This window comes from Halobellus rufus (assembly GCF_000739575.1).
Classification (GTDB): Archaea; Halobacteriota; Halobacteria; order Halobacteriales; family Haloferacaceae; genus Haloquadratum; species Haloquadratum rufum.
On record NZ_BBJO01000030.1, the window covers coordinates 1 to 107,967 of the forward strand.

120 protein-coding genes, 7 tRNA genes and 7 pseudogenes are annotated in these 107,967 nt (G+C 67.0%); 43 read left to right on the forward strand and 91 right to left on the reverse strand.

What is annotated here, in order from left to right:
* From ACP99_RS21235 to ACP99_RS12125, 44 genes and pseudogenes are all read right to left on the reverse strand, one after another.
* Positions 1–400 (reverse strand): annotated as a pseudogene (locus ACP99_RS21235) (hypothetical protein); the annotation flags it as partial.
* Complete coding sequence (locus ACP99_RS11930; protein ID WP_049986822.1) at positions 401–1,588, reverse strand: hypothetical protein; 1,188 nt, start codon at positions 1,586–1,588, stop codon at positions 401–403. It abuts the pseudogene before it with no gap.
* A gap of 7 nt (positions 1,589–1,595) precedes the next feature.
* Positions 1,596–2,036: a hypothetical protein gene (locus ACP99_RS11935; RefSeq protein ID WP_049986823.1), complete on the reverse strand. Its 441-nt coding sequence runs from the start codon at positions 2,034–2,036 to the stop codon at positions 1,596–1,598.
* Between the two features lie 411 nt (positions 2,037–2,447).
* Positions 2,448–2,939: a hypothetical protein gene (locus ACP99_RS19325; RefSeq protein ID WP_081927456.1), complete on the reverse strand. Its 492-nt coding sequence runs from the start codon at positions 2,937–2,939 to the stop codon at positions 2,448–2,450.
* 69 nt (positions 2,940–3,008) lie between these two features.
* Complete coding sequence (locus ACP99_RS11940; RefSeq protein WP_049986824.1) at positions 3,009–3,356, reverse strand: hypothetical protein; 348 nt, start codon at positions 3,354–3,356, stop codon at positions 3,009–3,011.
* 54 nt (positions 3,357–3,410) lie between these two features.
* Positions 3,411–4,433 (reverse strand): hypothetical protein, encoded by a 1,023-nt coding sequence (locus tag ACP99_RS11945; protein ID WP_049986825.1) that lies wholly within the window; start codon positions 4,431–4,433, stop codon positions 3,411–3,413.
* Between the two features lies 1 nt (position 4,434).
* Positions 4,435–4,557 carry a hypothetical protein gene (locus tag ACP99_RS21240; protein ID WP_269319668.1) on the reverse strand — a complete coding sequence of 41 codons (123 nt, stop codon included), beginning with the start codon at positions 4,555–4,557 and terminating at the stop codon, positions 4,435–4,437.
* 26 nt (positions 4,558–4,583) lie between these two features.
* Positions 4,584–5,138, reverse strand: coding sequence for a hypothetical protein (locus ACP99_RS11950; RefSeq protein WP_049986826.1), 555 nt, complete (start codon positions 5,136–5,138; stop codon positions 4,584–4,586).
* Between the two features lie 18 nt (positions 5,139–5,156).
* On the reverse strand, positions 5,157–6,083 hold the full coding sequence (locus ACP99_RS11955; protein WP_049986827.1) for a hypothetical protein: 927 nt from the start codon (positions 6,081–6,083) through the stop codon (positions 5,157–5,159).
* A gap of 92 nt (positions 6,084–6,175) precedes the next feature.
* The gene (locus tag ACP99_RS11960) at positions 6,176–6,682 is read right to left on the reverse strand and encodes a hypothetical protein (protein ID WP_049986828.1); all 507 of its coding nucleotides are present in this window, start codon (positions 6,680–6,682) and stop codon (positions 6,176–6,178) included.
* Complete coding sequence (locus ACP99_RS11965) at positions 6,679–7,215, reverse strand: hypothetical protein (RefSeq protein ID WP_049986829.1); 537 nt, start codon at positions 7,213–7,215, stop codon at positions 6,679–6,681. Before ACP99_RS11965 ends, ACP99_RS11960 begins: the two co-directional genes overlap by 4 nt.
* Positions 7,216–7,219: 4 nt before the next feature.
* Positions 7,220–7,927, reverse strand: coding sequence for a hypothetical protein (locus ACP99_RS11970; RefSeq protein ID WP_049986830.1), 708 nt, complete (start codon positions 7,925–7,927; stop codon positions 7,220–7,222).
* 3 nt (positions 7,928–7,930) lie between these two features.
* The gene (locus tag ACP99_RS11975; protein ID WP_049986991.1) at positions 7,931–8,215 is read right to left on the reverse strand and encodes a hypothetical protein; all 285 of its coding nucleotides are present in this window, start codon (positions 8,213–8,215) and stop codon (positions 7,931–7,933) included.
* Positions 8,216–8,220: 5 nt separating this feature from the next.
* On the reverse strand, positions 8,221–9,084 hold the full coding sequence (locus tag ACP99_RS11980; protein ID WP_049986831.1) for a hypothetical protein: 864 nt from the start codon (positions 9,082–9,084) through the stop codon (positions 8,221–8,223).
* Entirely contained in the window at positions 9,084–9,494 is a 411-nt protein-coding gene (locus ACP99_RS20565) for a hypothetical protein (RefSeq protein WP_197052449.1), read from the reverse strand. Before ACP99_RS20565 ends, ACP99_RS11980 begins: the two co-directional genes overlap by 1 nt.
* A 5-nt stretch (positions 9,495–9,499) precedes the next feature.
* On the reverse strand, positions 9,500–10,738 hold the full coding sequence (locus ACP99_RS11990; RefSeq protein WP_231554291.1) for a hypothetical protein: 1,239 nt from the start codon (positions 10,736–10,738) through the stop codon (positions 9,500–9,502).
* On the reverse strand, positions 10,735–11,772 hold the full coding sequence (locus ACP99_RS11995; protein WP_049986833.1) for a hypothetical protein: 1,038 nt from the start codon (positions 11,770–11,772) through the stop codon (positions 10,735–10,737). The genes ACP99_RS11990 and ACP99_RS11995 overlap by 4 nt, the downstream gene beginning before the upstream one ends.
* A 67-nt stretch (positions 11,773–11,839) precedes the next feature.
* Positions 11,840–12,544, reverse strand: coding sequence for a hypothetical protein (locus tag ACP99_RS12000; RefSeq protein ID WP_049986834.1), 705 nt, complete (start codon positions 12,542–12,544; stop codon positions 11,840–11,842).
* Between the two features lie 5 nt (positions 12,545–12,549).
* On the reverse strand, positions 12,550–12,966 hold the full coding sequence (locus tag ACP99_RS12005; RefSeq protein ID WP_049986835.1) for a hypothetical protein: 417 nt from the start codon (positions 12,964–12,966) through the stop codon (positions 12,550–12,552).
* Positions 12,963–14,651, reverse strand: a complete 1,689-nt coding sequence (locus ACP99_RS12010) for a hypothetical protein (protein WP_049986836.1) — start codon at positions 14,649–14,651, stop codon at positions 12,963–12,965. Before ACP99_RS12010 ends, ACP99_RS12005 begins: the two co-directional genes overlap by 4 nt.
* A gap of 21 nt (positions 14,652–14,672) precedes the next feature.
* Positions 14,673–16,286, reverse strand: coding sequence for a hypothetical protein (locus tag ACP99_RS12015; RefSeq protein ID WP_049986837.1), 1,614 nt, complete (start codon positions 16,284–16,286; stop codon positions 14,673–14,675).
* Entirely contained in the window at positions 16,286–16,897 is a 612-nt protein-coding gene (locus ACP99_RS12020) for a hypothetical protein (protein ID WP_049986838.1), read from the reverse strand. The genes ACP99_RS12015 and ACP99_RS12020 overlap by 1 nt, the downstream gene beginning before the upstream one ends.
* Entirely contained in the window at positions 16,894–17,211 is a 318-nt protein-coding gene (locus ACP99_RS12025) for a hypothetical protein (protein ID WP_049986839.1), read from the reverse strand. The genes ACP99_RS12020 and ACP99_RS12025 overlap by 4 nt, the downstream gene beginning before the upstream one ends.
* Positions 17,208–17,972, reverse strand: a complete 765-nt coding sequence (locus ACP99_RS12030; RefSeq protein ID WP_049986840.1) for a hypothetical protein — start codon at positions 17,970–17,972, stop codon at positions 17,208–17,210. The genes ACP99_RS12025 and ACP99_RS12030 overlap by 4 nt, the downstream gene beginning before the upstream one ends.
* 15 nt (positions 17,973–17,987) lie before the next feature.
* Positions 17,988–18,392 carry a hypothetical protein gene (locus tag ACP99_RS12035; protein WP_049986841.1) on the reverse strand — a complete coding sequence of 135 codons (405 nt, stop codon included), beginning with the start codon at positions 18,390–18,392 and terminating at the stop codon, positions 17,988–17,990.
* An 8-nt stretch (positions 18,393–18,400) separates the two neighbouring features.
* Positions 18,401–18,474 (reverse strand) — tRNA-Phe (locus ACP99_RS12040).
* A gap of 122 nt (positions 18,475–18,596) precedes the next feature.
* Positions 18,597–18,669 (reverse strand) — tRNA-Tyr (locus ACP99_RS12045).
* A complete protein-coding gene (locus tag ACP99_RS19330; RefSeq protein WP_081927457.1) occupies positions 18,660–18,884 on the reverse strand; it encodes a hypothetical protein in 225 nt (74 codons plus the stop codon). Before ACP99_RS19330 ends, ACP99_RS12045 begins: the two co-directional genes overlap by 10 nt.
* Before the next feature lie 4 nt (positions 18,885–18,888).
* The gene (locus ACP99_RS12050; RefSeq protein ID WP_049986842.1) at positions 18,889–19,089 is read right to left on the reverse strand and encodes a hypothetical protein; all 201 of its coding nucleotides are present in this window, start codon (positions 19,087–19,089) and stop codon (positions 18,889–18,891) included.
* Positions 19,090–19,097: 8 nt separating this feature from the next.
* Positions 19,098–19,325 (reverse strand): hypothetical protein, encoded by a 228-nt coding sequence (locus ACP99_RS12055; protein ID WP_231554292.1) that lies wholly within the window; start codon positions 19,323–19,325, stop codon positions 19,098–19,100.
* Between the two features lie 202 nt (positions 19,326–19,527).
* The gene (locus tag ACP99_RS12060) at positions 19,528–19,725 is read right to left on the reverse strand and encodes a hypothetical protein (RefSeq protein WP_049986844.1); all 198 of its coding nucleotides are present in this window, start codon (positions 19,723–19,725) and stop codon (positions 19,528–19,530) included.
* Positions 19,722–20,297: a hypothetical protein gene (locus tag ACP99_RS12065; protein ID WP_049986845.1), complete on the reverse strand. Its 576-nt coding sequence runs from the start codon at positions 20,295–20,297 to the stop codon at positions 19,722–19,724. Before ACP99_RS12065 ends, ACP99_RS12060 begins: the two co-directional genes overlap by 4 nt.
* A gap of 426 nt (positions 20,298–20,723) precedes the next feature.
* A complete protein-coding gene (locus tag ACP99_RS12070; RefSeq protein ID WP_049986846.1) occupies positions 20,724–20,960 on the reverse strand; it encodes a helix-turn-helix domain-containing protein in 237 nt (78 codons plus the stop codon).
* A gap of 105 nt (positions 20,961–21,065) precedes the next feature.
* On the reverse strand, positions 21,066–21,887 hold the full coding sequence (locus ACP99_RS12075) for a tyrosine-type recombinase/integrase (RefSeq protein ID WP_231554293.1): 822 nt from the start codon (positions 21,885–21,887) through the stop codon (positions 21,066–21,068).
* 3 nt (positions 21,888–21,890) lie between these two features.
* Positions 21,891–22,307 (reverse strand): hypothetical protein, encoded by a 417-nt coding sequence (locus tag ACP99_RS12080; RefSeq protein ID WP_049986847.1) that lies wholly within the window; start codon positions 22,305–22,307, stop codon positions 21,891–21,893.
* Positions 22,300–22,671 (reverse strand): hypothetical protein, encoded by a 372-nt coding sequence (locus ACP99_RS12085; RefSeq protein ID WP_049986848.1) that lies wholly within the window; start codon positions 22,669–22,671, stop codon positions 22,300–22,302. Before ACP99_RS12085 ends, ACP99_RS12080 begins: the two co-directional genes overlap by 8 nt.
* A gap of 152 nt (positions 22,672–22,823) precedes the next feature.
* The gene (locus tag ACP99_RS12090) at positions 22,824–23,243 is read right to left on the reverse strand and encodes a hypothetical protein (protein ID WP_049986849.1); all 420 of its coding nucleotides are present in this window, start codon (positions 23,241–23,243) and stop codon (positions 22,824–22,826) included.
* Entirely contained in the window at positions 23,240–23,566 is a 327-nt protein-coding gene (locus ACP99_RS12095; RefSeq protein WP_049986850.1) for a hypothetical protein, read from the reverse strand. Before ACP99_RS12095 ends, ACP99_RS12090 begins: the two co-directional genes overlap by 4 nt.
* Before the next feature lies 1 nt (position 23,567).
* Positions 23,568–24,413: a minichromosome maintenance protein MCM gene (locus ACP99_RS21245; RefSeq protein ID WP_049986851.1), complete on the reverse strand. Its 846-nt coding sequence runs from the start codon at positions 24,411–24,413 to the stop codon at positions 23,568–23,570.
* Complete coding sequence (locus tag ACP99_RS12105) at positions 24,407–25,696, reverse strand: minichromosome maintenance protein MCM (RefSeq protein ID WP_049986852.1); 1,290 nt, start codon at positions 25,694–25,696, stop codon at positions 24,407–24,409. The genes ACP99_RS21245 and ACP99_RS12105 overlap by 7 nt, the downstream gene beginning before the upstream one ends.
* Positions 25,693–26,268, reverse strand: a complete 576-nt coding sequence (locus ACP99_RS12110; protein ID WP_049986853.1) for a hypothetical protein — start codon at positions 26,266–26,268, stop codon at positions 25,693–25,695. The genes ACP99_RS12105 and ACP99_RS12110 overlap by 4 nt, the downstream gene beginning before the upstream one ends.
* Before the next feature lie 99 nt (positions 26,269–26,367).
* Complete coding sequence (locus ACP99_RS12115) at positions 26,368–26,559, reverse strand: hypothetical protein (RefSeq protein ID WP_049986854.1); 192 nt, start codon at positions 26,557–26,559, stop codon at positions 26,368–26,370.
* Positions 26,560–26,637: 78 nt separating this feature from the next.
* A tRNA-Met gene (locus tag ACP99_RS12120) sits at positions 26,638–26,793 on the reverse strand.
* Between the two features lie 70 nt (positions 26,794–26,863).
* Positions 26,864–27,535, reverse strand: a complete 672-nt coding sequence (locus ACP99_RS12125; protein ID WP_049986855.1) for a TVP38/TMEM64 family protein — start codon at positions 27,533–27,535, stop codon at positions 26,864–26,866.
* 196 nt (positions 27,536–27,731) lie between these two features.
* Here ACP99_RS12125 and ACP99_RS12130 point away from each other — a divergent pair, with 196 nt between their 5' ends.
* A complete protein-coding gene (locus tag ACP99_RS12130; protein WP_049986993.1) occupies positions 27,732–28,103 on the forward strand; it encodes a DUF5830 family protein in 372 nt (123 codons plus the stop codon).
* 100 nt (positions 28,104–28,203) lie between these two features.
* Here the strand turns inward: ACP99_RS12130 and ACP99_RS12135 are convergent, their stop codons facing one another.
* On the reverse strand, positions 28,204–29,457 hold the full coding sequence (locus ACP99_RS12135; RefSeq protein WP_049986856.1) for a DUF7115 domain-containing protein: 1,254 nt from the start codon (positions 29,455–29,457) through the stop codon (positions 28,204–28,206).
* A 203-nt stretch (positions 29,458–29,660) separates the two neighbouring features.
* Here ACP99_RS12135 and ACP99_RS12140 point away from each other — a divergent pair, with 203 nt between their 5' ends.
* Positions 29,661–31,316: a potassium channel family protein gene (locus ACP99_RS12140; protein ID WP_049986994.1), complete on the forward strand. Its 1,656-nt coding sequence runs from the start codon at positions 29,661–29,663 to the stop codon at positions 31,314–31,316.
* Between the two features lie 37 nt (positions 31,317–31,353).
* On the opposite strand, the gene carA is transcribed toward ACP99_RS12140, so the two are convergent.
* Positions 31,354–32,427, reverse strand: coding sequence for a glutamine-hydrolyzing carbamoyl-phosphate synthase small subunit (carA, locus tag ACP99_RS12145; RefSeq protein ID WP_049986857.1), 1,074 nt, complete (start codon positions 32,425–32,427; stop codon positions 31,354–31,356).
* A gap of 97 nt (positions 32,428–32,524) precedes the next feature.
* Between carA and ACP99_RS12150 the strand changes: the two are divergent.
* Together ACP99_RS12150 and ACP99_RS12155 are read left to right on the forward strand one after the other, a co-directional pair.
* Positions 32,525–32,946, forward strand: a pseudogene (locus ACP99_RS12150) (Lrp/AsnC family transcriptional regulator).
* 66 nt (positions 32,947–33,012) lie between these two features.
* Positions 33,013–33,213: a 30S ribosomal protein S17e gene (locus tag ACP99_RS12155; RefSeq protein WP_049986858.1), complete on the forward strand. Its 201-nt coding sequence runs from the start codon at positions 33,013–33,015 to the stop codon at positions 33,211–33,213.
* A gap of 63 nt (positions 33,214–33,276) precedes the next feature.
* Here the strand turns inward: ACP99_RS12155 and ACP99_RS12160 are convergent, their stop codons facing one another.
* Together ACP99_RS12160 and ACP99_RS12165 are read right to left on the reverse strand one after the other, a co-directional pair.
* A complete protein-coding gene (locus ACP99_RS12160; protein WP_049986859.1) occupies positions 33,277–33,579 on the reverse strand; it encodes a hypothetical protein in 303 nt (100 codons plus the stop codon).
* A gap of 6 nt (positions 33,580–33,585) precedes the next feature.
* Positions 33,586–35,130, reverse strand: coding sequence for an acyl-CoA carboxylase subunit beta (locus tag ACP99_RS12165; protein ID WP_049986860.1), 1,545 nt, complete (start codon positions 35,128–35,130; stop codon positions 33,586–33,588).
* A 176-nt stretch (positions 35,131–35,306) separates the two neighbouring features.
* Between ACP99_RS12165 and ACP99_RS12170 the strand changes: the two genes are divergently transcribed.
* A complete protein-coding gene (locus ACP99_RS12170) occupies positions 35,307–35,504 on the forward strand; it encodes an HVO_0649 family zinc finger protein (protein WP_049986861.1) in 198 nt (65 codons plus the stop codon).
* Positions 35,505–35,507: 3 nt separating this feature from the next.
* On the opposite strand, the gene ACP99_RS12175 is transcribed toward ACP99_RS12170, so the two are convergent.
* Positions 35,508–36,941: a sodium-dependent transporter gene (locus ACP99_RS12175; RefSeq protein WP_049986862.1), complete on the reverse strand. Its 1,434-nt coding sequence runs from the start codon at positions 36,939–36,941 to the stop codon at positions 35,508–35,510.
* 229 nt (positions 36,942–37,170) lie between these two features.
* Between ACP99_RS12175 and ACP99_RS12180 the strand changes: the two genes are divergently transcribed.
* Positions 37,171–37,821: a potassium channel family protein gene (locus ACP99_RS12180; protein ID WP_049986863.1), complete on the forward strand. Its 651-nt coding sequence runs from the start codon at positions 37,171–37,173 to the stop codon at positions 37,819–37,821.
* A gap of 44 nt (positions 37,822–37,865) precedes the next feature.
* On the opposite strand, the gene ACP99_RS12185 is transcribed toward ACP99_RS12180, so the two are convergent.
* A complete protein-coding gene (locus ACP99_RS12185) occupies positions 37,866–39,239 on the reverse strand; it encodes a sodium-dependent transporter (protein WP_049986864.1) in 1,374 nt (457 codons plus the stop codon).
* 142 nt (positions 39,240–39,381) lie between these two features.
* Positions 39,382–40,338, reverse strand: a complete 957-nt coding sequence (locus tag ACP99_RS12190) for an NADPH:quinone reductase (protein WP_049986865.1) — start codon at positions 40,336–40,338, stop codon at positions 39,382–39,384.
* A 170-nt stretch (positions 40,339–40,508) separates the two neighbouring features.
* Between ACP99_RS12190 and sucC the strand changes: the two genes are divergently transcribed.
* The 4 genes from sucC (at position 40,509) to ACP99_RS12210 (ending at position 43,994) form a co-directional block, all read left to right on the forward strand.
* Positions 40,509–41,654: an ADP-forming succinate--CoA ligase subunit beta gene (gene sucC / locus ACP99_RS12195; RefSeq protein ID WP_049986866.1), complete on the forward strand. Its 1,146-nt coding sequence runs from the start codon at positions 40,509–40,511 to the stop codon at positions 41,652–41,654.
* Positions 41,651–42,520: a succinate--CoA ligase subunit alpha gene (sucD, locus tag ACP99_RS12200; RefSeq protein WP_049986867.1), complete on the forward strand. Its 870-nt coding sequence runs from the start codon at positions 41,651–41,653 to the stop codon at positions 42,518–42,520. The genes sucC and sucD overlap by 4 nt, the downstream gene beginning before the upstream one ends.
* A 170-nt stretch (positions 42,521–42,690) precedes the next feature.
* Positions 42,691–42,780 (forward strand): HVO_2523 family zinc finger protein, encoded by a 90-nt coding sequence (locus tag ACP99_RS21545; RefSeq protein WP_394324867.1) that lies wholly within the window; start codon positions 42,691–42,693, stop codon positions 42,778–42,780.
* A 185-nt stretch (positions 42,781–42,965) separates the two neighbouring features.
* A complete protein-coding gene (locus ACP99_RS12210; RefSeq protein WP_049986869.1) occupies positions 42,966–43,994 on the forward strand; it encodes a phytoene/squalene synthase family protein in 1,029 nt (342 codons plus the stop codon).
* 18 nt (positions 43,995–44,012) lie between these two features.
* Here ACP99_RS12210 and cruF read toward each other — a convergent pair whose 3' ends face one another.
* Genes cruF through ACP99_RS12225 form a run of 3 tightly spaced genes read right to left on the reverse strand, consistent with a single transcriptional unit; the run spans position 44,013 to position 47,325 of the window.
* Positions 44,013–44,927, reverse strand: a complete 915-nt coding sequence (gene cruF, locus ACP99_RS12215) for a bisanhydrobacterioruberin hydratase (protein WP_049986870.1) — start codon at positions 44,925–44,927, stop codon at positions 44,013–44,015.
* Positions 44,920–45,783 carry a prenyltransferase gene (locus ACP99_RS12220; protein ID WP_049986871.1) on the reverse strand — a complete coding sequence of 288 codons (864 nt, stop codon included), beginning with the start codon at positions 45,781–45,783 and terminating at the stop codon, positions 44,920–44,922. The genes cruF and ACP99_RS12220 overlap by 8 nt, the downstream gene beginning before the upstream one ends.
* 39 nt (positions 45,784–45,822) lie before the next feature.
* Positions 45,823–47,325 (reverse strand): phytoene desaturase family protein, encoded by a 1,503-nt coding sequence (locus tag ACP99_RS12225; RefSeq protein WP_049986872.1) that lies wholly within the window; start codon positions 47,323–47,325, stop codon positions 45,823–45,825.
* A 125-nt stretch (positions 47,326–47,450) separates the two neighbouring features.
* Between ACP99_RS12225 and ACP99_RS12230 the strand changes: the two genes are divergently transcribed.
* Both ACP99_RS12230 and ACP99_RS12235 read left to right on the forward strand, forming a co-directional pair.
* Positions 47,451–48,281, forward strand: a complete 831-nt coding sequence (locus tag ACP99_RS12230; protein ID WP_049986873.1) for a zinc transporter — start codon at positions 47,451–47,453, stop codon at positions 48,279–48,281.
* An 87-nt stretch (positions 48,282–48,368) separates the two neighbouring features.
* Positions 48,369–48,731, forward strand: coding sequence for a hypothetical protein (locus tag ACP99_RS12235; RefSeq protein WP_049986874.1), 363 nt, complete (start codon positions 48,369–48,371; stop codon positions 48,729–48,731).
* A 17-nt stretch (positions 48,732–48,748) separates the two neighbouring features.
* Here ACP99_RS12235 and ACP99_RS12240 read toward each other — a convergent pair whose 3' ends face one another.
* The gene (locus ACP99_RS12240) at positions 48,749–49,303 is read right to left on the reverse strand and encodes a DoxX family protein (RefSeq protein ID WP_049986875.1); all 555 of its coding nucleotides are present in this window, start codon (positions 49,301–49,303) and stop codon (positions 48,749–48,751) included.
* Positions 49,304–49,530: 227 nt separating this feature from the next.
* On the opposite strand from ACP99_RS12240, the gene ACP99_RS12245 reads away from it, so the two are divergent.
* From ACP99_RS12245 to ACP99_RS12260, 4 genes are read left to right on the forward strand one after another with little or no spacing between them, the layout of a single operon-like run.
* Positions 49,531–50,307, forward strand: a complete 777-nt coding sequence (locus ACP99_RS12245) for an SDR family NAD(P)-dependent oxidoreductase (RefSeq protein ID WP_049986876.1) — start codon at positions 49,531–49,533, stop codon at positions 50,305–50,307.
* A complete protein-coding gene (locus tag ACP99_RS12250; RefSeq protein WP_081927462.1) occupies positions 50,304–51,452 on the forward strand; it encodes a Re/Si-specific NAD(P)(+) transhydrogenase subunit alpha in 1,149 nt (382 codons plus the stop codon). The genes ACP99_RS12245 and ACP99_RS12250 overlap by 4 nt, the downstream gene beginning before the upstream one ends.
* Positions 51,453–51,467: 15 nt before the next feature.
* Positions 51,468–51,749, forward strand: coding sequence for an NAD(P) transhydrogenase subunit alpha (locus ACP99_RS12255; protein ID WP_049986995.1), 282 nt, complete (start codon positions 51,468–51,470; stop codon positions 51,747–51,749).
* Between the two features lie 3 nt (positions 51,750–51,752).
* The gene (locus ACP99_RS12260) at positions 51,753–53,216 is read left to right on the forward strand and encodes an NAD(P)(+) transhydrogenase (Re/Si-specific) subunit beta (RefSeq protein ID WP_049986878.1); all 1,464 of its coding nucleotides are present in this window, start codon (positions 51,753–51,755) and stop codon (positions 53,214–53,216) included.
* Positions 53,217–53,240: 24 nt separating this feature from the next.
* Here the strand turns inward: ACP99_RS12260 and ACP99_RS12265 are convergent, their stop codons facing one another.
* Complete coding sequence (locus ACP99_RS12265) at positions 53,241–54,617, reverse strand: phosphoribosylamine--glycine ligase (RefSeq protein ID WP_049986879.1); 1,377 nt, start codon at positions 54,615–54,617, stop codon at positions 53,241–53,243.
* A 108-nt stretch (positions 54,618–54,725) separates the two neighbouring features.
* On the opposite strand from ACP99_RS12265, the gene ACP99_RS12270 reads away from it, so the two are divergent.
* Together ACP99_RS12270 and ACP99_RS12275 are read left to right on the forward strand one after the other, a co-directional pair.
* Positions 54,726–55,016: a DUF211 domain-containing protein gene (locus tag ACP99_RS12270; protein ID WP_049986880.1), complete on the forward strand. Its 291-nt coding sequence runs from the start codon at positions 54,726–54,728 to the stop codon at positions 55,014–55,016.
* Between the two features lie 5 nt (positions 55,017–55,021).
* A complete protein-coding gene (locus ACP99_RS12275; protein ID WP_394324868.1) occupies positions 55,022–55,621 on the forward strand; it encodes a VIT1/CCC1 transporter family protein in 600 nt (199 codons plus the stop codon).
* A gap of 15 nt (positions 55,622–55,636) precedes the next feature.
* Here the strand turns inward: ACP99_RS12275 and ACP99_RS12280 are convergent, their stop codons facing one another.
* The gene (locus ACP99_RS12280) at positions 55,637–58,270 is read right to left on the reverse strand and encodes a cation-translocating P-type ATPase (RefSeq protein ID WP_049986881.1); all 2,634 of its coding nucleotides are present in this window, start codon (positions 58,268–58,270) and stop codon (positions 55,637–55,639) included.
* A 187-nt stretch (positions 58,271–58,457) separates the two neighbouring features.
* Between ACP99_RS12280 and ACP99_RS12285 the strand changes: the two genes are divergently transcribed.
* Complete coding sequence (locus ACP99_RS12285; RefSeq protein WP_049986882.1) at positions 58,458–58,859, forward strand: universal stress protein; 402 nt, start codon at positions 58,458–58,460, stop codon at positions 58,857–58,859.
* A gap of 24 nt (positions 58,860–58,883) precedes the next feature.
* Here the strand turns inward: ACP99_RS12285 and ACP99_RS12290 are convergent, their stop codons facing one another.
* From ACP99_RS12290 to ACP99_RS12300, 3 genes are read right to left on the reverse strand one after another with little or no spacing between them, the layout of a single operon-like run.
* On the reverse strand, positions 58,884–60,131 hold the full coding sequence (locus tag ACP99_RS12290; RefSeq protein WP_049986883.1) for an ornithine cyclodeaminase: 1,248 nt from the start codon (positions 60,129–60,131) through the stop codon (positions 58,884–58,886).
* A complete protein-coding gene (locus tag ACP99_RS12295; protein ID WP_049986884.1) occupies positions 60,128–61,099 on the reverse strand; it encodes an alpha/beta hydrolase in 972 nt (323 codons plus the stop codon). The genes ACP99_RS12290 and ACP99_RS12295 overlap by 4 nt, the downstream gene beginning before the upstream one ends.
* Positions 61,096–61,446 (reverse strand): hypothetical protein, encoded by a 351-nt coding sequence (locus ACP99_RS12300; RefSeq protein ID WP_049986885.1) that lies wholly within the window; start codon positions 61,444–61,446, stop codon positions 61,096–61,098. Before ACP99_RS12300 ends, ACP99_RS12295 begins: the two co-directional genes overlap by 4 nt.
* Before the next feature lie 130 nt (positions 61,447–61,576).
* Between ACP99_RS12300 and ACP99_RS12305 the strand changes: the two genes are divergently transcribed.
* Both ACP99_RS12305 and ACP99_RS12310 read left to right on the forward strand, forming a co-directional pair.
* A complete protein-coding gene (locus ACP99_RS12305; protein WP_049986886.1) occupies positions 61,577–62,332 on the forward strand; it encodes a response regulator in 756 nt (251 codons plus the stop codon).
* A gap of 70 nt (positions 62,333–62,402) precedes the next feature.
* The gene (locus ACP99_RS12310; protein WP_049986887.1) at positions 62,403–63,200 is read left to right on the forward strand and encodes an SDR family oxidoreductase; all 798 of its coding nucleotides are present in this window, start codon (positions 62,403–62,405) and stop codon (positions 63,198–63,200) included.
* Positions 63,201–63,238: 38 nt separating this feature from the next.
* Here the strand turns inward: ACP99_RS12310 and ACP99_RS12315 are convergent, their stop codons facing one another.
* Positions 63,239–64,000 (reverse strand): MBL fold metallo-hydrolase, encoded by a 762-nt coding sequence (locus ACP99_RS12315; protein WP_049986888.1) that lies wholly within the window; start codon positions 63,998–64,000, stop codon positions 63,239–63,241.
* Positions 64,001–64,520: 520 nt separating this feature from the next.
* Here ACP99_RS12315 and ACP99_RS12320 point away from each other — a divergent pair.
* A pseudogene (locus tag ACP99_RS12320) lies at positions 64,521–67,210 on the forward strand (ATP-dependent helicase).
* 114 nt (positions 67,211–67,324) lie between these two features.
* On the forward strand, positions 67,325–68,971 hold the full coding sequence (locus ACP99_RS12325) for an SLC13 family permease (protein ID WP_049986889.1): 1,647 nt from the start codon (positions 67,325–67,327) through the stop codon (positions 68,969–68,971).
* 16 nt (positions 68,972–68,987) lie between these two features.
* On the opposite strand, the gene ACP99_RS12330 is transcribed toward ACP99_RS12325, so the two are convergent.
* The 18 genes and pseudogenes from ACP99_RS12330 to ACP99_RS12415 form a co-directional block, all read right to left on the reverse strand.
* Positions 68,988–71,774 (reverse strand): AAA domain-containing protein, encoded by a 2,787-nt coding sequence (locus ACP99_RS12330; protein WP_049986890.1) that lies wholly within the window; start codon positions 71,772–71,774, stop codon positions 68,988–68,990.
* A gap of 72 nt (positions 71,775–71,846) precedes the next feature.
* A complete protein-coding gene (locus ACP99_RS12335; protein WP_049986891.1) occupies positions 71,847–72,080 on the reverse strand; it encodes a hypothetical protein in 234 nt (77 codons plus the stop codon).
* Between the two features lie 41 nt (positions 72,081–72,121).
* The gene (locus ACP99_RS12340; protein ID WP_049986892.1) at positions 72,122–72,679 is read right to left on the reverse strand and encodes a hypothetical protein; all 558 of its coding nucleotides are present in this window, start codon (positions 72,677–72,679) and stop codon (positions 72,122–72,124) included.
* Between the two features lie 87 nt (positions 72,680–72,766).
* A pseudogene (locus tag ACP99_RS12345) lies at positions 72,767–73,766 on the reverse strand (zinc-dependent metalloprotease).
* Between the two features lie 61 nt (positions 73,767–73,827).
* Positions 73,828–74,981 (reverse strand): annotated as a pseudogene (locus tag ACP99_RS12350) (MBL fold metallo-hydrolase).
* A gap of 103 nt (positions 74,982–75,084) precedes the next feature.
* Positions 75,085–75,897, reverse strand: coding sequence for a 30S ribosomal protein S2 (gene rpsB / locus ACP99_RS12355; RefSeq protein WP_049986893.1), 813 nt, complete (start codon positions 75,895–75,897; stop codon positions 75,085–75,087).
* Positions 75,894–77,099 (reverse strand): phosphopyruvate hydratase, encoded by a 1,206-nt coding sequence (gene eno, locus ACP99_RS12360; protein ID WP_049986894.1) that lies wholly within the window; start codon positions 77,097–77,099, stop codon positions 75,894–75,896. Before eno ends, rpsB begins: the two co-directional genes overlap by 4 nt.
* Position 77,100: 1 nt before the next feature.
* Entirely contained in the window at positions 77,101–77,283 is a 183-nt protein-coding gene (locus ACP99_RS12365) for a DNA-directed RNA polymerase subunit K (protein WP_049986895.1), read from the reverse strand.
* Positions 77,280–77,474, reverse strand: a complete 195-nt coding sequence (locus ACP99_RS12370; RefSeq protein WP_049986896.1) for a DNA-directed RNA polymerase subunit N — start codon at positions 77,472–77,474, stop codon at positions 77,280–77,282. The genes ACP99_RS12365 and ACP99_RS12370 overlap by 4 nt, the downstream gene beginning before the upstream one ends.
* Positions 77,475–77,486: 12 nt before the next feature.
* A complete protein-coding gene (locus ACP99_RS12375) occupies positions 77,487–77,885 on the reverse strand; it encodes a 30S ribosomal protein S9 (protein WP_049986897.1) in 399 nt (132 codons plus the stop codon).
* A complete protein-coding gene (locus ACP99_RS12380; protein WP_049986898.1) occupies positions 77,879–78,316 on the reverse strand; it encodes a 50S ribosomal protein L13 in 438 nt (145 codons plus the stop codon). The genes ACP99_RS12375 and ACP99_RS12380 overlap by 7 nt, the downstream gene beginning before the upstream one ends.
* On the reverse strand, positions 78,313–78,702 hold the full coding sequence (locus ACP99_RS12385; protein WP_331280776.1) for a 50S ribosomal protein L18e: 390 nt from the start codon (positions 78,700–78,702) through the stop codon (positions 78,313–78,315). The genes ACP99_RS12380 and ACP99_RS12385 overlap by 4 nt, the downstream gene beginning before the upstream one ends.
* Before the next feature lie 20 nt (positions 78,703–78,722).
* Positions 78,723–78,807: transfer RNA gene (locus ACP99_RS12390), tRNA-Leu, on the reverse strand.
* 131 nt (positions 78,808–78,938) lie between these two features.
* Positions 78,939–79,721, reverse strand: a complete 783-nt coding sequence (locus tag ACP99_RS12395; protein WP_049986899.1) for a DNA-directed RNA polymerase subunit D — start codon at positions 79,719–79,721, stop codon at positions 78,939–78,941.
* Positions 79,722–79,731: 10 nt separating this feature from the next.
* Positions 79,732–80,127, reverse strand: a complete 396-nt coding sequence (locus ACP99_RS12400; RefSeq protein WP_049986900.1) for a 30S ribosomal protein S11 — start codon at positions 80,125–80,127, stop codon at positions 79,732–79,734.
* A gap of 3 nt (positions 80,128–80,130) precedes the next feature.
* Entirely contained in the window at positions 80,131–80,658 is a 528-nt protein-coding gene (locus ACP99_RS12405) for a 30S ribosomal protein S4 (RefSeq protein WP_049986901.1), read from the reverse strand.
* Positions 80,659–80,661: 3 nt separating this feature from the next.
* Positions 80,662–81,192: a 30S ribosomal protein S13 gene (locus ACP99_RS12410; RefSeq protein WP_049986902.1), complete on the reverse strand. Its 531-nt coding sequence runs from the start codon at positions 81,190–81,192 to the stop codon at positions 80,662–80,664.
* Positions 81,193–81,214: 22 nt separating this feature from the next.
* A tRNA-Ser gene (locus ACP99_RS12415) sits at positions 81,215–81,300 on the reverse strand.
* A gap of 250 nt (positions 81,301–81,550) precedes the next feature.
* Here ACP99_RS12415 and ACP99_RS12420 point away from each other — a divergent pair.
* Complete coding sequence (locus tag ACP99_RS12420) at positions 81,551–81,913, forward strand: thioredoxin family protein (protein WP_049986903.1); 363 nt, start codon at positions 81,551–81,553, stop codon at positions 81,911–81,913.
* Positions 81,914–81,934: 21 nt separating this feature from the next.
* Here ACP99_RS12420 and ACP99_RS12425 read toward each other — a convergent pair whose 3' ends face one another.
* From ACP99_RS12425 to moaA, 3 genes are all read right to left on the reverse strand, one after another.
* The gene (locus ACP99_RS12425) at positions 81,935–82,141 is read right to left on the reverse strand and encodes a hypothetical protein (protein ID WP_049986904.1); all 207 of its coding nucleotides are present in this window, start codon (positions 82,139–82,141) and stop codon (positions 81,935–81,937) included.
* An 86-nt stretch (positions 82,142–82,227) separates the two neighbouring features.
* Positions 82,228–82,947, reverse strand: coding sequence for a type 1 glutamine amidotransferase (locus ACP99_RS12430; RefSeq protein ID WP_049986905.1), 720 nt, complete (start codon positions 82,945–82,947; stop codon positions 82,228–82,230).
* 209 nt (positions 82,948–83,156) lie between these two features.
* Positions 83,157–84,128 carry a GTP 3',8-cyclase MoaA gene (gene moaA, locus ACP99_RS12435; protein WP_049986906.1) on the reverse strand — a complete coding sequence of 324 codons (972 nt, stop codon included), beginning with the start codon at positions 84,126–84,128 and terminating at the stop codon, positions 83,157–83,159.
* 151 nt (positions 84,129–84,279) lie between these two features.
* On the opposite strand from moaA, the pseudogene ACP99_RS12440 reads away from it, so the two are divergent.
* The 5 genes and pseudogenes from ACP99_RS12440 to ACP99_RS12460 form a co-directional block, all read left to right on the forward strand.
* Positions 84,280–85,320: pseudogene (locus ACP99_RS12440) on the forward strand (Mrp/NBP35 family ATP-binding protein); the annotation flags it as partial.
* Between the two features lie 119 nt (positions 85,321–85,439).
* The gene (locus ACP99_RS12445) at positions 85,440–86,075 is read left to right on the forward strand and encodes a uracil-DNA glycosylase (RefSeq protein WP_049986998.1); all 636 of its coding nucleotides are present in this window, start codon (positions 85,440–85,442) and stop codon (positions 86,073–86,075) included.
* Positions 86,076–86,147: 72 nt separating this feature from the next.
* Positions 86,148–86,909: a TIGR04282 family arsenosugar biosynthesis glycosyltransferase gene (locus tag ACP99_RS12450; RefSeq protein WP_049986907.1), complete on the forward strand. Its 762-nt coding sequence runs from the start codon at positions 86,148–86,150 to the stop codon at positions 86,907–86,909.
* 54 nt (positions 86,910–86,963) lie between these two features.
* A tRNA-Ser gene (locus ACP99_RS12455) sits at positions 86,964–87,046 on the forward strand.
* A gap of 351 nt (positions 87,047–87,397) precedes the next feature.
* Positions 87,398–87,718: a DUF5785 family protein gene (locus ACP99_RS12460; RefSeq protein ID WP_049986908.1), complete on the forward strand. Its 321-nt coding sequence runs from the start codon at positions 87,398–87,400 to the stop codon at positions 87,716–87,718.
* 31 nt (positions 87,719–87,749) lie between these two features.
* Here the strand turns inward: ACP99_RS12460 and ACP99_RS12465 are convergent, their stop codons facing one another.
* From ACP99_RS12465 to ACP99_RS12475, 3 genes are all read right to left on the reverse strand, one after another.
* Entirely contained in the window at positions 87,750–90,005 is a 2,256-nt protein-coding gene (locus ACP99_RS12465) for an amino acid permease (protein WP_049986909.1), read from the reverse strand.
* Between the two features lie 52 nt (positions 90,006–90,057).
* On the reverse strand, positions 90,058–90,573 hold the full coding sequence (locus ACP99_RS12470; protein ID WP_049986999.1) for a universal stress protein: 516 nt from the start codon (positions 90,571–90,573) through the stop codon (positions 90,058–90,060).
* Between the two features lie 327 nt (positions 90,574–90,900).
* Entirely contained in the window at positions 90,901–91,299 is a 399-nt protein-coding gene (locus ACP99_RS12475; RefSeq protein WP_049986910.1) for a hypothetical protein, read from the reverse strand.
* Between the two features lie 135 nt (positions 91,300–91,434).
* Between ACP99_RS12475 and ACP99_RS12480 the strand changes: the two genes are divergently transcribed.
* The 6 genes from ACP99_RS12480 to ACP99_RS12505 all read left to right on the forward strand — a co-directional run bounded on the left by ACP99_RS12480 (position 91,435) and on the right by ACP99_RS12505 (position 95,852).
* On the forward strand, positions 91,435–92,073 hold the full coding sequence (locus tag ACP99_RS12480) for an adenylate kinase (RefSeq protein WP_049986911.1): 639 nt from the start codon (positions 91,435–91,437) through the stop codon (positions 92,071–92,073).
* 178 nt (positions 92,074–92,251) lie between these two features.
* Positions 92,252–93,184 (forward strand): DUF106 domain-containing protein, encoded by a 933-nt coding sequence (locus ACP99_RS12485; protein ID WP_049986912.1) that lies wholly within the window; start codon positions 92,252–92,254, stop codon positions 93,182–93,184.
* Between the two features lie 118 nt (positions 93,185–93,302).
* Positions 93,303–93,881, forward strand: coding sequence for a (d)CMP kinase (gene cmk / locus ACP99_RS12490; protein ID WP_049986913.1), 579 nt, complete (start codon positions 93,303–93,305; stop codon positions 93,879–93,881).
* Positions 93,882–93,897: 16 nt separating this feature from the next.
* On the forward strand, positions 93,898–94,806 hold the full coding sequence (locus tag ACP99_RS12495) for an RNA-guided pseudouridylation complex pseudouridine synthase subunit Cbf5 (RefSeq protein ID WP_269319669.1): 909 nt from the start codon (positions 93,898–93,900) through the stop codon (positions 94,804–94,806).
* A 100-nt stretch (positions 94,807–94,906) separates the two neighbouring features.
* Positions 94,907–94,977 (forward strand) — tRNA-Pro (locus ACP99_RS12500).
* Between the two features lie 86 nt (positions 94,978–95,063).
* Complete coding sequence (locus ACP99_RS12505) at positions 95,064–95,852, forward strand: SDR family NAD(P)-dependent oxidoreductase (protein ID WP_049986915.1); 789 nt, start codon at positions 95,064–95,066, stop codon at positions 95,850–95,852.
* A gap of 76 nt (positions 95,853–95,928) precedes the next feature.
* On the opposite strand, the gene ACP99_RS12510 is transcribed toward ACP99_RS12505, so the two are convergent.
* Positions 95,929–96,141: a hypothetical protein gene (locus tag ACP99_RS12510; RefSeq protein ID WP_049986916.1), complete on the reverse strand. Its 213-nt coding sequence runs from the start codon at positions 96,139–96,141 to the stop codon at positions 95,929–95,931.
* An 82-nt stretch (positions 96,142–96,223) separates the two neighbouring features.
* Between ACP99_RS12510 and ACP99_RS12515 the strand changes: the two genes are divergently transcribed.
* From ACP99_RS12515 to ACP99_RS12535, 5 genes and pseudogenes are all read left to right on the forward strand, one after another.
* Complete coding sequence (locus tag ACP99_RS12515) at positions 96,224–96,433, forward strand: hypothetical protein (protein ID WP_049986917.1); 210 nt, start codon at positions 96,224–96,226, stop codon at positions 96,431–96,433.
* 100 nt (positions 96,434–96,533) lie between these two features.
* Entirely contained in the window at positions 96,534–97,013 is a 480-nt protein-coding gene (locus ACP99_RS12520) for a YccF domain-containing protein (RefSeq protein ID WP_231554295.1), read from the forward strand.
* 59 nt (positions 97,014–97,072) lie between these two features.
* Positions 97,073–97,708 (forward strand): hypothetical protein, encoded by a 636-nt coding sequence (locus ACP99_RS12525; protein WP_049986918.1) that lies wholly within the window; start codon positions 97,073–97,075, stop codon positions 97,706–97,708.
* Positions 97,705–98,351 (forward strand): annotated as a pseudogene (locus tag ACP99_RS12530) (hypothetical protein). The gene ACP99_RS12525 and the pseudogene ACP99_RS12530 overlap by 4 nt, the downstream one beginning before the upstream one ends.
* Positions 98,352–98,438: 87 nt before the next feature.
* A complete protein-coding gene (locus ACP99_RS12535) occupies positions 98,439–99,821 on the forward strand; it encodes an NAD(P)/FAD-dependent oxidoreductase (protein WP_049986919.1) in 1,383 nt (460 codons plus the stop codon).
* A gap of 36 nt (positions 99,822–99,857) precedes the next feature.
* Here the strand turns inward: ACP99_RS12535 and ACP99_RS12540 are convergent, their stop codons facing one another.
* The 4 genes from ACP99_RS12540 to ACP99_RS12555 form a co-directional block, all read right to left on the reverse strand.
* Positions 99,858–101,450, reverse strand: a complete 1,593-nt coding sequence (locus ACP99_RS12540; protein ID WP_049986920.1) for a GMC family oxidoreductase — start codon at positions 101,448–101,450, stop codon at positions 99,858–99,860.
* A 523-nt stretch (positions 101,451–101,973) separates the two neighbouring features.
* Positions 101,974–102,303 carry a hypothetical protein gene (locus ACP99_RS12545; protein ID WP_049986921.1) on the reverse strand — a complete coding sequence of 110 codons (330 nt, stop codon included), beginning with the start codon at positions 102,301–102,303 and terminating at the stop codon, positions 101,974–101,976.
* Between the two features lie 3 nt (positions 102,304–102,306).
* Positions 102,307–102,681 (reverse strand): hypothetical protein, encoded by a 375-nt coding sequence (locus ACP99_RS12550; protein WP_049986922.1) that lies wholly within the window; start codon positions 102,679–102,681, stop codon positions 102,307–102,309.
* 300 nt (positions 102,682–102,981) lie between these two features.
* Entirely contained in the window at positions 102,982–103,242 is a 261-nt protein-coding gene (locus ACP99_RS12555) for a hypothetical protein (protein WP_049986923.1), read from the reverse strand.
* Positions 103,243–103,594: 352 nt separating this feature from the next.
* On the opposite strand from ACP99_RS12555, the gene ACP99_RS12560 reads away from it, so the two are divergent.
* Positions 103,595–104,326 carry a ZIP family metal transporter gene (locus tag ACP99_RS12560; protein WP_049986924.1) on the forward strand — a complete coding sequence of 244 codons (732 nt, stop codon included), beginning with the start codon at positions 103,595–103,597 and terminating at the stop codon, positions 104,324–104,326.
* 104 nt (positions 104,327–104,430) lie between these two features.
* Positions 104,431–105,495 carry a CNNM domain-containing protein gene (locus ACP99_RS12565; protein WP_049986925.1) on the forward strand — a complete coding sequence of 355 codons (1,065 nt, stop codon included), beginning with the start codon at positions 104,431–104,433 and terminating at the stop codon, positions 105,493–105,495.
* Positions 105,496–105,565: 70 nt separating this feature from the next.
* Here ACP99_RS12565 and ACP99_RS12570 read toward each other — a convergent pair whose 3' ends face one another.
* Positions 105,566–106,819 carry a putative manganese transporter gene (locus ACP99_RS12570; RefSeq protein ID WP_049987001.1) on the reverse strand — a complete coding sequence of 418 codons (1,254 nt, stop codon included), beginning with the start codon at positions 106,817–106,819 and terminating at the stop codon, positions 105,566–105,568.
* Positions 106,820–107,158: 339 nt separating this feature from the next.
* Here ACP99_RS12570 and ACP99_RS12575 point away from each other — a divergent pair, with 339 nt between their 5' ends.
* Positions 107,159–107,959 carry a pirin family protein gene (locus tag ACP99_RS12575; RefSeq protein ID WP_049986926.1) on the forward strand — a complete coding sequence of 267 codons (801 nt, stop codon included), beginning with the start codon at positions 107,159–107,161 and terminating at the stop codon, positions 107,957–107,959.
* The last annotated feature ends 8 nt before the right edge of the window (positions 107,960–107,967 follow it).

A 107,967-nucleotide genomic window follows, 5' to 3' on the forward strand; every position in this document is an offset into this window, starting at 1 on the left:
CGATGGATCGCCGTCTCGATCCGCCCTGTCCGTCAGTCCCGCCACCGGCACCGCCATCGCCGCCCTGTTCGCCGCCGTTGCCTTCGCCGCCCGCACCACCGCCGGCGCCAGCGACGGCGACTTGATCCGAGAGCGCGGTGCCGCCGTATCGGACGTCACAGGAGTTGCCGCCGTCGCCGCCGTCGTCGAATCCGGGGCCGCCGCTGCCGGCGTTCGAGGGGAACCGGAGATAGAGCGTGTCACCCGGGGAGACGCCGAGTGTCCCGACGAGACGCCCACCGACACCGCCCTCAGCGTCGACGCTCCCCTGTCCCTTGCCGCCTTCGAGGTCGAGTTCGACTTCGTCGACGTACTCGGGGACCTCCCAGTCTGTATCGCTCGTGAACGTCTCAGTCGGCATCTACAGCCGCACCCCGTCTCGACTCACTGTCGTCTGCTCGACGCCGAGGTCGACGACGCGCGCCGAGGCGATCGGGTCCAAGAGCGCCTCCAGGTCCGCGGGCACGGGGTCGGACACTGACTCGGGGATCGTGATGAGCAAGTCGTCCCACCCGCGGAAGAGCGCCATATCGAGCGTGTAGGTGTCGCCAGCGTTCGTGCCCGCCACCGCCTCGAAGGTGACTTGGGCGCGAACGCGGGCCTGGCCGATTTTCACGAGGTCGACGTCGACCGGGGCCCAGTCGGTTGCGAGGTCTGTGTCGTATTCGGGGAGGTCGACGGCGGTCCACGCCCCGGCGTCGGCGTCGTAGCGTTCGGCTTGGAGGGTCGCGGTCTGGGTGTCATCGGTCGGGTGGTCGATCGTCACTCGCAGGAGGCCATTCTCGAGGACGGCCGCGCCCCGAAAGTCGTGCTCGACGGAGAAGCAGCGCTGCCACTGGATGATGCCCTCGGCGTCGGCGATGTCGGCCGCGCCGTACGTGTCCCACACGCCCACATCGACGTCGCCGATCTGATCGTAGTCCGCCGGCCGGTAGATGATAGTTGGGTCCTCGATCGCGATCGTCGAGAGATCGATGCGGGCGACGTCGCCGTGCTCGGCGGTCGCGATGCTCTCGATCGGGACGCTCTCGCGTGCGGTGGGATCCGAGGTCGCATCAATCGCCTCCACGCGAGTTGCGGAGGCGGGGATCGCGACGATTTTCGTGGTGTCGTTTCCGAAGGGATGGCCTGGCTGTGGCTGTGATGGGCCCGTCGAGAGGGCTTGGCGGTGCGATTGGTGGGTGCCCTCGCGGACGAGCGTGGCCTGCAGGCGTTGCAGTGCCTCGGACTGCGCGGAAATCGCGCCGGCGTTCGAGACCAACTCCACGGCGTAGTACGCGTCGACGGTTGACGTCCCCTCGGCCGGGGCGAGTGGCATCGTTGCGACGGTTGGCGATTCGATCACTTCGCGGAGCTCGAGCTGCAGGCGGTCGGCGTACTTCCCGCGGTACTGCAGATCCAGCGTGAGGTCGCCCGACTGCGTGCCGAGTTGTTCGACGAGGCCTTGCCCCTGCAGTTGAGTCAGGCGGCTTAGCTCGGCGCGTGCGCCGCCGCGTTGATCCTGCAGTGCGTCCTCGGGGATCGGAGTGCGGTATAGTCGGTAAGTCATAACAGGATTATCGTGAGTCGTTCGCGACGGCGTCGTAGGCGGCGCGGACGTCCGCGGCATCGATCAGGGTGAGCGTGCCGTCGAACCACGAACCATCCTCCGCAGCTCTCGTCATCTCCGGCCCCTCGAGGACGACGTCGATCGGTTCATAGAGCCCATCGGTCGCCCACTCACCCCACTCGAACGTGGCGGGGTTGCGTGAGTCGACGGTGCCGGTACGCAGATATTCCACGAGACAGCAGATCTGAGAGACGGGATCGGCACCCGTGGCATCCGTAGCGGTGAGTTGGTCGGGATCGCCGGTGTCGCCCCACTCAAGCGGGGCGCCGTTGCTGTCCTTGGATCCTTCCCAGCCGCGGAACTGGATTTCCAGCGCCATCGCGCCGGCGCCGGCGTCCAGGAAGAACTGCTGGTTCTGGGAGTCGCCGGGGTCGATGAGGTTCGCCACGATCGAGTTGACCTGGCCTTGCCCACCTCCCGCGATGTACCCCGTCCTGAGCCGGGGGGTGACTTGGAGATCTCCTCCAAAACGAAAGGTAGCAGTTTCCTGAGTACCGTCTCCGTCTGGATCGCCAGTCAGTGTGAGTGTCGCGTACTTGGTAGTCATTGGGGGATGGAATTGTATTCAAAACACGCCGTACTGGTGCCTGAAACCGCCCTATAGCGGCTCTGGAGTGCTATCGAAAGTTGTTACGGATTGTGACATTACGTAACAATACGTAACTGATTTAGTGACTGGCTGTTTACTAGGGGTATGGCGATGGACTGGGATGCGGTCCAAGATATGGAGCGCGATGTCGACGAGAACGCTGAGATGTACGAGGCACTCGCCGACGACGACGAGGAATAGCGCTCATTTTTATTCTGTTGCCAATTCCACGTCTGTGAAAAATGCGTACCAACGGTCGTGCAGTCGGTCACGGCGGTAGAGCGTATCAAGCCGTACTGACTCGATCTCGTGGCGGATCGTGTGGGAGTCCTCACGAACAATCCGGAGTTGATCGGCGGGCCACGCTGGCGGGTCGATGCCGTTGTGACGCATTAGTCGGCGTAGCGTTGCGATAGCAGTGCGGTGATTCGCATCCGGGAAGAAGTGCTTGCCGACGACCGCGTGAACCCAGTGTGCACATTGTCGTGGGAGTGGTTCTTGAATCGGGAATTCACGAAACAGTCTCCGGAGATCGCCGTTTCTAACGTTCCAAATACTCCGTTCGAGCCGGTCTGGATCGTCGTTAAGCCCCGTTTTGTACGGATGCTCAAGGTCACGAAGGAACTGAGTGTTCCGATACTTGATCGCCTCCGGTGTTGGCGTCGATAGGTCGGTGATCCGAAGACTCTCGTCGGAAACCACATTCTGAGATAGCGCGTGGTGGTTGTATAGTGATTTGGGTCAGTTAGCTGTGGGGACGGTGTCGTTACGTTACTGCTGGGGTGCACCCGTCTGGGTGTGATCGTCGGACATCGACGTAGGGTCGACGAAGACGCTCCGATTGTGTGCTTCCTCGAGGCCGAAGGCGATAGCCTTCCCGAGCACACGGAGGAGGACGATAAACGTACTCGCGACTACCATCACGACTCCCAAGGATCCGATGATAGCTCCGACGAGGATCGCTCCCGCGCCACCGTTCGACGCGAAGCCGACGCCGAAGCCGGCGATTGCCCAGCCGAGAAGGTACCAAACAGAGATGAACACGACGATCCCGATACTTTCCCGGATGAGATTACTCCACGCCAGCGGCCCCGACTCGCCTTCTCTCAGTGCAATCATCGTTTGCTAAGTGGATATGTCGAACTGTGGTAAACATTTCCCCAGTGACACAGCTTATCGACCGGTGAACTCTCGCCGGATGTAGTCCTCGATCATATCTTGGATCGTCTGCCGAATCGAACTGTTTCGCATCGCGCGGTCGATCGCTCGTTCGGCCTCGCGTTGGAGGTTCTGGAAGTCGGGATCGACGTCAACGCCGATGTCGTCTAGTGAGATGTCGAGCGGATCCTGGTTGGTCTGTCCGCTCGGGAAGCCCGTGTTGAGATCGACGCCGCCGCCCGGACCCCTCGGTTCGGGGCGGGTGTTTCGATCGCCGCCCAGAAGATTTTCCAGCGCCGGCGGGAGCGACACGTGGAGGTCCTCGAGCCACTGTGGGGCGCTTACGTCGACGTCCTGTAGCCACTCAGGAGCATCGAGTTGTGTAGATTGCAGCCACTCAGGGGCATCAACTGCAATCCCATCGAGCCATTCAGGAGCGTCGACGTCAATCGGCCCATCGAGCCAAGAGGGTGCAGTTATTCTGAACTCCTGATCTCCGTAGTCAGGGAATCCAAGATCTCGCCCCAAATCTTCGGAGAAGTCTGCGAGTGCGCTGGCGCCCGGGCCGATACCCTCTCCGTCTTGTCCAATCTGTCGGACGCCGAACTGCTCGGTGAATAGTGCGGATGGCGCTCCGCGCCGCGCTACAGTAGCGGCACCGGATGAGACTGTTGATGCGAGACCGCCGAGAATGCCGGCGCCGCCTGCGGTCCCTGCGACACGCTTCGCGATCGCGAGGTCCAACACGGTGTCGCTGGCCCCGCCGCCGCCTCCACCGCCTCCGCCGCCGGAGACAGCCAGCTTCTCGAGGCGGTCGTTGATGTCTTCTAACTGCTCGAGTTGCGCTATTTGTACACTATCGTCCGCGAGGCCGCCGGCGGCCGACGTCCCCGCCTGGACGTCGCGGGAGAGCTGCCCGGAGAGGCCACCGCCCGCTCCGACCTCGATGTCCGCGAGCCCGTCCTCGATCTTCTTGCGGGCACTCGGCAGCGTTGCCTCTTCGACGTCGATTTTGAGTTGGCCGGTGAGACTAACCATTTTACATCCTCCCAAACAGCGACTCGAAGTCGATGTCGGGCTCGCTGACGGTCACGGTCAGGAAGATCTCGAGGTCGCGCCAGGAGTACTCCCGAACCTCCCGGGGGTCGTGGCCGTGTTTCATCGCGACGCCGACAGCGTAGTCATAAATCAGTTCTCGGCCGCCGGCTCGGAGGGCTCGGTCTCCGAGCTCGCCGCGACTAAGCTCTCGAAGCTCTCGCGCTCGCCGTTTCCCACTGAGCTCATCTCTTCGATCCGATTCTCGGCCCACTTGAGATACCCCAGCGGCAGCCGCGAGCCCGTGACCGCGACCTGCCGCTCGTGACCCATCTCATCGTCGAGATATGGCGCATCAACCGTCCCCTTCGCGACGAGGTGGACGCGCTCGGCCCCCTTCCCGACGGAGTCGTCGCCGCGGGTGAGTGCCGCGTCGACGAGGGTGTCCTCGACGTGGCCGTACTCTCCGCCGGCGAGGCCGGCGAGCGTGACTGCCTCGAACTGCGGGACGGTCGACTCTTCGGGCGGATCGAGGACGCCCTCGAGGCCGTCGAGCCACGTCTCGATGTCGTTGTTCTCCTGGGCGATCTCGCCCCGCCGCGGGTCGTCGGCGTCGAGGTCGCGGGCTTCGGCAGCGAGGTCGCGGCGCTTCTGTTCGAGTCGCTGTACTTCGTCCTCGAGGTCGTAGTGCTGTGTCTGTAGTGGCATCTGAAAAAGCTCCGATTGTTAGGGTGCGCTCACGGTGAGCCCGCCGTTGACGTGGGCGTTGATGTCCTCGGTCGTCGGATTCGACGAGACGAGGTCGCTCCAACTGTACGTGTCCGGTTCGATCCGCGGGAGGTCGTAGGTCGCGACGTCTGCACCCGCCTGCGACAGCGTGATCGTACCGGGGACCGCCCCGACGCTGTCTTGGATGTCGTCGACGCTCTGCCCGCCGCCTCCGTAGGCGAGTTCGATGTGATCCGGCCCGTCGATGATCGCGTTGAACTGCAGGTCCGTCGTGGGCTCGGCGATCACGGCGTCGAGCGCCTCCGATTCGGGCCCGGTGATGAACTGGGCGATGTTCGAGATCGACAGCGTCGCCGACTGCAGTGTCTTGACGGTCGCGCCATCAACATCCAGCGAGAAGCCGTGGAACGGGACTGTCGAGTCGGTCTCCGGGCCGATGATGTTCGCCGGCGTGATGCTCGCACTCTTCGACTCGGAGGCGTAGATCGCCGTCAGCGACGCGGTGATCGTGTTCTGGTCGTCGTTGTAGGACAGCGAGTAGTCCGTCGGCGTGACGCCACCGAGGGCGCGCTCGACCGTTCCTGAAAGGTGATCCACACCGATGAACCACTTCGAGGTCGCCGCTTGGCCGTGCGTGAATCCCGTGCCACCGTCGTTGAAGACGATGTCGCGGACGTGCTCGTGGACGTCGGCCGCGACCGCCCAGTTCGCTTGGAACGCGCCCTCGATGCGGCCGGCGATGGACTCGATCGCCTCGACGACGTCGGGATCCGAGAGCCGTTCGAGCGCACGAGGGAGTTCGATCTCCTCGATCGTGGTGTTACGGCCGGAGAGGTAGTAGTCAGGATCGGCATCGTTGACGAGAGCGCCGTTGAACTCCGCCTCCTTGCCGAACGCGACGGGCGTTGAGCCACTGCCGCTCATACGATGCCTCCGTAGGTGTCAGTCGCGACGCTGGGGTCGCGGATAGTGTGCTGTGTCATTTCTGGTATGAATGGAAAACTGCGTGTGCAGGGTTAGGGCAGATCTTCGTACCCTTCCGCGAACAGTATGTCAAAGTCATATCTGAAATAGTCGGTCAGTCGGTGCGACTGTGGGGCGTGGTTTGTGAGCTCGAGATGGAGATAGTCGACCGACGAGCGGCCGGCGTCCGGGAACGTTCGGGCTTCGTACAGTGCGCTCTTGATTTCCTGAACCAGGCCCGGGTCGCCGTCAAAGATGACACCGTCGACGCCGGCAGGGTCGATGTGGCCGCGACGGCGGTGTGAAAACCCCTCGATTCGGACACCGACGATGTCATCGATCCGGAGGTTGTATTCGGGCCCCTCGGCCTCCTCGTCGTGGTCGACGTGCGCCGCCCCAACGTAGTTCGCCGATTTCAGTGCCGACTTGTGCGACGTGATGTCGCCCTCGAGGACATTTGAGGCGTCGCGATCGACGCGCTTCAGTGGGTGGTCCTCGGGCTGAGCGTCAGCGACGGACTGCAGTTGGTCGAGCGTCCACTCAACAGTCGGGTTACTCACGCCTGCGACACCTCTCTGCGGAACCAATTGAGACTATCACGGATCCACCGGCCCTCGGGGAGCCCCGAGACGTCCGTCTCCGGAAGGAACGCCGTCCCCTGGGGGAACATCTCGTCGAGATACGGGTAGCGGTCAGCATCGAACTCGAAGACGAGCGGCCCATCGGAGCTGCTGACCGAGTGGTCGCTCGTTCCGTACTCGAAGTGCGCCGCTGCCTCGTGGCTCCAGCTCCACGACGCCTTGATCGAACCGCTCGAACGAGTGGCCTCGACACCGTCGAAGCCTTCGATGATGGGCTCGACGTGGTAGTCGTGAGTTGTGCCATACGAACGGAGATTGTCGTGGGCTTGCTGGACGGCTTGGAAGACAAGGTTCCCCCGTGAGCCAACGAGCGTGCGTTGGGTCTGCTCCAAGAATTTCTGCCGGACCTCTTCAGTGATCGCGTCCTCGACCGATACCGAGAGCTCGGCACCGACCGGGTCGGCCGTGAACTCGAGGGTGAAGCCGATCTCGATGGTGACTGCGTCAGCCATCGAATCATATCGTCGAAAAGCCGCTGTAGTCGGCCGTCGTATTCTCCCACGTCTCTTTGAGCGCCTGCCGCTTCGTCGACCGACTCGTCAGCTGGCCGTCGTCGGGGATCGAGGCGGCAGCGTCGTCATCGAGTGCTAATTTCATCGCAGCCTTCGCCGCGACGGCCTCCCGAACATCAGGCGGCACGCTCTCGACGACGTTGTCCTCGGTGATCTCCACCTCCTCCCCGAGCGGGCCGTACCGATACGTCAGCCGGACGAAGCTGGTGTTCGGGTCGTCGTAGGGACGCACCCCCAGCCGGCGCTCGAAGACGCGGAGTCGCCGCCGCCGATAGTCCATTGTCCACGCATCGCCTTCCTCGTCGGTGACGTCGGCCCACGAGTCGCGGCTCTCGCGGATCTCGATCGCATCACCTTCGGCCGGATCCAGCGGCATCGGGCGGGCGTTGTCGAGGATGACGGTCGCGGGATGCCACGAAATGGCGTGCTGGACATCGTGGACCTCCCAACTGCGGGGCTCGTCAGTGGCTCCGACGCGCACGGCGTGGAACGGCCGGCCCGTTCGGTTGATCCACGACTGCGTTGCCGCCGCGGCCTTCCGCTTTGCGTGGTCTGTGAGATGGGCGGCCGCTGTGCTGGGATCGATATCCATCCCGGCCTGAATGACAGCCTCGGCGGTGGCATACCGAACTGGGTCGCTAGACGCAGACATCGGTTAGTCCTCCGACTCCGGCTCTGGTGCGGGATCGATAAACTCGATCTCGGTCCGGCCACCGTGGCCGTGGATCTCTCGTGTCGCTTCGATGCCATCGGGCGCTGGCTTGAACGCACAGCCGTTCGAGTCCGTCTCGAGGGCGTCGTTGTCGGCGTTGTGCCACTGCATATGGACCGCTCCGTCGAGGTATTCGACGCCGGTCGCGACGACGCCAGTCCCTGAGGTCTCCGAGACATCTTCTCGGCGGACGAGTCTGAACCGCCGCGGGAGACACTGCCCCGACATCGTCACTACGCCTCGTCTCCGAGCGCTTCGTCGACGGCACGTTCGACGACGTCGGGATCGTACCGGGTCAGGTACTCAGTCATCTCCGTGAGGCCGGCCGATTCGAGGTCGATATCCTCCGAATCGTCGCCGAGCATATCTTCGATCGCGTCGAGTGCGCCCGTTCGGTCGTCACCGGTGCGCTCTGCTGCCCGCAGCGCGCGGAGCGACTCAGCATCCCACTTTTCGTCTTCGTCGGTTTCGAGCTCCGCTTCGAGTTCGTCGATCGTGTACTCCCCGGGGTCGAATGGCGGATCGGATGCAACTGGCGTCCGGAGTGCCCGGATCACGTCGGCGGCATCCGAGCGGGAGAACCGACTCGTGTACTCGTCAGCGCGCTGCTGGGAGACCGATGCCTCGTCGTCGCGCTCGATGCCGGCGATCGCCCGCAGTTGGTCGCGGTAGGGCTCTTCGTCGTCCTTGTCGAAGACGCGGCCGACGTCGTCGAGATCCAGCTTCTCGAGGACCTTCTGCCGCTTCCAGCGGTCGAAGCCCTCGTAGAAGACCTCCGGCGGGAGATAGTTGCGTTCGAGCAACGCCTCGGCGAGCCGTGCGGGGTCGTAGATCACCTCGAAGTCGTTGCGGGATTCGAGGGCGTGGACGCCGATGTTGGAGTTTTCGACGTGATCGGTGTCCAGATACGTCGGCAGGAGTGCGAAGTAGACCTGCCCACGCTGGAACTTCGGCGGCCCGTTGTAGCCGACGCGAGTGCGGATGTCGTGATCGGTTTTCGTAGACTGGTCGCCTGTATACCGGAAGCCGACGAACTCGACTTCGGCGTGGTCTTTCGCTTCGAACTCTTTCGCGCTTGGAAGTGTGCTAACTGGCATTACTCGGAAGTCGTGGTAGTAGTAGCCGCCTTGGTGGCGGTGGTTGACGTCTCGGACTCGGACTCGGGCTCGGCATCGGTAGTGTCGCTACCGGTGGGCCGTGCCTCGGCAAGTACGTCACGGGCTCCGCTGGGGGCGTCACGGTCGACCGTCACTGGCGTTGTGACGTGGTCCTCACGGAGGACTTCGACGACGTGCTCGCCGGCGACCTCGAGGACTGTTGTGTCACCATCGTAGACGTACAGTCGATCGGCGTCGTCGCGAGCCCAGTGGGTGCCTTCGGTTTGGTGGATGTACTCGCGGTTGTCGATCAGGACGGTGACCGTGATCGCCTCCGCATCGTCGTTGTCGGCCTCGGCACCATCACAGCGCGAGTCGGCAGTGTCGTCAGTAGTAGTGTCGTCAGTCATCTACGTTACTCGCTCAGGTCCCGCAGGAGGCCGCAGGAGCTGAAGTCGCGGTTGACGACCTCGTGGTTGAGCACCATCAGTGCCTCCTCGCGGAAGCGCCCGGTCGCGAGGTAGCCCTGCGACTGGCCGCGGCCGGCGGTTTCCACGTACGGCTCGGCGAACTGCTCGATCGCTAGGCGCGGCTGCCCGCGGATCGTGTCCGTTGGCACGAGGAAGATCGACGAGATGTCGCCGTGCTTGATCGCGTGCTGGTTGCCGACGATCGGGATCCCGTCGTAGTCGCGGTAGCGAGCGGTCCCCGACAGGCCCTTGATCGTCGACCCGTCGCCGACGTCCTCGCTGCGGAAGTCCGCCATCGCCGCCTGGTTGCGGACGTTGTTCCGCTCGGCAGCCAGCTCCGAGAGGACGCCGGCGGTGTCGTGACCCGTGAGGATCGCCGTGTTGTTGTAGACGTCGACATCGGCGAACTCGTTGAAGGAGTTCAGGAACGACGTGAACAGGTCGTTGGTGAGCTGTCGCGGACCAGTGGCGTCGAAGTCGATGAAGGAGTCTGCCCAGTCGTCGTTGGTCCGGTCGACGGTCCCGTAGTCGAGATCGCCATCGTCGTAGGCGTTCCCGTTGGGATCGACCGCGTTTGCCTCCTCGTCACTGGATGCGATGACGCGATCGAGCGTGGTGATCTCGTCCGTTGCGGCGTACTGCGTGTCGCCCTGCATCACGCCGTAGGCGAGCCCGTCGCGATCGATCGCCAAATCCAGTTGCTCTTGCTGGAGCTGCCAGAACTCCTCGAAGCCGACTGCGTCCTCGATCGCCGACCGAATCTCCTGCAGGTCGGACACCTCGATGACGTTGTCGGAACGCTTGGGGTCGAACTCGACCTCTTCGACGCCCATCGTCTGCCCCGCCGGGACGTCGCCACCCTCCGAGTGGCTCTGGAGGTCGACGGGATCCGTGGCCGCGCGGTACGCCTTCGCGGTGACCGGCCCCTCCAGCGAGGCGTTGAACCGGTCGACCTGCGTGAGGGCGTTGTACCACTCGTGTTGGGAATTGTACTGGGCGTACAGCGTCGCCGTGTAGATGGCGTTGATGTGCGCCTCGGTGGTCGTGTCGTACTGCGCGCGCTGCAGCAGCCCGTCGTCCCAGTCCATCGGGACGTCACCGACGACGTTCGACTCGAGGAACCGCCCGGGGCTGTTCCCGCCGGCGTAGCCCATCAGCGGGTGCGTGCTGGCGGGGGCACTCATTCGCCGTCACCTCCCGTGATCGCCCCGGCATCTCCGACTGTCTCGGAATCGTTGCTCGGGGCCGTCACGACCGTGTCGTCGGTCGTCGCGAAGTCGCCCTTCTGATCGACCGTCTCGACGAGTGTGTCCGCGAACTCGTCGTCGTCGGCCATCTTCTGGGCGACCTCGCCAGCCATCGCGTTAATGACCTCCTCACTCGTGACCGCATCTGCAACGCGCTCGTTGAGGTTGAGGTTCTCGAGCATCTGGTCGACGTCCGCTTGGCCGGCGGCGGGCGACTGACCGTTCTGATCCGGAGCCGCAGCAGCGTTGGGATCACCACCACCGCCACCACCCCCACCGCCGACGCCGAGGACTTCCTCGACGCATTCCTCGGGATCCTTGCCGGCGAGCTCGGCGAACTCTTCGACCGTCTCGCGGGCGTCGTCGTTCAGCATTTCGAGTACTCCGCCGCCTGCGTCGCCGCCGTCGTCGTTGCCATCGTCCTGCTTCTGATCGACGTCGGGATCGCCGCCGGCGTCGGGGTCTGTACTGTCCGGGTTCGTGTTGTCACTCATTGGGTGAGTACCTGCTTTCTGATCCGCATCCGCAGTCGCATCCGCGTCTGGTTCGTCCTGCGCTCGTTGGTCGAGGCCGTCTTGGTCGAGCTCGTCTTCGTTGACGTGCTCGCCCGCGGTCGCACTGTCGAAGGCGTCGATCAGGACCGATGGGTCCATCCGGTCGATAGCGTCGACCATCGCCGAGATGAGTTCCATCGCTGCGGGCTGAGAGAGTGCCGACCGCTCGGCGATCGTGCCGGCGGCATCGCGCATATCCTTCTGATCGATGTCGTCGCCTTCGATGGCGCCGAGTTTCTGATCGACGTCCTCGTCCAACGTTCGCATCTTCTGTACTACGTCGTCGCGGTCGACGTCGTCGCCCGCTTGCTGGTCGACCGCTCGGAGGATCTCAAACGGTGAGTCATCCTCCGAAAGATCGCCCAGAACAGTTCGGGCTTTGCCGTCGACGGTCGATGTTGAACCGAAAAATCCCATCTGTTGCCTCGTGGGTGACCCGTTCCCAGATTGCGGTGGTCTGCCGCCGCGCTGGTCGGCGCGTCTTTTAGTCCCGGAGCTGCTGCTCGATCGACCCCGCGATACTCCGCCGTCGCTGCAGCCGGCGGCAGATCGCCGCCTCGAGGACGCCGCCGTGCTTGAAGTCGACGACGTCGAAATCCGCCGCCGGGTTCATCACGAGTTCCTCACTTCCCAGCGTGACCGCGTGGAGATCACAGTCGATCGTCACTCGAGTCCCGTCCGGACGGCGGTGCTCTTGGTTCGAGTAGACGGTGACCGAGTAGCCGCCGTAGTCGCCGTTGAGACAGCGGAGTCGCGCCAGCTTGCTCTTGGTCGTCTCGTTGCCAAGATTCGCCACGAGCGTGAACTCATCGCCGGAGACGTCAGTCTCGTAGCGGGTGCCGTCGTCACTGGTCCACTCCCAGACGGGGACGCCGACCGGAACGTCGTCGTGTCTCGTCGAGATGATCCCCGGCTCGCGGGTGCTCTCGAGATAGCGATCGAGCGCGGCGGCGACCGCGTCCATCTGGATCTGCTGGCCCGTCCGGTCGACGATCTCCACCGACGCCGGGCCCTCGATGATGAAATTCTCCGCCTCGAAAATCGGCGCTTCCCACTCCTCAGGGACGTCCGCACGAGAGAGTCGCCGGTCGTGGACTGGCCCCGAAGGCGAGACGGTCTCGCCGACCGCTGCCTTGTGGTCGACGTCGACATCGATGTCGGCCGGCTGGTTGAGTACCTTGATTGGCATCGGCGTTAGTAAGCGATTGTCGTGCCGCTCGTGCGGTCATCAGCCCCGACCCACTGGTTGTTCGACGGGTCCGAGACGTACGATCCCGCCGGTGGGGTGCCGGTGCCGTCGTGGACTGCCTCGACGCCGTTCTCTGCCGGGGCTGGCGCGTCGTCAGCGGTGAGGTCCTGCGGTGTCGTCCGAGTGAGCGGGACGGTCAGGCCCAATTCGGCCTCAGCGAGGAGCCACGCATCGCCGGTTCCGATGTAGACGTCGTAGGGGCGACTCCCGGCAGCAATCTCGGCGACGCGACCCTCCGTTGGTGCGTGCTGCTGCAGGTCGTCGGTATCTGCGACCCGCTCGACGTCGTCCGCGAGCACGCGGATGAGCGTCGAGAGCGGGAGTGAACGGTTCTCGATCGGGCTGAGGTTCTCGTCAGTCATTGGTCAGGTGTCTGTGGGGATTGGGTGGTCGGATCGGAGCCATTCTGTATGCCTGCTCCGTCAGGCGGCTGTTGTGGCTGGCCCTCGTCAGGAGGCGGTTCGGTCGCCGGCGCGGTGTTGCTCGCCGGCTCGGCGGGATCGATCTGCTGATCGGGGATCTGCAGCTGGCCGTCTTCGACGCTGACGGTCGTTCCCGTCTCCTGGGCGAGGCGGATACCTTCGAGGACGTCGACCGCCGACAGCGACGCATCCTCGCTTTCGGGGTTGACGTAGGCCAGCTCCCAGTCGCAGTGGCCCTCCACGCGCTCGATGAGCCGGCAGAGCATATCGAGCGCTTTGTCCTTGGTGTCCTGGTGGGCGCTCGCGATCGCCGCATTAGTGATCTCAACCTGCGTGCCCTCGGCGTTGAGGCCGCCCGTGTCCGAGAGCTCGTTCTCGAAGGCGTCGGTGACGCCGAACATCGCGCGGATCTGTGACATCAGCCGCTCGACCATCGGCTCGCGGCCGTTGATCCCGGCCGACGTCGACAGGTCCAGAATCTCGATCTCGACATCCTCGGGGCTGCCCTCATACATCAGCCGGCCTTCCTCCCACGGGTTCTTCGACTCTTCTTCCGACAGCGAGGCTCGCAGACTCTCTCGGACGTTCTTCCCGTAGGCGACGAGGAACTTATCGGGGAGTTGCTGATCGTTCTGCGGGTTGAGGTACTGCAGTTCGTAGTTCCGGGACCACTGCAGGATCGCCTGCAGCTTGACGAGCGGCAGGATCGGTGACCGGCCATCGAGGCCGTTCCGGATCGGGAAGTGTCGCGCCCAGTCGATGATCTCGTGGGTGAGGAACAGCCGCTTGACGTCATCGCCGCGGCCATCCGTCTCGGCGTAGCCAACCTCGGCGAGTTGGGCGTGGCACTCCGGGCAGACCTCAGTCGGTCGGTCTGCGTCGCCCTCGAACGTGAGGTCGGTGTGTTCCCAGTACTGATCGCGATGTGCCGGGCACGTCCACCACCCACCGTGGCGGTTGTGTTCGTCGAGGACCGGCCGGACGCGCATCGGATCCGCGTGGACGAGCTCCTCGATCGCGTGCGGTTCCCACCGCCCGACGCTGGTGACGGTGCGACCGGCGACCTGTGTCTCGCGCTCGACGCGTTGGTAGCGGAGGCGAGCCAGCACCGTCGAGATGCCGTAGAAGGACTGGTAGTCCTCTTCGTACTTCCACAGCGACGCCAGCGACTGTCCGTCCTCGTTGACGGGATCGAACAGTTGTTTGAGCCGCTCTTTCTGCTCGCGTGACGGCGTCTCGAACCCGGTTTCGCCGCAGACCTCACAGACATCACGCTCTTCGTCGTAGGCCGTCCCGCAGGTCGTACAGCGATGCGAGAACGCCGGCAAGAGCACCGGGAACTGGTTCCGGTACATCTCGTCGCGGAACCGTTTGACCGTCGTCGCAAGTTCTGTCGAGTTGAGCGAGAACGTCTGCAGATCGATCGAACTCCAGACGCCCCCGTTCGACGATACGCGGGGTGCGGGCCCGACTTCGTCGGTGTGTCGGCCTGAGCGACCACCGGTCGCCTGTGGCGTCCCGGTGATCTGACCCTGCAGCATCTGTTCGACGTCGCCGTCGGGCCAGTCGATCGCGACCAGCTCGCCGTGCTCATCCTCGCCGAGTTTCGTTGTGCGTGGTGGCATTGTAGTCTGAAAGGAAGGGCGTCACCAGTCGAGATGCTCGAAGTCGTCGCTGGAGACGTGGTCGAGCGTCCCATCGGGCCCGCGGGAGGCGATCTCGAGGGCGTCGAACCGGTCGTCGTGGGCCGCGTCGGGGAACGGCAGCCACTCCTCGCGGATGAACGACTCCCAACGCTCGTTTTCCTCGCTGGCGACTTTCACACGGCCCTGCTGGAAGCGGTTCGCGAGACTGTGGAGACGCTGTTCCTTCTCGCCCTCGGAGTTCGACGGTGTTACCCTAACGTCGACGGTGTCCTCGATCACGTCGGCGATCTCCTTGCCGTCGAAGTTGGATTCGACGAGGAGCTCGCCGACGGGATAATCCGAGAGGTGAACGTCGACGAAATCCTCGGCCGCTTCCTCCCACATATAGCCGCGGTCCCGCCAGAGGTCGATCGCGTATTCTTGGTCGTTCTCGCGGTCGTAGGCGTAGACGGCCAGTGCCCAGTAGTCCGTCTCCCCGCGCTCTTCGGCGGCGAGGTTGTTCGGGTTCGCGAAGTCGAGGCCGGCGTACCACTCCAAGGCCGACCAGTCTTCGCGGGGGATCGGGTCTACGAAGCGCAGCCAGTCGAGGTCGAGGACGCGACCGATCGCCGCCTCGGGGTTCTGTTGGTTCTCCGCTTGCCACAGTCCCGTGTCGCCGTCCTTCGAGACGACCTTCGTGAGCAGCGTCTCGGGACGTTCGAACTCGGGCCAGAGCGTCCGGAACTGCGTTCCCGGGCCGGCACGGATGCCGTCGTCGACGATCTCGACGTCCGCCGGCACATCGCGGATCGAATCGTAGACCGCGCCGTCGGTCGCGTGGACCTCGTAGGCCTCGTTCTCGATGACGTGCCAGTCCGGCGTCGCCCGCCAGACGCGAGCAGCCCAGCCCGGCCGGGAGACGCCGCGGGCGATGCAGCCGTCCCACTCGGGGTTGTTCGTCGAAAGGACGTGCTCGCGGTAGACGTCCTCCGGTGTTTTGCGGGTCCCGATGACGATGTTCAGCGACTTGTGCGGGAGACACGTCGCGCCGGCTTTTGCGGAGACGTTGTCGTAGAACTCCTCGAAGTTCTCCGAGATCGTCGCCCGCAGCGCCGTGGTCTGGTTCGTCAGCGTCGCGATGTCGTCGTAGATGATGACATCGTAGTGCGATCCCGTGTCGGAGGTCCGGATGGACAGCGGTTCGAGCGTCGGCTCGATGTTGTGCGTGCCCGCCTCGAGCTGAATCGTCGTCTTCGAGGAGTCGTAGATCGGCACGCCGTAGCGCTCACACGCTTCTTCGATCGAGGCGACCGCCGTCTTCGCCCGCTTGTCAGCGTGAGTCTTCTTATGCGAGACGATCGCCATCCGGATCGACGGGAAGTTGACGGCGAGCCACGACGGCCCGACGTCGATCGTCGAGACCGTTTTCGCGTAGTTCCGCGGAGCGAAGAGCGCGAGGTTCTTCGGAGCGTGCGGCTCGTACACCGCCTCCCAGAGGTGTTGGTACCAGTCGCGGAGGTGCCGCGGCGGGGCGAGGATCCCGTCGGTCCCGAGATGCCGGATCGAGAAGGGCAGTGGATGGGCGGTCGGGCGCTCCTCGACGAGCCGCGTGATCGAGTCGGTCGCGGCAGCCATCACGTCACCTCGCGGATCTCGTGGCGACACCAGTCGTGGACCACGTGCGTCGACGCCGGCGGGTCCTCGACGAAGCGCCGCTTGGCCTCCTGCATCAGGTCGACGACCTCGTGGTACGGCAGGCCCTCCGGCGGGATCTGCTCGCGGATCCACTGGCAGGCCGGGTGATCGGCCTCGGGGCCGCCCCACGTGAACCGACGGCCGGCGAGGCGCTGCTGTCGGTAGCCGCGCATCCGCGCCTGCAGTACCAGCTGGTTGAGATGCTGGCGGGCAGTCTTGAACGCCCACCCGGAGTTGATGTCGAAGGTATCCGCCATCGACCCGGCAATCGAGTAGATGTCCCACGGCTCCGATCCGAGCTCGTCGAGCCAGAAGTCGCGGTACTCGGTCTTCGTGATCGGCCCCTGGTCGTCGGGCGTCGCCGGCGGGTCAAGCGCGAACTCCCGACGGACAACGTCGACGATGTTGTCCGTGACGAGGTCCGGCATATACTGCGAGCGCGCGAACTCTGCCTGCTCGTTCTCGTACCGGCCGAACTTCGCCTTCTGGTCGACGGCGTCAGCGCCGGCGTCGACGAAGCGGGCTACGATGTGGAAGGCGAGCGGCGTCATCGGTCAGTGAACTCCGCCGGTCGCATCGCCTTATCGTCGATGTAGACGTCGCCCGATCCCTTCTCACACCGGATGCCGTGCCAGCGGACACCCCACTCGGTGAGGTGGGCGGCGATCCGAGCAGCCTCGCTCCACGGGCGGGCTGTCCAGACGATCACGGTCGCGCCGGCGAAGTAGCACTCGTTGACCGCCTGGATGACGTCGTCGTCAGGAGTAGGTCGTTCGTCCGCCCAGTAGGCAACGTTGTCTGTGGTCAGCGTGTTGTCGAAGTCGACGAGGACGCGCTGCGAGGTCTCGTCAGCGGTGTCAGTCATTCCTTGAGGTCCTCGCCGAGGTCCTCGATCATCTCGCGTGTCTCCTCGTCGAGGCCGTGGGTATGGTCGTGGTCCACCTGGCCCTCGATCGAGACGTCGATGTCGGCGCCAAGCAGCCCCATCTCTTTCAGCCACTTGCGGTCCTCCTTCCGGAGGTAGCGCTGCGCTTTGGCGACGGCCGCCTCGGAGTATCGGTGTTCCTCGCGTGCCTCGTGCTCAGTGGTTTTGATCCGCGTCTCCCGATCGACCAGGGCGTTCCCCGAGTCGAGCGTGTCGGGGCGGTCGGTCGACCAGTTATCGCCGTGGATGATCTTGATGTGGTTGATGGCGATCTGTGACAGTCGCGCCTCCTCGCCAGCGTGTGGCTCGCCGGTGACCTCGCGGAACTTTGCGACGTAGCCCTCGTAGATTTTGTCGCAGAGTGTCCGGAGCGAGTCGGTCGCGACCTCCTGGTAGAACTTGTTCTGGTCGGTGTAGAGATCGTGCGTCGAGGCGTTTCGGTTCCCGTCGGGAGCGCCGCCGTCGTTTCCTTCCGCATTGTCGTTGCCCTCGGGCGCGCCGGCGTTCCCGGCGTGTTTCGAGCAGCGCCCCTCGCCGACGTGGTCGGTTCCTTTGCCCGGCCACGCGCCGCAGTAGCCGACGAAGATGGTTTCGCCATCTCGTTTTTCGGTCCGCTTGCCGTGGCAGTTCTCACCGTCCGGGTCGATCGTTGGCACCTCCTCGGAGGGCTCGCCGATGAGTTCGTCTTCGGATACGTCCATGCTATTGAGTTGTTTCTATGCGGCCAGTCCCAGTGCATCCAGGACGCGCTGGGTACGATTCGAGGCCGTGTAGCCGGTGATGAACGCCCGGTGTCGCGCCTTGTCCCACGGGACGTCGTCGCCGTGCGACGGCGTCGGTAGCGACAGATCGATAACGGTGTGTGTCTCGTCCTCTCGCAGGAACCAGTGTGCGCCGTCGGCGTCGTCGTAGACATCGCCCCAGTCGAGGCGGTAGGCTTCGAGGTCGCTGTCAGTGCCACCTTTCGCGTGGAAGTACGCCTCAGCAAGGACGTAGCACGCGCCCTCGATGGGATCGTGGTCGGGGTTCTGGTAGCGTTCTTTTCGGACCTCCGGGTGGGTGCGGACGTACTCGCGGAGTTCGCGGGCGACGTCGTCTGGTTCGACTTGGACGGTCGTCATTCAGTGTATGGACTCGCCCGGAGTTGAACCGGGACTGTACCCGCTCTTCAGGCGAACGCTCTCCCAGTTAAGCTACGAGTCCTGGTCGCAGGGATTTGTGTATCGCCCCATTGACGGCGATTTCCTCCGTGTGTTCCCGCTCATGTCGGTACTCCGTCGGAGGCGGTCGGCGACGGCCCACGGCGCGACCGTGTGACCGTCAAATCGGACCGGCAGGAATCGAACCTGCGTCCTCTCGGGTTACAACCGAGCGCGTCGGCCACTGCGCTACGGTCCGCGATTTCGCTTGAGTTGCCGCAGGTCCTGAAAGCTCAACGACGGGCGTGGATCCTCGGCCGCCCACTTCGGTCGATCCGTGACAGGGTCGTGCATCCCGATCTCGACAGCGCACGGGAGACAGAGCGGCATCCCGTCGGCATCGTAGTAGGGCGGGTCGAACAGATCCTCGATGACGCAGTCGTCGGCGACGCCGGCGTGACACTCCCAGGGCATCGTCTCACTCCTGGCCGCTGGCGTCGTCGGGAGCGACGTCGTCGCCCTCCTGGACGGCCTCGGCGTAGGCGGGTGAGACACCGGCCTTCCGGTGGGCGATCGCCAGTGCAAGTTTTTGGAGATCAGCCCCGGGAAGCAGCGCCAACGAGATGGCGATCGCGACGATCGTGCCGAGCTCGACGAACGTGAGTGTGACTGTGGGCATCGGTAGAGTCAGTCCCCGCTGTCGGTGTCGCTGGACTGCTCGCGTTGGAGCTCCTTGTACGCCTGCAGCAGCGCCAGATAGTCGCCGAGTTCGAGACCGTTGTACCCGCCGAGGACCAGCAGCGACGTGGCCCCGATAACTGTCGGGTCCGCACCGAGATACAGAGCGTACCCGGTCAGGATGATGATGCCGACGTTGACGATGATCGAGCGGACCAGTTTGAACGCCTTGTACATCCGGAGGTCACCGCCATCCCGAATCGAGGCTTTGTGATCGTCTACTAATCGATTGTTGCAATACCACGGGCGCGAGGATCGTTGTGAAGTGGTCATAGGTGAGCATCCGTGTCTCGTATTGGACGCGTGTCTGAGGGCCCCGCCGTGGGATTGCACCTCGGCGCGTGGTCTACCACGGGGCTATCGCGGGTGTCGGTGGGAGTCAGTCCGCGGGCTCGGCGTTCTGTGCGAGACACCGGACGCTCGTTTCGAGCTCGTCGACGTCGACCGTCAACACGGTGCGGCCCGGGTCGTGGAACAGCGGCTCGGGGTCGGCCTCGCGGATCGTGCCCAAGAGCGGGCGGTGTCCGTGCGGGACGATCACTGTGCGGCCGATCGTCGTGGGGCGTCTCGTGGTCATCGGTCTGCGTGAAGAGCGCGGCCGATCGCGTAGATCCAGTCACGGCCGGACTCGCGGATGGCCTCGATATACGCGCCTTTACTCGGGCGGTGGTGCAGCGTACCGTCGCGTTCCAAGCGGACGAGGCACTGCCACAGCGACTGCATCGTCGCCTTCGGGTCGAGGTCCCGGAGAACGGCGTGACGGTCTGTCGGGTTGACCGTCCCGCACTCACACGAGGTCCGCGTGAACTCAGTGTGGCGATAGGGGTTGTCGCGGTGATCGCGCTCGTCGACGCCGTCGATGGCGTGCTCGGTGCGGTACTGGTATCCGATGAAGATATCTCGGACGCTCCCGGGGACACCGGCCGTCTCGAGATCGTGGTCGGCGGCTCGGTGCGTCGTCTTGAGTTGTCGGAAGCAGGTGGCACACCAGCGGTGATCGGAGGCGATTTGTCGGAGTGCCTTCTCGCCGCGGTGGCGATACAGGCAGTGTTCTGAACAGAAACTACCGCCGACTGTCGCGGTTGGCGCGTGGTCGTCGCCACACTGGCGACACGTGTACGTCTCCGTAGAGGTGGGTGTGACAGACATACTGGGTGAAAGTGGACGGGTGGCTACGACAGCCCGCCGCTTTCAACGACGGACCAAACGACCGTCTGAGGAAGGTGTGTAGTGGGGTAATGTTTATCCGAGGGTAAAAAGCGCACACGCGCGGCCATATTGTCCGCCCCACCCCACCACCCAAGCCTACGAGGGTACCGAGTGATGGGTCTCAAGCAAGTGGAATCGATGGAAAACGACGTCGGCCCCAAACTGTCCAGGTCTGAGCCGACGTCGTTTGGCACGACTACGGGCGTGAGCCCGGATCGCGGCGCCGACCAACGCCACGACCCGGGTGGGACGCGACGCCAGTCGACGAGCAGGCCGCCACGACGAGGTGGTGCCTGTGATTGTCACTACTTGCGCACCAATAAAACACTTGCCCCGCGTTCAGTGAGACGAGTGTATAGTTGCGTTTTAGCCGTTTTCTATGGGCTCGACAATCCGGTGCGACGGGGTTTCATACCGCGGGATGCCGGCGGGAGGTAGTGTGTGAAGATAACCAAGCTCCCGGAGGCGATCGATGGCGCGTCGGGTCGTCCGGAGTGGCAAATCAGTCTCGTCGGCGATTTCGGTTGTCGTGAGGGGCTGGTCGGCGTCCTCGAGGACATATTTGACGTACTTCGCACTCGGAGGGAGTTTCTCGTCAGTCATTGGTCGCCTCCCCGTCACTGTCTTCGAGGTCGAACAGATCTGCCCACGGGACGTCCTCTTCGAACTCCCGGCCGCGGACCTTCCGGTCGACGTACGACCGGTCAGTCATCGGTACACCCGGTTGAGCGCGCGTTTTGCCATTTGCCCATTGATAGCGAGATATTTGTTCGGCGTCTTGTCGTCACGCCAGCCCATCATTTGCTTGAGCGCCTCCTTGTCCAGGCCGTTGCCAGCGTGGTACGACGCCGCCGTTCCGCGGAGGCCGTGCAGCGTCGTTGCGTTCTCGTCGAGAAGCGGCGCATTCTCGATCGCCGATTGTAGCCGGCGTTTTAGTGTTGAGTAGGCGTGCGGCCACTCGCCGTGGACCTGTCCGATGAACAGAACTGCCTCCTCGACGCGCGCCGACCACCCAGTCGGGATGTCTCGAACTGCTGTCTCCGTCTTGGGCATCCAATACTCGTCTGCGATCTCTTCGACGTCCCGATCGTCGCCGTGGCTGATGCGTTGGCGGGCAGCCTGCCGACAGTCTCCACACGCGCCCCCATCGCGTCCCTTCGTACACGGGTCGTGCTCCGGAATCGATAGGATTTGTTCGCGATCGTCGTACCACTCTATCGAGAAATGGCCGAGTTCGCCCGCGCGGAGTCCCAATCGGCCGAGGATCACCAACGCACTCCACGTTTCGAGTGCGTGCTCGTCGTCGTCGATACGCAACGCGCCGATGAGGAGACGCTCGAACTCCGGTGCCGTGAGGACACGCTCTCTGGTTTCAGTCCGGCCGGGCGACTGTTTGCTGTCGTCCGGGTCCGATTCCATCATCGCCGCTAAGTCTGCCCCTCCGCCAGGGGCTCCGTTTTCCGACAAGAACCGCATCTTCTCGCGGTCCTCCTCCGTGATCCCGAAGCTCGAGGTATCCGATCCGCTCATCGCTCAGGCGAACCTCCCCGGGAACGTCGACCCCGGATACGTTGGTCCGTCGTCCTCATCATCGTCGTTCTCGAGCGGCGCGGGCCAGTTGAACGTGTAGCCACCGACGCGCTCGGCGTGGACGACCGTCGCACCTGTCTCGCCACAGCGCCGGCGGACGACCTCGTGGCAGATCCAGCCCTCCTCGGGCCCCGACGTCGAGAACGTCAGCCGTTCCCGGTAAAACGGGCGCCCCTGTTCGTCGTTCTGTGCGGCGGCCTCGTGCGGGTACGTCGCGTCGATCGTGTGGAAGACGGTGGCCTGGAAGTCGCTGTCGTCCCAGACGACGACGCGAAGCGTGGTCGGACCTGAGAGCCGGACGTCGGCCAGGCCTTCGAGTTCCTCGACGACGTTCTCGCGGTCGTAGGCGTAGTCACTCACCGTCGACCACCTCCAGCGACTCGACCGTCCCGCGATCCTGCCAGCGGTACCGCGGCGGATGGCGGATGTCGATGCAGGCCTTGACGTCGGCCTCGACCGGTCCCGTGAGCCCCTCGTCGGGCTCGATCTTTCGGGAGAAGTTCCACTTCGTGGCGGTGTCGTGATTCTCCAGGGCGACCAGGAGTTGCCCGGGCAGTTGGTCGGTGTCGCTCTCGGCGGCGACGTCGTCGGGCGGGAACGGCGGCTCGGCGATCGTCGGTCCGACCGTGGCCGTGTGAACGCCCTCGCTCGTCGAGAGCTTGAACTCGACGGTGTCGCCAGTCTCGAGCTGTTCGATCGTCTCTCGGGGAGTGGTGTTACTCATTGCGGTCGCCTCCTATCGTCAGGTGTTCATAGCCGTCACTCTCGGGGCGGCACCGGGCGATCGGTGTGGAGCCACAGTTCGGGCAGTGCCGGCGGTACGACAATTCGGATGTCGATGTCTCGGCTCCGCAGAACCCACAGCGGAGTGGTGTCTCACTCATCGGCGACCTCCCGGACAGCCTGCAGATGCTGGTTCGCCCAGCCGATCACGTCTTGGTCCCTCTTGTCGTCGGGGCGGGAGACCTCCACCCCGATCACGGCTTGCAGCGCGCCCTCATCCTCAGTGCTGTAGATCGGTAACTCGGCGTCGGGGAGTTTGGCGACACCGTCGGTCGTCAGTCCGTAGCGGAGCTGGCCCTCGCCGTCTCGGTGGCGGATGACGTGGCCGTTCTCCCGGGCGGCTTGCAGCGCTGTTCGAGCGTCGGACTTCGCGACCGACGAGTTGGAGACGTGCGTCCACAGTTGCGCCGACGCGAGCGTCACCGGCTGGGGGTCGCCCGTGTTGTGGAGGATCATTGAGAGGATCCGGTGGTAGGGACGGGCGGAGTCGTCGGGCTTCGGGAGCGCTGTCATCTCCGCAGCCTCCGTAGCGCCTGGTTACAGTGCGCTATCAGATCGTTGTCGATGGAGCCATCCGTGCGCTCCTCGGCGTATGCGATCCGCAGTAGTGCATCCTCCTCCATCGGAGCGAGCTGCCGATAGTGGTGGAATAGGTCATCCCGGTCGATCGCAGCATCGATGGTGTCCTTGATGTCCGAATACTTCCAGTCCGTCGTCTCGGCGACGACGATTGCCAACTTCCGGCGCTCGACCAGCGGTCGCGATCTCGAGGTGTGCTCCTCGACTGCCTGCAAGACATCGCGATAGCGCTCGCGGTAGGACTCGTCGTCCGGCATCTCAGCTCACCCGGTAGGATCCGTCCCCGTCGGGATGATACACGTTCCCTTTGCGAGACATCTTCTCGAGCTCGTCGTCGACCTTCGTCGGCGAGAGGTCCAGTTCCTCTTGGGCCACGGTAAGGATGTCGTCGATGTCGGCCGGCTCCTCACGCGTTTCCAACTCCGAGATGATGTCCGTGAGTGCCTTAATCCGGTCGCGTTGGTTCTGCGGTGTGCCCTTCCCCGTGCGGTCGGCATCGAACTTGCCCGTCTCGGGGTCGAAGTTTAGCCCGACGACGTTCTTCGTGATCTTGATCGCTCGCTCGGCGTGCCGCGGCTCGACCGTCTCCGAGAGCTCCGCGCGGGCGAACCCGATCGCCAGTCGAAGGCCGGCCTCGATGCGTCGGGGTGTCGCCGAGACGGGGTCGTCCTCGTTGTCGTTGAGGTCCCGCACTTCGACGTAGCTCTCCTTGAGCATCTCTTTGGCTTCCTCCGTCGGCAGTGGGAAGACGTTCTCGCGAGCGTAGACGAGCATCGCCGTGAACGTCTCTGTCGGAACTGGCGGGTCGACGGTCGTCGTCTCGGGCTCCTTGACGTCGATCCCTTGATCGGCGAGTTCCTTGCGGGCGGCCTCGTCGAACGTCCCGAGGACGTGGTCGGCGACGTCGGCGTCCATCTCCGGGTCGGGGATGTCCCGGACCGCGAGGAGGACGTCCATCCGGTCGATGAGTGCGTCGTCCATATCGATCTGCCCGGCGATGGGTTCGTGGCGATCGAAGCGCCCGTGGATCGGGTTCCCCGAGGCGAGGAGTGCCGTCCGCGTGGGGAGGTCCGCACTGATGCCGGCCTTGTCGATCGTCACCATCTGGTCGCCCTCGAGGCGTCGTGCATCGCCTTCGTCTTCTCGTCGACGACGTCGTCGACCTCGTCGATGATGCAATGGCCGCCGTTGGCTCGTGGCAGAATCCCCGGCTCGAGCGTCCAGTCAGTGTTGCCGGCGAACTCCTCTTGGACGGCGGCCGCCGTGAGTCCCACCTTCGAGAGGCCGGTCCCCGAGCGGTACTCGGCCTTCGGGGCGATCTTCGCGAGTCGCGAGAGGATCGTCGACTTCCCACGGCCGGGGTCGCCGATGAGCCCGAAGTGGAGATCGCCGCGGAACGCGCCCCGGTCGTTGTCGATCCGGTAGGCGTTGAACAGCCACGCGACCGCTGCCTCGAGGGCGACTTCGAGCTCGTCGTCCGCGAGGATCTGTGGGGCGATGCTGTCGCGGAGTTGTTCGACGCAGTCCTCCTGAGCGGCCAGCTCCTCGAAGGCCTCCCGGTGGGCGTCGACGTCGACGTCGTCGTAGTCGTTGGACTCGAAGGCGATCGCTTGGGCTTCGATCCACGTCTCCGTCTCGGGGGTTCCGTTCCGTCCCGTGAGCTTCGACTCGTTGACGCGGAGCTTTCCGAGCACGACCGCCGTCTCGCCAGCGCGATCGGGGAGGCCGTGCTCCCCGCCGTAGTCGCAGAGGTCGTCCTCGACGTACACCGGAATCTTCTCGCCCTCGGTCCCGGGGCGCTCGTCGGGGAGTTCTGCGAGTTGGACCTTCCGCTGGTCGACGAACTCGGAGTCGTCGACGACGAGGGCGAACGGGCCCTGTCGCTCACAGCCCTGACACTCGTGGGGCTCTTGGGTGTTGTTGCGGCCCTGCGGGATGTAGGCCTTCGTGCCGCAGCGCTTGCACTCGAACGTGGCCTCGGTGAGCCGCGGCTTCGTGCCCGTCACCTTGTTGAGTTGGCCGCGGACGGCGACGTAGTCGCCGACGTCGTCCGAGGGGTTGAGCTCGGGGATCGGTCGCGCCCCGATCGCGTCTTCGGTGTCAGTGAGGCGGACGTGAGCGTCGTCGAGGGCGATGTCCGCGGGAAGGTCGAACAGTCGCAGTGCCTCCTCGGCGTACTGGCGGACTTGATCCGGTCGGTCGAGCCAGTCGTCGAGCAGCACCGGGTCGAAGCGGTAGACGTCGTCGGCTTCGATGTATAGGGAGCGCTGCTCACGTGGGTACCGCTGGGCGAGTTCGCCGATCGCGTCGGCGTAGTACTTCCGGTAGAACTCGAGGAAGCGGTCGGTGAGTTCCGCAGTCTGGCCGGCTTGTGCGGTGGTGCTCACGCCTCATCGCCTCCGTTATCGTCGAAGGTCTGCGCGATCGGTGCTTCGTTGCCGGCGCGGCGCTGCTGGTCGGCGTGCATCCCTTGCATAAAGTTCGTGTTGAGGAGATCGCGCTCCTGGTCGGCGGCGCGCTTCCGGAGGTCGAAGTGAATCTCCTCGTTCGAGCGATCGAACTCCCCACGGAGTTCGTCGACTCGCGGGTGCTGGGCCCACAGTTGCGGGTAGTCGCCCGCCTCCATCTCGTCGAGGACGGTGTCGAGGGTGGCCTCGTAGTCCTCGCCCTGCTCGGCCTTCTCCTCGCGGAGGCCGCGAATCTCTTCGAGATCCTCCTTGAGCCGGGCGACGCGATCGCGGTGTTCGCGTGCCGCCTCGAGTCCCTCCTCGAGGCGCTGTTCCTTCCGCCGGATCTTCCGATCGATCACGGCGACCGAGTCGGCGGAGTTGACGCCGAGCTCTCGTTCGAGGGCCGCGACGACGACGTCCTTGTTCGTCCGGTCGTCCTCGTCGACGAGGTACTTCAGGGACGGCGGAATCTCGACGTACAGCGTCTCGGTCCCCTCGGCTTGGACCATCACGCACCACCTCCCACGGCTCCTTTACCACTAACCCACTTCCTATATTCTATACTTATTCCTATACTATAGGAACTATCTATGTAACCTAGGGATAGATTACGCATCGATCGACACCTCCTGGTCGCGACGGGCGTCGTGCTCTGGACCGACGAGCCACTCGACGACGTCGTGGCCGTTGATGTCAGATTCACAGACCGTCCGCTGGCCGTGCTTCGGGTGGTCGATCTTAGCGACGGCGTCCTCGATGCAGCCGAGACAGCAGCAAACACGCGTCTCAGCGCGTGACATTACGCCGTCACCCCCCGATTTCCGCTGGAGGAAACAGCCCTACCTGTGGCTGGTTGGGAATGACAACGTTTTGATAAGTGCCCGGGGTGGGCTCCGAACCCACGATCTCCGCATGTCCCAGGTCCGAGGCTCGGCGGGCCCCGTGGGGAGCGGGCGGAGGCTTCCAAGGCGTACCGCACCGAATCTCAGGAAACCCTATGAGTGCGGCGCTATGTCCAGCTAAGCCACCCGGGCTCACTTCTCCGTTGGCCGATGACGTTCTTAAACCTTCGCAAGTCCGACGACGGCGCGGCCGTCGTCCACTTCACGCGTCGTCGAGGGACGCCGTACCGTCGGCCTTGCCGCGGTCGAGATACCAGCGGTAGGCGACCGGCCCGAGGAGGAGCACCGCAGTCGCGGCCGCGCCCACAACCACGCGGGGATCGAACACGTCCAACACGTCGCTCGCGAGGAGTGACTCGGCGGACGCGCCCGCGAGGACGCCCGCGACGACCCACGGGATCTCGCCGATCGCCGTCCCGAGGAGGAACGTCGAGAGCCGCACGCCCGCGATCCCGGCGGCGACGCTCACGACGTCCGAGGGCGCGGGGAGCAGCCGGCTCGCGACGACGCTACGGATACCGCCCGCACGGTCGACGACCGCCTCGCCGGCGTCCGCGAGCCCGCCCACGCGGCCGTAGCGACGCGCGAGCAGGAACGGCGGCGCACTGGTCAGCGTCACGAGCGCGAGCGCCAGCGGAGCGCCCGCTACGCCGAGTCCGTAGCCGAGCAGCACGGCCAGAAGCGTCGTCGGCCACGCGAGCAGCGGCCGCACGGCAGCGAGGACGACGGCGGCGACGACGAGGCGGACCGGATCGGCCACCAGCCACGCGGCCCGCGAGAGCACCAGTTCGGGCGAGGCGACGAGCCCGAGGGCGACGGCGAGAGCGACCGCGCCGCCGAGCAGCAGGCGCACGCGCAGGCGGGAGCGGTCCATCGTTCCCGCGTCGCGGGCCCGCGGGCATAACAGTTGTTTTGTCGCTGTGGCTCCGAACGGCAGTCGAATCGTGGCTGACGACGAGCAACGGGACCTCGGCGCGTTCGACGAGGTCGACGGAGCGGGCGACGCGGACAGCGAACGCGTCGCCACCGACGTCGGCGGCGGCCCGTCCGTCCCGGGATCGGGGACGCCCGTGGCCGAACTCGACCACGGCGAGCGCGTCGAACTCGGCGTCGACCTCCTCGCGCATCTGGAGACGGAGTCACTGACCCTCGCTGACGCCGTCGACCGCATCGAATCGGTGACGACGAACCCGTCGCTGACGCGGGAGATCCTCGACACGGCGGAGAAGCGAGGGATCATCGACCGCGAGGGCGGCCGACTCCGGACGCGACGCGGCGGTACCTACGTCCGGTTCGAACAGCAGGTGATCGAACGCGAGGGCGACTACGAGTGTCGCCGCTGCGGCGCGGGGCTCTCAACTGGGCACTTCGTCAGGTTCGAGGCGGGCGAACTCGGCCCGTTCGGGCCCTCGTGCGTGCGGAAAATTCTCGGACGGGAGTGAACTTCGGGCGGGAGTGGTTTCCGTGCGAGAGTGGATCTCGGCGGAAATGGTTCTCAGACGGGGGTGAACGGTGTCAAATCGGCGTACTGACGCGCGGTCGCTACCGGCCGCGGCGGAGCTCTTCGATGAGCTGTTCGACCAGTTCGCGTTGGGCTCGGAGTTCCTCGTTCTGCTGCTCGACCGTCTCCCGGAGCCTCGCGATCTCTTCGAGGATCCGCTCGTCGGCCGCTGGGGCGGCCGCCTCGAATCCCGATCCCGCGAACCCGGGGTCGGTCGGAGCGGATTCGTCTTCGCGGGTCGGCTGCGGCCGTTCGGATGCCGCTGTCGGCTCGTCGGAGTCGCCGAGCGGGTCTGACCGCTCGGTGTCCGAAGCGTCGGGCCCCGACGTCGCCGCGTCGGTGCTCGCCTCGGCGGCGGTGGAGTCGACGTCGGAACCGCGTTCGGCGGTCTCTTCGCGGGAGGGTACAGACCCGCGCTCGGCGTCCGTCTCGGCGGTCGCGCGGTCTTCCGATGGTCGCTCGACCTGCTGGGCGATCGCGTCGACGTTCTGCTCGGTCGCTCCGTCTCCCTGCGAGGTCTCGGCCGAGCGGGTCGCGTTCGCCGGGAACTCCTCGGGCTCGCCGGGGTCGGCGATCAGCGGGTCGGGGCCGTCGCCGAACGAGACTTCCTCGGTCTCGGCGTCTTCGACGTCGGCGTCGTCGGGGTCGTCCGCTTCGGGCTCTGCGGCGACTCGCAACTCCTCGAGTGAGTCGACGTCCCAGTAGGCGAGGAGGGTCGTCTCCAGTGCGGCGCGGACCGCGCGCGCCTCGTCGTTGGGCGCTTTGAACCGCTCTTGGCGGCCGTCGACCGTCAGCACGACCGACGTGGCGACGCTGCCGTCCTCGAACGCGAGGTCGGTGACGTCCCCGAAGTGATAGGACTCGAAGTCCTCGTCCCAGAGGTTCGCGCCGATGTGGCGGACGACGCGTTCGCCGGCGATGGCGACCGTGAGGTCGCTGAAGCGGAAGAGCCGCTCCATCGGTTCGTCGGGTTCGAGCACGTCGTTGGCCTTCAACACGCCTTCGACGATCGGGTGCAGTGCGCGTTCGAGTCGCTTCGCGGGCAGCGAAATCGTCTCTTCGCCGTCGAGCCCGTAATCGAGCGTCACCTTCGCCTTGCGACGGCCTTCCGAGACCGTGATGCGCTCGGCTTCGTGGGAGTACTCCTCGACGGACTCGTCGGAGAGCAAGCCCTCCGCGCGGTAGAGCAGCGTCCGCGTCGGCGTCACGTACAGTTCGTCCTCGCCGCCGAGGTCGACCCGCGCGACCACGTCCTCGCCGGCGAGGTCGGCCTGGACGATCTCCGGTTGGCTCATAGATCCGTGCACCGCCCGTTTCGTCATAAATCCGTGGGTCTTTGCGGCGGTACCGTGCGGAAGTGCGATCGCTGACGAACTTTTGAGGGAGGTGAGACGCCCCAACGGGTCGCGCTCGTTTCGGGGAGTCGCTCGATCGCCGCCCGTCACGCGAACCCGGTATTTAATCGAACGGGGGCGCAATGGACGATCGAGATCATCGAATGCGGTCACTGCGTGACATCCGCGGGCTGCGCCCCCGAGACCTGACGCAGCGACAGCGATTGCTCGTGCTCTTCGTCGTCGGACTCGCCGGCATCGTCCTCTGTTACACGCTCGTCTACAACTGGGGGATGGCGACGCTCGAAAACCGGCCGCAGTCGGTCTTTCGATCGCTGCAGACGGTCGTCGAGACGATGACGACGACCGGGTACGGCGCGGACTCGCCGTGGGAGACGCCGGCGATGAACGTGTTGATGGTGACGATACAACTGACCGGCGTCGTCATCGGGTTCGTCACGCTCCGGATCCTCGTGATCCCGCTGTTCGAGCGGACGCCGCTGAACCTCGACGACCGTCTCACGCCCAAGAGCGACCACGTGGTCATCGCGGAGTACCGCCGCGACACGTACGTCCTCCTCGACGAACTCGAGGAACTCGGCGTCGACTACGTCCTCATCGAGTCCGACGAGGAGGAGGCGAAACGGCTCTCGGACGCGGGCTATCAGGCGATCAACGGCGACCCCGAGGAGCGGACCGACCTCGACCGCGCGTCGATCGAGCGGGCGTCGCTTCTCATCACCGACGCCGGCGACCGGACGGCGAGCATCGTCCTGACCGCGCTAGAGGCCAACGAGGACCTCAGGGTGATCAGCTTCACCGAATCCACGCGCCGGAAGGCCGCGCTCGCGGAGGTCGGCGTCGACCGGAGCGTCGCCCCCCACGCGCTGATCGGCGAGCGACTGGCAGAAAAGGCGACCACGCCAGTCGACGTCGGTTCGTCGGACTCGGAGGTGGTCGACATCCGGGAAATACTCGTCCGCCGGGACAGTCCGATGCACGGCGTCCGCATCCGCGACTCGCCGATCGCCAGGCATCCGGACCTCACGCTCGTCGCGGGGTGGTTCGACGGCGAGCTGCGGCTGCCGCCGTCGCCCGACGAACCGCTGACGCCGAACGCGGTCCTGGTCGTCGCCGGCCCCGCGGGCGAGATCGACGAGATGACCGACGAGATCGGCGGGATCCGATCGAGGCGCTTCGCGGCTCCCTCACGGGTCGTCGTGGCCGGCCTCGGCGAGGGCGGCACCGCGGCCGTCTCCGCGCTCCCCGACGGCGTGGCGGTGACGACCGTCGACGACTCCGCCGAACGGAACCCCGACCACGTCGGCGACGTGACCGAACCCGAGACGCTTCGCGCGGCCGGCATCGAGGGGGCCTCGGCGCTGATCGTCACCGTCAGCGACGATTCGATCGCGCTCTTGACGATCGCCATCGCCCGGTCGCTCTCGGAGGACGTCGAAATCCTCGCGCGCGTCACCGAAGCGGCGAAGGCGCGGGCGGCGTTCAGAGCCGGCGCGGACTACGTGCTCTCGACGCAGCGCGTGTCGGCTCGACTCGTCGCCGCCGAGGTCCACGGCGAGCGGGTGATGGACCCGACGAGCCAGATCCGCGTCGTTCGCGCTGACGCCGCTCCGTTCGTCGGGGAGACGCTCGGCGACCTCCGTCGGAACGGTGAACGCGGCTGGACCGTCGTCGCGATCGCACGCAACGGGAACGTCTTCACCGACGAGCGGACCGCTGTCGAGCCTGCGGACGAAGTGTTCGTCGCGGGGAGCGACGACGGGATCCAGTCGTTCGATCGGGCGGTCCGAACTGACTAACTGGCTGCGAAAAGAGCCGTGAGCCGTTCGCGGTCAGTCAGTCGTCGGCGACCGCGTGGCTGTTCTCGACGCCCGCGCCCGTCATCGCGAGGACGTCGTCGAAGAAGCCCAGCGAGTCGTGGGGGCCGGGGTGTGCCTCGGGGTGGTACTGCCGCGTGATGACGTCGAGGTCGTCGTTCGCGAGACCCTCGGCGGTGCCGTCGTTGACGTTGACCTGCTTCACGTCGAGTTTGTCACCGGGTTCGCCGACGGTGTAGCCGTGGTTCTGCGTCGTCATCACGACCTTCCCGGAGTCGAGGTCGCGGACGGGCTGGTTCACGCCGCGGTGGCCGAAGTCCATCTTCTCTGTGGTGCCGCCGAGCGCGCGGGCGACGACCTGCTGGCCGAGGCAGATGCCCGCGATGGGAACCTCGCCGACGTACTCCTCGACGAGCGTCTGAGCGGCCTCGAAGTTCGCCGGATCGCCGGGACCGTTCGAGATGAAGAGCAGGTCCGGGTCGACCTCGGCGAGTTCCTCGGGCGTGGTGTCGTACGGCAGGACGTCGACGGTGGCGTTGCGCTCGACGAGCGACTCGACGATCGACAGCTTCGCCCCGCAGTCGATGAGCGCGACGTCGATGTCGCCGTCACCGTAGGTCGTGTGCTCGACGGTGGTGACCTGTTTGCCGATGTCGACGTGCTCGCTCATCCCCTTGCACTGCTTCAGTTCGGCTTTCGCGTCCTCGGGGGTGGCGTCGTCGCCGACCGCGATGCCGCACTTCATCGCGCCCTCCTCGCGGATCGACGTGACGAGTTCGCGCGTGTCGATGTGGTCGAGCGCGGGGACGTCTTCCGATTCGAGCCACTCGGCGACGTCCGCGGTGAACTCGTGGGCGATCGCCGCACGCGGGTGGACGCGGTCGGACTCCATTCGCTCCTCTCGGACGCCGTAGTTCCCGATGAGCGGGTACGAGAAGGTGAGGACCTGCTCCTCGTAGGAGGGGTCCGTCAGGCTCTCCTCGTAGCCGGTGTAAGCGGTCGTGAACACTAACTCGCCGCGGGTCCGTCCCGGAGCGCGTCCGCGGGCCTCGATCACGCGGCCGTCCTCCAGGGCCAGATAGGCGTCCGACATTACGAGAAACGCACGGCATCTGGGGGCATAAGTGTTACTTTCGTAGCTCAGTTACGATTTTCGTAATCGGTAAGCCCCCCGAGCGCGTTGGGCCCGTATGGACGATCTCGACCGGCAGATCCTCGACATCCTGCGGCGAGACGCGCGGACGCCCTACACGGAGATCGCCTCGCAGGTCGGGACCTCCGAGGGGACGGTCCGCAACCGCGTCGAGCGGCTCACCGAGGACGGCGTCATCGAGCGCTTCACCGTCTCGACGCGCACGGGCAACATCAAGGCGATGATCGAGGTATCGGTGAAAGTCGACGTCGACACCACCGAGATAACGGATCGATGACCGAGTGGGACCAGGTCGACTTCGTCTGGCAGGTCTCCGGCGAGGAGGACGTCGTCCTCGTCGTCGACGCCGCCGACACCCGCGCGGTGAACCAGCTCATCACGCGCGCGCGAGAACTCGACGAGGTGAAGAACACCAAGACGCGGCTCATCCTCGACGAGCAACTCGGTCGGTCGCCGTAGCTATCGACCTCGTCCTCGCGGGTCCGGAACGAATCGTTTTAGTGCTCGCTGGCGGAACAGAGGGATATGGCGATCAAACCCAAATACGTCAAACAGCTCGGAAAGCTGCTGTTGGAGAAGTATCCCGAAGCGTTCAACACGGACTTCGAGACGAACAAAGAGAGCGTCGCGACGCTGACGAACGTCGAATCGAAGGGCGTGCGCAACCGCATCGCGGGCTACATCACGCGCAAGAAGAGCGGCTCGGCTCCCTCCGCCTCGGCGTAATTTGGGACTCGCTTCTCGGTAGTTGTCGACGTCGGTAGCGTCAGCTTCGACGCGCGGTACCCGTCAGAACCGCTCGGCACGCGCCGCCGCCGTCCACTTCGAACGCGGTGCACCGTCGGGGACGCGTCGGACGCGGCGTCCGCTCGTCGCATCGACGCGCCCCGCGAAGCTCCACTTCTCGCCGTTCCACGTGTCGCCGGAGCGCGCGGCCGCGGCGGCGACGGCGGCCGCGGCGCGTTCGCCGTCGGCGACGTGAGCCGCGACCGCAGCCGCGATGGCGGCGGCCTCCTCGTCGTCGGCGTCGGCCGGGATCGAGAGGCACTCCGCGATCTCGACTTCCTCCTCGGGGACGTTCTCGCTTGCCATCGGCGGTCAGATCGGGAGGTTCCCGTGCTTTTTGTCCGGGAGCGAATCGCGCTTCGAGCGGAGCAGTTCGAGGTCCGAGACGAGTCGGGCTCGCGTCTCCGGCGGCTCGATCACGGCGTCGATGAAGCCGCGGTCCGCGGCGGTGTAGGGGTTCGCGAACTCGTCGCGGTACTCCTCGATCAACTCGTCGCGGCGCTGCTCGGGGTCTTCCGCGGCCGCGAGTTCCTCGCTGTAGAGGATGTTGACCGCGCCCTGCGGCCCCATCACGGCGATCTCGGCGGTCGGCCACGCGTAGTTGACGTCGGCGCCGAGGTGTTTCGAGGCCATCACGTCGTAGGCGCCGCCGTAGGCCTTCCGGGTGATGACCGTCAGAAGCGGCACCGTCGCCTCCGAGTAGGCGTACAGTAGCTTCGCGCCGTGGCGGATGATGCCGTCGTGTTCCTGACCGGTGCCGGGGAGGAAGCCGGGGACGTCGACAAAGGAGACGATGGGGACGTTGAAGGAGTCGCAGATGCGGACGAACCGCGATGCCTTCTCCGACGCCTCGATGTTGAGCGTGCCCGCGTTGACGCGCGGCTGGTTGGCGACGACGCCGACGGAGTGGCCGTCGAGGCGGGCGAAGCCGACCAGGACGTTCTTCGCGAAGTTCTCGTGGACCTCGAAGAAGGAGCCCTCGTCGAGGACGCCGTCGATGACGTCGTGCATATCGTAGGGCTTTCTGGGCTCGTCGGGGACGATCTCGTTGAGCGAGTCGTCGGCGCGTTCCGGATCGTCCCACGGTTCGACGCGGGGGGGATCCTCGACGTTGTTCGGGGGGAGATACGAGAGGAGTCGCCTGATGTCGTCGAGGGCCTCTTCTTCGCTCTCGCAGGCGAACTGCGCGACGCCCGAGGTCGAGGCGTGGGTGACCGCGCCGCCGAGTTCCTCGAAGCTGACCTCCTCGCCCGTGACCGTCTTGATCACGTCTGGGCCGGTGATGAACATGTGGCTCGTGTCCTTCACCATGAACGTGAAGTCGGTGAGGGCGGGCGAGTAGACCGCGCCGCCGGCGCAGGGGCCCATAATCGCCGATATCTGGGGCACGACCCCGGACGCTTCCGTGTTCCGGCGGAAGATCTCGCCGAAGCCCGCCAGCGACTCGACGCCCTCCTGGATCCGCGCGCCCGCGGAGTCGTTGAGCCCGACGACCGGCGCGCCGACCTCGACGGCCTTGTCCATCACCTTCGTGATCTTCTCGGCGAGGACCTCCCCGAGCGACCCGCCGAAGACGGTGAAGTCGTGCGCGAAGACGAACGTCTTCCGCCCGTCGACCTCCCCGTAACCGGTCACGACGCCGTCGCCCGGGAGCTGTTTCTCCTCCATCCCGAAGTTGTGGTTCCGGTGGGTTCGGAGCTGGTCGATCTCGCTGAACGTCCCGTCGTCGAGGAAGTAGTCGATCCGCTCGCGGGCGGTCATCTTGCCCTTGTCGTGTTGGGCCTCGATGCGCGCCTCGCCGCCGCCCTTCAGCGCGCGCTCGCGCTTCTCGCGTAGCTCCTCGATCCGGTCCTCCATCGTCACGTCGGACCACCTCCGATCATCGTCCCGTACGTACCGACGGGAGGCAAAAGGGTTTCCGCAATCCGACAAGGAGGGGTTCGTCGAACGTCGATATCTCTCGCGATCACGGCGGTCATTAACGAACGATGGATATACTTATCTGACTGCGAGTAGTGGTAACTAATAGCACAATGGCGAGCGCGTACAGATCCCCGTTCGAGCGGTTGAAGACGCGGTACAGCGACGTCGACCTCGTCTGCCCGAAGTGCGGCTACGACGACGACGACGGCGAGTGGCAGGCCGTCACGACCGGACAGGTCGTCCAGTACCGCCACATCTGTCCGAGTTGCGGGGCGATCCGTCGACGGACGATTTCGATCGGCCCCTGAGGATCACACCAGCGACCGGTCGGTCCGCACGCCGAGGAACGCCGCGGCAGCGACGAGCACAGCGACGCCCACGGTCGGCCAGAACCCGATACTGGCGTCGACGCCGAAGTTCGTCAACAGCGTGAAAAGCAGGAAGATCGGGAGCACGACGCCGGCGGCGAGCAGCCACGGCGTCGCGAGCGCGTCCGTGACCCCGCCCGCGCCGGAGCGGAGTTCCGTGACGGCGTCGCGACCCATCACCCAGCCGACGAACACGAGCACCGCGGCCAGCCCGGCCGTCAGGAGCGTGTCGACGAGCGGCCCCGCGACGAAGCCGAAGACGCCGACGCCCGCGATCGTGGGGTTGATCGCGCAGATCCCGCCGGTGACGACCACCGCGACGGTCACGAGCGCGACCGCCTGCGGACGCGAGAGCCCGTACTCGTCGACGAGGAACGAGACGGGGATCTCCAGCATACTGATCGACGAGGAGAGCGCCGCGAGCACGACGACGCCGAAGAACGCCGTCGCGACGAGCGCGCCGGCCGGAAGCTGTGAGAACGCGCCCGCGAGGCCGACGAAGAGCGCACCCGGACCGGGGGCCGTCTGGGAGGGGTCGACGCCGAGCGAGAAGAGCAGCGGGAACACGACGAGTCCCGCGAGCACCCCGACGAGCGTGTTGAGCACGGCGATGACCGTCCCGTCGAACGGCAGCGAGCGGTCCTCGTCGATGTAGGACGCGTAGGTGATCATCGTGCCCGCACCCAGCGAGAGCGTGAAGAGCGCCTGGCCCGCCGCGGGCCCGAGCACGTCGAAGAAGTTCGCGCGGATCGTCGCGAGGTCGAAACTGAGGTAGAAGGCGTACGCCTCGGCCGCGCCCGGGCGCGTGCCGGCCCACACTGCGAGGCCGATCAACAGCGCGAGCACGGCGGGCATCATCACCTTCGTCCCGAGTTCGATTCCGCGGCGGACGCCGGCGTAGACGACGACCGCGGTCAGTCCGAGAAACAGCAGGTGGAAGCCGAGCGCGTCGAGGCCCGCCGACGCAGCGCCGAAGTACGCTCCCGGCTCGGTGAAGTACGCGGGCTGTGCACCCGCGAGCCCGAGCGCGCTCTCGCCGAAGTACCGGAGGATCCACCCGCCGACGACGCTGTAAAACGAGATCAGCGCGATGGCGGTGACGACGTAGAAGACGCCCCACAGTCCCCACGTTCGCGACCCCGACAGATCGCGGAACGCGCCGACGGGGCTCTTTTTGCCTCGTCGTCCGAGGACGAACTCCCCGAGCAGCCCGGGGACCCCGACGAGCAGTACGATTGCGAGGTAAACGAGGAGAAAGGCGCTTCCACCGTTGTCCGCTGTCACCCACGGGAACCGCCAGATGTTCCCGAGGCCGACGGCCGAGCCCGCAGCCGCGAGGATGAACCCCGCGCGCGTCGCCCACGTCTCACGTGTCATTGACTCTCAGTCCACCGCTCGCGAGTAAGTGGCTTTCGGACCGTATCTCTCTCAGATGACCGATACAACGGACGTTCGTGACGAATTCCCGATACGGGAGCGACCCTCGTCGCCCGGGCTCTCAGGGACCGTTTCCGTCGAGCAGGAAGTCGGTCCGCCGGGCGTCCCCTCTTGAATACCATTCGTTACTCGGGGCGACGCTTATTTGCCACCACTATAATGAACAAATATGACTGATACGGAACACGTCGTGATCGCCGGGAGTGGACGCGTCGGACACCGAGTGGCGCAGCACTTCGCCGACCGCGGTCGGGAAGTGTCCGTCATCGATCCCGAGCCGGACGGACAACTCGAAGGCGACGACGTCGAACTGATTCAGGGCGACGCGACGAAGCCCTCGGTGCTGGAAGCGGCCATCACCGACCGGACCGGCGTCGTCGGCGCGCTCACCGACAAGGAGGACACGAACCTCGTGGTCTGTATGGCCGCAAAGCGGTACGCGACGGGGATCCGAACCGTCGCACGCATCGAAGACCGCGCGGGCGACGAGTACGAGGAGTACGTCGACGAGGTGTACTTCCCCGAGCGCGCCAGCGTTCGCGCGGCGGTCAACGCGCTCACCGGCAGCGACGTCCGAACCCTAGAGGAGGTTACCGGAGAACTCGAAGTGCTCGACATCCGGATCGACTACGACGCACCCGCCGCGGGGGAGGTCGTCGCCGAGTCGCTCCCGGAGGGCTCCGTCGTGATCGCCGAGTCGGGCGGCCACGTCGCGGTGCAGCACTCGACGAAACTGGTGAACGGCCGTCGCTACCTCATCGCGGCCGACCGCGACGTCGTCGGCGAGGTCATAGAGCAGTGTCGAGGCGAGCGCGCCTAGCCTGCCGGCGAAAGAGCGACGAAATGATCGTCGTCCCGAGCCGCCTACAGCGGCGGGACGATCGCGGGATTCTCGGCGAAGAATAGCGTCTGCACGCCGAGCGCCAGCGTGAGAATCACGCCGAGGAGGACGACGGTCCGGACGAGCCACAGCCACGAGACGCCGACGCCGCTGCCCATCGAGGAGCCGTTGAGCAGTTCCTCGACGGCCGGGCGACCGTACACCCAGCCGATGAAGAGGAGGATGCCGAGCACCGACAGCGGCAGCAGCAGCTGGTACGCGAGGTTGTCGAACCAGGTGAGCCACGCGGTGTCCCACGCGGAGGGGATCCCGAGCAGGAAGATCAGTCCGCCGAGCGCGGCCGAGATCTGTGGGCGACGCGCGCCGTAGTTGTCGACGGCGTAGGAGACGACCACTTCGAGCAGGCTGATCGCCGAGGACAGCGCCGCGATGAGCACGACGGCGAAGAACACGGCACCGACGAGTCGGCCGGCCGGAAGCTCCGCGAAGGCGGTCGCGAGGCTGACGAACAGCGCGCCCGCACCGCCGCTACCGGGTTCGATGCCCTGCACGAACAGCAGCGGGATGACGACGAGTCCGGCGAGGATGCCGACCGCGCTGTTGAACACGACGACGGTGATGCTGTCGCCGAAGAGGCTCTGGTCGTCGCCCACGTAGGAGGCGTAGGTTATCATCGCGCCCATCCCGAGCGACAGCGAGAAGAACGCCTGGCTCACGGCGAAGGGGATGATCTCCGTGAGCGGCCCGCTGAAGGACGGGAGCGGATCGAAGGAGACGCTCAGACTGAGCGTCGAGAGGTCAGGCGAGAGGAAGTAGCTGTAACCCGGGGCGGCACCGGGGAGGGTGAACACCCAGACGGCGAGCACGCCGAGGATGACGACGATGCTGGGGACCATCAGCTTCGTCGCCTTCTCGATGCCGTCCTCGACGCCGCCTGCGACGATCGCGACGACGAAGATCATGAACAGCGCGTGGAGCGCGAGCGCCTCCGGACCGGCCGACACCTGCCCGAAGTAGCCCGCGGGATCGGCGAAGTACGCGCCGGTGACGCTGCCGCCGATGTAGCGGAGCACCCACCCGCCGACGACGCTGTAGTACGACAGGATCCAGAAGCCGGTCGCGACGCCCAAGATCCCGACCCACTTCCAACTGCGGTGTCCCAGCTTCTCGAACGCGCTGATGGCGTTCAGGTTGCTCTTTCTCCCGATGACGAACTCCGCGAGCATCGCCGGGAGCCCGATTCCCAGCGCGGCGACCAGGTAGACGACGAGGAACGTCGCCCCGCCGTACTCGGAGGTCTTGAAGGGGAACTGCCAGATGTTTCCCAGCCCGACCGCCGAGCCGACGGCCGCGAGGATGAACCCCGCGCGCGTCGCCCACGTCTCTCGTTGACTCATATCGCCTCCGACTAATCAGCGGGGAAGTGATAAGACACGCGATTATCGGCCGCCTGTCGCAGTAAAATTGTACACAAGCGTGTCAGAGCGGACAGTTCTGTACGTACGTCGATACGAGGTCGAACCGGCGAACGAGGCCTCCCTACGGCTCGACGACCAACTTCCCGAGGAAGCTGTCTTCGAGAACGGCCCGCTGCGCTTCGGCGGTCTCGTCGAGGTCGTACGTCTCGTGGATCACCGGCGCGACCTCGCCGCGGGCACAGAGGTCCGCCAGCCGTGCCAACACCGCGCCGATGTCGTCGGCGTTGTACATCGACATGAACTGATAGCGGATCTCCTTGCCCTTCGTGATCCCGATGTCGTCGAATGAACCACTGGAGGTGTCGTTGCCGATGCCGATCACGCGCGCGCCGGGGTTCGCGACGTTCGCGTTGAACTGGAGGTACTGGTCCATGTGCAGGTCGACGACGACGTCCGCGCCGCCGGCGTCGGCGACGGCGTCTTCGAGGTCCGCGCGCGAGTACTCGAACACCTCGTCCGCGCCGAGGGATTCGAGGTCGGCGGCGTCTTCAGGCGAGGCGGTCGCGTGGACGCGCGCGCCCATCGTCTCCGCGAGTTGGATCGCGACGTGGCCGACGCCGCCGCTGCCGCCGTGGACGAGCACCGTCTCGGCCGGCTCGGCCGCGGCGTGGTGGACGAGCGCCTGCCACGCGGTGGTCCCGACGAGCGCGAGCGCCGCGGCGGACTCGAAGTCGACCGCCTCGGGGAGGTGCGCGAGGTTGCCGACGGGGGCCGCGACGGCCTCGGCGAACGAGCCGGGACGGCCGTTTCCGAGGCCGGTGCCGAAGACGCGGTCGCCGACCGCGAACGCCGCGACGCCGTCGCCGACGGCCGAGACCGTGCCCGCGACGTCGGAGCCGCCGACGAAGGGCAGGTGCGGCACGGGATACGCGCCCTCGCGGAAGTACGTGTCGACCGGATTCACCGCGGCGGCCTCGACGTCGACGACGACCTCGCCGTAGCCGGGATCGGGGTCGTCGACCTCGTCGACCGTCAGTACCTCGGGTCCGCCGTGCTCGTGGAATCTGACTGCGCGCATGTGGACGACCGTTCGCGCGGCCGGCGATTAAATCGGGCGGAAACGGACGGACGGTGCAGGTGGCGACGCCTGCGCTGTGAACCGAGCATATCGGTTCGAGATGCGTTCGGCCGAGACCTCCGCAACCATATCGACGGGCTTTATGCGCGCGCACGCCGCACTCTCGGACGATGCGCTTACACGAGTACCAGGCGAAGCAAGTCTTCGCTGACGCCGGTATTCCGGTACCCGACTCGCGGCTCGCGACCACCGTCGAGGAGGTCGTCGAGGCGGTCTCGGAGATCGGATTCCCGGCGGCGATCAAGGCACAGGTACACGTCGGTGGACGGGGCAAGGCCGGCGGAATCAAGATCGCGACCGACGAGGAGGAGGCCCGGCAGTACGCCGACGAGATCCTCGGAATGGACCTCAAGGGCTACACGGTCGAGAAAGTCCTCGTCGAGTCCGGCGTCGACTTCGAGAACGAACTGTACGTGGGGATCACGATGGACCGCGGCGAGGGCGAACCCGTCGCGATGGTCTCGACTGAAGGCGGCGTCGACATCGAATCCGTCGCCGAGGAGACGCCCGACGCGATCGCCCGCGAACACATCGACCCCGCGTTCGGCCTCCATCCCTACCAGGCGCGGAAGGTCGTCTACGACGCCGGGATCCCGCGTGACGTCGCGGGCGACGTCGCCTCGATCCTCTCGACGCTCTACGACCTCTACGAGTCGAAGGACGCCTCCGAGATCGAGATCAACCCCGTGATGATCACCGCGGACCGGGAGGTCGTCGCCGCCGACGCCGTGATGAACATCGACGAGGACGCGCTGTTCCGCCAGCCCGACCTCGCGGAGATGGAAGACGAGGCCGCCGCCGACGAACTGGAGGCGAAGGCCAACGAGTACGGCTTCGACTACGTCCGACTCTCGGGCAACGTCGGCATCATCGGCAACGGCGCGGGCCTCGTGATGACCACGCTCGACCTCGTGGACTACTATGGCGGAGAGCCCGCGAACTTCCTCGACATCGGCGGCGGCGCGAAGGCCGAGCGCGTCGCGAACGCGCTGGACATGGTCTTCTCCGACGAGAACGTCGACGCGGTGGTCTTCAACATCTTCGGCGGCATCACCCGCGGCGACGAGGTCGCCAAGGGGATCAACGAGGCGCTCGAACAGTTCGACGAGATCCCGAAGAAGGTCGTCGTCCGCCTCGCCGGCACCAACGCCGAGGAGGGGATGGAGATCCTGAACACGGACCTCGTCGAGGTCGAGGCCACCCTCGAAGACGCCGTACAGCAAGCGGTCGAGAACGCACAGGAGGCAGGACAATGAGCATCTTCGTCGACGACGACACGCGCGTTGTGGTACAGGGAATCACCGGTGGGGAAGGGAAGTTCCACACCGAACAGATGATCGAGTACGGCACGAACGTCGTCGCGGGCGCGGTGCCCGGCAAGGGCGGCCAGTCGGTCGCCGGCGTCCCCGTCTACGACACCGTCGACCAGGCCGTCGAGGCCGAGGACGCCGACGCGTCCGTCGTGTTCGTCCCGCCGGCGTTCGCCGGCGACGCCGTCTTCGAGGCGCTGGACACGGATCTCGACCTCGTCGTCGCCATCACGGAGGGCATCCCGACGCAGGACATGGCGAAGGTCAACAAACGCCTCTCCGAGACCGACACCCGACTCATCGGTCCGAACTGCCCGGGCATCATCACTCCCGGCGAGGCGAAACTGGGCATCCTCCCCGGCAACATCTTCGAGTCCGGCGACGTCGGTCTCGTCTCCCGCTCGGGGACGCTGACCTATCAGGTCGTCTCGAACCTGACCGAGCGAGACATCGGGCAGACCACCGCCATCGGCATCGGCGGCGACCCGATCATCGGGACGTCGTTCGTCGACGCCCTGGAGGCGTTCGAGGCCGACACGGAGACGAAGGCGGTCGTGATGTGCGGCGAGATCGGCGGCGAGGACGAAGAGCAGGCCGCCAAGTACATCGCCGAGAACATGGACACGCCCGTCGCGGGCTTCATCGCCGGGCGCACCGCGCCGCCGGGCAAGCGGATGGGTCACGCCGGCGCGATCGTCTCCGGGTCCGGAACCGGAACCGCGGAGTCGAAGATCGACGCGCTCAACGACGCGGGCGTCCCCGTCGGCGACACGCCGAACGAGGTCGCCGACTACATCGAGGACTTCCTGTAGGCCCCCGCGAAGCGCGGTTCGGGTACCGCCGCTCGGTCTCTCGGTGCCTCGAAACGCGAACCTTCTTGATGCGCCCGAGCGCGTTCTCACCCGTGAGCGATTCGCACGGCGAGGGCGAACCGGAAGGCCCCGAGGACGGCGTCGAGACGCTTCCCGGCCGCCCCTGCCCGATCTGCGGGCGGTCGATGGCCCACCGTCACTGCAAGTACGTCTGCCCGGAGCACGGCGTCGTCTACGATTGCAGCGACACGTTCTGGTGATCTGATACGTCGATCGCGAGACGATCGAATCGAGGTATATGAGTCTACTGGCCGTTTCTTCTCGTTCGGTTCGATTTCCTTTCAGATCGGCACGAAGCGTTATATGAGTTCAGTCCGTCCATTAGGTGACAGATGTGTGGCCCGACGGCACCGCGACGAGATGCCCCCACCCGTGATACCTGACGATGGTCGAAGCTGAACAGATCCGACAGAGCAAGCAGATCCAGCGTCGAACGGGGAAGACCTTCCACCTCGCGACGCGAGTCCTCCCCGAACGCGTCCGTCACGCGACGTACGTGCTGTACGCGTTCTTCAGAGTGGCCGACGAAGTCGTCGACGCCGCCGACACGGCTCCGCCGGCCGAACAGCGCCGCCGACTCGAGGAGCTGCGCCGACAGGCGCTCGGCCGCGAGGAGAGCGACGACCCGGTCCTCGTCGCGTTCGCCGAACTCCGCGAGCGGTACGACATCCCCGAGTCGGACGTCGAGGTGTTCGTCGATGCGATGCTCGCCGACATCGAGAAGGACCGCTACGAGACCTACGAGGAGTTGGAGGCGTACATGGACGGGTCGGCGGCGGCCGTCGGCCGGATGATGACTCAGATTATGGAGGCGCCGGAGGCAGAGCGCGCGCTCCCCCACGCGACGGCGCTGGGCGAGGCGTTCCAGCTCTCGAACTTCCTCCGGGACGTCCGCGAGGACGTCGTCGAGCGCGACCGGATCTACCTCCCGCGGGAGACGCTCGCGGAACACGGCGTGACCGAAGAGCAGGTGCTGAACTTCGAGTACGACGAGAACTTCCGCGCGGCGATGGAGTCGGAGCTCCGGCGGACGGAGGCGCTGTACCGCGAGGGCGTCGAGGGCATCCGCTATCTCCCCGAGGACTGTCAGTTCGCCGTGTTGCTCGCGGTGGTCCTCTACGCCGACCACCACCGCGAGATCCGGAAACTGGACTGCGACGTCCTCTCGACGACGCCGTCGCTGTCGACGCCGCGAAAGCTGCTGTTGCTCGCGAAGACCCGGCTGTACTGGGCGTTCGAGCGCGACCCCGTCGCCGTCTTCCGCCGCGTCAGCGTCGTTCCCTACCCGGAGGAGGGCGACGGCACCAGAGACCCCGGCCACTCGGGCCCCTCGACGGATCGAACGTGGTGGCCGCTCCCCTCCGGCGGCGTCGGCCGGCGCGTCTCGGGGTGGATCCGCGGGTTCACCGAGTAGCGCGCGACTGTCGTCGATTCACCGGTTCCGCTCGGCCGCCGACTCTTCGCGGCCGGGACGAAGCCACGGAACCCCCGCCAGCGGCGCGTCGAACCGGTCCGTCGCGAGCAGTCCCAGACCGAACAGCGCAGCGAACGCGACGGGGATCCAGTTGCCGAACCACGCGTTGATGCCGCCCCAGAGGATGACGAAGGAGACGAGGTCGTCGAGGAGGAACTCGCAGTCGTCGAGTCGGTCGCGCAGCGCCCGGCGGTCGTACCCCCAGTCGAGGGCGACGACGGCGAGCGTGGCCGAGAGCACCCAGCCGGCGTAGTTCGACAGCGGGACGCCGTAGAACGCGCCGCCGTTCGGGTACACCCAGAAGCCGAGCGCGACGGCTCCGGGGTCGAGGACGACGTCCATCGTCAGCACCGCGGCGATCACCGCGAGCAACCGGACGCTCGTCCGCGCGGCGCGCTCGCCCAAGAGGAGGAGACAGAGCAGGTACGCGTTCATCACCAGCGGGATGAAGAAGACCGGCAGGCCGAGCGGGACGCCGGCGACGATCGGGCCGAGGTCGACGCCGTAGAAGAACTCACCGTAGGGGAGGCCCGTGTGGACGCCGAGGTACTCGATCCCGTAGGCGTACAGCGTCAGCGCGCCGACGCCCGTCGCCGCCCGCCGGTCGGTGATCGGGAGCACACCGACGACGAGCGGCGAGCGCATCACGAGCGTCCCGAGCAGGATCAGCAGGCCGTTGAACGCCAGCGGCTCGGGGAGCGCGCCCTCGGCGCTGGCGAGCAGGAGCACGATCCCGTTGAGCGGGAAGAACACCGAGATCGTAAAGCGGTTTTCCCTGATCAGCCGCTCCAGTCGGATCTCCCACTCGGCGCGCGTCCGCGGGATCCGAGCGGCCAGCGACGACTGCCCCGCCGAACTGCCGCCGTCAGGCATACACGAGCCTCCAGAGCGCGCCGAGCGTCAGGAGTGCGCCGACGGCCGTATTCACGACGGGATACCACCAGTAGGCGCGCTCGACGTCGACCTCGGAGCGGTAGATCCCGAAGACGAGGAGCGGGTAGGCCACGAGGAGCGCCCCGATCCTGCCGTCGACGAGCGCGAAGACGGCCGCGGCGGCGAGCCAGCACGCCAGACAGTACGCGAGCGTGCGCCGCTCCCCGAGGTACGTCGCCGTGGTCCGAATGCCGGCCTCTCTGTCGGGGTCGATGTCGGGGATCGCCGAGAACGTGTGCATCCCCATCGTCCAGAGCCACGCGCCCGCGACCGCCGCGAGCGGCGGATGCGCCCCCGCCACCGTCGCGTACGCGGCCGCGCCAGGGAGGATGTACAGGCCGTTCGAGACCGAGTCGAGAAACGGGGTCGTCTTGAATCGGAGCGGGGGCGCGGAGTACTGAAGTCCGAGGGCGAAAAAGCCCAGCAGGTACGGCCACGCCGCGGGCGGGGCGACCGCGAAAACGGCGACGCCTGCGAGCGCCGACGCGGCGATCACCACCGCCACCAGCGGATCGCCGCGCCAGCGCGCTTCCCGCTCGTCTTTCTTGGGATTGCCGGCGTCGATGTCGGCGTCGAAGACGTCGTTGACGCCGTAGAGGAAGACGTTCGCCGGGATGAGGAAGTACGCGAACAGGCCGACCGTCACCGGGGTGAAGAGCGCCGCGGTCGTCTCCGCGCCGTAGGCGACGCCGACGACGACGGGGCCGGCGAGGTAGAGCCAAAAGCGCGGTCGCGAGAGCGTCAGCAGGTACCGGAGCCGGCCGACCGGTCGCGTCGCTCGGGCGGGGATCGTCATCGACTCAGTCCCTCCGTTCGAGTGTCGGCCGTCATCCGCTCAATCGGCCCGCTCGGCCATCGCCTCGGCCGTCAGTTCGCCGCTGATCAGACACATCGGCACGCCGATGCCGGGCGTGGTGAACGACCCGGTGAAGAACATCCCGTCGACTTCCGCGGAGTGGTGCGGCGGCCGGAACAGCGCCGTCTGCCGGAGCGTGTGCGCGAGGCCGAGGGCGGTCCCCTTCGTGCTGTTGTATCGGTCCGCGAAGTCGTTCACGCAGAAGGACTCCTCGACGACGATCCGGTCGCGGAGTTCGACGCCGGTGTTCGCCGCGATGTCGTCCAACACGAGGTCGCGGAACTCCGCGCGGAGTTCGGGCGTGTCCTCCAGGCCCGCGGCGATCGGCACGAGCGCGAAGAGGTTCGAGTGGCCCTCCGGCGCGACGTCGTCGTCGGTCTCGGAGGGGACGCAGAGGTAGTACGCCGGGTCCTCGGGCCACGCCGGGTCGTCGAAGATCCGCTCGAAGTGCTCGTCCCAGTCGGTCGGGAGCACGAGCGTGTGGTGTTCGAGCGGGTCGACGTCGCCCTCGACGCCGAGGTAGAGCAGGAACGCCGAGGGCGCGTAGGTTCTCGACTCCCAGTACTCCTCGTCGTACTGGCGCTTCTCCGGCGGGAGCAGTTCCATCTCCGTGTGTCGGTAGTCGGCGTCGCTGACGACGTAGTCGGCGTAGAACTCCGCATCCCCTTCGGTCCGCACGACGAACGCGCCCTCGCGACCCCGGATCTCGGTGACGGGCGCGTCGGTGCGGAAGTCGACGCCGAGTTCCTCGCCGAGCGCGACGACGCCGTCGACGACGCCGCCGAGCCCGTCCTCGGGGTAGTACACGCCCATATTGAAGTCGACGTGACTCATCAGGTTGTACAGCGCGGGCGTGTTCGTCGGCGCGCCGCCGAGGAACACCAGCGTGTACTGCATGATCTGCTGGAGCTTCGGGTGGTCGAAGTACTTCTCGACGTGGCCCTGCATCGAACCGATCAACGAGAGGCCGCGGGCGTTCTTCGCGACGTCCCAGTCGAGGAACTCCCGGATCGACGTGCGGTCCTCGTAGACGAAGTGCTCCATCCCGACCTCGTAGTTGATCTTCGACTTCTCCAGGTAGTCGTCGAAGCGCTCGCCAGCCCCGGGTTCGTAGGACTCGAAGACCTCGCGGTTCCGTTCGAGGTCCGGCACCATGTCCACCCGATCTCCGTCTTTGAAGAAGATCCGGTAGTGCGGATCGAGCCGCGTGAGATCGTAGTAATCGCCGGGCTCGCGTCCGAAGTATCCGAAGAACCGCTCGAAGACGTCGGGCATCAGGTACCACGACGGCCCCATATCGAAGCGGAACCCGTCGACTTCGAGCCGGCTGGCGCGACCGCCCAACTGCTCGTTCTTTTCGAGGAGCGTCACGTCGGCACCGGCACCGGCGAGATAGCAGGCCGTCGAGAGACCGCCGAAACCGCCACCGACGACGACGACGTCCGCGCCGTCGAGGGAGCGAAGATCCGAGAGCGCATCCATAGGGCTACAGTGGTGCGTGGAGGGTATAAATCGGCTGGCCAGATGGCGTCACCGTGCGGGCGGGCGACGATCCGGACGCCGCACAGAGCGGAGGCGTTATTAATATCGAGAAAGGAATTCATATCGTGACGCGAATCTCTCGGCTCGGTCTCGGCGCGACGGTCGTCCTCGTCGCGCTGTCGGCGCTCGCAGTCGTCGTCGAGGTGACGAACGCCGTCAAGCTGGTCGGTATCTCGTGGGTCGCGTTCCTGGCGATGGCGCTGGCCGCGCCCCTCGGCGCGCGGACGGCGAGCGAGAGCGCCGGCGCGCTGGTCTGGGGCTACGGGCTCGCCGCGGGCGCGATGGTGACGAGCGCGGCGGTCTTTCTCGTGCCGCAGGCGATCGGCCAGCACCCGCAGTGGGGCGGCTTCGGCGTGGCCTTCGGCCTCTTGGCCGGGTTCGCCTCCCACACGATCGGTCACCGGCTCGCACACATGGACCTCCCGATGGATCGGACCGTCGCGGAGCTGACCGCTCACGCCCTCTCGGCGGGCGCGATCATCGGGATCATTTACGGGAACATGCCGGAACTCGGCGCGCTTCTCGGACTCGCGATCGTCTCGCACAAGGGACCGGCCGGTTACGCCGCAGCGCGGCGTCTCGCGTCCGCCGGGCGCGACCCGTCGGTGCTTCTGCTCCCGGCGACCGGCGTCGGCCTCGCGGGGCTCACCGCGTCGCTGATCGCGCTCCCGGCGACCGGGCCGCTTCGCGGGCTGGTCTTCGGCTTCGCCGCCGGGGTGTTCCTCCACGTCGCGATGGACTTCCTCCCGCGCTGTGAGATCGGCAGCGAGATCCACGACCTCCTCTCGGTCTCCGGCGACGCCCACGCGCTGCTGGACAGACTGCGCGTCCACGCCGTGGCGTCGACCGCGCTCGGCGGCCTCGCCGTCCTGCTCGCGTGGCTCGTGATCGCTTGAGTCGGGTCCCCCAACGATACTGTCGTTCCAGCGTCGTCGACGCGGTAGCGAGCGTGTATTTTTCACCGGCCGCCTCGTGTCTGCAGTATGAGCGTTCGCACAGTCGCGGTGGCGGTCGTGGCGGGGATCGCTGCCTTCCTCGTGAGCGCAGTCGCAGTGATCGAACTCCTGCTCCCGACGATGGAGTTCTCGGTGTTCGTCGCGCTCCCCGCGGGAATCTTCGTGGGTTCGGCGGTGACTTCTCTCGTTCTGTTCGCGTACCGCGGCGGCGACGACACTCGGAGGATCGCGAACGCGATCGGCGCGTTCGCGGCGACGTTCCTCGTCGCGTTCGGCGTCGTCCTGTTCGTCGTCGGCGTCGGCGCTGTCGTCTCGCTTCTCGTGGCTATCGTCGTCGGCGCGGTCGGGGCGCTGGTCGTCTATCTACGCGGCCGAGGCGATTCGGCGTAAAAAAGGCGGCAGCCGCCTCAGCCGAGGAGGTACCGCATCCACGGATACCGCTCGATCAGCGGTTCGCCGCCGACCTCGTACTGCTCGATGTAGCTGTCCAGTCCGAGGATCCGCCCGGCGCCGAACGCGGCAACCGAGAGGAACACGAGCATGTACGCGAAGTCGCCGTTGATGTAGCCGTGGGAGATGTCCCAGTTCCCGAGGTAGAACAGGAGCATCATAAACGCGCCCCAGAACGCCGCAAACCGCGTCAGGGCCCCGAAGATGACGCCGAGTCCGATCAACAGCTCACCCCACGGGACGGCGATGTTGACGAAGTCGACGAACCACGGCGTCTCTCCCATCGCGACGAACAGGCCGGCGAGCGGGCTACCGTTCGACGGCGGTGCGTTCTGGAGGTAGCCCGCGGCGCTGAAACTCCCCGACAGCACCTTGTCGAAGCCGCTCTGGAAGAACGCCAGGCCGATCATCAGCCTGAGCGCGAGGATGAACCAGACGCTCAGGGTGTGTAGCTTTCCCTCCGCGGTGAATCCGGCGATCGTGCTCCGGAGTCTGATTTCTTGGGTAGACATGATGTACACCTCAATGTCGAGTACGCGTATTAAAAAGGTGGGGCCGTGGTTACCAGTTATTCACACTCGGTACACATCCGGGCCGGGTCGTCGGTGCGAACGCAGTCTATTGCGGGGTGGAAACAGACGGTAGGAACGGATTAGCGACGCGGTCGTTCCGGTGGTCCGTGGTATCCGCTCTATTATTATGCCGTTCGCCGAGCGTACCCCTCGGTGGTGTTTGGGCAATGTCACTTCTCGACGGGAAAACCGCGGTCGTCACGGGCGGTAGTTCGGGCATCGGCCGCGCGATCGCGCGCGGGTTCGCAGAGCAGGGAGCCGAGGCCGTCGTCGTCGCCGACGTCCGCGAACAACCGAAGGAGGGCGGACCACCGACCCACGAACTGATCGAAACGGAGACCGACACGAGCTCGGTGTTCGTCGAGTGCGACGTGACTGACCGCTCGGACCTCCGCGAGGCGGTCGACGCGGCCGAGGCCGCGGGCGGTCTCGACGTTCTGGTGAACAACGCCGGGATCTGGCGGTCCGAGGAGTTTTTCGAGGTCACCGAAGCGGAGTTCCAGCGGATGCTCGATATCAACCTCAAGGGGGCGTACTTCGGCTCTCAGATCGCCGCCGAGCGGTTGGTGGAAGGCGACAGTGGAGCCATCATCAACGTCTCCAGCATCGCCGGTCTCTTCGGCAACGGCGACTGGCCGACGTACGCCGCGTCGAAGGGCGGACTGACGACGCTGACGTACTCGCTCGCACACAAACTCGGGGGGCACGGGATCCGCGTGAACGCGATCCACCCGGGCGGGGTGCAGACGATGATCGGCGGCGAGCCGAGCGACCCGGAAGCGGCGGCCGAACAGGCCGAGCAGTTCACCCAGATGGTGCCGCTCGGGCGGTACGGGCAACCCGAAGACATCGCGGGCGCGGCGACGTTCCTCGCGAGCGACTTGGCGAGTTACGTCACCGGGGAATCGCTCGTCGTCGACGGCGGGTGGACGAGTTGGCGGTGAGCGTCGGCGTCCCGGGAGAGCGATCGACCGAGGAGACGCGCGTCGCGCTCGTTCCGTCGGTCGCGCGGGATCTCCTCGGGCAGGACCACGAGGTAATCGTATCGTCGGGAGCGGGGGACCGAACGGACTGGAGCGACGCGCAGTACGCCGCCGTCGGTTGCGACGTCGTCGAAGACCGCGATGCGGTCTTCGAGCGGTCGGACGTGATTCTGCACGTTCGCGCGCTGGGTGCCGCGTCCACGGACGCGATAGAACCGTATCGAGAGGGACAGACGGTCATCGGGTTGCTCGGCCCCTACGAGATCGACGAGGCGACGTTCGAGGTGCTCGCGGACCGTCGAATCAGCGCGTTCGCCCTCGAACTGCTGCCGCGAATCGGGCGGGCACAGCAGATGGACGTGCTGACTTCGATGGCGAGCGTCGCCGGGTACAAGGCGGCGGTGACGGCGGCGGACGCCTTACCGAGTCTCTTTCCGATGCAGATGACGGCGGCGGGGACGGTCCGTCCCGCGTCGGTCTTCGTCGTCGGAGCGGGTGTTGCGGGCCTCCAAGCGATCGCGACGTCGAAGCGACTGGGTGCGCGGGTCCGCGCGTACGACATCCGACCGGCCGTCGCCGAGGAGGTCGAGAGCCTCGGCGCGGACTTCCTCGAACTCGACGTCGAGGCGACCGAGACGACGGCCGCGGACGGATACGCGCGGGAGCAAGACGCGGAATTCTACCGCAAACAGCGCGAGGCGATGACAGCGGCCGTCGGGGACGCGGACGTCGTGATCACCTCAGCGGCGGTCCCCGGCCGGGCGGCCCCGACGCTCGTGACCGCTGCGATGATCGAGGAGATGGACGCGGGGTCCGTCGTCGTCGACGTGGCCGCAGACGGCGGCGGCAACTGCGAGCCGACTCGGGCGGGCGAGGTGATCGAATACGACGGCGTCACCGTCATCGGTCACACGAACCTTCCCGCGCGCGTCGCCCACACGGCGAGCCAGCTCTTCGCGAACAACGTCGCGAACTTCCTCGACGGCCTCCTCGAAGACGGCCGCCTCCACGTCGACGTCGACGACGAGATCGTCGACGCCACGCTGCTCACGCACGACGGAGCCGTCCGAGCGCCGCATCGGAGGGGAGGTTCCGATGCCGCGTAGCCGGGGGTGGACGCGGTGACGTTCGTCGAGAGCCTCACGCTGTTCGTCCTCGTCGGCTTCCTCGGTTACGAACTGATAACCAAGATCCCCGCGACGCTTCACACCCCGCTCATCGCGGGGACGAACGCGATTTCGGGGATCACCCTGATCGGGTCGGTCCTCGTCGCGGGCTCGGGGCGTTCCACGCTCGCGACCGCCCTCGGCTTCGTCGCGGTCGTCCTCGCGACGATCAACGTCGTCGGCGGCTACCTGATCAGTCACAAAATGCTCCGAAGCTTCGGGCGGCGGGGTGACTGATCGATGACCCGTGTCGCGACCGGGGTCGGTCCGGCCGCCGGGAACGGCCTCCCCCCGGACGCACTGTCCTTCGTGTACCTCGTCTCCGGCGTGCTGTTCGTCATCGGCCTTCGTCGCCTGACGCATCCGCGGACGGCCGAGCGCGGCAATCTCGTATCCGCCGTCGGGATGGCGCTCGCCGTGGGTGCCACGGTGCTCTGGTTCGAGATCCTCTCCCCGCTCGTCCTGGCGGCGGCACTGCTGTTGGGCGCGGGCGTCGGTACGTGGCTGGCACTGTCGGTGCAAACGACGGACCTGCCCCAGCTCGTGGGGCTTTTCAACGGGTTCGGCGGCGGTGCCTCCGCGCTCGTCGCGGGCGCTGAGCTGATTGACGGTGTCAGCGTCGGAGAGCTCTCCGGCCTTTCGCCGGTTGTGACCGGTGCAGCAGCGGTTACGGGGCTGATCGGGGCGGTCACGTTCTCGGGGAGCCTCGTCGCTGCCGCCAAACTGCACGGAATCTCGGAGGACCCGGCTCGGTACCCCGCCGAGAACGGGGTCAAAGTCGTCCTCGCGGCTCTCGCGGTCGCCCTCGGCCTGTCGCTTCTCACGCGGACGACGCTTGGACTGTTCCCCATCGGCGAGTTCGTCTCCCCGTACTGGCTGCTTCTCGCAGTCGCGTCGGTCCTCGGCGTCTCGGTCGTCGCTCCGATCGGCGGGGCGGATATGCCGGTCGTTATCGCGCTGCTGAACGCCTTCTCTGGGTTGGCCGCGGCCTCGACGGGGTTCGTGCTCGACAACGACGTCCTCATCATCGCCGGCACGCTCGTCGGTGCGTCCGGGCTGATCCTGACGACGATAATGTGCCGATCGATGAACCGCTCGCTCGGGGACGTCCTCTTCGGCGCGTACGGGACGTCGGGGTCGGGAGGCGACGTTGCGGACGTCTATGAGGGGACCGTCGTCTCAACGTCTCCGGAGGAGGTCGCGATGCTCCTCGAGGTCGCTCGCCGCGTGGTGATCGTGCCGGGGTACGGGATGGCAGTCGGGCAGGCACAGCACGCGGTCGCCGAGTTGGCGCAACTGCTCGCGGACGACGGGGTCGACGTCGCGTTCGGGATTCACCCGGTCGCGGGCCGGATGCCCGGTCACATAAACGTCCTGCTCGCGGAGGCGGACGTCCCCTACGAGCAGATGCGGGAACTCTCGGAGATCAACCCGACGTTCACGCAGACGGATCTCGTGCTCGTGATCGGAGCGAACGACGTCGTGAATCCGACGGCCTACTCCGCGGACCCGAGTCCGATCGCGGGGATGCCGGTGCTCGACGTCTGGGAGGCCGAGACGGTCGTCGTCAACAAACGCAGCCTGAGTCCCGGGTACGCGGGCATCCCCAATCCGCTGTTCGAGATGGACAACGCGCTGATGCTCTTCGGCGACGCGAGAGAGGCGATGCAGGCCGTGGTGAACGAGTACCAACGGAACCGCTGAGCACCGGCGCGCTCGACGTGGCTCCTACTCCTCGTTCGGTCCGAGATACCCCCACGCTTGGAGCCGATCGCCGTCGCCGTCGATCCACCGCTCGCCGACGTCGTCGCGGTAGTACATGTTCGGGACGACGATGTCGTCGATGCGATCGTAGGCCTCCTCGCGGGCGGCCTGCATCGTCTCGCCTTTCCCGGTCACGACGAGGGGCATTCCGCTCTCACCGGCGACGCGCCACTGGCCGTCGACGTTCTTGGTGTCCTCCAGGTGGATCCCCTCGCGGCCGTCGGTCCGAAAGACGATCGCGGCGTTCCGGGAGTTCTCGTCGTACGTCTTCTCGTCGTCGAAGGGAAACGGGGGCAGGACGACGCGGACGGCGACTTGGAAGCCCCTGTGAACGGTCACGTCCGGGTCGTTCCCCCGCGCGAGATCGGCGAAGAACTGTCCGGTCGAGGAGTCGATCGACTCCTCCTGTAACGCGATCGTCGGGTAGCCGAACCGCGGCGTGAACTCCAGCGGGTAGATCCCGTGCTCGTTGACGATGCAGTTGAGGTCGATGCTCCCGACGTACCCCTCCTCGGCGAGCCACCCCTCTAGTCTGCCGAGCGTCCGCTCGAACAGTTCGTTCCGCCCCGCCCAGAACATCGACGTGCCCATCTCGCCGGTGGACGGCCCGATGTTGCCCGGAAAGAGCCGCTTGTGCTCGAAGTTGAAGTTGATCCGGTCGACGAACCGCGACCCGTCGAAGAACCCGCAGACGGCGATCTCGACGCCCTCGACCTTCCGCTGGAGTTGGAAGCCCTTCATTCGGTGGCCCCAAGCTTTCTCGTAGGCGGCGAGCACGTCGACGACGTCGCTGCCGTCGTCTTCGTCGCCGACGTACAGGAGGCGCTTGACGTTCTGCACCTCGCCGAGCGGCTTGATCACGTACGGTGCCGGGTTCGCTTCGACGTGTCGGATCCCCTCGCCGAAGTCGTCGAAGACGTGGTGCTCGACGGTCTCGACGCCGTTGGCTTCGAGGACGTCCATCGCGTAGCCGCGGTCCGCCTCGAGCCGGTCTGTGTTCGGCGTGCCGCCGACGACCGCCTTCCCCCGCTCACGGAGTTCCTGTGCCAGCGCACCCGTCCCGACGTCGCCCTCACCTCGCGGGGCGTCACCCTCCTCGCCCGCGACGCCCGCCGCGGCCTCCGCTCCCGCGACCCAGATGTCGTCGAAGACGATCACGTCGGCCCACTCGACGTCCGCCTCCCAGTCGTCGGTCTTCGGGACGAACCCGTCGCCGATCTCTCGATCGGTCTCGGACTCGATGTAGTACTTGACGTCGTGTCCCTCCCGATGGATCTGCCACGCGAGGTCGGCGATCAGCGCGGCGTCGGCGGAGACGAACAGGAACCGCTGTCGGTCCATACGTCGCGTTCGGGCGGAGACGACTTCAGTGTGGGAGCCGCGCGTCCCGGCGGCGCCGTCTCGAACCACCCGGCGGTATTAAGCGACTCCGCGCCGACAACTCCCCTAATGGCAGTGCTCCGACGTGTCGTCATCGACGTGCTGAAACCGCACGAGCCGACGATGCTCGCGTTCACCGAGCGGGTCGCCGAGGTCGAGAGCATCGACGCCGTCTCGACGTCGCTGATCGAACTGGACCAAGAGGTCCAGAACGTCAAGATCACCGCGGAGGGGTCGGCGATCGAGTACGACGCCGTCGAGGACGCGGTCGACGGGCTCGGCGGGACGGTCCACTCCGTCGATCAGGTCGCATTCGGGGAGTACGTCGTCGACGAGCGCGACACGCCGCAGGACGGGTGAGCGCCGTGGCGTCGACGCTCTCGATCCTGTCGACGCTCGCGGTCGTCCGGCGGCTCCTCGGCCGGGAGGATATCCGCGCGATCTCCCGGCGGTACTTCGTCTCGAACGGTTTCGACGGGACCCTGACGAGCATCGGCGTGATCGTCGGCGCGGTGCTGTCCGGGATTCCTGACGGCATCACCGTCGTCAAGATCGGCCTCGGAGCGGCCGTCGGACTGGGGACCTCCGCCGTCTGGAGCGTCTGGGAGATCGAACGCGCGGAGACGCAGGCGAAGATCAACCGGCTGGAGCGAGCGATGCTGATCGACCTCGACGACACCCGCGTCCACCACGAGCAGCGCGGCGCGCGGGTGGTCCACGCCGCCGCCAGCGGGCTCGGACCGCTCATCGGGATTCTGCTCCCGCTCGTGCCCTTCACGCTCGAAGGGACGCTCTTCACGATGGCAGAGGCGGGCGTCGCTGGCGTCGCGATCGGCGTCGGGATCCTCGCGGTGTTCGGCGCGTACATGAGCCGGATCTCCGGACAGCGGTGGTACGTCTCGGCGCTGCGGATGGCGCTGGCCGGCCTCGTCGTCGCCGGGATCAACCTGTTTCTGCCCGGGTGAGGAGACTGCGCGGCGTCAGGACGCGTCGGCCGGTCGAGCCGCGGACCCGCGCTCGGACCGCCGCCGGCGTCTGAGCGCCCATCCGAGCGCGACGAGCACGGGCGCGCCCAGCAGGAACGTCAGCCCCAGCAGTCCCCAGTCGGCGAGCGCGAGCGGGACGGTCCCGAAGTACGCGTTCAGCGGGGTGTACAGGACCGCGAGCTGGAGCAGCATCGAGCCCGCGACGGCGAGGGCGAGCCACCGGTTCGCGAGCGGCGAGGTGCCGCGCATCCACCGGACGACGTAGAGCTTGACGAACTCGAAGCCGACGAACCCGGTGAAGACCATCGTCATCGCGTACGGCGTCACCGAGGGCGCGCCGTCGAGCGTGTACCACAGCAGGCCGAGGAACAGCGCCGTGGCCGTCAGCCCGGCCCCGCCGATGAAGCGCTGCATCTCCGCGTCGATGATTCCGGCGGCCCGTTCGCGCGGCGTCCGGTCCATCACGTCGCCGCCGGGGTCGACGCCGACCGCGAGCGCGGGCAGGCCGTCGGTGAGGAGGTTGATCCAGAGCAGTTGGACCGCCGGGAGGACGAGGTAGCCGAACAGCGAGGCGACGAAGACGACCGCGACCTCGGCGGCGTTGGCGCTCAGGAGGTACGCGACGAACTTCCAGATGTTGTCGAAGATCGTCCGCCCGCGGCGGATCGCGTTGCGGATCGTCGCGTAGTTGTCGTCGAGCAGCACGATGTCGCTGGCCTCCTTTGCGACCTCGGTGCCGCGGACGCCCATCGCGATGCCGACGTCTGCGTTCTTCAGCGCGGGCGCGTCGTTGACGCCGTCGCCCGTCATCGCGACCGCGTGGCCGTTGGCCTGCAGCGCCTCGAGAATGCGGACCTTGTGGGTCGGCTCCGCGCGCGCGAACACGTCGACTTCCTCGACCCGCTCGCGCAGCGTCTCGTCGTCGAGTTCCTCGACCTCCCTGCCGGTCAGGACCGACGAGTCGACGCCGATCTGCGCGCCGATCGCCCCGGCCGTGAGCGCGTTGTCGCCGGTGATCATCTTCACGTCGATCCCCGCGCGGTGCGTCTCCGCGATCGCGTCGGCGACCTCCGCACGCGGCGGATCGAGCATCCCCTGCAGGCCGACGAACACGAGGTCCTCCTCGTAGCCGGCGCGGTCGGCGTCGTCGACTGAGCCCTCCGGACTGCCGCCGTCGGTCCGCGGCTTGTACGCGAACCCGAGCACCCGAAGCGCGTCCCCGGCGAACGCCTCGATCTGCTCGGTGACCGCCGCGCGGGTCTCGTCGTCGAGGTCGACGGGGCCATCGGGGCCGAGGACGCGCGTCGAGCGCGAGAGCACCTCCTGCGGCGCGCCCTTGAGGTAGACGACGTCGTCGTGGACCGTCGTCATCCGCTTTCGCTCCGAGGAGAAGGGGATCTCGTCGCGTCGCGGCCGCTCCGCGCGCCTCTCGTCGGCGTCGATTCCGTGGCCCTCGGCCGCGACGACGAGCGCGCGCTCGGTCGGGTCGCCCGAGTCGTCGCTCGCGTCGTTGCAGACGACGCCGACGTCGAACAGCCGGTCGAGCCGATCGTCGATCTCGGCGCGCTCGCCGTCGGAGTCGCCGAGGTCGACGACCTCGTCGTAGACCCAGACCCGCTCGACGCGCATCTTCCCCTCCGTGAGCGTCCCCGTCTTGTCCGTGCAGACGACGTCGACGGAGCCGAGCGCCTCGACCGCCGGCAGCGTCCGCACGAGGGCGTTCTCATCGGCCATCCGCCGCACCCCGATCGCGAGCGTCAGGGTCACCACCGCCGGAAGCCCCTCCGGGATGGCGGCGACCGCGAGCGAGACCGCCGTCAGCCCGGCCTGTACGACCCCGCGACCGCCGAAGACGAGAAGCGGGACGACCAGCGCAGACAGCGCGAGCACGGCGATCCCCAGTCGGCGGGCGAGCCTGTCGAGGTCGCGCTGCAGCGGGGTGAGCGACTCGTCGGTGCCGACGAGCGCCGCGGCGATCTCGCCCATCTCCGTCTCCATCCCCGTCTCGGCGACGACCGCGACCGCGCCGCCACGCGTCACGCTCGTCCCCTTGTAGATCATGTTCGACCGCTCCGCCAGCGGCGCGTCGGCGTCGACGGCGTCGGTGGTCTTCCCGACGGGGACGCTCTCGCCGGTGAGCGCGGCCTCGTCGACTTCGAGTCCGCCCGCGTCGAGGACGCGGGCGTCGGCCGGCACGACGTCGCCCTGTTCGAGGACGATCACGTCGCCGGGGACGAGATCGATCGCGTCGATGGTCTGCTCGGTCCCCCCGCGGCGGACCACGACCTCGGGGGTCGCCAGTTCCCGGAGCGCCTCCAGACTCCGCTCGGCGCGGTACTCCTGCACGAAGCCGAAGACGCCGTTCAGCGTGAGGATGATGCCGATCAGGACCGCGTCGACGAGGTGGCCGATGGCGACCGAGAGGGCGGCGGCGACGAGCAGCACCCAGATGAGCGCGCTGGAGAACTGCGCGAGGAAGATCGCCAGCGGACCCCGGCCCTGCTCTCCCGTGACCTCGTTCGGGCCGGCGGTTTCCAGCCGCGAGGCGGCGTCCTCCGACGACAGCCCCTCCGGCGACGTGTCGAGTTCCGCACAGACCTCCTCGGCGGACCGGCTGTGCCACTCCATCGTCTGTCAGAACAATCACAACACTGCCATATCTACTGTCGCCCCGGCGTCGCCCGAGCGGCCGCGGCGAAGGGTCGAAGCGTGGAAGCGGCGACCCGGACTGAAAAACGCCACTGAGACCGTCGGTCGGTCGTAAATGTTCCCGACGTCTGGTGGGTTTTTGGTCTCTCCGGCCGGGAGGTAGCGTATGACGACGTACGTACTCGCGACGAACCACGTCGACACCAGCGCGCGCCTCTGTGATTACCTCGTCGAGCGGGTCTCCGCCAGCGACGAGATCCACGCGGTGAACTCCCAGCGCGGCGGCGACGAGACCGACGCCGACGACATCCGCGACGGCGAGGAGGCGCTCAACGTCGTCTCCTCGCGGCTCGGCGGGATCGCGACGGTAGAGACCCACCAGTTCGTGCGCGGCAACGACCCCTACGAGGACGTCCTCGAACAGGCCGAGACGGTCGACGCCGACGAGATCGCCATCGGAATCAGAAAGCGGAACCCGACCGCGAAGGTCGTCTTCGGCAGCACCGCCCAGCGGATTCTCCTGCACGCGAACCGACCGATGATCGTCGTTCCGCTCGAAGACGTCTAACGGCGGCGACCCTCTCTCGACGCGTCAGTCCGATTCCTCGAGCACCGCGTCGGCCAGCAGCGGCACGAACGTCCCGACGTCGGTCACCATCCCGATCGCCTGCGAACTGCCGCGGTCGAGCAACTGCGTCACGGTCGCGGGGTTGATGTCGACGCAGACGACCTTCGTCGTCGACGGCAGGCAGTTGCCGACGGCGACGGAGTGAAGCAGCGAGGAGAGCAGCAGGACGAGGTCGGCCTCGCGGGCCTGCTCGCGGATCGCCTCTTGCGCCTCGACGGCGTCGGTGATCGTGTCCGGCAGCGGCCCGTCGTCGCGGATCGACCCCGCGAGCACGTACGGGACGTCGTTCTCGACGCACTCGTACATCACGCCCTCGGTGACGATACCGTCCTCGACCGCCGGCTCGATGCCGCCGGCGCGGATGATCTCGCTGATCGCGTAGATGTGGTGTTTGTGCCCCTTCCGCGGGTGTTCCATCGTCTCCATGTCCATCCCCAGCGACGTCCCGTAGAGGCCGCGCTCGATGTCGTGGGTGGCGAAGCCGTTGCCCGCCGAGAGCATATCGACGTAGCCCTCGCGGACGAGTCGCGCGAGGTCGTCGCCGCCGCCGGCGTGGATGACGGCCGGTCCGGCGACGACGAGCACCGACTCCCCGCGCTCTTTGGTCGCGACGACCGCGTCGGCGACCTCCCGGATCAGCGACTCGGAGGGCCGCTCCGAGGAGACGCCGCCCTGCATGAAGCCGAACGGCCCGGAGGCGTCCCGCGGGCGGTCCGGCGGCTTCACGCGGATGCCCGCCTCGTCGGTGACGACCAGGTCGCCCTCGCGGATCGCGTTGAGGACCTTCGTGTGCGCCCGCACGTCGGGGTCGTCACCTGTCGAGCCTCGCTCGACGACGATCGCGCAGTCCATCTCGATGTTCTCGACCGGGATCCACTCGCCGTCGTATCGGACCTCCGTCGGGTGGTTCGTCGTCGAGTAGAAACCCTTCGGGACCACCTGGTCCGCGGGTGCGGGCTCGACCTTCGCGTCGACGGGGTCCGCGAGGTTCGCGCCGTTCTGGTGCAGTTCGTGGAGGATCTCCCGGAGCGAGTCCTCGTCGTCGGCGCTGACGGACATCCGGCAGTACGACGTCTCGTCTTTGTGCCGCCCGACGTCGAACGTCTCGATCTCGAAACTGCCGCCGAAGTCCATCACGATCCCGAAGGCTCGCTGGAGCGTCCCCGAGTCGATGATGTGCCCCTCCAGTTCGACGGTCCGCGTGAGGCTCACTGCCGACCTCCCACCGCGTCGGCGAACGCGAGTCCGTGGCCGACCGCCTGTTCGAGCCCCGTCCCGTCGTACAGGTCGAAGTGGCCCGCGGGGAGGCGAACCAGCGTCGCCTCCGCGAGCGCGTCGCTCGCGGCCTCGATCGACTCGATCGGCACGACGTCGTCCCGCGTGCCGCCGAGGAACAGGACCGGGCAGGACAGTCGCTCGCGGTCCTCGTCGGGCGCGTGACGGGCCAGCGCGAGGAGCGACCGCGCCGGAGTCCGGTTCTCCCAGTCCTCGCCGGCGAGATTGCGGTACGCGCGCGGCGCGCTCGGCGTCGACACGAGCGCGAGACCGCCGTTCCCGTCGCCGCCCTCGTCGACCACCGGGACGGTGTAGGGGCCGCGGATGCGAGACTGGAGGCGGTCGCGGACGCCAGCGACCGCCCCGCGGACGAGGAATCCGCGCCCTCGCCGGCTGAGGAAGTCGCGTCCGGAGAGGATCGGCGTCTGCGAGACGACCGCGTCGATCCGCGGATCGTCGGCGGCGACGTCGAGGACGGTGCCGCCCGCGAGGTCGACGCCCCAGAGGACGACGCGACCGGAAGCGACGTCGTTGCGACCGCGCAGACCCGCGAGGGCCGCCTCCCAGTCGGCGCGCAGGCGCGTCGGCGAGAGGAGGTTCCGCGGTTCCCCGTCGCTGTCGCCCGCGTGCCGAGCGTCGAACCGGAACACCGCGTATCCGGCCGCGGCGAGGCGCTCCGCGTAGCGATCCAGCCCCGCTCCCTCGGCACCGATCGGCCCGCCGCCGAGGACGATGAGCGCGGGGTCGGCGGGGCGATCGGGGCGGTACAGTCGACCCACGCAGCGCTCTCCGCCGCTGCGGAACGTCAGCTTCACCGTCGAGAACTCGTATCTGGAGGGTCGACGACGGCGGCTCGGAGGGCGCTCGGCGTCCCCGCTCTCGGACTCTGGGCGACGGACCGTCACCGTCGCTCCTCCGAGAGCGTCGCGATGACCCGTTCGGAGAACTCCTCGCCGCTGATGTCGTAGGCGACGTACTCGCGGAACCACTCGCCCTCGGCGTGCCACGTCCCCTGGACGTCGTCGTCGTGCCGGAGCACCGTCGCCTCGACGCGCTTGGGCTCCCACTCGTCGTGCTCCGCGGCATCGACGAAGGTCCGGAGGGCGCGCCCCATCTCCTGGTGGTTCACCGAGACGTCGGGGAAGGCGGTGAGGTAGACCAAGTCGACGGCATCGCCGCTCGGATCGATCGACTCGACGCTGATCCCGTTCGATCGGAGGTCGCCTTCGAGCCCCGAGATGACGTCGTTCATATCCGACCCTTCAATCCGGAGCGAGTAAACAGTTGCCGCAGCGGGCGGACTCCGGACGCCCGTCGGGGTCGGAATCAGCGCAGATAATCGAGCCACAAGGCATTTTTCTCCGAGGTCCGCAGCTTCGTCCGTGTCAGCCACTGACGAGCCGCTCTCGGTCCTCCACGTCGACGACGACCCGGATTTGGGGGCGTTAGTGAAGACCTTCCTCGAACGGGACGGAAGCGGTATCGACTGCACCGTGGCGACGGAGACGTCGCCGACGGACGCTCTCGAACGGATTCGCGACTCCGAGTCGGCCTTCGACTGCGTGATCAGCGACTACAAGATGCCCGAGATGAACGGCGTCGCGTTCCTGGAGGCGGTCCGCGAGACGCACCCGGAACTGCCGCTGCTCCTGTTCTCCGGCGAGGCGACGAACGACGTCGCCGCCGAGATCATCCAGGCGGGGCTCACCGACTACCTCCGAAAGGGGCTGGGAACCGACCAGTACACGATGCTGATCCGCCGGGTCGAACACGCCGTCGAGGGCGGCGGGCAATTCGACCCGGAGGCCGAGACCGAACTCGACGGGGTCGGCGTCGTCGGTTCCGACGAGCGCTTCGAGGAGGCCGACGACACCTACGCGTCGTTCTACGGCTACGACGCCGACGACGTCGAGGGGAAACACTGGAGCGAACTCCATCCCGAGGAGGAGGTCGAACACATCCGCACGCACGTCCTGCCGGTCGTCCGGCGCGGGGGCGAGTGGAGCGGCCGCAGCCGCGGGCTTCGGTCCGACGGCAGTACGTTCACCGAGTCGAAGATGGTGACGGCGCTGGACGACGGTCGGCTGCTGATCGCGGTCTCGGAACTCGACGATTCGGGACTGGGAACGACGGACTGATCCTGCGACGGTCTCGTCCGTCCTCGGCCGACGAATGAACGCTTTTGTGCATCGAGCGGCCTCCCGGACTATGGACCTGGAGATCGCCGGAGACGCGGCGCTCGTGACGGCGTCGAGCAGCGGACTCGGGAAAGCCTCGGCGAGGGCGCTCGCCGCCGAAGGCGTCGACGTCGTCCTGAACGGACGGGACGAAGCGCGGCTCGAAGCCGCGGTCGCGGACGTCCGCGAGGCCGCGGAGGACGGCGCGTCCGTCGTCGGGCACGCGGTCGACCTCACCGACCCGACAGCCGGGGACGCGCTCGTCGAGCGAGCGGTAGCGGAGTTCGGCGGATTGGACCACCTCGTCACCTCCGCCGGGGGGCCGCCGGCGAAACCGTTCGTCGAAACGAGCGACGCGGACTGGTACGACGCGTTCGACCTGCTGGTGATGAGCGTCGTCCGGACGATCCGAGCGGCCGAGCCGCACCTCCGCGAGAGCGACCACGGAACGGTCGTGACGATCGGCTCGCTCCGCGTCAAAGAGGCGACCGACGATCTCGTGCTCTCGAACGCGGTCCGTTCGGGGGTCGTCGGCTTGGAGAAGACCCTCTCGAAGGAGTTCGCGCCGGACATCCGAGCGAACGCCGTGCTCCCGGGCACCCACAGGACGCCGCGGGTGGAAAAACGCGTCGAGGACGGCGTGCGCGACGGCAGCTACGACTCCTTCGAGGCGGGACTCGAAGCCCGCGCGAGTAACATCCCGCTCGGTCGTCTCGGCGACCCGGAGCGGTTCGGTCAGACGGTCGCCTTCCTCTCATCGCCGGCGTCGTCGTTCGTCTCGGGCGCTGCCGTCCCTATCGACGGGGGCGAGAGCGCCTCGACGATGTGACTCCGCGGGCCTCGAAGCCCCGCTCGATCACGGCTCGGTCAGGGTTCGATCTCCACGCTCAGGCCGTCGTGAGCGAATCTGACGTCGCCGTCGTACCGCGAGCGGATCGAGTCGAGCATCTCCTCGTGGCGGCCCTCGGTGTGCGGGTACAGATGCGTCAGGTACACGCGCCCGATGTCGTGGCCCGCCAGCACGTCGCCGAGTTGCGAGGGCGTCGGATGGGTCGCGACGTCGACGTCGTCGGGGAACGAGCAGTCGTGCGCGAGGACGGCCGCGCCGTCGGCAAAGTTCGCGAGGCTCGCCGCGGCCTCGCCGTCGCCGGAGAAGACGACGTCGCCAGCGGAGCCGTCGGCGTCGGGATCGGCGAACCGGTAGGCCAGACAGTCCATCGAGTGGGTCATCTCCGTCGCCGACACGTCGAACCCCGCGAGCGAGAAGTCGGTCGGGCCGACCTCGCGGACGCTCAGATCGACGCGGCCGTCGAGGTAGTCGTGAACCGAGAGCAGCCCGTCGAGCAGTGATTTCGTGCCCGCGGGGCCGACGACTTCGAGGTGCTCCTCGCCCGCGAGCCAGCGGGCCTTCAGGAGCGGGAGCACGTCGGCGACGTGGTCGAGGTGGTGATGCGTGAGGAGCACGGTCGAGACGCCCTCGTAACCGACTTCGGTGTCCGCGAGCCGGTGGAGGACGCCGCTGCCGCAGTCGACCAGCAGGGACCGGTCGCCGCGTTCGAGGAGCAGACCGGCTTGGACGCGGTCGGGGACGGGCATCGCGCTGCCCGTTCCGAGGAAGGTCAGACGCATACGGCTTCGTAGACGACGCCGGCCGAAAACCGTTCGGGGGACTGCGACCCCGACGGACCTCCCGCGAGCGTTTATGTACGAACGGGCGGCCACAGCCCCCGTGACGTAGACGCGAGCCCGCGTCGGGCAGCGGTTGTCTGGCACGTCGACGCGGGAGCGGACGGGCGCGGCACCGAGGAGGCCGCGAGTCGTCGATGCGGGTGCCAGCTGTTCGCCACGATACGCCGGGAGAACCATCGGTGGTGCGGATGATCCGCCTCCGTTAGAGAGCGATACGCTCCCGACTTGCGCGTCGGAAGCGGGCAGAACCCACTTATCCGTCCGCTCCTACCTCCAGACGATGCCGCCGACCGGGCGCGAACTGCTCCGACGAGCCGCCACCGACACAGCGGCGGCTGACGCCGGCGACGAGACCGCCGACACCGGCGCTGCCGTCGCCGTCGAAGGCGACGACGCACGTGCGGACGCGGAACGCGCCCTCGAAGCCGACCCGTTCGCGTTCGATCCCGACGCCGTCGACATCGCCGACGAGGACGTGCTCGACCGTCTCGAACCCGCCGTGCGTGAGTGGTGGGTCGACGAGTTCGGCCGCTACGTCGGCCAGAACGGGGGCTTCTTCACGCCGCCGCAGCGGGAGGCGATCCCGCTCGTCGACGAGGGCGAGAACGCGCTCGTGTGTGCGCCTACCGGGTCGGGGAAGACGCTCGCGAGCTTCACCGCGATTCTGAACGACCTGTTTCGGCGCGGCAGAGAACGCGAGGACGGCCTCGACAACTCGGTGTACTGCCTGTACGTCTCGCCGCTGAAGTCCCTCGCCAACGACATCCACCGCAACCTCACGGTTCCCCTGGAGGGCATCGAATCGCGGATGGACGAGCGAGACGAGGCCGTCGAAGTCCGGCACGCGATCCGCCACGGCGACACCGAGTCCAGCGAGCGCCAGCGGATGCTCGAGGAGACGCCGCACGTCCTCAACACGACCCCGGAGACGCTCGCGATCCTCCTGAACGCGCCGAAGTTCAGAGAGAAGCTCCGGACGGTCGAGTACGTCGTCGTCGACGAGATCCACAGCCTCGCGGCCAACAAACGCGGGACGCACCTGTCGGTCTCTCTGGAGCGGCTCGAAGCACTCACGGACGCCTCGCCGACCCGGATCGGCTGCTCGGCGACGGTCGAACCCCTCTCGGAGATGGCCGAGTTCCTCGTCGGCCGCGACGGGGACGGAGCGCCGCGGGACTGTGAGATCGTCGACACGCGCTTCGTCCGCGACTTCGACCTCCGGCTGGAGTGCCCGACCGACGACCTGATCCACACGCCGCGGTCGGAGATCCAATCGGGCTTCTACGACCGACTCCACGAGTTGATCGAGGGCCACGAGAACACGCTGGTGTTCACGAACACCCGCTCGGGGGCCGAGCGCGTCCTCGAAACCCTGCGGGAGCGCTTCGACGCCTACGACGACGCCAACTCGGGCTGTCACCACGGCAGCCTCTCGAAGGAGCGCCGACAGGCCGTCGAGAGGGACTGAAGGAGGGCTCCTTGGACGTCGTCACGACCTCGACGAGCCTGGAGTTGGGCATCGATATGCCGCACCTCGACCTCGTGGTGCAGGTCGGCTCGCCGAAATCCGTCGCATCCCTGCTGCAGCGCGTCGGCCGCGCGGGACACAGCCTCGGGCAGACCGTGGAGGGGCGCGTGATCGCGCTCGACCGCGACGAACTCGTCGAGTGCGCGGTGATGCTCCGGAAGGCCGAAGACGGCTTCGTCGACCGGGTGTTCGTGCCCGAGAACGCCCACGACGTCGCCGCCCAGCACGTCTACGGGATGGCGATCGCGGCGGTCCGCCGGGAGGCCGACGTACTCGCGACGCTCCGTCGGGCGTACCCGTATCGGAACTACAGCGACGACGACTGGGAGCGGCTGCTCCGGTATCTCACCGCCGACTACGAGGGCCTCGAAGAGAAGAACGTCTACGCGAAGGTCTGGCGCGACACCAACGACCCGCCCGACGGCGAGCACCACTACGAGGACTTCCCCGTCGGCGAGCCGCTGCTCGGCAAGCGCGGTCGACTCGCCCGCGTCATCTATATGACGAACCTCGGGACGATCCCCGATTCGTTCACCTGCGAGGTTCGAACGCGACAGGGCGAGGAGTGGGTCGGGACGCTCGACGAGGACTACCTCGACACCCTGGAAAAGGGCGACGTGTTCGTCCTCGGCGGAGAGCGGTTCGCCTACCGCTACCGCCGCGGCTCGAAGGTCTACGTCGACCGGACGAGCAAGGAGGCGACGGTCCCCTCGTGGTTCTCCGAGCGACTGCCGCTGTCGTACGACCTCGGTCGAGAGATCGGCTCGTTTCAGGCGGAACTCCTCGACCGGCTCGACGCCGGCGGCCCGCCCGCCGTCCGCGAGTGGCTTCGGGAGTTCCCGGTCGACGAGAACGCCGTGCGCGCGATCACGCGGCTGTTCGACGAGCAGCGACGCTATGCGGGAGCCGACAGCGTCGCCACCGACCGCCGCTTCGTCGTCGAGGAGACGCTCGATCGGGAGACCTACCGGAGGCACTTCTACGTCCACTCGACGTTCGGACGGCGGTTCAACGACGGCCTCTCGCGGCTCGTCGCCGCCCGCTGCGCCAACCGATCGAACGCCAACGTCCAGATCGCGGTCGCGGACAACGGCTTCTCCCTGTCGATGCCGCTGAACCGGAAGGTCGACGTCGCGGGCGCGCTCGCCGAACTCGACCCCGAGACGGTGCGCGAGGACCTCCGCGATGCGCTCGCGGAGACCGATCTACTCAAGCGCTACTTCAGGATCAACGCCACCCGCGCGCTGATGATCTTAAAGCGGTACAAGGGCTACGAGAAGTCGGCGGCCCAACAGCAGGTCTCCGCGGAGATGCTGTTGTCCTTCGCCGACGACCTCGAGGAGTTCGCGGTGATGGAGGAGACCTACCGGGAGATCGTCGAGGACAAACTGAACGTCGCGGCCGTCGAGGACGCGCTCGCGGCGCTCGAAACCGGCGACTTCGAGGTCGTCACGAAACGGGTGGACTCGCCGACGCCGCGGGCGTTCGGGCTCGCGACGCTGCTCGCCAGCGACGTGGTCCTCGCCGAGGACGAGAGCGCCGTGTTGCGGGAGTTCCACGAGCGGGTGATGGAATCGATCGACGACGCGGAGTCCTCCGAGCGCTCGAACGTCGACGGCTAGAGCGTTCTCCGTCGGTGCGGGACGCGACCCAACGGTTCGTATGCACCCGTGAGTCGTGCGCCCCCGCTCTTTTAGGTCGTAGCGAGTGTCGACGACTGTATCCCGGGGAGAGCAATGACCGGAGTCGGACTGTCGAGGCCGCAGCGACGGCTCGTCCTGTTCGCGGTCGCCGTCGCGGGGACGGGAGCCGTCGCTGTCGCTCCCGCACCGAGCGGACTCTCGCTCGCGGGGCAGTACGCGCTGGCGACGACGTTCTTCGCAGGCTTCCTGTGGGTCACCGGCACGCTCCCGCTTTCGGTGACTGCGCTGTCGATCCCGTTCGTGCTGACCGGCTTCGGAGTGTACCCCGAGTTGGCCGCCGCGCTGTCCGGGTTCGCGGACCCGATCATCTTCCTGTTCCTGGCCGGATTCATGCTGGCGAACGCGCTGCAGAAGTACGCCATCGACCGACGGTTCGCGCTGTGGCTGCTCGCGAAGATGGGAACGTCGCCGCGTCGACTCGTCGCCGCCGTGATGCTCGCGACCGCGTTCCTCTCGATGTGGGTGTCGAACACGGCGACGGCGGCGATGATGACGCCGATCGCGGTCGGGGTGATCGCACAGGTGGTCGGCGCGGACGCTGTGGCGGTCTCCTCGCGGTACGCGCCGATCGAGACCGCCGGCGCTGACGTTGATCGCGACGCTGTCGAGGCCGCCCCCGGGAGCGATCCCGGAGCCGCGGAGTCGGTCCCGTTCAGCAACTTCCAGCTCTCGATGCTCCTCGGGACGGCGTACGCCGCCAGCGTCGGCGGCGTCGGCACGATCATCGGCACGCCGCCGAACGCGGTTCTCGCCGCCCAGTTGAACGCGCTCCTGGGCTACGAGATCGGTTTCGCCCGGTGGCTCGCGGTCGGCGTCCCGGTCGTCGTCGTCACGCTCCCGATCGTGTGGTACGTCCTCACGTTCTGGATCTACCCGCCGCGCGTCGAGAACGTCGACGCCGCGCGTTCGGAGGCGAAGGCGCGCCTCGAAGCGAGCGGTCCGCTGAGTCCGCGCGGGCGACGCGTCGCGGTCATCTTCACCGCGACAGCCGCGCTGTGGGTGCTCGGCGGTCTCGGCGACCTCCTCGCGCCCGCGCTGCCGGCGGCGTGGGCCACGACGGTCTTCGGCGGCGCGGGGGCGTCGGTCCTCGGCGTCGAGGGACACCAGGGGCTGCTCTACTACGTGATGGTCGGGCTCGCGGCGATCCCCGCGCTCGTGCTCGCGGACACGATGACGTGGGGGGAGTTGGCCGATGTCGACTGGGGGACGATCCTGCTCTTCGGCGGCGGTATCTCGCTCGCGGAGTCGCTCGCGAAGACGGACGCGACCGACTGGATCGCCCGGACGGCGTTCGGGTCGCTCACGGACGCACCGATCGCGCTCGTCGTCGGCGTCGTCGTGTTCCTCGTGATCTTCCTCACGGAGATGACCTCCAACACCGCGACGGCGACGATCATCGTCCCGATCCTGGTCGGGTTGGGCGGCGCGTTTGCGGCGACGACGGGCCTCACCGAGACGTCGACAGCGGTCTTCCTCTCCGTCGCGGGGGCGGTCGCGGCGAGTTTCGCCTTCGCGCTTCCGGTGGCGACCCCGCCGAACGCGGTCGTCTTCGGGTCGGGCTACATCGAACAGCGACATATGCTGCGCGCCGGCGTCGCGCTGAACCTCCTGATGACCGTCGTGCTCACGGCGTTGCTGTGGCTGTGCTTTCGGTTCCTCTGGCCGTCCATCTTGTGGTAATCCTCGGGCTGCGCTCCTACCGGCGCGCCCACTCGAGCAGTCGAGCGTAGAACGGCTCCGAGGCGAGCGCGTCGGCGTCGCCGACGAGCGCCAGTGCCTTCTTCGCCCGCGTGAGCGCGACGTTGATCCGGCGGTAGTCCTCGAATATCGGCCCGTCCAGCGCGCCGGTCGCGACGAACGAGACGACGATCACCTCCTCGGCCGACCCCTGGAAGCGGTCGACGGTGTCGACGGTCACGTCCGTTCGACGAGAGATCTCGGCGACCTGCGCGCGAAACGGCGCGATGACGCCGATGTCGTCGGGGTCGACGCCCGCGTCGACGTACGACTCGACGACCTCGGCGACGCGATCTGCCTCCGTGGGGTTCGTGTTTCCAACGCGCTCGCCGGCGGGATCGACGAACGCGACGGGGTCGCGGAGCGCATTCGGCAGCGCCGACTCGTCGACGCCGAGGTCCGAGAGCCGCTGGCCCGCCACCGCGCCGGTCGCGGGCCTGAGCGCGCCGTCGTAGAACTCCGTCGATGAGAAGGCCTGAATGCGCTGGCTCATCCGGTACTGTCTGTCGAGAAGCACCGACGCGTCGGGATTGGACTCGATGAGGCGCTCGAATAGTGACGTCTGGAGTTCGTTCTCCGCGCGAACGACCGGCGGCAACTGCTCGTGATCGCCGACGAGGACGAACCGCTCGGCGAGTCCGACGGCCGCGAGCGTCCCCGGCTCGGTGAGCTGTGAGGCCTCGTCGACGAGCGCGACGTCGAAGGCCTGCTCGCGCATCACGCGGGAGCCGCACGCGGCCGTGGTCGCAGCGACCACCGACGCCTCCCGCAGCGCCGCGGCGCGCTCGTTCGGCTCGCCGCCGCGCTCTAAGCGGACGTCGAGCATGTCCTCGCGAACGCCGTTCTCGCTCCCCACGCGGACGACGTCGTCGACGCCGGCGTCGCGGACCGCCTCCAAGGCGTTGTCGACCGCGCGGTTGGTGAAGGCCGAGAGCAACACCCGCTCGCCGCGCTCGACGAGCGCGCGGACGATCTGTGCGATCGTGTACGTCTTGCCGGTCCCCGGCGGCCCGTGGACGAGCGCGAAGTCCTCCGCGTCGACCGCGAGGCGGACCGCGCGGTCCTGGGCCGCGTTGTTGTCCACGTAGGTCCCGGGCTCGGCGGTACGGTCCGCGAACGCGGGCTCTCGACGGTCGAACAGCACGTCCTTCCGGTCGGGGTCGCCCTTCAACACGAAGTCGTGCAGCGCGGTGAGCATCCGATCGACGCCGATCTCCGAGGGGTAGACGTCGAGCCGCCGGACCGAGACTGGTTCGTCGGCGGTGACGACGACCTCCTCGCCCAGCTCGCGAATCCGGCAGAGTTCGGCGTGCCCGGAGACCGGGTCGCCGTCGCTGGCGAGCGCGACGTCACCGGTGCGGAGCTTCGAGACCGCGTCGCCGGGCTTTCTCGCGCGCATCTCCCAGCGGCCGTCGTCGAGTTCGCGTCGATCGAGCGGATCCAGGTCGATCAGCGCCCGGTCGTCCTCGGCGCGCTCCGCGGCTGACTGCTCCCAGAGTTTGCGGTACTCCGCGTGGACCTCACGGCGCTCGGCCTCGATCGCGCGGTAGAACCGCTCGAAGTACTCCCGCTCTTCTTCGGGGACGGGTGAGCCGATCTGCCCCGCCTTCGACTCCTGATCGAGCCGCCCGGAGACGACCATACAGGTGTCCTGCTCGAAGCAGTACTCGCAGCGGGCGTCGGCCTCGTAGCCCGTCGGGACCGACGAGTCGAACTCCATCGCCGCGATCTCGTTGCGCGTCCGGACGACGAAGTCGAGCAGGCCGTCGCCGATCGAGAAGTCCTTCGCGGGCGAGAGGTCGCCTGTCTCCTCGTTGCGTTCCAGCGCCGTGTTCTTGGTGTACAGGAGCGTCCCCGTGTCGGCTGGGACGCCCCGCTCGTCGAGCACGAGCGCGTAGGCGGCGGCCTGGATCTTGTCCTGAAACCGGGGCTCGCGGTTGGTGTTCTTGCCCGTCTTGAGCTCGACCGGGGTCCCGCGGCGGAGCGCGTCCGCGCGGCCCTTGATCCCGAACGTCGGCGAGATGAGCGTGTACTCCGAGCGCCAGGCGTCCTCCTCGGTCAACGTTCCCTGCTCGAGCCAGCCCTCGATGGCGGCCGCGTTGCGCCGCACCTCGTCGCGCACCTCGTCGGCGTCGTGGCCGAGCAGTCCCAGTTCCAGCCCCGCTTCCTCCACGCGCTCGTCGATCGAGTCGTCGAGGTCGCGGTCCCGCAGGAGGTCGCCGAACACCTCGTGGACGATCGTCCCCTTGACGACCGGGTAGTTCAGCGGGATCCCCGAGAGCTTGTTCAGGTAGTACATCCGCGGGCACTGCACCCACGAGCGGACGTCGGTCACGTCGACGAGGAAGCCGGGTTCGAGGACGACCCTGGAGTCGCCGGTGGTCGCGTACGTCGTCTCGCCGCGGTACTCCGAGGCCTCGACGTCGGTCGCGAGCACCTCCATTCCGGGCTCGGCGTGTTCGACGGTTTGGGTCCACTTCCCCCAGAGCGTCAGCGTGAGCGGTTCCTCGTCGGCGTTTTCGGGGTGCTCGTCCGAGTCCGTGCTGTCGTCGTCCGGTCCGTCGGGCGTCGCTTGCCCGCTTCCGAGCGTCGTTTGGCCGCCGTTGGGCGCGGGCTCGGGACCGCTCCCCGACGCGGCGAGGTCGCTGTCGGGACGGAGCGTCAGCTCTGCGAGCGTCCGCGAGCCGTACTTCGTCTCCACCTCGCGCTCGTCGCCGACGTCGACGACCCGGCCGCGCAGTTTCACGTGGCGTACCTGCGCGTCGCGCGGTAAGACGCTATCGGTCCGGCCGATTTGAACCGTCGGAGGACGGAAAACTCAGCGACCGCTCCGCGGTGCCGGAAGGAACTCCGACCACCAGCGGAGCAGGAACCAAAGGAGCACGATGCCGAGGAGGAGGCCACCGACGATCCCGGCGGCGATCACCGTCGCGCCCCCGCCGGCTTGAATCGCGATGAGTCCTCCAGAGGCCCCGACGAGCGCGACGAAGCCGAGCTTGAGTCGCTTGCTCGCGACGTCGCGCTCCTCGTCGGTGAGACTCGGACCGACCACTCACGACACCTCCGCGTCGGTGCGGGCGACGGTCGAGGCAGTCACTGGAACCCTCGGCCGACGCCGTCGTCCTCGATCAGGTCCTCGAGGTCCTCCGAGAGCAACTCGTCGGCGTCGGCGAACTCCTCCGTGAGGTCGTCGAGGCGGTCCGGCCGGCCGTCGAACTCGTAGTCCATCGGGCCGAACGCCGGGCTCTCGAGGGCGTCCATCACATCGTCGAAGAGGTCTTCTGGCGTCGTCGGCGCGTCGGCGTGCACCTTGACGGTCTCCTCGAGGCGCTTGGCCATCGATTTCGCGTGGTCCTCGTCCTCGGGCGGCGACTGGACGGCGAACCGGGCGGGTTCTCCGCGCTCCTGACTCGGCAGGAGCGGTTCGAGGTCGTCGTCAATCCGGCGGGCGACGCGCCCGCCGACGCCCCGCAGTTCGACGGGGCTCTTCGCGTACGTCTTCAGCGCGTAGACGCCGGCGTTCGGGTGCCCGAGGTAGAGATCCTCCCCGAGACCGCCGCGGCGCTCTCCCGCGACGGCCCGCCACCCGTCGGGATCGACGTCGGCGTCCGTCACGTCCGCGAGGATGTCCTGCCAGTCTCTGACGCGCATACGCCTGCCCGTTGCCGCCGGGAGAGAAAGAGTATGACGGTCGCCGACGGCGTGGGGCGGCTCCCGCGACGGCTCGATCGACGGCCGCTACGGGTCGACGCGCCGAAGCCACCGCGCGGGGTCGTCCAACTCCGCGCTCGTCGGGAGGTTCGCCGGGCGGTCCCAGACGGCGGCCGCCGCTGCGACTCCGCGCTCGTCGCGACCGTCCGGAAGAACCGCGCGCCGCGCTCGTACTGTCGCCGTTTCAGACCGAGGCCGAGCAGCCGTCGAGCGAGCCGTGCGAGGGGGCCGCCGCCGCGCCTTCGCGCGTCGACCTTCGCGCGGAGGTCGGCGTATTCGGCGTCGAACGCGCGGTCCATCAGCATCTCGGCGTAGCCTCGACCGCGGTCATCGCCACGTTGAGGTCGCGGAACGCCTCGCGGTCGACGCCGCCGCTGGCGAGGGTCTCCAGCCCGTCTTCCATCCGCGATTCGAGGTGCTCGGAGAGCCACGGCGCGGCACCGAACTCCGCGGCGTGGGCGACCTCGTGAAAGGCGATCCACCGGCGGAACCGGGGGTACTCGACGTCGAGTTCCGCCGCGGCGTCGACGATGTTGGGGTGGACGAAAAAGAGGCTGTGCGCCGCGTCGGCCTCCCCGTCCGATCCGACCGCGATGTCGCCGTCGGCCAACAACAGCGGGTCGTACTGCCCGAGGACGTGCGAGGCGAGAAACGAGAGCACGAACGTCATCGACCCGGTGTTTATCACGCGCGTCGCGTTCGGGAACGCGACCTGCAGTTCGGACTCGACGGGGCGCATCACCCGGCGGAACGTCGCGACGTTGGCGTCGATCCAGTGGTGGCGGTTCTGCACCTCGATCGTCTCCGGCACGTCGAAGTCGAGGCCGCCGACGGACCGCAGTCGCGCGCGGGCGTCGCGGACGTCCGCGGCGTAGCCCTCCCGGTCTTCGGGCGTCAGTTCTAGGCTTCCCGCGTCGGTCGCGCTCTTGGCGGCGACCGTGACGGCGTCCCAGTCGACGTACTCGGAGCGACCGTCCCCGCTCTCCGACGCCCCCGCGATCGCGCGAACGCTCCGAAAGAGATCCATACGTGGTGGACGGGTCGGGCACGCAAAACCCTTGTTCCGGCGCGCGATCGGAGGCGTTCACCTACGCCGCGCAGTTGTTCGGCCCCAACTCGACTTCCGTCGCCTCGCTCTCGTCGAGTTCGCGCCGCCCGCGGTTGACGTCGATGACGGTCTCGTAGTTCGGGGGCTTCTCGTTGCCCTCGCCGGTCAGGCGCTCGACGAACGCCGACTCGTCGAGTCCGAGGAGGTCGAGTTCGGACCGGAGGTCGCCGAGCCTCGCCGAGATCAGTTCTCCGGGCTCCCCGACGCCGAAGCGGCCGTCGGCGTCGACGGAGACGTGTCCGGGGAGGACGATCACGTCGTCGCCGAGCGGCTCGTAGCGCCCGTGCAGCGTCTCATAGAGCATCCGCGCGCCGCGCTCGGCCCCCTCCTCGCCGAACTCCAGTTCCGTCCGGCCGACGGACTCGACGAACAGCGTGTCCGCCGAGAGGAGGTACGTTCCGTCGACGAGGAGGTTGATCAGTTCGGTGGTGTGGCCTGGGGCGGCGAGGACCTCGACGTCGACGTCGCCGACCGAGAGCGCGTCGCCGTCCCCGACCGACTCGTGCTTGAAGGCGACGTCGCGCTCGTCGCGTCGGCGCTCAGGTAGTAGGGGACCGAGAGCCGCTCGGCCAGCGCGCGGCCGCCGGAGACGTGATCGGCGTGGACGTGGGTGTCGAGGACGCCAGTGATCACGAGTCCGTTGTCGGCGGCGACGAGTTCGAACTCGTGGTCTTGCCGGGTGGGATCGACGACGAGCGCCTCGCCCGACGACCTGTCGCCGACGACGTACCCCAGACAGCCCTTCGCGCGCCGCTGGACCTGCGCGAGGAACAGGTCGCCGTCGGTCTCGACCTCGACGACGTCGTAGAGCTTGCTCCAGTCTTCCATCCCGCCCTTGACGACCTGCACGTCGTCGTAGCCGCGTGCCGACAGCTCGAAGCCGAACGACGTCGAGGAGAGGCCCTTCCCGCAGATGACTGCGACGCGCCGTCCCTCAACGATGTCCGCGACGTCGTCCCAACTGAGGCCCGCGCCGAGTCCCTCGATCGGATGATAGGGGACGTTGATCGCGCCCGGAACGTGCCACGCCTCGAAGCTCTCCGGGGGGCGCGTGTCGAGGACGGTGAGGTCCTCGTCGGCATCGATCGCCGCGGCGAGCTCTGCGACGGTGAGCTGATCGAGCAGTTTCGGCATACCGGGACGTACGGTGCTGACGTGAATAATCGTTTCTGGCTCGGAACGCGGTCGCTCTCCGGCGCAGTCCAGGCGAGAAAAGTCTCTGCGAACGTCGAGCGCGTTAGATCTCGTCCTCGAAGTCTTCGAGGGCGTAGACGGTGTCGCTGCCGCGGCGGTCGAGCGTCTCGTTGGCGAGCAGCCAGTAGACGACCGACAGCGCGCGTCGACCCTTGTTGTTCGTCGGGACGACGAGGTCGACGTTGCTCGTCTGGTTGTTCGAGTCGCACATCGCGATGACCGGGATGCCGACCGTGATGGCCTCCTTGACCGCCTGCGCGTCGCCGATCGGGTCGGTGACGACGACCACGTCGGGCTCGATGTAGCCCGCGTAGTCGGGGTTCGTCAGCGTGCCCGGGATGAATCGGCCGGTGCGGGCGCGCGCGCCGACCGCGTCGGCGAACTTCGTCGCCGGGAAGCGGCCGTACTGCCGCGAACTCGTGACCAGGATCTGCTCGGGGTCGTAGTTCGCGAGGAAGTCCGCGGCCGTCCGGATCCGCGAGTCGGTCTGGCTGACGTCCAGCACGTACAGGCCGTCGTCGCGGACGCGGTGGATGAACCGCTCCATGTCCTCGGTCTTCTGCTGGGTCCCGATGTGGACACCTGCGGAGAGGTAGTCCTCGACGGGGATGAGGAGGTCGGCCTCCTCGTCGGGCATGACGTCCTCGTCGAACGTCGGTTCGGCTTCTGCTTCGGCCTCGGCAGCCTCGTCGGCGGCCGCGCCGTCGTCGGCGTCGACCTCCTCGGCGGCCTCGGCGACCGGTTCGGTCGTCTCGGCGTCGGCCTCGGCCGTCGCTTCGACGTCCTCGGCGACCTCGTCGGCCACCTCGGAGTCGTCGTCGACGACTTCGACCGCGTCGTTGTCCTTGTCTGTCATACTGCGTCGTCCGCGATGCGGATGAGTTCGTTGAGTTTGGCGGTTCGCTCGCCGCCCACCGTGCCGGTCTTGATGAAGCCGGCGTCGGTGGCGACGGCGAGGTGTGCGATGGTGGCGTCCTCGGTCTCGCCCGAGCGGTGGGAGATGACCGTCTCGTAGCCGTTCTCGGTGGCCAGTTCGATCGCGTCGAAGGCGTCCGACAGCGTGCCGATCTGGTTGGGCTTGATGAGGATCGAGTTGGCCGCGTCGGCGTCGATACCCGCCTGCAGGCGCTCGACGTTCGTCACGAAGAGGTCGTCGCCGCAGATCAGCGTCTGATCGCCGACGCGCGCTGTGAGCTCTGCGAAGCCCTCGTAGTCGTCCTCGTCGAGGGGGTCCTCGACGTAGACGAGGTCGTACTCCGCGACCATCTCGGCGACGTAGTCGACCTGTTCGGCGGTCGATTTGATCTCGTCGCCGTAGACGTAGCCGTCCTCGTCGGCGTCGTAGAGTTCGGCGGCGGCCATATCCAGGCCGAAGCCGATCTCGAAGCCGAGTTCGTCGGAGACGTCTTCGACGGCCTCGTCGACGACCTCGAACGCCTCGGCGTCGGAGATCGGCGGGGCCCACGCACCCTCGTCGCCCTTCGCCGCGGGGACGCCGCGGTCGTCGAGGAGCTCGGAGATGCGCGCGTGGACGGCCGCGTTCGCGAAGACGGCCTCGGAGACGCTCGGCGCACCGACCGGCGCGGCGAGGAACTCCTGGATGTGGGTCGCCTCCTTGGCGTGCTCGCCGCCGCCGACGACGTTGCCGAGGGGCGTCGGGAACGACTCCCCGCGGAAGGTGCCGCCGAGGTGCTGGTACAGCGGCGCGCCGAGGACGTCTGCCCCGGCCTTCGCGGCGGCCATCGAGATGGCGACGGCGCTGTTCGCGCCGATCTGCGAGAAGTTGTCGGAGCCGTCTGCGGCGTGCAGCGCGGCGTCGACCTCCCGCTGGTTGCCGGCGTAGACCTCGCCGACGAGCCGCGGGAGCGCGTGCTCGCGGGCCGCCGCGATTGCCTCCGCCGGGTCGAGTTCGATCGCCTCGTACTCGCCCGTGCTCGCCCCGCTGGGGGCCGCGGCACGGCCGAAGCCGCCGGACTCGGTCAGGACGTCGGCCTCGACGGTCGGGTTCCCCCGGGAGTCGAGGATGCGACGGAGCGAGACGTTCGCGATGAGCGTCATCTCAGTTGCCCTCGCGCTTGACCGTGAACGGGAGGACCCCGGCGTCGTATTCCTCGGCGGCGACCAGGATCGGTTCCGACTGGTCGGTGTCGACGAGGACGGGTGCGCCGTAGGACACCTGCAGCGCTCGCGCGCCGAGGATGCGGGCCTTCTCGTACCGGTTGTACTGGGTGTTTCCGCTCATTGGTAGGGGGCGACGACGTCGACGAGGTCCTTGTGCGACACCATCATCCGTCGGCAGCAGTGCCTATCGACGCCGAGGTCGTCGAGCACCGCGCCGGGGTCTTCGTCCCCCTCGCGGGCCCGCTCTTTGAACTCGTCCCAGTGCTCGCCGACGACGTTGCCGCAGGTGAAACACCGGACGGGTATCATCATAGTTGGATCACCTCAGCGGTAGGACTTCTGATAGCGCGCTCGCGCGCCCGGTCCGCCCCACTTCTTGGGCTCGGACTGGCGCACGTCGTTGACGAGCAGCGAGCGGTCGAACTCCATGTACGCGTCGCGGAGTTCGGCGTCGTTGAGGTGCTGGACCAGCCCGCGGGCGATGGCCGTCCGCGCGGCGTCGGCCTGTCCGGCGAAGCCGCCGCCGGAGACGCTGATGTCGATGTCGACCTGCGATCGGAGATCCTCGCCGGCGATGCGGAACGGCTCCAGCATCTTCAGGCGGGCCATCTCCGGCTCGACGAGTTCGACCGGCTGGGAGTCGATTCGAACGCGACCCTCGCCGTCGCGCACGGTGGCGCGGGCGACGGCCGTCTTCTTCTTACCAGAGGTGTTCGTTACCATGTGACTTTCGCCCCCAGATTCTCGGAGATCTCCCCGAGCGTGAGGAACTTGATGTTCGAGAGCCGATCCAGCGTGGTGTCTTCGAGCGCCTCGCCGTCCTCGTCGAACGGGTTGCCCACGTAGACGCGGACGTTCGAGAGCGCCTCGCGGCCGCGGTCCTTCTTGTGCGGCAGCATCCCGCGCACCGCGCGCTTGAAGATGCCGTCCGGACGGGTCGGGTAGTGCGGTCCGCGGTCGGAACCCAGCTCAGAGCGCTTCTGGTAGGTTCCCATCACGTCCTCTTCGGAGCCCGTGATGACGGCGTCCTCGGCGTTGACGATGGCGATCGTCTCCCCGGCGAGCGCTCGCTGGGAGACCTCGCTGGCGACGCGACCGACGATGCAGTTTCGCGCGTCGACGACCACGTCGGCGTCGAACTCTGCGAGGCTCATCGGATCACCCGCACGTTGCTTCCGTCGGGGTTCTCCTCGATGGCGCGTTCGAGCGCCACGGTGTCCCCGACCTGTTCGATCTTGGTTCGAGCGGACGACGAGAAGTCGACCGCCGCGACTGTAACGTTCTTTTGCAGCGCCCCACTCCCCAGCACTTTGCCGGGGACGACGACGGTCTCGTCCTCTTGGGCGTACCGTTCGATGCGCCCGAGGTTGACCTCCGCGTGGGTGCGCCGCGGCTTCTCCAGACGGTCCGCGACGTCCTGCCAGATGTTGGCACCGGACTCGCGAGAGACCGCCTTCAGCTCGGCGATGAGACTGTTGAGTCTCGGATTCGTCTTACTCATTATCTGTCTCCTGAGAGAGGTGCGGCTGGCATCGGCCAGCCGTGTGAGAGAATTCGGAGTGCAGGGAGCAGGATTTGAACCTGCGGACCCCTATGGGACAGCGCCCTGAACGCTGCGCCGTTGGCCAGACTTGGCTATCCCTGCTCGCACTCCGATCTACTGCGTGCCCCTTCAAACTCCTTTCGATCTGGCGACGCCGACCGCGCGGCACCGCGATCGCCGCGGCTGAGGCGACGGGCGGGCGTCGGGCGTTGGATGAAGGGACAGACATTGTACTATATCGCGACTTTCTCTTCGAGTTCCGCTGCGCGGTCGCCGAGCGACTCGGCGGCGCGAAGCACCAGTTCCTCGACGCTGAACGACCCGTCGGTCTCCACGTGGAAGACGAACGCGTCGGAGACGTCGGTGACGTCGATCTCCTTACCCGGATACCGGTTCGTGAGATCGTTGTCGAACTCGTCGGTGATGACGAGGTCGCCGTTCGCGGCGCTCTCGTCGGCGGCGTGTTCCGCGGCCGCCTCCTCGATCACACCGCGAAGGATGTTCGGTTCCTCGGACTCGAACTCGCCGGCGTCGCCGACGACCTCCACGCGCTGGAGGTGTCGGTAGCCGACGGAGACGCCGCCCTGGTGTTTGGCGTGCGCCTTCCCGCTGTCGAGGACCGCGTCGGCCTCGAACTGGAGGTGTTGGCCCTCCTTCAGCTCGATGATGGGTACGTTCTCGTCCGCCGGTTCGACGAGCGGCTCCGAGGACTCGATGTCGCCGGAGTACGCCGTCGCCGGTCCCTGCACGTCGAGCGCGAGGGTGACGGTGTCGCCGACCTCGAAGTCGTCGAGCGGCGTCGTCAGCGGGACGAGTCCCAGCCGAAGTCCGATCATCTCGTCGAACATCACGGACGTGTTCTCGACGAACCGGACGGTGTCGATGCTGAACGTCGGGACGTCGGCCACCATCGCCCGGCGGATGCCGTTGGCGACGGCTGGCGTCGCGCCGCGGACGAGGAACCGGGCCTCCCGGTCGCCGCGTTCGATGAACTCGACCTCGAAATCGTTCGTCATTTGTGAGTCCTCAGAGTCGGCTGTTTTTCGGCGCGCGCGTTCCGTCGTGCGGGATCGGCGTGACGTCCTCGATGCGGCCGATCTCGAGTCCGGCACGCGCGAGCGCTCGGATCGTCGCCTGTGCGCCGGGGCCGGGGCTCTTGTTGCCGTTGCCGCCCGGGCCGCGGACGCGAACGTGCAGGCCCTCGATGCCCGCCGCTTTGATCTCCTCTGCGACGGATTCGGCCATCTGCATCGCCGCGTACGGCGACGCCTCGTCGCGGTTCTGTTTCACGACCGCGCCGCCGGAGGACTTCACGATCGTCTCCGCGCCGGTCAGGTCCGTGACCGTGATGAGCGTGTTGTTGAACGACGCGTGGACGTGGGCGATGCCCCACTTGTCTTGGGTTACTTCGGATTCGCTCATGGGTTACTCCTGTCCCTCCGCGCGCTCGGGGTGCAGTTCGTCTGCGAGCGGGCTTCGCTCGTCGAACGCGATGTGATCTTCCTCGGTCACCTCGACCGTCTTCGACGGGCGCGTGACGCGCGCGCCGTCGACGACGACGTGGCCGTGGACGATGAACTGCCGCGCCTGCTGGGGCGTGCTCGCGAGCCCCTTGCGGTACGCGACGGTCTGCAGTCGGCGTTCGAGAATGTCGGTGACGTCGAGCCCGAGGACGCGACTGATGTCGTCGCCCTCCGAGAGGACGCCGTAGCGGCGGAGCCGGGTGAGGAACTCCTCGCCGGCCGCCTCGGCGGCGTCCAGGTCGCCCTGGGCGTCGCCGATGAGGCGTCGGGCCTCGCGTCGGTAGTTGCGGAGCTCCGACTGCGCGCGCCAGAGCTCCTCTTTGTTCTTCAGGCCGTAGCGGCCGAGAAGGTCACCCTCCTGAGCGATTCGCTCGCCCTGGAACGGGTGATTCGGCGTCTCGTACCGCTTGGTGTTGTTTCCGGTCGCCATCGGTTACTCCTCGTCGCCGCCCTCGGCGGCCGCTTCTTCTTCGGCCTCTTCTCTGATCGCCTCGACGTTGACGCCGATCGTCCCCTCGGTACGTCCGGTGGACTTCGTCCGCTGTCCGCGGACCTTCTGTCCGCGCTTGTGTCGGACGCCCTTGTAGGAGTCGATCATCTTCATGCGGTTGATGTCGTGGCGGCGTTTCTCTTCGAGATCCGAGCCGGTCTCGTGGGTGGTCTCTCCGCTGAAGAAGTCGCTTCGGCGGTTAGACATCCACTCTGGGACGTGTTCGTCGAAGTTCTCGACGACCTCGACGACGGAGTCGATCTCGTCGTCCTCGAGCAGACCGAACGTCGCGTGTCGGTCCACGTCCGCGGCGTCGGCAACGATGCGCGCCGTGCGCTTGCCGATTCCTTTCATGTCGCTGAGACTCCGCTCTACCGTCTTCGTCCCGTCAAGGTCGGTTTGACCGATCCGGACGAAGTATCGGAGGTCTTCCTCCTCCTCGGGAGCGTCGTCCTGTGGTTCTTCTGCACTCATGACTTGTTAGCAGTCTGGTGAGCGTTGCGGCGGGGATTCGAACCCCGGAGGCAGTGACGCCACAGAGTTAGCAACCCTGCGCCTTGGGCCAGGCTTGGCTACCGCAACGCGCGATCTTGTACTGTCGCCCTTCCGGACTCGGGAGCCGGCCTCCCTACAGCGTATTGCAGTCTGAACAACCCGTGGTTGCTACTTAAACGTCACGATAGGTCGGCCGGGTGCGAGCCGTCCGCACACCGCTCGCTGGCCCCGAGTGGGGGATCGCTCGATCCGCCGTGCCACGTCACGGCATACCGGCTGTGCACCGTTCCGGACATTCTGCCAACAGTATATGGGGGCCGGCGCACAATGGTGGTGTATGAGCACCGACGCATCCACGGCCGGGTCGACGCCCGAACGCCCCGTCGCCCTCGACGGCGAAGCCGATCTCGACGAGTTCGTCGCCGCGCACGACCGCGTCCTCGTGGAGTTCTACACCGAGGGCTGTGCGCTCTGTGCGAGCATCGAACCGGTCATCGGGAACGTCGCCCGCGCGCACGAGGACCTCGCGGTGGCGACGATCAACCCCCGGGACGATCCACCCCTGATCGAGCGGTTCCAGATCACGAGCGCGCCGACGCTGCTGCTCTTCGAGAACGGCGAACTCGTCGGCCGGCTCGCCAGCGGCTTCCAGGGCGGCGACGCCATCGACGCGTTTCTCGATTCCCCCGACGGCGAATAATCGGTTCTCGGGTTCCGGCTTCTACTCCTCCGCGTACACGAGCGTGCGTCGACACGCCGGACAGACGTACGGGACCGGCGTGAGAATCTCGTCGGCTCGGACGCTGCTCAGAAATCCGTCGTCGTCTGCGGGCGAGACGATCGAGAGCGACCCGAGGGCGTCCGTTCCCTGTAGTTTCATCCGCTCTAACGGCTCGCTGCAGTCCGGACAGGTCTTTTCGGAGGACATACGCGGCGTACCGCGTCCGCGGTCAAAAACTCGATGCTCCGTCGGGAGTCCAGCGGGCCTCGACCTCCAGAGACCCCCTCACTGCGTCAGTCGGCCGTCGCCGTGATCGGGTCGCCGTCGACGACCGCGAGGAAGTTCTCGAACACCGCTTTCGCCGCCGCCGTCTCGGCGTGGCGCTCGGGCGTCGCCTCGGCCAGCACCGCGTCGACGCGCACGTCTGCGACGCCCTCCTCGCGCTTGCCCTCGACGACCGCGCGGACCGTTTCGAGGTCGTACTCCGGGTGGAACTGCACGCCGAACGTCGGCCCCAGCGAGAACGCCTGACACGACGTCTCGTTGCCGGCGAGTTCGACCGCGCCGGGCGGGAGTTTGAGTACCTCGTCGGAGTGGGTCTCGAAGGCGACGAACTCGCCGGGCATCGAGGCGAAGAGCGGCGAGTCGTCGTACCGCTCGATTCGCTCGTAACCCAGTTCGTACTCGTCCATCGCGGCCACGCAGCCGCCCAGCGCCTGCGCGAGGAGCTGGTGACCCCAGCAGATGCCGAGCATCGGAACGCCGAGTTCGTGGAGGTCTCTGACCAGCTCTTCGAGGGTCTCCATCCACGCGTCGCGGTCGTACACGGACGTCTGCGAACCCGAGATGACCACGCCGTCGTAGCGCCACGACCCGTCGGCGCCGGGCCACTCGGGGAACTCGCTCTCGCTCACTTTGAACGCCGTCACGGTCGCGTCGAGTTCGCGGCGGACGTTGCGCTCGGCGGGGGTCTCGCCCACCGACGCGTCGAACAGGGCGATGTTGGTGCTCATACGCGTCCGTACGTGGCCGTGACGCTTTAATATTGGTTAGAGTGTCCACGTTTGCGCACAACCGATAGTCGCGGCGACGACGGCGGGCACTGGTCGGCTGATGAACGCGCCGGCAGGAACGGAGAGGCCGCGGGACGGCAGTGCCGGCGAAGGGAGCAATCAGACGGAGGACGACGGGAGGGGGAGCGGCAGTCAGGTGGGGGAACGCGCTAGGAAGTCGTGACGGGCGCGTCGATGTACTCGTCGTTGACGACCCACTCGTCCCCCTCTTTGACCATATATTCGCCGTAGTAAGGGACGCGGTTCGCGACCGTCTCGCGGAACGTCTCGCGGATCTCGTCTCTGGTCATCTCGCCCATCGAGCGCAGGTCGTCGTTGCGGTTGAGACAGCCCTTGAGATAGCCTTCGTGGGTCACGCGAACGCGGTGGCAGTTCGCGCAGAAGTGGGGATTCTCGACGGGGTCGACGATCTCGACCATCCCCTCGCCGACGTAGTACCGACGGCGGTTGTGCATGTCGCGGGTCTCGACGCGGTCGGCCTTCTCCTCGAGCCAGTTGTGAACCCGTTCGATGTCGATGTTCCACTCGGGGCGACCCGTCAGCTCGGGCATGTACTCGATGAGCTGGAGTTGGAGGCCGGGGTTCTCCGCCACGTGGTCGACCATCCCCTCCACGTAGCCGGCGGTGTGTTCGAACACGACCATGTTCAGCTTCACCGGGTCGAGTCCGGCGTCGAGCGCGGCCTCGACGCCTTCGATCACCTTGTCGTACGCGCCCGATTGTGTGATCTCCGCGAACGCGTCGGGATCGAGCGCGTCCTGGGAGACGTTGACGCGTTCGAGCCCTGCCTCCTTGAGCGCCTCCGCGCGGCCCGGCAGGAACGTCCCGTTCGTCGTCAGCGAGACCTCCATCGAGTCGGGCGTCCGCTCGATGATCTCCTCTAAGTCCCCGCGCAACATCGGCTCGCCGCCGGTGAACTTCACCTTCCCCACCCCGAACTCCGAGACGACTTCGAGGAACCGCACGACCTCGTCGGCGGTCATCTCGTCGTCCTGGGCGTCCATCGGGCCGCGAGTGTCGCCGAGCCCCTCGTTGTGACAGTAGACGCAGTCGAAGTTGCATCGGTCCGTCAGAGAGACGCGAACGCCAGACACCTCGCGCCCGAAGTCGTCTTCGAGCATTATGCGAGACTTCGTGGGGACGCAGATAAATTCGCCGTCGTTTCGGGCGTGTGTGTAACCGTTTGCCATTACGTCGCCGCCGAGTCGGAACCGCTGGGAAAGCGGAACCCCGTTCAAAACCCTTATCGGCCGTACTCACCGACCACCGGGTATGAACGAGGAAGCCGTCCGCGAGCGCCTCCGGTCGGTGTCTGATCCCGACCTCGGCGACGACATCGTCTCGTTGGGGCTCGTCAACGCCATCGACGTCGACGAGGGGGCCGAGCGGGTCCGCATCTCGCTCGCGCTCGGCGCGCCGTACTCACCGAACGAAAGCGCAATCGCCGGCGACGTTCGAGACGCGCTGGCCGACACGGGCTACGACGTCGACCTCACCGCGCGCATCCCCTCCGAGGTCTCGCCCGACGAGGACGTCCTGCCGGGCGTCGAGAACGTGATCGCCGTCGCGAGCGGGAAGGGCGGCGTGGGGAAGTCGACGGTCGCCGTCAACCTCGCGGCGGGGCTCTCGAAGCTCGGCGCGCGCGTCGGTCTGTTCGACGCCGACGTGTACGGGCCGAACGTCCCGCGGATGGTCGCCGCCGAGGAGGCCCCGCAGGCGACGGGCGAGCAGACGATCGTCCCGCCCGAGAAGTACGGGATGAAGCTGATGTCGATGGCCTTCCTCGTCGGCGAGGACGACCCGGTCATCTGGCGCGGCCCGATGGTGCATCAGCTGCTCACCCAACTCGTCGAGGACGTCGAGTGGGGCGACCTCGACTACCTGGTCCTCGACCTGCCGCCGGGGACCGGCGACACGCAGTTGACCGTCCTGCAGACGCTGCCGCTCACGGGCGCGGTGATCGTCACGACGCCGCAGGACGTCGCGATCGACGACGCCCGGAAGGGACTGGAGATGTTCGGCAAACACGAGACGAACGTCCTCGGCATCGTCGAGAACATGTCGTCGTTCCGGTGTCCCGACTGCGGCTCCGCGCACGACATCTTCGGGGCCGGCGGCGGCGAGGCGTTCGCCGCCGACAACGACCTCCCGTTCCTCGGATCGCTCCCGCTCGATCCCTCGGTCCGAACCGGCGGCGACGGGGGCGAACCGGTCGTCCTCGACGAGGGCGAGACCGCCGACGCGTTCCGCGTGATGACCGAGAACGTCGCGGATATGACGGGCGTGGTCCGCCGGCGCGAGGCGTCGGAGCGGTCCGGATCGCAGGGGTCCTCCGCGGCGGGCGCGTCGCCGTCGGAGCGGTCCGGATCGCAGGGGTCCTCCGCGGCGGGCGCGTCGCCGTCGGAGCCGTCCCCCGGGGAGTGAACGTCGCGATGGACGCCGAACAGGACTCGCTCTCGAATCCGTTCAGTATGGACGCCTCGTGTACGAACTGCGAGGGCCTCTGCGACGTCAGAACGAACGTCGTCCACGGCTACGGCGACGTCGGCGGCGAGTTCCTCTTCGTCGCGGAGCGGCCGCACGCGGGGGCCGACCGGACCGGCGTCCCCTTCACCGGCGACGACGCGGGCGAGCGGCTCCAGTCGATTCTCGGCGAACTCGGCTTCGCGCGCTCGGTGCCGGACGCCGACGAGCCAGACCTCCAGAACGTCTTTCTCACCTACCTCACGCGCTGTCGACACCCCGACCGCCGGCCGACCGACGACGAGATCCGGACCTGCGAGCCCTACCTGAACGCCGAGATCCGGATGATCAACCCCGAGATCATCGTCCCGATCGGCCAGCGCACGCTGGACGCACTCGCGACGGACTACACGACGAACCGCCCCGGCGACGTCGACGTCGCGGAGGCGCACGCGACGACGATCCGCGGCCGCGGGTTCGAGCTCGTTCCGATGGTCGAACTGGAGCGCCAGACCGACGAGCAGACGGCCGCGTTCGTCGAGCACCTCCGCGAGAACGTCTTCGCGCGGGATTACCGGCAGACGAAGGGCCGTCGCGGCCGATAGCCGCGTTACTCGAGCGTTCATCCGGAGAACGAGAAACGTCGGGTTCAAGAGCGACGGACGCCGAGAACGGGTATGACAGTCGTCGCCGTTCTGGCCGATCCGCCGCGTCCGGGTCACGCGCTCTCGCGACTCGCGGAGACGAGTCCGCTCTCGGAGTCGGAGGCCGCCGACCTCGCCGAGGCGATGCTCGGTGACACCCTCCGCGCCGTCGAGCGCTCGGGCGGGGAACTGCTCGTGAACTACTGCCCGGACGACCTCCTTCCCGATCCGGCGGTCGACCCCGACGAGTCCGCCGAGGACGCGCTGCACCGAATCGCCGAGGACGCGCTCGAATCGCCCGAGGAGGCCCGATTCGAGGTGCAGGTCGGCTCGTCGCTCTCCGCGCGGGCTGGGAACACGGTCACGCACCTCCTGCGCGATGAGGGCGTTCAGTCCGCCGCGGTGCTCCGCGGCGACGCGCCGTTCGTCCTCCGCTCGACGATCGACTCGGCGGCGATGAAACTCCGGACGAACGACGTCGTCCTCGGCCCATCGACGGACGGCCGCGTCTACTTCGCGGGCTTCAAAACCGCGCTCGACTTCGACGGCGCGTTCGTCGCCCCCGAACTGGAGACGCTCGTCGACTGCGCGAACGACGCCGACGCCGACGTGGGGTTCCTCCCGATGCAGCCGACCGTCCGGACGGGCGCGGACCTCGCGACGCTCGTGTCGACGATCCGCTCGCGCTGGCAGGCCGGGCGGGTCGTCCCCGAGCGCACGGCGGAGTTCGTCGTCGACAACGGCCTGACCGTCGTCGGCGACGCCGCCGACGAACTGCGAGTGGTCAGAGACTAGGGTTTCGTCTGCGACCGACAACTCTTAGACGCGCGGTCGGAAAGTACCGCACGCGGTGGGATGGCAGAGCGGCCTATTGCGCCTGCCTTGAAAGCAGGTACCTCACGGATTCCTGGGTTCAAATCCCAGTCCCACCGCATCAACTGCGCGAGCGACAGCGAGCGCGATTGTCGGTATGCTGGGATTGAATCCTGCCAGTCGCAGCGCGCGAACGGAGTGAGCGCGACCGTCTGGCTCCGGTTCAAATCCCAGTCCCACCGCATTTTGCGAGGCTCACTCGCGCCGCAGCTACGTCTGCGGCGCATACGTGAACGACTAAATCGGAGACGGATGGGGTTTGAGCAGCGAGCAAATCGCTGATTTGCGAGTGAGTTCAGATCCCAGTCCCACCGCATTTTTGTGGGTGGGTTCAACCCCGACCCCGGCCTTCTGGTGACGTTCCTCGACAGATGCGTAACGGCTTTGCCGTGGCCTCCCAACACGCGGGTATGGACTGGCCACACGACCCCGACGGCGAGGAGGGTTCGGAAGGTAGACGCAAGTACGGCCACGCCGTGATCGCGAAGAAGGTCGACGAGAGCGAGGACTTCCCGCTCTCTCGAGACGAGTTCGTCGAGGAGTACGGAGACGACCCGATCCGACTCGACTACGAGCGCGTCGTCCCGCTCCGAGAGATCTTCGAGAACGTCGAGGAATCGGAGTTCGAGGACTTCGTCGCGATGCACAAGGCGGTCGGCCGCGCGATGCGCGAGAACGACCAGTGGTTCTACGAGGGAGCCGAGCAGTTCGTCGACGCCAACGAAGCGTAGAAGGGCCGCCTCAGCCGTCTTCTTTCGATGACTACCGACTGTCGCCGAGCAGTCGCTCCCACAGCGACCGCTTGCGCTTCTTCTCGGCGAGCAGCACCGAGCACTCGACGTCCTCGATGACGTCGAGGACGAGCGTGCCGCGGACGAGCCGCGAGAGCAGGCCGCGCTCGGTCGCGCCGACGATCAGCATCGACGCGTCGGCCGCGTGCCGCTCGATCGCTTCCTCGACGTCGCCGGTCTCGACGATCAGCTCCGCGTCCGGCAGTCCGTTCTCGGACGCCCACTCGTCGAGGAAGGCCCGGCCGGACTCCTCGTCGTCGGAGACGTGCAGGAGCGAGACGCGGGCGTCGTACTCCGCCGAGAGCGCGCTGGCGATCGCCGCGGACAGCTCCGAGTCCGGCCCGCCGGCCGTCGGGAGCAGGATCTCCGAGGGGTCGAACCCGCGGTCCTTCATCACGAGGAAGTCACACGGCAGCGACGACGCGAGTTCGTCGACGGCGCTCTCGGCGCGGCCCGGGGACCCGTGGGGGTCCGGTCCCCAGCCCATCACCGTCAGGTCGGCGTCGTAGGTGGTCGCGGCGTCGAAGATGCCCTCGAAGCTCTGGTGTGACAGCACCGTGTGCGTCTCCACCGGGACGTCGAACGCCGTCGCGTCCTCGCGAGCGCTGTCGAGGAGCGAGCGCGACGCGGAGAGGTCCATCTTCTCCCGAGCCGATTCGAGTGCCGTCTGATCGGGGACCGTCTCGATGTGGACCGCGACGAGCGTGCCGTTCCGCTGCTTGGCGATCGCGCCGCCGAGCGTGATGAGGTCGGTCTGGTGCTCGGGGTTCGCAAGCGGGACCAGCACGCGGTAGTCGCCGCCGTCGGGCTGGACGGACGTCGCCGCCGAGACGGCGGCGTCGGGCAGTTCCTCGGAGCGGTGCAGGATGTACTTGCCGAGGATGCCCTGCTTCGTCGCCCGACTCCGGGCGTAGAGCAGGTACCAGACGATGGCGGCCAGCGCGATCCCGAACGACAGCAGGCGCGCGTCGGGTTCGACGTACGCCAAGAGCGCGAAGGAGAGCACGGTTCCCAGTATCGGCAGCAGCGGGAACAGCGGGACCGTGAAGTCGGGCTGGTAGTCCTCGGGGTTCACGTACCGCATCGCGATGAGCGCGATGTTCAACAGCCCGTAGATGATCAGGTGCAGCCCCGAGGCGGCCCCCGAGAGCAGCGCGATGTCGCCCGCGACGATGAAAAGCAGGATGAGCCCGCCCGTGATGGCGATCGATCGGTACGGCGTGCCGAAGCGCGGGTGGATCTCGTTCAGCGCGGGCGTGACGATCCGGTCGCGTCCCATCGCGAAGTTGATCCGCGAGGAGGCGAGGATCGACGCGTTGGCGCTTGAGGCTGTCGCGAGGAGGCCGCCGAACAGCAGCGCACCGCCCATCAGCGCGCCCTGAATCTGCCGGCCGACCTCGACGACCGCGATCGGCTGTGTCTCACCGGGCGCGACGTCGGTGACGAGGTCGGCGATGAACCCCTGCGGGACGGCCGCGCTCATCACGACGAGCACCAGCGCGTAGATCACCGTCACGAGGACGACGCTGCCGATCACCGCTCGCGGGAGATTCTTCCCCGGATCTTTGATCTCCTCGGCGACGCTCGTGATCTGCACGAACCCGAGGTACGAGACGAAGATGAACCCGGTCGTTCCGAGCGTCTCGCCGACCGTGCTGGGTGCCGGGAGGTTCGCGGGGTCCGCGCGGAACGTCCCGAGGAGCGTGAACACCGCGAGGATGGCGACCAAGAGCACCACGATGATGTTCTGGAGTCGCCCGGTCTCTTTCGCCCCCACGTAGTTGATCAGCACGAAGAACGCGCCGCCGACGAGCGCCGCGATCGTCACCACGTCGAGCCCGACCGGTCCGACGCCGACCGTTCCGCTGACGTCGAAGATCCGCGAGATGTACCGGCCGAACCCGACCATGTAGAACGCGCTGGCGAACGCGAGCCCGAGCCAGTTGGCCCATCCGGCGACCGAGCCGAGTAGCGGCCCGAGCGCGTGGTTGACGTAGTAGTACGCCCCGCCGGATCGGGGCATCGCCGTGCCGAGTTCGCTGGCCGAGAGCGCGGTGAATATTGCGATGACGCCACCGAGGACGAAGGCGATCGAGGCGAAGGAACCGGCCCGGAGAATCGCGTCGCCGGGGAGCACGAAGATCCCCGCGCCGATCATCGTCCCGACGCCGATGGTCAGCGCCGCGAGTGGACCCAGGTCCTTCGCGAGTTCCTCATCGCCGCTCACGCGTCGTCACCTCCGTGTTGTCGGAACGTGGGCGGGGATGAGTAATCGCCGCTCACGCGTCGTCACCCGTCGTTGTTTCCTCGGCGTCTGTCGGTGAGTCGACGTCGACCGTTTCGTCGTCTTCCGGATCGTCTTCGCGGCTCGGGAGGACGACGACCGGGATCTCGCTCTCGGTCGTCAGCGTCTCCCGCGTGTCGCCGCTGAAGAGGTCCCACCACGCCTTGCCCCCGCGCGGAGTGAACACGATTGCGGTCGCGCCGAGCGCTTCGGCGGCTTCGAAGATCGTCTCCGCGACGTCGGTCCCGTAGCGGAGGTCGGTCTCGACGTCGACGCCGGTGTCGGCCGCGGCGGAGCGAACCCACTCGAAGATCGCCTCGGCCATCTCCTCCCGCTGTTCGAGCGGGGCCTTGTCGGGCGCGCCGCCCGCTTTCTCGATGACGTGGAGCGCCGTCGCGGTCCCGCCTGCGGCCGCGACGTGGGGAAACGCGAGCGTTGCCGTCCGGTCGGCGTCGTCCTCGTTCGCGACCGGGAGCAGCGGACGGGCGAACAGGGGTTCGGTCCCCGTCATTGGCTGGATGCGCCGACGACAGCACGCGGCGGACAGCCGCGCGGTCCGTTCGCCTTGCCGGTTCTCGTCGTCGTGGACGGCGGAGATCCCAGTCGTCCCGGACACTGGGACGCGATCGGTCGGGAAGACCCGTCGTTCCGAATAAACATACGAGGACTCTAAGACGGCATCGGGTATAGTGGTTCTCACTCGCCTCCGAGAGACGGTGAAAATTCTGCTGCTTCGTCACGTCAAGTGGGTCCGCGTTTACGTCTCGTCAGCAGAGTGACCGCAGGTTCACGTCCTGTCCGTTTCGCGTGGACTGTCGTCCCCGGGTGCGTCCCCGGATCACACGGCCGTCACCCACGCGCGGTACTCCTCGTCGCGCTCGTACACGTCCCTGAACACCCGTTCGATGAACGCGGCGAGGTGGTTCGCGTCCGACCGGGCCGTGATTCGGACGTTCGTGGCCTCGGCCTCCTCGGGCGATTCGATCTGGTCGATCCGAAACGCCGGGAAGTCGTCGACGACGTCCTTCAGTCGGTCCAACTCGGCGCTGACGACGTCGAGATTGAACGTCTTGTCGGCGAACTGGACCCACGGGGCGGGCGAGTCCTCCCCGTCGAGGTCGGGGTCGTGGTCGGCCGTCATCGTCGCGAACGCGCTCCCGCGCGTACGGTGTGCCGTGATCGCGTCGGCGAACAGCTTCTGCCGCTCTCGCGGGTCGGCGGCGTCGAATCTCGTCATATCAGCGTACACTGTCCGCACCGGTGAAAAACCGCCGGTCCGAAGCGGTCGAGTCACGGGTGAACCGGCCGGACTGCGGCCGGTCCGTGGACGAATTTCTTCAACGTTATACGGCCGGACGCAGACTGGTGCGATATGGGCAAGCACATCTTGCTTCTCGGCCCGCCGGGTGCCGGGAAGGGAACGCAGTCGAAGCGCCTCGCCGCCGAGTTCGACCTCGAACACGTGACGACCGGCGACGCGCTCCGCGCCAACAAGGGGATGGACATCAGCGATATGGACACCGAGTACGACACGCCGGGCGAGTACATGGACGCCGGCGAACTCGTCCCCGACGAGGTCGTCAACGCCATCGTCGAGGAGGCGCTCACCAGCGCCGACGGCTACGTCCTCGACGGCTACCCGCGGAACCTCGAACAGGCCGAGGAGCTCTCGGAGATGACAGACCTCGACGCCGTCGTCTACCTCGCGGTCGACACCGACGAACTCGTCGACCGGCTGACCGGCCGCCGCGTCTGCCCGGACTGCGGCGCGAGCTACCACGTCGAGTTCGAGCCGCCGGAAGAGGAGGGCGTCTGCGACGAGTGCGGTGCCGACCTCGTTCAGCGCGACGACGACACCGAGGAGACCGTCCGCGAGCGGCTCCGCGTCTACGAGGAGAACACCGCGCCGGTCATCGACCACTACCGGGACGAGGGCGTCCTCGTCGAGGTCGACGGCGAGGGCACCCCCGAAGAAGTCTTCGAGGCGATCGTCGACGTCGTCGACGAGTAGGACAGCCTCAGACCGACGGGAGACCGTCGCTCCGACGCTCGTCGGACACTTCGTTGGCAGAAGCGAGCCGTCGATCGGATCGGGCCGTTTCTCGGCGTTCGTCGCGTCGAGCGGCCGCCACCCGCCGACGCGCGGAGAGTAAAAGCTTCATAACCGATGGGGGGCTACCTCAGGGCAGATGCCACGAACCGAATCGAAAGTTCGCACCCTCGTCTCGAACGACGACGGGATGCGTGAGGCCGTCGAGACGGTCCTCGACCGGACCGGCGACGGCGAGACCGACGTCACGTGGCTGGACGTGAAGGGCGATCTCACGTCCGGCCAGTGGGGCCGCCTCATCGAGAAGGAGATCCTCGTCGAGGGCGACGAGGGGTTCCGCGTGGCCGACCCCGAGGCGATCCGGGCGGGGCTCGAACCCGCGTCCGCGTCGGACTCGTCGGGCTCGGCCGGCGGGAGCGCCACGGAGATACCGGACGACGGCGAGTCCTCGTGGTCGAAGTACGACAAGGGCGCGGCGGTCGTCACCGTCGGGCTCTTCGTCGGCTACTCCTGGAAGCCGCTTCGGGACCTCATCGGAACGACGATGAACGTTCCGCTCGGCCCGCTGCAGGAGTTGCTTCCGTTCTACGCCGTCGTGATGATCCTCGCGCTCGCGACCGGACTGTACTCGACGCTCCTGCAGGCGAACCTGATGGATATGGACAAGATGTCCGCCTACCAAGACCGGATGAAAGACATCCAAGAGCGCCGGAAGGAGGCGAAGGAGGCCGGCGACGACGACGCGCTCGACGCCATCCAAGAGGAGCAGATGGAGGCGATGGGCGATCAGCTCGGGATGTTCAAAGAGCAGTTCCGCCCGATGGTGTGGATCATGTTCCTCACGATCCCGGTGTTCCTCTGGATGTACTGGGCGATCGGCGTGGGCCAGAACGCGACCGCGCACATCCCGCTCGACCCGCTGGTGCTCCCGCTCCGCGGCGAGGTCCAGTGGACAGACCCGGTGATCGGCCCGATCCAGGCGTGGATCGTCTGGTACTTCCTCTGCTCGATGGGCTTCACCCAGATCATCCGCAAGAGCCTGAACATCGACATCTCGCCGACGTCGTCCTGATCGGCCACTCGCCGTTTCCGCCGCGTCGCCGACACCGCGGGCGGTGAACTCCACTTCCGAGGCCGACGCGCCGATCCGCAAAGACAACCTCTTTTACCCGCCTTCCCGCAGAGAGAGTATGTTGGTAACCGTCTCTGGCCCGCCCGGGGCCGGGAAGAGCACGACCGTCGCCGCCCTCGCCGAGTCGTTCGATCTCGAACACGTCAGCGGCGGGGACATCTTCCGCGAACTCGCCGCCGAGCGCGGGATGACGGCAGTGGAGTTCAACAAACTCGCCGAGGAGGACGACCAGATCGACCGCGATCTGGACAGGCGGCTGCGGACCGTCGCGCTCGAACGCGACGACGTGTTGTTGGAATCGCGGCTCGCCGGCTGGCTCGCGGGCGACGCGGCCGACTTCCGGTTCTGGCTCGACGCGCCGCTGTCGGTCCGGGCCGCGCGGATCGCCGACCGCGAGGACAAACCGCCCGAGACGGCGCTCGAAGAGACGCGCGAACGCGAGGAGAGCGAGGCGCTGCGGTATCTGGAGTACTACAACATCGACATCACCGACCTCTCGATCTACGACATCGCGCTGAACACGGCGCGGTGGAGCGCCGAGGACGTCCCCGACATCCTGACGGCGGCCGTCGGGGCGTACGACCCGAGCACCGACGAAGGGAAGTACCCCGTCGACGGCGTCGACTACGACTTCTGACGATGACCGGGTCGCTATCGCCGAACAGGGGGCGCTGACGATGGCCGAACTCCGCGGACCGCCCGGGGAGCGGTCGGTCGAGGAGCTCCTGTCGTTCGGCGTCGTCAACCTCGACAAGCCGCCTGGACCGTCGGCGCATCAGGTCTCGGCGTGGGCGCGAGACCTCGCGGACGTCGACCGCGCGGCCCACGCGGGCACGCTCGATCCGAAGGTGACCGGCTGTCTGCCGATCCTCCTCGGCGACGCGACGCGACTCGCGCAGGTGTTCCTCGAAGGAACGAAGGAGTACGTCGCCGTCCTCGAACTCCACGGACCCGCGCCCGCAGACCTCGAAGCCGTCCTCGCGGAGTTCGAAGGGGAGATCTACCAGAAGCCGCCCCGGAAGAGCGCCGTCGCGCGTCGCCTCCGCACGCGGACGATACACGAACTCGATCTGCTGGAGGTCCGCGACAGGCAGGCCCTGGTTCGGATCCGCTGTGAGAGCGGGACGTACGTCCGAAAGCTCTGTCACGACCTCGGCCTCGCGGCGGGAACGGGTGCCCATATGGGTGCGCTCCGCCGCACCGCGACCGACCCGTTCGACGACTCGGATCTGGTCTCCACTGCCGATCTGACCGACGCGATGGCCTTCGCGCGCGAGGGCGACGAGGCCCCCCTCCGCGAGGTGGTCGCGCCCGCCGAACGGGCGCTCAGGCACCTTCCCGGTCTCACTATCGCGTTCTCGGCGGCCGAGCAGGTGGCCGAGGGCGCGCCCGTGTACGCGCCGGGGATCGTCGACGCCGACGAGTCGGTAGCGAGCGCGCAGACGGACGCGCTCGTCGCCTGTTTCACCCCCGACGGAGCGGCCGTCTGTCTCGGCCGACTGGTCGGCGATCCGACGGCCGACGCCGGCGAGGTCGTCTCCCTCGAACGCGTCTTGGTCTAGGCGATCGGCGCTTGCACCGATTCCGCGTGCGAGTGCGTCGCTCGCGCGCGTCGAAACGAAGGACTTAACGGTCACACTCGCATCCTCACGAGTACACCCTGGGACCGTGGGGTAGTGGTATCCTCTGCCGATGGGGTCGGTAGGACCTGAGTTCGACTCTCAGCGGTCCCATATTATTCCTCGAACGATCGATCGGATAGCGAGCTGAACGTATCCCTTGGCAGGAACCTTTTAGCACTGGTGCCCAAGCCTCGGATATGGATCTCGATCTCGGACTGGAGGGCAACGTGGCGTTAGTCACCGGGAGCGCGACCGGACTCGGCCACGCCTGCGCGGAAGCGTTCTCGCGCCAGGGGGCGCACGTCGCCCTCGCCGCGCCGAATCTGGACGGCCTCGCGTACGCCAGCGACAGGCTCGACGCCCTCGGGGAGGGCGACATTTTCGGTCTCGAAGTCGACGTTCGCAGCCCCGACCACATGGCGGCGCTCGTCGAGGAGACCATCGACCAGTACGGCGGCATCGACCACCTCGTCACGGGGCCCAGACCGCTCGAACCCGAACGGTTCCTCGACGTCTCCGACGAGGACTGGTTCCGCGGGTTCGACCGGCTGTTCATGAGCGTCGTCTGGGCCATCCGCGAGTCCGCCGCCCACCTCGAGGCCTCCGAGCACGGGACCGTCGTCAACGTGGCCAACCCCGCGATCCCCGCGCTCGCCGACGAACTGCCGATGGCGACCGCCTACGGGCGGGCGGTCCAAGGTCTCACCGAAACCCAGGCCGCGGCGTTCGCGCCCGACGTCCGCGTGAACGCGGTCGCACCCGGGCCGCACGAGACCGAAGACCTGGAGGAGTTTCTCTCCCGACGGGTCGAAGCCGGCGAGTTCGCCGACCTCTCCTCGGCTTGGGAGGCCCTACTCGCGGACTGTCCCTACGAGTCGCCCGGGCGACCGCTCGATCTGGGGAAGGTAGTCACCTTCCTATCCAGCCGGCACGCGAGTTTCGTCAACGGCGCGACCGTCCCAGTCGACGGCGGGTCCGGACTCTGAGAACCGGATCCGAATCGTCTTCGTACTTCGCGGCGTCGACGTCGCGGTATTTCGGCCGTGGTTCTCGCGGATCGATCTACGAGTCCGATTCGGACGTCTTGGGGAGGTTTCGCCGCTCAGAGAAGTAATAGAGGATCACGACGAAGCCGGCGGCGGGGACGACGACGCCGAGCCAGTACTGTTCGGGGTTCTGGAGGCCGAGTCGCTTCGCGTCGAGGTACATCACGACGCCGAGCGGGAGCTGGATGAGCACCGCGCCGAGTAACAGCAGCGTCACCAGTTCGCGCATTGGCCGCGTACTATGCGACCGGTGGGGATCACTCTTCTGTCGTCCGGTAGAAATTTCGTTCGGGAACCTGATTTCGGATCCGATGTCAGAGACCGATCTGAAGCGGTCCGTCCGCCGTGGCGTCGCCCTCCTCCTGATCCCGCTGTCCTCGAGCGGGCTCCCCGAGTTCGTCGAATCCGCTCTCCCGGGAGCTTCGGCCGCGTTCGGCCTCGTCGCCTTCTCGGCGGCCCTCGCCTACCTGCTCTGGAGCGGCCTGTGGCAACTGTCTCGGGCGGCCGATACGCCGTTTTGATCGCAGGGTCGGCTGCCGGAACCAACGTTGCTTCCTCGCGATAACTCGGGGCGACGCGTGGAGTAGCCTTAACCGTTCGCTCGTCCAACTTGGGACACGAATGACCGACTCAGGAGCGCGAACGAACGCCGCTGAGGCACCGGACGGCGGGCGAAACGTGACCGTCGAGCGACGCGACGGTTCACCCTCGATCGTGGTCCGGGCCGCGTACTTCCTCCTGATCGGCTGGTGGGCCAGCGGGATCTGGCTGGGCGTCGCGTGGTTCTTCACCGTCACGATCGTCGGAACGCCGATCGGGATCAAGATGATCAACCTGATTCCGAAGGTCGTCTCGCTGAAGGAGCGGACGGTCGAAACGCGGATCACCGAGAACGCGTCGGGTGCGGTCACCGTCACCGAATCCGGGCGCGACCAGCACTCCCTCGTGGTCCGGGCCGCGTACTTCCTCCTGATCGGCTGGTGGGCCAGCGGGATTTGGATGTCAATCGCGTGGGTCTTCTCCGTCACGATCATCGGCCTCCCGGTCGCGGTCTGGATGTACGACCGGTTGCCGTACGTCGTCTCCCTCTACAAGTACTGACGCGTGAATGGCCCCCACTGTCGCCGGGCTTATACCACGAGCGCGTCACTAACCCCGATATGAGTAAGCGGGGGAAGTTAGACGACTCGGGCCTCCTCGACGTCGACGACGCGCTCGAGCGGCTGTTCCGGGACGGCCGGACGAACGCGATCATCGCGTGGCTGCTCGTCGGCGTGCTCGCGACCGTGTTCGTCGAAAGCGCCGTCGACGTCGACTACCAGTGGATCCTATTCGTGGGGTTCGTGGGGTTCGTCGTCCTCCTGCCCCCGCTTTCGCACCGCGAGTGGCGGGTGATGCTGCCGTGGGAGTTACTCGTGCTCGCGCTGCTCCCGATTCTCGTTCGCGGGCTCGCCGGGGGCACGCTGGGCACGTTCGCGACGTACGTCGCGATCGCGGGGCTGGCGCTGTTGATCATCGTCGAACTCCACATGTTCACGTCGCTGCAGGTCACCCACTGGTTCGCCGTCGTGCTCGTCGTCCTGACGACGATGGCGGCGGTCGCCGCGTGGACGATCTTCCGCTGGAACGCCGACCGGTTCCTCGGGACGTCGTTTCTCGCCGACAACGAGGCGCTGATGATGGAGTGGCTGTACGTCACGGTCGCGGGGCTGGTGGCCGGCGTCCTGTTCGACGGGTACTTCAGGCGGCGGGACCGCCAACTGTGGCGCGTGATCCGTCGGATGGTGAGACGATGAGTCGGCTGCCGCGACCGTCGGTACGTACGCAGCGGCGGCTCACCCGCGCGATGCAGCTCGCCCTCGTCGCGCTCGTCGTCTACGGTCTCCTCGCGAGACAGCCGAAGGCGATCACGAACGGTGGAATCGCGCTCGCGATCACGTTTCTGCCGGCGCTCTTAGAGCGGAACTACGACCTCCCGCTGGACCCGTGGCTCGCGCTCTGGATCACGACCGCCGTGTTCCTCCACACGCTCGGCTCGGCCGGGCTCTACGGGCAGATCGGGTGGTGGGATCACCTCACGCACGCTACGTCGGCGTCGCTCGTCGCCGCGGTGGGGTACACGACCGCCCGGGCGATCGACCTCCACAGCGACGAGATCCACATCCCGCGGCGGTTCTTCTTCGTGTACATCTTCGTCGTCGTGCTGGCGTTCGGCGTCATCTGGGAACTCTTCGAGTTCGCGCTCGACATCGTCGCGGGCGCGACGGGACTGACGATGCCGCTCGCGCAACACGGCCTCGACGACACTGTCCGCGACGCGATGTTCAACTCGCTCGGGGCGCTCCTCGTCGCCGTGTTCGGGCAGTGCACCTGACCGACGTCGCCGAACGGATCCACGAGCGGCTCCTCGGCGACGCGGGGAGGGACGATCCGCTGTAGGCAGCGGCGACGTGACCGTGACGATAACCGAGACGCGGACCGTCAGTGAACGACAGTATAATACTGGGTCGGGGTCGCTGTAGCCATATGGAGCGATTCGACGTAGCTATCGTCGGCGGCGGCCCCGCGGGGTCGTCTGCCGGCCACGCCGCCGCGTCGGGCGGGGCATCGGCGGTCGTGCTCGAAAAGGGCGTCCCGCGGGCGGACCGGCCCGACCGACTGGGCCCGGATTCGACCGACGCCGCGGGGATTCTCGACTACTGGGTCGACATTATGGGCATCCACCCCGACGAGATGCCCGACGACGTCGTGCTCGGCGAGTTGGATCGGGCGGAGTTCATCGGTCCCAACGAGTCGCTGACGCTGCGCTCGACCGGGATCGAATCGTCGTACGACGAGTTCGGCTTCTGTATGCAGCGGGCCCGCTTCGACGACTTCCTGCGCGACCGCGCTGAGGACGCGGGCGCGGAGTACCGCGCCGGCACGTCGGTCCGAGGCGTCGAGACCGACCTCGGAGGCGAGGGACCGCGACACCGACTCGCCCTCGCCGACGGCGAGGAGATCGGCGCGGACTTCCTGATCCTCGCGGACGGCCCGCAGCGACAAGTCACGAGCGGCGTCCTCGACGAGTACCTCCCGTTCGACGTGACCGAGCGGCTCTCGACGCGCGAGACGAACCACATCGCCTACCAGGAGCACCGCCGCCTCCCCGAGGAGGTGTTCGAGGAGGTCGCGGGCGCGATCAAGTTCTGGTGGGGGCACATGCCCGGCCACACCGCCTACCCGTGGATCTTCCCGAACGACGACAACGTCGCCCGGATCGGGCTGACGATGCCCATCGGGATGGACCTCGACGACGTCGAGGACAGAGGCGACTATCCCCTGCTCCGTCCCGACGACGACCGGATCCCGCAGGGCAAGGAGTACGTCCGCCGGCTCCTCGAGATGGAGTACGGCGACGAGTACGATATCGAGGCGGACTTCCCGCTGGTCGAAGATCGCGGGAAGTCGAAGGGCACCGAGACGTACGCCATCTCCTCGACGCGCCCGATCGACTCGCCGACCGGCGCGGGGATCGCCGTCGTCGGCGGTGCGATGGGCGCGACCTCCGCGTTCCACGAGGGCGGCGACCACACGGCGGTCCGAACGGGCGCGATCGCCGGCGAACTCGCCGCCGCCGGTGACCTCGCACCGTACAACGACCGCTGGAAGGACGCCATCGGCGACGAGGTGCTCCGCAACGTCGCGATGGCGGACGTCGTTCACGACTACGCCCCCGACGACTGGGACTGGGCCTTCTCGACGGCGAACAAGCTCTTGGACGACAGCGACGGGTACGGGCTCTTCGACACGAGCAACATCCGGGCGGGGTTCGGCGCGGCCCGACTCGTCACGACCTACAAGCGCACGAAGTTCCGGTTCCGAAACGGGAAGTACGTGCAGGTCACCGAGTCCGAGTACACGGTGTAACGTTTCCCGAAGCACCGAACCCGATGGCCCGTCTTCTCACTCGTCGGCGGCGATCAGGTCGGCCGCCCGCTCGGCGATGGCGAACGTCGCCGCGTTCGTGTTGCCGCCGACGATCCGCGGCATTATCGACGCGTCGACGACGCGCAGCCCCGACACCCCGTGCACCCGGAGTCGGTCGTCGACGACGGCCATCTCGTCGCCTCCCATCTTGCAGGTCCCGACGGGGTGGTAGATCGTCTGTGCCTTCGCTCTGAGATACTCCGCGATCTCCTCGTCGGTCTCGCGGTCCTCGCCGGGCCATACCTCCCGGACGCGGTACTCGTCGAATGGCTCGGCCCGCCCGACACGTCGGGCCTCGCGGATCCCCCGAATCATCGTGTCGAGGTCGGCCGCCTCGTCGAGGTACTTAGGGTCGATCGCCGGATCGTCGAACGGATCCGCGGACTGAAGGGTGATCCGCCCGCGGCTCTCCGGTCGCAGTTGCGTGGCACCGATGTAGAAGCCCCGTCCCTCGTCGGGGTTCTCGTAGCCGTGTCGCATAAAGAAGCCCGGGCCGAAGTGGAACTCGACGTCCGGACGGTCCAGATCCGGGTCGGTTCGGACGAACGCCCCGGCCTCGCCGCCGTTCGAGGTCATCCGACCGCTGCGCTGGGTGTGATACTCGACGACGTCGTCGAGGGTCCCGGTGTCGTCGCGGGTCACCGCGTTCTCCGCCTCGTACTGGACCGTCGCGAAGAGGTGATCTTGAAGGTTCCGTCCGACTCCCGGGAGCTCCCTCCTGACCTCGATGTCGTGTCGTTCGAGTTCCTCTCGCGGGCCGATACCCGAGAGCAGCAGCAGTTGGGGGGAGTTGACCGTGCCGCCCGAGAGGATCACTTCCTCGTCGGCCCGGACGGTCCGTCGCTCGCCGTTGCGCTCGTACTTGACGCCGACGACGCGGTCGCCGTCGAACTGCAACGACGTCACCTGCGCGCCGGTCCGCGCCGAGAGGTTCGACCGCTCGACGAGGGCGGGCTTGAGATACGCCCGCGCGGCGCTGTGGCGCTCGCCGTCCTTCTGCGTCACCTGAAAGAGGCCGACGCCCTCCTGACGCTCGCCGTTGAAGTCCTCGTTCCGTCGATGGCCGGCCTCGACGCCCGCCTCGACGAAGACCCGCGTGAGGTCGTACGGCGACTGCAGGTCGGCGACGTTCAGCGGGCCGCCGACGCCGTGGTACTCGCTCCGGCGGCTCCGGTTGTTCTCGTTGCGCTTGAAGTACGGGAGGAGGTCGTCGTAGCCCCACCCCTCGTTGCCCAACTCGGCCCACTCGTCGAAGTCCGCAGGGTGCCCGCGGATGTAGATCATCGCGTTGATCGAACTGGAGCCCCCGAGGGTCTTCCCGCGCGGCCAGTAGAGCTCCCGGCCGTCCATCGCCTCCTGTGGTTCGGTGTAGTACTCCCAGTCGACCTCGGATTTGAACAGGTTCCCGACCTCGCTCGGGACGTGGATCGACCGCCGGTGGTCGGGCTCGCCCGCCTCCAGCACCAACACGCTCCGAGAGGGATCCGCAGAGAGCCGAGTCGCGACCGTACAGCCCGCCGTCCCCGCGCCGACGACGACGTAGTCGTACGAGTCGGTTTCGCTTGCCATGCCTTTCTCTCCCAAGTACCGGTGAGTATAGTTTTCGGTGCCCCGCTCCCCTCTCCGGATCTGCCGGCCCGCTCCGTCTCACGCATCCGGAACGATGATAGGCGTTCGTCCCCTCCTTCCGGTGCGCACCCTTAGTCCCCGCCTCGAGTTCTCCCGCTACGGGAGCGATGATCCGGCGGCGAACCCGGGTGTGCGACATCAGCGGACCGTCCGCGCCCGAAAGACGGACCGCCCGACACGAGGGTTTCCCGGCCGACGCGGCACGCAGCCCCGGGATGAGGCCGGTCGTTAGTGTCTTGGGCGCACATCGACCTTTTGCAGCGCTCGCTCCGCTCGCTTACAAAAACTCGATCAATAGCCTGCGTCGGGTGTTTCGCACCCTCCTTGGCTCGCCTTCGGCGAGTGAACCGGCGACCTACCGGGCTCTTCGAGCAGCTCGGTCGCTGGACATTATCACGGTGGTACTTCCGCCGAGCTTACTAGTCGATTCTCGCTCGGTAGTGTTCCGGCGTACACTTTCGAACTACCGCAGATACGTCTCCAGCGAGTCGACGACCCGATCCACGAACTCGTCGGTAACTCGGCCCTGCCACGCGACGAGATCTTCGCTTCGGGGTGAGTGAATCGCCCACGGCGAGACGAACGACTCTCGTGGAACACCGCCCGTTTCCCAGACGTCCTCCCCGAGACGAAGCGAGTCGTCGTATTCCTTCGTTGAGATAGCGACCGCGACGTGTTGCTCGTCGGCGAACGGGTGCGAACTGTTGTTCACGACAAGCCACGGTCGCTGGCGATCAGTGCCGAGTTTGAACGGGTCGGTGCTCCTGACGACATCGCCGCGTTCCGGCTCCATCGATTACTCGTCCTCGCTCGCATCTTGTTCGCTCGGATGCGGCTGGTCGGGTGCGACAGCGTCCCAGTCCCCCGACTTGATTCCGCCGTCGGCTTTGTCGAGCTGTTCGCTCACGTCGTGCAGATTGTACGCTGCGGCGACACGCTGTTCGTTCTCCGTGATCGCCCAGTACTGCCCCCGATGGCGGACGAGCTCACGCTCTTTCAATCGCGTGAGCGCAGTGCCGACCGTGTTCGGGTCCTCGTCGATGGCAGTAGCGATCTCCGAGCGGGTGAACGCCGCGTCCCGGTTCGTGTGGAGGTACGTAACCACCTGCTCGGGCACACTCGGTCCCTCCGGAAGGTCTCCCGATTCGAACTCGTCGATGCTCACGGGCATACTGAGAAATTAGCGTGCTTACGTAATGAACGTACTGCCGTACCTCGAGTGCAGATTCACTAGTAGATCCTCGCCCGGTAGTGTCTTGGGCGTACATTGACCTTTTACGCTGTACGAGCGACGCAGTCGCCGCTCGGTTAACGCTCGATCAAAAGCACTTCTCTTTCCAGCGACCTTTCGGCGCTTGGTCGCTCATCGCGTTATCGCTCACGTCCGTGAGAGCGGGTGAAATCCCGCAATCGTGCGGTCTCGTGCGAAAGTCGTTGCAGACGCTACGACAAGTGAGATCGACTCGAAAAGTCAGTTCAGAAGCCGGCCCGCGAGCAGCACGGTCGGAATCAGAATTGGGATCGTCAGTATTGCTCCGCTGATGACGACGAACGGGGCGACGCCGTCGACAGGGTAGGTCAGCATACCGATCGTCACCCAGTTGACGACGTTCACCATCACGACGTACGCGACGCCCGCAAACATCACGAGTAAGCCGAACACACCGGCCAGAACGCTGACGACGCCCCACGCCGATCCACTTGCCGCCTTCGCGTCTTCTGCGACACTCATTGAGTAATAATCTCCATACTAATTGTATTAACAGCACACGATTAAAAGCTGATTGCATTCGGACGGGGGGTGAGACACTACCGACAGTCGCGTCGAAGCGCCCGGATTCGATCAGTGCACCAATCACCATCCTCCGTTGTCTGTGTACAGTACCGATCGAGGCAACACCGTACGGTGGTCCCAATTCAGATGCCAGTGAAGTCGGACGCACACCGGTCCGACCGAGATTTCACCTCCGAACCGGTCGTACTCGTCGTATGCGCTCGCGTGACCGACGAAGACGCACCGGATCCCGGCAGTCGGCTCGACGCCTGTGTGCCAACGGTCACCGCCTCGATCCGGGAGCGCAACGATGCTAGCGTTCCCGTCGGAGTTCTACTGGATCGCGGCGTTCGCCCTCGCCGCGGCGGTCGAGAACGGGGCGGGGATCCTCGCGATCTTTCGCTACCGCGACTGGGCGGAGCGTTCGCTCGCGTACGTGATGTGTTTCGCCGCGGGCGTGCTCCTCGCGACGCCGCTGCTCCACGCGCTCCCGAGTGCGATCGAGAAGAACCCGGACGCGGGCTTCAGCGCGCTGTCCGGATTCCTGTTTATGTTCTTCTCGAACGCGGTGATAAAACACTACACCCAGCAGGAGACGCTCGCCTTCGGGGTCACCGCGGTCGAAGGCATCGGTATCCACTCGCTCGTCGACGGGGTCGTCTACACCGTCACGTTCAGCATCTCCCTTTTGACCGGCGTCTTGGCGGGCACCGGGTTAGTCGTCCACGAGTTCGCCGAAGGGGTCATCACGTATCTCGTCCTCCTGGAGGGGAACGTGCCGGAGCGCAGAGCCGCGGTCTACGCGTTTTTCGTCGCCGCCCTGACGACGCCGATCGGGGCGTTTCTCGCGTATCCGCTCGTGAACGGAATCGGGCAGGCCCATCTCGGGCTGTTGCTCGGGTTCGTCTCGGGCGTCTTACTCTACGTCTCGGCGGCCCACCTGCTCCCCGAAGCGCGGTCGTACGAGAAGGAACATTCGGCGGTCGCGCTCGTGGCGGGCGTCGGACTCGCGCTGTTCATCGTGTTCTCACGTGGACTGTGAGTCGACGCGGTGCGACAGTGGCGGTGCAACCGTTCGATCCGGGGTCCGCGCCGTCGTCGGAAGCTTCCGTACTTATTTACCGTATCGTGCGAGAGAACGACAGTGTGACCCCGCTCGAAGTCAGCATCAGACTGATCGCCGGTCTCGCGCTCATCCTGACCAACGGGTTCTTCGTCGCGATCGAGTTCGCGCTGACGCGCGCCCGACAGTTCAGCGAGGACGAGTTCGTCGACGGGAACCCCGCCCTAGAACGGGCGTGGGAGATGACGCAGAACTTGGAGATCTACCTGACGACGTGTCAGGTCGGGATCACGGCGTCGAGTATCGCCGTCGGTATCGTCGCCGAGCCCGCGCTGGCGGCGCTGTTCGAGCCGTACTTCGCCACCACGCCGCTCGCGTCGATCGGGGCGGGCGCGATCATCGCGTTCGGGATCATCAACCTCCTGCACCTCACCCACGGCGAGCAGACGCCGACGTACCTGGGCGTCGAACGCTCCCGGCTGGTCTGCCGGTACGGGGCCGCGCCGCTCTACTGGTTCAACTGGCTCATCTCGCCGCTCATCACGCTCGGCGACTGGATCGCCAAGGCGACGCTCAAACTGTTCGGCATCGAGATGACCGGCGCGTGGCTCGAAACCGAAGAGGACGTGCTCGAATCCCGGGCGCAGCTCCGAAATCGGATCCACTCGCTCCTCGAAGAGCGAGATCTGCCCGAGGAGCGGCGAGAGGAGGTACTCAGGGCGCTCGACGTCGACGAACTCGCGATCAGGGAGATACTGGTCCCGGTCGAGGAGATCGTCGCGCTCTCGACGACCGCCTCGCCGGAGGAGAACTTCGAGCGGATACGGAGCACGCCACACACCCGGTTCCCGCTCGTCGGCGACGATCTGAGCGACTTCCGCGGCATCGTGTACGCCCCATCGATCATCGACCACTACGAGGCGCTGCAGTCCGGTGAGCTGTCCTTCTCGGAGGTCGCCGCGCCGCCGATGACGCTCGCGGCGGGGACGAACATCAGCGACGCGTTCGACCAGTTCCAAACGGAGGATCAGGAGTTAGCGCTCGTCATCGAAGACGGCGAGGTCGTCGGACTTCTCACCGCGACCGACGCCCTCGAGGCGGTGATGGGCGAACTCGAAGACCCGCTGGATCGAAACACGGAGACGTGAGGGATCGCCGAGCGACCGACGGTCGTCGCTCTCGCTGACGACCCAGCGCACGAGAGGACGACCCTCTCGCTCAGAGAACCCCGAACCCGAAGTCGGCGAACGGCCAGAAGTAGTAGACGAGCACGCCGGTGATGAGCGCGGGAATCGTCGTGTAGATCGTCGCGATGATGGCCGCTTTCATATCGATGGCCATCAGGGGGAACAGCGCGTCGCCGTCCTGGCTGATGGCGTTCGCCGTCAGCGCGGAGAACGGAATCGCCCCCTCGGCGTAGAGCCCCGCGAAGACGATCTGCGGTGCACAGCCGGGAATGAGGCCGAGGGCGGCACCCGCGATCGGGGCGAGGACGCCGGCGGCGGCCGCCAGCGCCGCGATGTCGAGATTGAACACGACGATGCCGTACTCGTAGAGCAGGTACGCGCCGATGACCCAGACGGTGACCATACTCGTCTCCATCGCCGCGTGCTGGAAGGTCTCGTAGGCGCTGGCGAAGTTTTCGCGGATGCGCCCCGACCCGCCCGTGCCGATGTACCGGCGGCCGACGAAGTGGAGGTAGAACGACAGCACGGTCCCCGTCAGCCCGGCGACGGTGAACAGTCCGAAGAACGTCGGGCCGAACTGTAGCGGCACGTCCGGTGCCCCGCGCGCGAGGTACAGCACGCCGGCGACCGCCCCGGCGATCGCGACGAACCACCAGACGACGTGGACTCCGTGGGTCACCGTCATCAGGAGACCGTTGGCAGTCGCGCCGTCGTTGGGGGTGTGTCCGCAGCTGTCCGCGTCCGCGATCGGAACGCTCGGCCCTCCTTCGGCCACGTTCCGCGTCGCGAACCCGCCGTCGGTGACCGGCCGACTGAGCCGGTCGACCGCGCGGTCGACGCGTCCGATGCCGAGTCCCCAGCCGTCGATCGCGTATCCGAACAGGATCGCGGAGACGAACGCGAGCCCGTAGGCGTACACCGCCGCCTCCGGCGCGAGGGCGATGATGACGAACGCCGCGTCGCCGGCGGTTGCGGCGAGCGTGGCGACGACCGTCCCGAAGCTGATCGTCCCGCGGATGTACAGCGGCATCGCGATGATCGCGCCGCCGCAACCCGGCGTCAGGCCGAGCAGCGCCCCGGCGATGGGCTGCAGCCGCTCGTTGTTCTCTAAGAACGAGACCAGCCGGCCGCCCGTCCGGTACTGGACGTAGCCGAACAGCAAGACCGTGACCGCGACGAACGCGCTGACCTGTACGAACCCGTCGCGGACGGAGAAGACGAAGATCTCCCAGACGGCGTCCGGGACCTGTCCGAACGGGACGAGCGCTCCGGCGTCGGTGTGCAGCGAGGGGATCACGAATCCGATCTCTCTGTACCGGGGTCGCCGGCGATGGGTGTCCGTAGCCAGTTCCCGCGCGTTCGCGGATCGATTCCCTGTCGGTGAATCATTTCTCTTGGTACCCTGTACTGCGCGGGGATATAAAAATTATATTGTCTACTCAAATTATAAGTTTAGACTAATCTAAAAAACTAGGGCCACTCGTATTCGGCCGTTATGCCTCCCCACTCGATCGATAACGCTGACGCTCGACGCGTCGACTCCCACCGGGCCTCCGCAGGCGTCGCCGAACCCACTCGCTCTCGACAGCCTTTACCGGACGGTAAACGAACTGGGTAGACAGCGATGGACGAGCCTGAATCCGTCAACGGCGGGGTAGTCGCCGGCCAGCGCGTCCGACACGGGACCGGCGTGCACTCGACCCGCGCGTTTCCGACGAGCGACTACGCGTCGCATCTGGACCCGTTCGTGTTGTTCGAGCAGTTCTACATCGATCCCGACCGGGGGTTCCCGATGCACGCCCACCGCGGTTTCGAGATCCTCTCGTACATGATCGACGGGGGGATGGCCCACGAGGACTCCCTCGGCGTATCCAACACCGCGTACGCGGGCGAGGCGATGCGGATCACCGCCGGCTGCGGCGTCCGCCACTCGGAGTTCCCCGCCGACGGTGCGGCCTGCACGGGGCTGCAGTTGTGGGTGAACCTCCCCAGGGAGGACAAGGAGGTCGAGCCGAGCTACGCGGACGCCGATGCCGACGATCTCCCCACCGAAGATGCCGACGGCGCGACCGTGACGACGGTCGTCGGCGACGGCTCGCCGCTCTCACTCAGAACGCCGATGGAGTACCTCGACGTCGTCGTCGACGGTGGGGGACGGGGTTCCGCGGTCGACGAGGGGTGGACGTGGTCGCGTCCGGAAGACTGGGCGGGTTTCCTCTACGGCGTCTCGGGGAGCGGAACCGTCGACTGCGCGGGTGGCCGCTCCGCCGACGGTGCGGCCTTCGGCGAGGGCGACGCCCTCCCGGTTGCCGCCGACGCCGTCGCCGACGTCGAACTCCGAAGCGACGAGGGGCTCCGCGTCGTCGCGGTCGCGGGCGAGCCACACGACGAACCGATCCGACAGCGCGGCCCGTTCGTACTGTAGTCGGACCG

What these genes read in the sequence shown, in the direction of transcription:
- ACP99_RS11975 (WP_049986991.1), bottom strand. Translation starts at nt 8,215, where the DNA reads ATGTCGGGGCAGTGTCTCCCGCGGCGGTTCAGACTCGTCCGCCGAGAA.
- ACP99_RS12400 (WP_049986900.1), bottom strand. Translation starts at nt 80,127, where the DNA reads ATGAGCGAATCCGAAGTAACCCAAGACAAGTGGGGCATCGCCCACGTC.
- cruF (WP_049986870.1), bottom strand. Translation starts at nt 44,927, where the DNA reads ATGCCTGACGGCGGCAGTTCGGCGGGGCAGTCGTCGCTGGCCGCTCGG.
- ACP99_RS19330 (WP_081927457.1), bottom strand. Translation starts at nt 18,884, where the DNA reads ATGCCCTGGGAGTGTCACGCCGGCGTCGCCGACGACTGCGTCATCGAG.
- ACP99_RS11930 (WP_049986822.1), bottom strand. Translation starts at nt 1,588, where the DNA reads ATGACTTACCGACTATACCGCACTCCGATCCCCGAGGACGCACTGCAG.
- ACP99_RS12245 (WP_049986876.1), top strand. Translation starts at nt 49,531, where the DNA reads ATGTCACTTCTCGACGGGAAAACCGCGGTCGTCACGGGCGGTAGTTCG.
- ACP99_RS12505 (WP_049986915.1), top strand. Translation starts at nt 95,064, where the DNA reads ATGGATCTCGATCTCGGACTGGAGGGCAACGTGGCGTTAGTCACCGGG.
- ACP99_RS12050 (WP_049986842.1), bottom strand. Translation starts at nt 19,089, where the DNA reads ATGCCCACAGTCACACTCACGTTCGTCGAGCTCGGCACGATCGTCGCG.
- ACP99_RS12375 (WP_049986897.1), bottom strand. Translation starts at nt 77,885, where the DNA reads ATGGTAACGAACACCTCTGGTAAGAAGAAGACGGCCGTCGCCCGCGCC.
- ACP99_RS12550 (WP_049986922.1), bottom strand. Translation starts at nt 102,681, where the DNA reads ATGCCCGTGAGCATCGACGAGTTCGAATCGGGAGACCTTCCGGAGGGA.
- ACP99_RS11970 (WP_049986830.1), bottom strand. Translation starts at nt 7,927, where the DNA reads ATGTCTGCGTCTAGCGACCCAGTTCGGTATGCCACCGCCGAGGCTGTC.
- ACP99_RS12450 (WP_049986907.1), top strand. Translation starts at nt 86,148, where the DNA reads ATGACAGTCGTCGCCGTTCTGGCCGATCCGCCGCGTCCGGGTCACGCG.
- ACP99_RS21245 (WP_049986851.1), bottom strand. Translation starts at nt 24,413, where the DNA reads ATGGTGACGATCGACAAGGCCGGCATCAGTGCGGACCTCCCCACGCGG.
- ACP99_RS12220 (WP_049986871.1), bottom strand. Translation starts at nt 45,783, where the DNA reads ATGACGATCCCCGCCCGAGCGACGCGACCGGTCGGCCGGCTCCGGTAC.
- ACP99_RS12310 (WP_049986887.1), top strand. Translation starts at nt 62,403, where the DNA reads ATGGACCTGGAGATCGCCGGAGACGCGGCGCTCGTGACGGCGTCGAGC.
- ACP99_RS11950 (WP_049986826.1), bottom strand. Translation starts at nt 5,138, where the DNA reads ATGCCACTACAGACACAGCACTACGACCTCGAGGACGAAGTACAGCGA.
- rpsB (WP_049986893.1), bottom strand. Translation starts at nt 75,897, where the DNA reads ATGACAGACAAGGACAACGACGCGGTCGAAGTCGTCGACGACGACTCC.
- ACP99_RS12540 (WP_049986920.1), bottom strand. Translation starts at nt 101,450, where the DNA reads ATGGCAAGCGAAACCGACTCGTACGACTACGTCGTCGTCGGCGCGGGG.
- ACP99_RS12470 (WP_049986999.1), bottom strand. Translation starts at nt 90,573, where the DNA reads ATGACGGGGACCGAACCCCTGTTCGCCCGTCCGCTGCTCCCGGTCGCG.
- eno (WP_049986894.1), bottom strand. Translation starts at nt 77,099, where the DNA reads ATGACGCTCATCGCGAACGTCTCGCTCCGTCGCATCCTCGACTCCCGG.
- ACP99_RS12270 (WP_049986880.1), top strand. Translation starts at nt 54,726, where the DNA reads ATGGCAGTGCTCCGACGTGTCGTCATCGACGTGCTGAAACCGCACGAG.
- ACP99_RS12190 (WP_049986865.1), bottom strand. Translation starts at nt 40,338, where the DNA reads ATGCGCGCAGTCAGATTCCACGAGCACGGCGGACCCGAGGTACTGACG.
- carA (WP_049986857.1), bottom strand. Translation starts at nt 32,427, where the DNA reads ATGTCGGACGCCTATCTGGCCCTGGAGGACGGCCGCGTGATCGAGGCC.
- ACP99_RS12115 (WP_049986854.1), bottom strand. Translation starts at nt 26,559, where the DNA reads ATGTCACGCGCTGAGACGCGTGTTTGCTGCTGTCTCGGCTGCATCGAG.
- ACP99_RS12065 (WP_049986845.1), bottom strand. Translation starts at nt 20,297, where the DNA reads ATGTCTGTCACACCCACCTCTACGGAGACGTACACGTGTCGCCAGTGT.
- ACP99_RS12225 (WP_049986872.1), bottom strand. Translation starts at nt 47,325, where the DNA reads ATGGATGCGCTCTCGGATCTTCGCTCCCTCGACGGCGCGGACGTCGTC.
- ACP99_RS12425 (WP_049986904.1), bottom strand. Translation starts at nt 82,141, where the DNA reads ATGTCCTCCGAAAAGACCTGTCCGGACTGCAGCGAGCCGTTAGAGCGG.
- ACP99_RS12175 (WP_049986862.1), bottom strand. Translation starts at nt 36,941, where the DNA reads ATGACACGTGAGACGTGGGCGACGCGCGCGGGGTTCATCCTCGCGGCT.
- ACP99_RS11995 (WP_049986833.1), bottom strand. Translation starts at nt 11,772, where the DNA reads ATGGGATTTTTCGGTTCAACATCGACCGTCGACGGCAAAGCCCGAACT.
- ACP99_RS12020 (WP_049986838.1), bottom strand. Translation starts at nt 16,897, where the DNA reads ATGACGCCGCTCGCCTTCCACATCGTAGCCCGCTTCGTCGACGCCGGC.
- sucC (WP_049986866.1), top strand. Translation starts at nt 40,509, where the DNA reads ATGCGCTTACACGAGTACCAGGCGAAGCAAGTCTTCGCTGACGCCGGT.
- ACP99_RS11940 (WP_049986824.1), bottom strand. Translation starts at nt 3,356, where the DNA reads ATGATTGCACTGAGAGAAGGCGAGTCGGGGCCGCTGGCGTGGAGTAAT.
- ACP99_RS12110 (WP_049986853.1), bottom strand. Translation starts at nt 26,268, where the DNA reads ATGGTCCAAGCCGAGGGGACCGAGACGCTGTACGTCGAGATTCCGCCG.
- ACP99_RS11945 (WP_049986825.1), bottom strand. Translation starts at nt 4,433, where the DNA reads ATGGTTAGTCTCACCGGCCAACTCAAAATCGACGTCGAAGAGGCAACG.
- ACP99_RS12005 (WP_049986835.1), bottom strand. Translation starts at nt 12,966, where the DNA reads ATGACTGACGAGAACCTCAGCCCGATCGAGAACCGTTCACTCCCGCTC.
- ACP99_RS11990 (WP_231554291.1), bottom strand. Translation starts at nt 10,738, where the DNA reads ATGAGTGCCCCCGCCAGCACGCACCCGCTGATGGGCTACGCCGGCGGG.
- ACP99_RS11955 (WP_049986827.1), bottom strand. Translation starts at nt 6,083, where the DNA reads ATGAGCGGCAGTGGCTCAACGCCCGTCGCGTTCGGCAAGGAGGCGGAG.
- ACP99_RS12520 (WP_231554295.1), top strand. Translation starts at nt 96,534, where the DNA reads ATGACCGACTCAGGAGCGCGAACGAACGCCGCTGAGGCACCGGACGGC.
- ACP99_RS12510 (WP_049986916.1), bottom strand. Translation starts at nt 96,141, where the DNA reads ATGCGCGAACTGGTGACGCTGCTGTTACTCGGCGCGGTGCTCATCCAG.
- ACP99_RS12135 (WP_049986856.1), bottom strand. Translation starts at nt 29,457, where the DNA reads ATGAGCCAACCGGAGATCGTCCAGGCCGACCTCGCCGGCGAGGACGTG.
- ACP99_RS12210 (WP_049986869.1), top strand. Translation starts at nt 42,966, where the DNA reads ATGGTCGAAGCTGAACAGATCCGACAGAGCAAGCAGATCCAGCGTCGA.
- ACP99_RS12155 (WP_049986858.1), top strand. Translation starts at nt 33,013, where the DNA reads ATGGCGATCAAACCCAAATACGTCAAACAGCTCGGAAAGCTGCTGTTG.
- ACP99_RS12555 (WP_049986923.1), bottom strand. Translation starts at nt 103,242, where the DNA reads ATGAGTGTCGCAGAAGACGCGAAGGCGGCAAGTGGATCGGCGTGGGGC.
- ACP99_RS12160 (WP_049986859.1), bottom strand. Translation starts at nt 33,579, where the DNA reads ATGGCAAGCGAGAACGTCCCCGAGGAGGAAGTCGAGATCGCGGAGTGC.
- ACP99_RS12300 (WP_049986885.1), bottom strand. Translation starts at nt 61,446, where the DNA reads ATGAACGACGTCATCTCGGGGCTCGAAGGCGACCTCCGATCGAACGGG.
- ACP99_RS12380 (WP_049986898.1), bottom strand. Translation starts at nt 78,316, where the DNA reads ATGAGCCTCGCAGAGTTCGACGCCGACGTGGTCGTCGACGCGCGAAAC.
- ACP99_RS12405 (WP_049986901.1), bottom strand. Translation starts at nt 80,658, where the DNA reads ATGGCGACCGGAAACAACACCAAGCGGTACGAGACGCCGAATCACCCG.
- ACP99_RS12070 (WP_049986846.1), bottom strand. Translation starts at nt 20,960, where the DNA reads ATGACTGACGAGAAACTCCCTCCGAGTGCGAAGTACGTCAAATATGTC.
- cmk (WP_049986913.1), top strand. Translation starts at nt 93,303, where the DNA reads ATGTTGGTAACCGTCTCTGGCCCGCCCGGGGCCGGGAAGAGCACGACC.
- ACP99_RS12035 (WP_049986841.1), bottom strand. Translation starts at nt 18,392, where the DNA reads ATGACGACCGTCCAAGTCGAACCAGACGACGTCGCCCGCGAACTCCGC.
- ACP99_RS12090 (WP_049986849.1), bottom strand. Translation starts at nt 23,243, where the DNA reads ATGACAGCGCTCCCGAAGCCCGACGACTCCGCCCGTCCCTACCACCGG.
- ACP99_RS12340 (WP_049986892.1), bottom strand. Translation starts at nt 72,679, where the DNA reads ATGCGCGTCAGAGACTGGCAGGACATCCTCGCGGACGTGACGGACGCC.
- ACP99_RS12285 (WP_049986882.1), top strand. Translation starts at nt 58,458, where the DNA reads ATGACGACGTACGTACTCGCGACGAACCACGTCGACACCAGCGCGCGC.
- ACP99_RS12010 (WP_049986836.1), bottom strand. Translation starts at nt 14,651, where the DNA reads ATGCCACCACGCACAACGAAACTCGGCGAGGATGAGCACGGCGAGCTG.
- ACP99_RS12525 (WP_049986918.1), top strand. Translation starts at nt 97,073, where the DNA reads ATGAGTAAGCGGGGGAAGTTAGACGACTCGGGCCTCCTCGACGTCGAC.
- ACP99_RS12395 (WP_049986899.1), bottom strand. Translation starts at nt 79,721, where the DNA reads ATGACGAACGATTTCGAGGTCGAGTTCATCGAACGCGGCGACCGGGAG.
- ACP99_RS12085 (WP_049986848.1), bottom strand. Translation starts at nt 22,671, where the DNA reads ATGAGTAACACCACTCCCCGAGAGACGATCGAACAGCTCGAGACTGGC.
- ACP99_RS12180 (WP_049986863.1), top strand. Translation starts at nt 37,171, where the DNA reads ATGACTGATACGGAACACGTCGTGATCGCCGGGAGTGGACGCGTCGGA.
- ACP99_RS12165 (WP_049986860.1), bottom strand. Translation starts at nt 35,130, where the DNA reads ATGGAGGACCGGATCGAGGAGCTACGCGAGAAGCGCGAGCGCGCGCTG.
- ACP99_RS12015 (WP_049986837.1), bottom strand. Translation starts at nt 16,286, where the DNA reads ATGGCTGCCGCGACCGACTCGATCACGCGGCTCGTCGAGGAGCGCCCG.
- ACP99_RS12140 (WP_049986994.1), top strand. Translation starts at nt 29,661, where the DNA reads ATGCGGTCACTGCGTGACATCCGCGGGCTGCGCCCCCGAGACCTGACG.
- ACP99_RS12365 (WP_049986895.1), bottom strand. Translation starts at nt 77,283, where the DNA reads ATGAGCGGAAACACCCAGTACAACCGGTACGAGAAGGCCCGCATCCTC.
- ACP99_RS12445 (WP_049986998.1), top strand. Translation starts at nt 85,440, where the DNA reads ATGGACGCCGAACAGGACTCGCTCTCGAATCCGTTCAGTATGGACGCC.
- ACP99_RS12075 (WP_231554293.1), bottom strand. Translation starts at nt 21,887, where the DNA reads ATGAGCGGATCGGATACCTCGAGCTTCGGGATCACGGAGGAGGACCGC.
- ACP99_RS12370 (WP_049986896.1), bottom strand. Translation starts at nt 77,474, where the DNA reads ATGATGATACCCGTCCGGTGTTTCACCTGCGGCAACGTCGTCGGCGAG.
- ACP99_RS12240 (WP_049986875.1), bottom strand. Translation starts at nt 49,303, where the DNA reads ATGTCTACCCAAGAAATCAGACTCCGGAGCACGATCGCCGGATTCACC.
- ACP99_RS12060 (WP_049986844.1), bottom strand. Translation starts at nt 19,725, where the DNA reads ATGACCACGAGACGCCCCACGACGATCGGCCGCACAGTGATCGTCCCG.
- ACP99_RS11965 (WP_049986829.1), bottom strand. Translation starts at nt 7,215, where the DNA reads ATGGCTGACGCAGTCACCATCGAGATCGGCTTCACCCTCGAGTTCACG.
- ACP99_RS12485 (WP_049986912.1), top strand. Translation starts at nt 92,252, where the DNA reads ATGCCACGAACCGAATCGAAAGTTCGCACCCTCGTCTCGAACGACGAC.
- ACP99_RS12055 (WP_231554292.1), bottom strand. Translation starts at nt 19,325, where the DNA reads ATGTACAAGGCGTTCAAACTGGTCCGCTCGATCATCGTCAACGTCGGC.
- ACP99_RS20565 (WP_197052449.1), bottom strand. Translation starts at nt 9,494, where the DNA reads ATGACTGACGACACTACTACTGACGACACTGCCGACTCGCGCTGTGAT.
- ACP99_RS12025 (WP_049986839.1), bottom strand. Translation starts at nt 17,211, where the DNA reads ATGACTGACACCGCTGACGAGACCTCGCAGCGCGTCCTCGTCGACTTC.
- ACP99_RS12575 (WP_049986926.1), top strand. Translation starts at nt 107,159, where the DNA reads ATGGACGAGCCTGAATCCGTCAACGGCGGGGTAGTCGCCGGCCAGCGC.
- ACP99_RS12535 (WP_049986919.1), top strand. Translation starts at nt 98,439, where the DNA reads ATGGAGCGATTCGACGTAGCTATCGTCGGCGGCGGCCCCGCGGGGTCG.
- ACP99_RS12325 (WP_049986889.1), top strand. Translation starts at nt 67,325, where the DNA reads ATGACCGGAGTCGGACTGTCGAGGCCGCAGCGACGGCTCGTCCTGTTC.
- ACP99_RS12000 (WP_049986834.1), bottom strand. Translation starts at nt 12,544, where the DNA reads ATGCCAATCAAGGTACTCAACCAGCCGGCCGACATCGATGTCGACGTC.
- ACP99_RS12410 (WP_049986902.1), bottom strand. Translation starts at nt 81,192, where the DNA reads ATGAGTGCAGAAGAACCACAGGACGACGCTCCCGAGGAGGAGGAAGAC.
- ACP99_RS12185 (WP_049986864.1), bottom strand. Translation starts at nt 39,239, where the DNA reads ATGAGTCAACGAGAGACGTGGGCGACGCGCGCGGGGTTCATCCTCGCG.
- sucD (WP_049986867.1), top strand. Translation starts at nt 41,651, where the DNA reads ATGAGCATCTTCGTCGACGACGACACGCGCGTTGTGGTACAGGGAATC.
- ACP99_RS12315 (WP_049986888.1), bottom strand. Translation starts at nt 64,000, where the DNA reads ATGCGTCTGACCTTCCTCGGAACGGGCAGCGCGATGCCCGTCCCCGAC.
- ACP99_RS12030 (WP_049986840.1), bottom strand. Translation starts at nt 17,972, where the DNA reads ATGGACGTATCCGAAGACGAACTCATCGGCGAGCCCTCCGAGGAGGTG.
- ACP99_RS12545 (WP_049986921.1), bottom strand. Translation starts at nt 102,303, where the DNA reads ATGGAGCCGGAACGCGGCGATGTCGTCAGGAGCACCGACCCGTTCAAA.
- ACP99_RS12480 (WP_049986911.1), top strand. Translation starts at nt 91,435, where the DNA reads ATGGGCAAGCACATCTTGCTTCTCGGCCCGCCGGGTGCCGGGAAGGGA.
- ACP99_RS12460 (WP_049986908.1), top strand. Translation starts at nt 87,398, where the DNA reads ATGGACTGGCCACACGACCCCGACGGCGAGGAGGGTTCGGAAGGTAGA.
- ACP99_RS12560 (WP_049986924.1), top strand. Translation starts at nt 103,595, where the DNA reads ATGCTAGCGTTCCCGTCGGAGTTCTACTGGATCGCGGCGTTCGCCCTC.
- ACP99_RS11980 (WP_049986831.1), bottom strand. Translation starts at nt 9,084, where the DNA reads ATGCCAGTTAGCACACTTCCAAGCGCGAAAGAGTTCGAAGCGAAAGAC.
- ACP99_RS21240 (WP_269319668.1), bottom strand. Translation starts at nt 4,557, where the DNA reads ATGAAACACGGCCACGACCCCCGGGAGGTTCGGGAGTACTCCTGGCGC.
- ACP99_RS12420 (WP_049986903.1), top strand. Translation starts at nt 81,551, where the DNA reads ATGAGCACCGACGCATCCACGGCCGGGTCGACGCCCGAACGCCCCGTC.
- moaA (WP_049986906.1), bottom strand. Translation starts at nt 84,128, where the DNA reads ATGCTCGAAGACGACTTCGGGCGCGAGGTGTCTGGCGTTCGCGTCTCT.
- ACP99_RS12095 (WP_049986850.1), bottom strand. Translation starts at nt 23,566, where the DNA reads ATGCCGGACGACGAGTCCTACCGCGAGCGCTATCGCGATGTCTTGCAG.
- ACP99_RS12170 (WP_049986861.1), top strand. Translation starts at nt 35,307, where the DNA reads ATGGCGAGCGCGTACAGATCCCCGTTCGAGCGGTTGAAGACGCGGTAC.
- ACP99_RS12280 (WP_049986881.1), bottom strand. Translation starts at nt 58,270, where the DNA reads ATGGAGTGGCACAGCCGGTCCGCCGAGGAGGTCTGTGCGGAACTCGAC.
- ACP99_RS12260 (WP_049986878.1), top strand. Translation starts at nt 51,753, where the DNA reads ATGACCCGTGTCGCGACCGGGGTCGGTCCGGCCGCCGGGAACGGCCTC.
- ACP99_RS12515 (WP_049986917.1), top strand. Translation starts at nt 96,224, where the DNA reads ATGTCAGAGACCGATCTGAAGCGGTCCGTCCGCCGTGGCGTCGCCCTC.
- ACP99_RS12265 (WP_049986879.1), bottom strand. Translation starts at nt 54,617, where the DNA reads ATGGACCGACAGCGGTTCCTGTTCGTCTCCGCCGACGCCGCGCTGATC.
- ACP99_RS12430 (WP_049986905.1), bottom strand. Translation starts at nt 82,947, where the DNA reads ATGAGCACCAACATCGCCCTGTTCGACGCGTCGGTGGGCGAGACCCCC.
- ACP99_RS12475 (WP_049986910.1), bottom strand. Translation starts at nt 91,299, where the DNA reads ATGACGAGATTCGACGCCGCCGACCCGCGAGAGCGGCAGAAGCTGTTC.
- ACP99_RS12125 (WP_049986855.1), bottom strand. Translation starts at nt 27,535, where the DNA reads ATGGACCGCTCCCGCCTGCGCGTGCGCCTGCTGCTCGGCGGCGCGGTC.
- ACP99_RS12235 (WP_049986874.1), top strand. Translation starts at nt 48,369, where the DNA reads ATGAGCGTTCGCACAGTCGCGGTGGCGGTCGTGGCGGGGATCGCTGCC.